The sequence below is a fragment of the Paenibacillus sp. E222 genome, from assembly GCF_013401555.1.
Lineage (GTDB): Bacteria > Bacillota > Bacilli > Paenibacillales > Paenibacillaceae > Paenibacillus.
In genome coordinates, this window is the sequence record NZ_CP058552.1 from 5,247,581 (window position 1) to 5,362,923 (window position 115,343).

Consider the following 115,343-nt stretch of genomic DNA (forward strand, 5'->3'; position numbering starts at 1 on the left):
GATTAATTTCTTCAATATGACCTTGCACCTCCAACATTTCTATACCATCTGTGTATTTACTCAATAATAAAAGTTTACCATTTTGAATTCAGTTTTTTGCTCAAATTATTGTAGCTGTGTAAGCTAAATGATCTCCCCTCCTTTTTTTTATTTTACCATTAATTTTATTTTTGAAGGAACTGTCTATATCTCAAAATGTCATCTTAACACTTTTTTTTAAGAAGTTATATCCTCCCCTTCCCTTTTTTCTATCCCATATCTTTTTAGGAACTTGATTCGTTTACAAAGAGATACTTTACTTATCAATTTCTTTCTACGGAGGACGAATATTATGGAAATTTCAAAGGGAGTCGAAATGCTCCATCTGGACTATCACGGGAATGTGATCCACCCTATTCTTTTAAAGGATCATGAAATGACTATTCTAATAGACACTGGTTTTCCAGGTCAATTTGAGGATTTACGTGTGGCAATGGAGAAGGCTGGTGTCTCTCTAGACAAATTAAATGCGGTGATTTTGACCCATCAGGATGTGGATCATATAGGGAATCTTCCGGAGATTTTGCAGACACGTGGCAACGCTATTAAAGTATATGCACACGAACTGGATAAGCCGTACATCCAAGGGGAACTGCCTCTGATCAAAGATAGTCACCTGAACAATCCCCCCAAGGGCACAGTGAACATTACTTTAATAGATGGTCAGGAACTGCCGTTTTGCGGCGGGATTCGCGTTATTCACACGCCTGGGCACACACCCGGTCATATCAGTCTTTATTTGAAGGAAAGTAAAACGCTCATTGCTGGGGACTCCATATACAGTGCAGACGGTATGCTTGGGGGAATTCACGCTCCGACTACACCGGATATGAATGCAGCAAAGCTCTCGTTGAAAAAGTATGCAGATTTCGACATTACATCTGTCATTTGTTACCACGGGGGATTAAGTAATGTAAATGTGAAAGATCAGATCGCAGCACTCATCCAAGATTAAAATTTCAATATACACTTTTGGAGAGTGAGAGTATAAATCAGTTATTTTAATATCGGACTGCTCATTTTGCTGTCAGTATAAATCTAAAGACGATTCTTCAGGTGCTCGCCCACCCGTGGAACGTCTTTTTTCGTTGAAGAGAATAGGTAACTCTTTGGGCATTTTTGTTGCAAACTTTTAAATGTTCGTATACAATGAAACAAATTAGTAGTTCTATAAATATAGAACAAGAAAGACGAGGGGAAAATTCGAGCTATGAACTACAAAGTGGAAGTTGATTTCGCGCCCATTTATGAATGTGTAAGCAGCCTGACGGTTTTCATGAGCAAACAGAATCACAATGCTCTGGATGCTGGAAAACTATGGGTCAGAGAAGTACAAGATCGGTTCGCACCTACCAAACTGCAACAAATGCGGGAGACGATGAAACTTGTAGGCGATTTTAGCCTTGCACCTTATATTTGGAGTTGTCCTGGAGAACGGTCAGTTAGTGGTTTTTTGGATTGGCTTGAAGACCTAACCACAGGCCAGCTATATGACATCGCTGCTAACGTGAAGTTGTCCGTTCCCTCCAATCTCCCGGAACTGCGCAGTCGGACATCCGAAGCGCTACGTGAATGGGATGCCCACTATTTCAGTCAAATCGATTCGGCGATTATCGAAGGCCTTGCCTTAGAAGCTGAAACCAGACGGTCCAGTCTAAACGGAACCAATGATCTTGAGGTCTATGAGGAGGCAACGGAAGGTATGCGTCTATACCCTACCCCTCTGCTCAAACAAGTGATTCTAATCCCTCAATATCATGCTCGTCCCTTTGTCACCTCAGCCATCTTTGATGAAGTGATTTTCACCAGTTACTCTGCCGATATTCTCCCACCAGCAACGGGCCGGCCTGAACATCGGTTGTTACGTCTAACACGAGCATTGTCCGATGAGACCAGATTATATATCCTCCGCCTGTTGGCTGGAAAGCAGTTAACATTCACTGAGATCGTAAGTGAGGTTAAACTTTCTAAGAGCACAGTACACTACCACCTGATTTCATTGAGGGCAGCGGGGCTTGTCATCGTGCATTATAACCAGAAAACGACCTCTTACAGCTTGCGTCTTGAAGCACTCAACAAGCTTTCGGAACAGATCTCAGCTTATATTGAAGAATGATGATAATGCCCTTTAACCTACACACACGGAGGAACACTCATGCATAAGCGCAGTTATTATGGTTTACTAGCTACTGTCACTCTGAGTTCATTTGGTGACGTTTTTGGTCTTCTGGCTATGGAATGGCTTGTTTATGAAATAACCGCATCTAAGATGGCCATGGGTGCGATGGCACTAAGTTTTAGCATTCCAGAAGTGGTCATTCGATTGCTTGGCTCGCCGTTATCCGATCGGTTACACCGAGGGCGGTTCATGGCAGTGCTTGCTTCTGTTAGGTTGCTTGCTCTCTTATTACCTCTGACTTTGGGACTCGTAGGCCACTTGCAATTATGGCATCTTTTTCTGGCCGCAGGACTAAGCGGAGCATGTTCTGCCCTATTCATGCCCACCGCAATGGCCATTGTTCCCGGAGTATCAGATGAACGCAAACTGGTGCGTGCATTCGCGGTGATCGACGGTTGCCGTAATGCAGCTGCATTGTTGGGCCCAGCCTTAGCCGGAGCACTTACTGCCATAGCTGGGGCATTGCCAACGCTGGGCATTAACGCCGTTTGTTACACCGCCGCCATTGTCACGTTGCTCTATCTGCCCACAATGCAGAAGCCAGTAGCAGCCAAGTCCTCCTTTTCAATTAAGGCTTATCTCAGAGATATCCATGAAGGCTTCTCCTTTTATCGTAGCTTCCCGGCCATGCTTTCGATTATGGGAATGGTTTCGATCAGCAACATGTCTTCTGTAGCGATCTGGACGATGATGATTCCTTTTGTTCGCGAAGTGTTAGATCGGGATGCCGCTGCTATGGGTACACTCACCACGGCTTCAGCATGTGGCACATTAATAGGACTTTTGGTCATCTCGTGGTTGGGCGAAATCAAAAGACGACGGACAGTCATGCTGTGCAGCCTAGCCGCCATTGGGCTTTTTAACGCCTTACTGGGCGTATTCCCAAGTTACCCGTTTGCGCTCGTTGCTTTATGTGCTGCTGGTGCAGCAGGACCTTTCTTTAGTTCTCTCAGTTCCTCATTGCATGGCACGCTTGTCCCTGGACCTCTGCAAGGCCGAGTCAACTCAATACGGTTTCTCATTGGTGGTGGACTACAGCCTGTAGGTGCTTTTGCAGGTGCAGCGGTTGCAGAACTCTATGGTCTGCCTTTCTTATTCTTGTCTTTGGGCCTGCTCCCATTGCTTTGCTCAGCCGCCGCAGCTTTCCTTCCAAACCTGAAGAATTTAGATGGTGATTTATCTGATTTACGGAATAGAACACAATTCAATTCGTATAACAAGGAAATTAAAACATTATAAGAATATCATTTATATAAAATAGATGAATCTCTCGATTAGTCGTGTGAATCCGTTCTAGCTAACTTGTAAATTACAAATCGGATACACACCCCATAAAAAAAGAACGACAATCCCGATCAAGGCATTGTCGTTCCTCATTCATTTGATTTCTCTTCCCTACATCTTGCACGCTACAACAGTTCGAACTGAAGCTGAGGTTCAGTTATCTCAGCTTTCCCTTCGGGCTGTTCAGTGCCATATCCCAATTCCAGAACCGCAGCAATCCGCTCATTGCCCAGCACGCCGAACGTTTCAGCACGACTCCGGTCGTACATCCAGTCATGCAACGTACTGCGCACACCCAGGCCCTGTTCATGGGCAAGCAAACGGAAATTTTGGATCAGACAGCAGACGGCTGCAAAGTCCTCTTCCCGCTTATGATGATCCGCCTCTTCCTTCACCAGGACAAGAAGATAGGCTGGAGCGTACTCCTGCAATCCCTGCATGAGTTTCCCATTACGGTTATCGGCAAAAATAAATCGCCACGGCTCACGGAGTCCATCATTTGGCGCCCAGACGGCGTGATTGAGCAATTCGAGAATTAGCTCCTGGGACACCGGTCGATCCAAAAAGTCTTCTGGACTGTGTATGCTTCCTAGCAGATCGGTCAATTCCATTTTTAATCCTCCCCTTCTATGTAGTCTGACCCTGCAATACAGTCCACTTCTGCTCAGCTGGTGTTCTTTTTCGGCTTCTTGGCGCTTTGTCGTAATATCCCATATGAAGAATGCCAACAAATCTTTCATCCTCACGCAGTCCAATTCCTCTGAAAAAGCCTTCATTCTGAATCATGGACTCTGTATCCCACAGCATTCCTAACCCTTGTTCCCAGCCCAACAGTTGGAAGCTCTGCATCATCCCGCATGCAGCCGCATAATTGCGGTCATTGGTCAGACGATCCGGTCCTACAGTCGACATAACAATGACGTGAGCAGGAATATCTGTAAACCTCTTTTTAAACACATCCAGCAGTTTTCCCGGAATCAACTTGCCGAGCTTGCTCTGCGACATCTCTTCCAGCATGCAGTCCACCAACCGTTTGCGTGCTTCGGGAGTACCGGCATAAACAACACGCCATGACCCAGCTTCAACAGATGGTTGAAGTCGTGTGGCCTTGTGCAGCAATTCAACAACCAACTCCTGCTCCACCGGTGCAGAATTGCATTTACGAATACTTCTTCGTTCCCTGATCAATGCTGCCAGACTCAAGTGTTTCACTCTCCTTCAGTTTATCTGGATTCCATATGCATGCTGCTGTCTTGAAGAAATTGATGTATGATTTTCAGCTCCGGTTCCGAATATTTGTCCAAAGCACGATAGAACCGTTCAGCCTCAAGCACATGTAAACGTTCATGTAGTTCAAAGATCTTTTTTCCTTGCGGCGACAACCGGAAATAGCTCTCCTTCTTGTTGTCATTCATTTTCGTACGTTTGACGAAGCCTTCCTCCAGCAGTTTGTTGCCGATCTTGGTAATGCTTGCTTTGGACAAATTCATCGCGTCGGCAATACCTGTGTTGTTAATAGGCTCATGCTTGCCAATGCAATCTATCATATGAACCGCAGTCAGGTGCTGAGGGATTTTGTCGATGCTTTCCCGCTGGGCGATACTTAGAAAATGTTCAATTTCCGTATCTTTGTGATTCTCATATACATGTAAAAATCGAATAAATTGGTCATACACTAACTGTTTAGTTCGATCGTTTGAATCCATTCAGTTATCGCTCCTTATTTACTAATAAACAATAAAAAAACTTTAAATGATTAAACTAATACAGGAATTCAATATAAAATAGTTTACTGGTTAACAATATATCACAACTGATAATCGTTATCAACTATATGACGAAGATTGTGGCTACCCGGGAAACTAATCCCCCATACAAATCAAAGTGAAATCCATTAACTATTGAACAATTCTTCTTTTTCAAGTACTATCAATCTAAACAATTTAAACGATCATATGTAACTGGCGAACACGGTGAACCGTGAGGGAGCATATGGTTTTGTAATAAGCCGTACGCCTGGGCAGAGGTAAGGAATATTTATTTCCTTGCCTCTTTTTTATGTTGAAAGGGCGATGTGAAAATGAGTACTGACGCACTGATCTTAAATGGACAAACGGTATCGGATTTTATGAAGGAAGACATGGCCTCGAAGGTTGCTATTCTGAAGGAAAAAGGCATTCAGCCTTGTCTCGCTACCATTCTCGTCGGAGATGATCCTTCCTCAGCAACCTATGTGCGTATGAAAGGAAATGCTTGTGCGCGCTTAGGCGTGCATTCCATTAAGGTCGTTCTTTCTGCGGATACCACCACAGATGAATTGATTCAAGAAATTAACAAGCTCAATGAAGACCCTTCTGTACACGGTATTTTGCTTCAGCACCCTGTCCCGAATCACATCGATGAAAGAGCAGCTTTTGATGCCATCAGCATCGAGAAAGACGTTGACGGTGTAACGACCCTTGGTTTCGCACTTAATGCTTTTGGAGAAGCCGAATTCCCTTCCTGTACACCACAGGCTATTATGCGTATTCTGGATTTCTACAATATTCAGATCGAGGGCAAACATGCGGTTGTTATCGGAAGAAGTCCAATTCTGGGCAAACCTGTCTCAGCCATGCTGCTCAACCGGAATGCAACGGTGACGACCTGCCACTCCAAAACCGTGAATCTGGAGGAAATCGTGAAGCTTGGCGATATCATTATCGCAGCCGTGGGCAAACCCCTCTTTGTTAAAGGAGACTGGATTAAACCAGGCGCTGTCGTTATTGATGCAGGTTATAACAAAGGCAATGTCGGAGATGTGGACTACGAAGCTTGCTTCGTTCCTTCTTCAGCAATTACACCTGTACCGGGCGGCGTTGGTCCAGTAACGATTGCGACGCTCATCGAACATACGATTAAATCTGCCTACAAGTTGTCTGAAAATGCATAATTGAATTAGCGCAAAAACCAGGTCCCTCCAGTGACGAGGGGCCTTATTTGTATTTGATTAAGCTCGAATTGAAAATAGGAAAATATATAGATCTTTTTTTCTCTTTTTACAATCGGACCATATCTATATTATTATGAACAAGGCTTGGGAAGGAGATAAGCATAACTTGAAACCTTTAGTACAGCTCCTGCATTTTGGTTATCATCAGGCGATGAGTTGCATTTTTCCTGTGGCGATCTTTGGAACGTTTGCCCTTTCTAGCGTAATTCAGATACCCTTTCTTTATCGCTATGATGCCATTCTGCTTGTTTTATTAGCAGTCCAATACCTTATGTACCGGAGCGGATTGGAAACACGTGATGAAATCAAAGTCATATGTATATTTCACGTGATTGGATTGGTACTGGAGATGTATAAGGTGTGGATGGGTTCCTGGTCATACCCTGAGCCTGGTTATACCAAGCTCTTTGGTGTCCCTCTTTATAGCGGATTTATGTATGCAAGTGTAGCAAGCTTTATGTGTCAAATATGGCGCAGATTGCGTATGGACATGACAGGCTGGCCGGGATTTGCATCTTCGGTTCTGTTAGGAGGAGCCATCTATATCAACTTTTTCACACATCATTTTATTCCCGATTTCCGTTGGTGGTTGACCGCTCTCGTATTTATTGTTTTTCGAAAAACATGGATTATCTATCGGGTACGATTAACTACCTATCGAATGCCGTTAACACTCGCTTTTATCATCGTCGGTTTTTTCATCTGGACCGCTGAAAATTTAGCTACATTTTTTAACGGCTGGAAATACCCCGACCAGCATGATTCCTGGCAGCTGGTCAGTTTTAGCAAGATCAGTTCATGGTTCCTTTTGGTGATTATTAGTGTCATCATTGTGGCCCAACTGAAATATGTCAAAGCCAATCGAAAATAATAAGTAGGAGGATATAATGGAAGACTTTATTTTATGGTTGAAATATGTGTTATTAGGTATCGTACAAGGGGCTACAGAGCCTATTCCGGTTTCTTCAAGCGGTCATTTGATTATCGTTCAACGATTGCTTGGCATGGAGCAGAACGGATTATCCTTTGAAATTTTGACGAACACCGCCTCACTGATTGCCATTATGTTTATCTTTCGGGAAGATATCAAAAAGCTTATTGTAGGAGGCTGGCGATTCCTAGTTTCTCGCAATGCGGAGTACAGAGCAGATTTTATGTTTTGTGTATACATAATTATTGGTACCCTGCCTGCTGCGATCGGGGCTGTGCTGTTCAAGGATAAAATTGAGGAAATCTTCACTTCTGTCTATACGGTTGCGATTAGTTTACTGATTACAGGGGTTGCGCTATGGCTCATTCGAAACCTTCGTGGGCGAAAAAGAGATGGAGATTTGTCTGTGAAAGACGCCATACTGGTGGGTCTGGCTCAAGCAGTGGCTCTTATTCCGGGAATAAGCCGCTCCGGTGCAACAGTCATTGCATCTATTGCTGTAGGGATGAAACAAGAAACGGCGTTGAAATTTTCCTTTATGCTCTACATTCCGATTAGCATCGGCGGGGTAATTTTAGGTGCCTCTGACATCGTAACCGATCCGCACCGAGTGCAGTTGGCTATCCCTTACATTCTAGCGTTCATTACGACCCTTATCGTAACCTACTTTTCAATGAGATGGTTCATGGGAATTATGGCAAGAGGGAACTTGATTTACTTTTCATACTATTGCTTTGTCGTCGGAATTCTTTTGCTTATTTTTTTGTAAATCGGAATTTTCTTGTAACGGGAAAGGGAACAACCTCTATACAGTGGGTTGTTCCCTTTTTATTGTTTTCCAAACTTGACGATCCCCGCCCTACTCGCAGATTCCGTACGAATACTCATTAAAGCTCTCCAACAACCATGGAACCCATGCCATTCGGGTCATCCATTTTTTTATGGGTGACGAGCTCTCCTTTATCGTTGAATCCCTTTATTTCATACGGAATTGTTGCGGACGAGGGTAGTGATACAAACCAGATTATGCTTTCCGGCCCCACCTCAACCAGCTTGGCTTCAGTAACTACTGGTTTCTCATCCCCCTCGAACTCGACAGTTACACGCTGAATCGCCGGGTCTAATATATGTCCAAACAGCATAGGGAAAGGTGTCGATATATGACTCAATTCAGGTATGCTCATATAATCCATTGCAGACGTGAATTGAGATGATTCACCAATAGAATATCCGCCCCCCCAAGCCCACTTCCATCCGAATATTATTTTCCGAGCATACTCCATCTGAAGATTGCTGTTATTCTCTTGGCCGGATTTTTGTTTAAACAAAATTATGCCCCCGTCTACCGGTTCTTGATGAATGATGTGTAATGAATTATCATTATTTCTAAACTTCTGAATCGCTTCTTCAGCAGTTTTCCCTATAGGAATATGCATCGTTTCACTCATTCCCATTGCTTTGGACATGCGCCGATCGGCTAGTCCGCCAGGTCTGTCATTCACATAAACAAATGCGATGCATGATATGAGCAAAAGTAAAATGAGTATCGCAGTAATTCGAATAATTCGTTTGCTTCGCATTTTTGGTCTCCCCCCCTGATATCAAATCATAATTTTCTGTTTGCGGCTGTGTCGTTTCATGGGTTTCCTCATTCTCTGTCATGGGAGTTGAAACCGACTCATTGGTTTGTAGAACGAAGTTCTTTCAATTGTATCACTCTTTGCAGGAACTCATCAGATTATCTCCCTCACTCCAATTAACACTCAAACAACATCACATGTTTAAAACGAAAAAAAGTCGCCATAATGGCGACTTTTTACGTGAATTAGATTGTACAGATTGTAAAATTAATCGAACTTATAGGTCCAAAATGCTTCTCTTCCAAACCGATTTCGGATTTGTTCATCGTCCAATTTCCCCTTGCCGACAAGTTCCGGCGCTTGGAATTGTGAACGGTGAGCTCGAATCGACGCCATTTTCTTGGCAAGGAATCCGCTCACGTCTTCAATCACATCCGCTTTCCCGATGCTCTCTTCGTGATTGTTCGAGAATGCACAGCAGTAGACGATAGGTCTCTCTTCAGCGGGTAATCGGCCAATCGTTCGCGTAACCGCAGCTCCGGTTGCATCATGATCGGGATGTACGCTATACCCGGGATAGAACGTAATGACCAGTGACGGTTTAAGCTCCTTGATGAGCGCCAAAATGTGGCCATCCAGCAGCTCAGGGTCTTCAAACTCGATCATTTTATCATGAAAACCGAGCATCCTTAAGTCTTGAATACCAATCGCATTAGAGGACTCTATGAGTTCATCCTTACGGATTATTGGCAAGGTGACCCGGTTGGCAAATGGAGGAATGCCCATATTACGTCCCATCTCCCCTAGAGTCAGGCAAGCATAAGTGACTTGAGCACCGCCTTCTATGTACTTCGCCAACGTTCCCGAAGCAGTGAATGCTTCATCATCGGGATGGGGAAACACAACTAAAATGCGCTGATGTTCAATCTGTTTGTTATTCATGCTTATTTGATCCTCCGCTTTCATCAGAACAATTCCCGACTAAGTTGTAAAGCTACAACCAGCTTTCCTTGACTATCGTGACCAGCCAGGATGAGTCGTTCTTGTTCCAGCTCGTCAATGTGTGTAAGTCCTTCAGCGTATATCCAGCCGTGAGTGGTTTTTAAACCAACTCGGTATGGGCCTGTGCCCGAGATAGATCCTTGCGTATATCGTATGACCGCATTGGAAATGAATGCCGACCCCGGATGCCTTGTGCTATCGAAGTGACTGGCGTAAGCACCTGACGTGAGTTCGAGGTGTAAATATAGGTCCTGATCGAGAAGTTGATTGATCCGGTGTTGGATGTCTTGAGGCTCTATTGGCTGCATGGCGGCCTCCTTTTTAGTATAAAATAACGTTCTACATCCATTTTAACATATGTCCCGTGAGAATAAACATGGAATGAGTGAGCGAATGTTTAGAATACTCTCTATTTACTGTTTTCTAAAGAATCCTCTTCCTTCTGCACGGGTTCGGAGCACTCTCTTCTTAACAAGGCAATTTCATGTCGATAAGGTGCACTTTTATATTTTATTTTGCCAATCGACGGCGTCTCAAGCAGTTTCGGAAGTGACACGAGCTGGGGATGATGTACGATATAATCCAAAGCCTGGAGTCCGATATGTCCGTGTCCGATGTTCTCATGGCGATCTTTCCTCGATCCCCGCACATTCTTGGAATCATTGATGTGCAGTACTTTCAAGCGATCAAGGCCAATTACCTCGTCAAACTGCTCAAGTACCCCATCAAAATGATGAACAATATCGTATCCGGCATCATGAACATGACAAGTATCCAGACATATGGAAATCCGTTCATTCCGTTGCACGCCATCGATAATCTTTGCCAGTTCTTCAAAGCTTGTTCCGCACTCTGTTCCCTTTCCCGCCATCGTCTCTAACGAAATCTGTACCTCCGGGTGATTATCGTCTTGTAATACTTCGTTTAACCCCCGAATGATTTGTCGAATACCGATGTTCAATCCAGCGTTTACGTGGGCTCCGGGGTGAAGAACAAGCTGATTTGATCCAAGCGATGCCGTTCGTTCGATCTCATCCCGCAAGAATTGTACGCTAAAATCAAACACCTCTCGCTTGTAACTGTTGGCGAGATTAATCAGGAATGGAGCATGCACGACAATATTGGAAATGCCGTGCTGCTTCATGTGCAAATGACCTGCTTCTATATTATATTGCGAAATAGGTTTTCGTTTCGAATTCTGCGGTGCGCCGGTGTACATCAGAAAAGTAGATGCACCATAAGAAGCGGCTTCTTTACTAGCCTGGAGAAGCATCTCTTTTCCTCCAAAGGATACATGCGATCCAATCAGCAGATCACTACTTTTCATTACCAACCACCCTCTCCTGTCGAATCCATCATTCAATTATCAATGAAATGGGTTGGATTGGCTAATGGGAAATGACGGTGGTGAAGGAGATCAGAGGAAGGCACTCCCGGGTTGCAATAACTTGTATAGTAAAAGCAAGAAAGCCGCCAATTGGCGGCTTAATATGCATTCCAGTTCTCGTTACAATCATTTTCATCCTCAACGCTTGGCTTCCGGTTCAGGGAGTAACCGATACGTTATCGAAATGTGTATGCTTGTTTGCCGTTCTAACACCGATTTTGCCATGCGTGAACGGATTCAGGCTGTTGTCTGTATAATCGATCTTCGGGTTGACCATATCATCCACATAAACTTTGATGTTTGTACCATTAACGGCAACTTTCATATGATACCAGGTATTGGTGGAATATGACTGCGCGTTGCTCTTGAGGAGTGCCCAATTATAATTCATCTTGCCCAGACTGACTCCGCTAGTGGTCAGATAAGCATAATATCCTTGTAGAGCATCATAATTGTTCTGGCCTAGCTCTGTGCCATGGGATGGATTGGACACTCTGACAAGTAAACCCCCATCTCCCCCCGAGTCAATCATCTTGATATCCGCCTCGACCGTATAATCCGCCCATCCTGTATCCCCAAATGTCGATTTGGCAGGTCCGGTGCTCCCTGCACTGTATTCACCATTCTCTACAGCCCAGGTTCCTTCAAACCGTGTCCATCCATTGTCGTCGCCGTCGTTAAAATTATCACTTACACTTGTCACATCAGCATTCTTATGAAACGTCATTCTTGAGAAATCAGCTTCGCCTGTTACGAATTCAACCTTTAATTCCCGTTGTCCAGCGTTTAAATAGACCTTTTTCTTGGAAATACTTTTCCAATTATCCCATCCGCCCGTATTAGGTACATTGACGATACCCGTTAAGTCAGTCGAACCATCCCACACTCGAATCTGAGCCCCGTCCAAAGAAGTAGCCATGCGAAAATCAATATTGTAATACCCACTTGACTCCACGTTTACTTTGTATTTGTACCATTCTCCGGTCTGATTCCAGCCCAAGTTGAACAGTCCTTCGTTATTCAGGCGAATATCCCCGGCATCAGTCCGATAAGCCCCGCCCAGGTTCCCAGCCGTTGTATCGTGATAAGCGACACCTTCGCCTCCTTTCATATAATGAACGGCCTCGATTGTACCTGGAATTGGCTTGGAGGCATTCCATGCACTGCTTCCGTTTACATCGTTGTTAAAAGCAGTATAGCCGAAGTCCGCATGCGTATCCTCTGTCAGAACACCAATTTTGCCTGCTCCTATATTGGCGGTACGCATTGCTTTGAACATACCATCTACGTAGTATTTAAACGTTGATCCCGATTTTTCTATCCGTATGTTATGCCATTTCGAATAATTGAAGTCGGCAGGCAGATCGAATGTTTGCCAAGCCTGATCTACACCGTTAATTCGGAAAAATGTCTCAAGTCTTTTGTTTTTCGAACTGATCAGCGCAACACCGTAATTGTTCTCATTCGTATAGGAGAATGTAGCGCCGTATCTCGGATTGGTGGACGTTCCCCGGTTCATTTCCTTCATGTTAAATTCAGCTGTATAATCCGACGCACTGCTCGAAGCGGTCACTTGTTTATACCAAGTTGAGCTGCCCATTGAATTTTGCCACATGAGTTCCTGATTGTAGATGCCCCAATTACCACCGTTCACGTTGGACCACTTGCTTCCGATTGCAGAACGATCGAAGTAGTCATAGAACACAGGCATTTCTGGATTGGGTTGATCCGTTGATGTCGGACCTTGCACAATCATCTTGTCGTTATTCCATACAATTCGGTCCATGTTCAGATGCCGCAGCGGTCCAATAATTCCGTTACCTTCCAAATTGTGATACATCATATAGTGAGTGTCCAGATTAGGTCCTGTTACTACAGTGTTGTGTCCCAACCCCACGGTTGGGCCCTCCGTACGAATTAATACCGGGTTTGTGCTATCAGTAACATATCCGGACCTCGGACCTGTGGTGCTAACAGCCACATCGACCCGATATCCTTTGCTAAATACATGGTTACCTGTATAAGTCATATAGTATTTTCCATTTCGTTTGAAGACGGTTGAACCCTCCGTCCAGCCTCCCATCCCCACTCCTGTTGACGCACTCGCTCCGATCTCAGTCGGACTGCTCATTGGTGCTGCGTCTATACGTCCCTGTGCGGCATGATAGAAGCTGAACGAACCATCATCGTCAACGAACACATTACCGTCAATCGACTTTCCAAGGTTGCCCGTTACTACATTGAAGGGTCCGGTAGGACTTGTGCTGCTCAGCACGTAATGACCTTTTCCGGCAGGTGATGTATACATGTAGAACATGCCATTCCAGTAAACGACTTCAGGAGCATAAGCTCCGTGCGTAATGGGATCTGTTGCAGCTAATCCACGGTACGACCAATTCACCAGGTCTTTGGAGCTCCAGACTTTGACACCGTCGTCCGTATCTCTTGTGCTTACATACAGGTAATAATATCCATTAAATTTCAATACATAGGGGTCCCCGAGTCCATATTGTCCCCATTCATCCGGTAACGTTTGCGGATTTTGATAGGCTGTGGCAGGGAGTGGCACTGACGAAACCATTAATAAAATGACCAACAGCGTGAACATGAATCGACGACTCTTCCTCACATGATTTCCTCCTAGTCTGTTTTTTGTTGCCGCTTACAAATACATCAAGGTTTCTCTACGTACGCTTCTGTCTTACATCCGAAGAACTTGTTTTCTTCGGCACAACGGCTAACCCTCATAACCGTATGTACAGACTTAATCCTGTCTCTTCATCGGGTGTTGAAATCTAGCATAAAGTAAGCCGTTACAAATAGAAATAACATTTCGTTGTCATTTATTTGGCATTTTGTTGGAATAAAGTGCTTATCTTTTATTAGAACTCACTCGTTCATATAAACCAGAAAAAACCTCAGGAAAACTCTCCTGAGGTTTAAACGTCTATCCCGTTTCTTACGTATTAATCCAACAACGGCGTAACGGTGAGACTTAAAAGATTGATCTCGCCATGTCCACCTGAAATTTTAATTGTGTTAACATTGCCTGGCTCCAAAGGAACGGTGATATTGGTGATTCCGCCGAACTCCTGCAAACCGCCAGTGGATAGCGCATTCAGCAAGGAATAGTCCTGGTCATTGACCGTCAGATGCAATTTGGCTAGTCGTTCGCCTGTCGCATAATGAAGCTCAATCGATGCTCTGCCGCCTTCGCCTCCATCTATATTTTTGAACAAGGCGTACGCTTCTGAGGATTGAAGATTCCCGACAACGGTTTGCCCGGATTGCAATGTCCTGATTTCAGCTCCTCCAAAAACCTGACTAGCTGCACCCGCATAAACCCTCCGGGGCTGGACAGGAACCGGGGCTGGACCGACGGAGGACACACCTTCCCTTGTCTGAACCACAGGTCTGATGGAACCATCTTCATCGAACTCCAGATAGTCGATACATACGCTGCGCAGCGTACCTTCTCCAGAGATCGCTTGATTGTGATAAAAAAGATACCATTGCCCTTTGAATTCCACTACAGAGCCATGGGTTGTGGAACAGCCTGTCGGCTCCAGAAAAATCCCTCGGTACGTCCATGGGCCAAGCGGATTCTCGCTTGTTGCGTATCTCATACGGTTGTTGTCTTCCAGATTGTCCGCATAGGTAAGATAATAAAGATTGTTTCTTTTGAACACCCAGGCCGCTTCGTGAAAATCCTCAAGTCTTTGCATTTCTGTCATGCCGTTCTCCAGAGACATCATATCTTCATTGAGCTTGCCTCCCAGACAGACACTTCCCCCACCATAGTAGATATAGGCGCTATTGTCATCGTCTACGAGTACACACGGATCAATCAATGCAATTCCAGTTCGAATCACTTGGATGCGGATAATAGAAATAATAGGTCCCATTCTTATATGCACAGTCAGGCGCCCACATGAAGCCGCCCTCCGGTCTGCCCCAGGAAACGTCGTCTGAACGGAGTATTTCCCCTTCATCCAACCAGTGAACCATATCCTCCGAGGAGAAAACATGATATCTGTCCATGAGATCGCATCCTCTGGCTGGGTCCATGTCATGAGATGCGTAAATATAAATTTTACCATCATTCCATACATGGGCCGAAGGATCTGCTGTATATATCGATGTGATTGCCGGATTCATGGATGTAGTCTTTTGGCGTGTGGTTTCAAAGTCAATATCATTAGTAGTCATTTTATATCCTCCTGAACATATACGAACTTGTTAAAATCATGCCATTTGAGCTCTATTGATGACTTGTTGGATGGTTTGCCGTCACTGGAATCTGGTTTTTGAACATGCGATTGATATCCCCTGCAAGTCGGAGATAAAAGTCTGAAGATACGGCAATACCGTCGGCATCCAGCGTTAGAAAATATGGATTGGTTGGAATCATGGAGCTGTTCTCTGCCGCCTTAGCAACGGCAGTACCTTCATCGTATTCGTCAAACATCGCAATATATCCGGTATTGATACCAATACTCTTGAGGTTGTAGGCCTGCCTCCACATGAAGTCACCATGCAAACGCGGGATTTGGTTTTTTGCACCACCGGTCATGTTGGACCATGCGAAACCCGGCCAGATAACGGGCTGATAATCAATTCCATTCTGCTGGGTGAAGGCCAGGTCAGGTTGAAGTAAATTTGTTTTGAAATTGTCGGCTTCCTGAATATTACCGAAGCGGCCAACGGACCAAGGCGAGATCATATCCAACGATTTGTAGACGTTCATGAAGTCGGATCGGGAGTCATTGTTACCCGTTCTCCAATACGTAGGCACGCCGCCGATGACATAGATCCCCTGGTTTTTGAACCAACCGATCAAATCGGCCGCCTCTGCTGCAGTACCTGGCCGATCCGTGAAGCCAATACCCCAGATACAAACAACCATCTTGCCGTTCTGCTTTGCATAGGCCGAAGATGATGGGAGGTGCATGTTGTTCACAACATTGGTCGTCCAGTCATGCTTAACTGCCTGTACCCAATTGCTCGCATTCATGCCGGTAATGTCATACATGACATAGAACTTGCGATTATAGGATTCCGCGGCATTTTTAACCTTGACGGCTACGCTGTCCCGGTTGCTTTTCCAGTTGTTAGGTGTGTCACTCTCATCTGCGCCGAACCGTTGCAATGCTGCACCGTCGATATTGTAGGTTTGCATCCACTCAAAATGTTTGTTGACCGTCTCCTGATCGTATGAGGAAAACAATTTGGCAGGAGAACCATTACCAAGGTTCGCCAGACTTGTCTGATACAGCTTGGAATATTCGCGAAGGTCTGGATACAACTCGAAATTCACGTTGCCATTTGCTGATGGCGCACTGCTATTTTTGGACCAGTGCACCCAGCCCCCGTTCGGTGAACCGTCTCCGGCTGCGTTGAACCAGCCTTGATACCCGGCATACAGTTTGCCTACGACATCGCCTCCGCTGCCTGAGGCGGAAGCACTGAACTTGAACCAGAGTAGGTTGAACAAATTTCCGGTTCCGCCAGTGAATTTAAGATAGACCGTGTGTACACCAGTGGCACCACTGATCGACCCCGACTTGGTTTGCCAGGATTGCCATCCACCCGTGCCTGGAACTGCAACAGTACCCGCAAGTATCCCGTTTAGGCTATCCAGACGGACCTCAATCGTACCGCCACTGTTATTACTGGCCACTCTCACGTCGATTGAATTGGCACCGCTGCCAAAATCCACATTGTTGAATACAATGTAATCGCCGTTGTCGATAAATGCGACATTTTGCCCTCCTTCGCTGGAACTTTCCAGTTGGACTCCGGATTGACTGTTATAACTGGAAGCCTGTGTTTGATTAAACGCGGAAGCTGCTGATACGATGGAAGGAGAAATAGACAAACACAACGTAAGAATCAATAATGCCGCACTTGCAAAAGCCAAAACCTTCTTGTTTTTTTGCATGAAATTTAGCATATTATCCCCCTATTCATATTAGTTGCGCGTAAGCTGCTCCTGTTCTTCATCCGCCCACGAATGCATCGGACCACCCCAGGATAGAACGTCTTTCACCATTCCATTACTAACAATGGCTTCTCGATTAGAGAAAGGTGTCCGTAGATCTTTGACATCGGGATAGAAGGTGGCGAGCAATTCTGTCGTTTGGCGATCACTTAACGTATCATTAGCAGTAACATTAACGTGAACAGCCCCATCATAATCAGCGTGCAGAGCAGCCAAACAAGCATCCACGGCATCCCTGATATCAATGTAGCTCCACAATATGTGCTTGAACGTTTCCGCCTTCGCAATAGCCAGATGTCTGTACTCTCCTGGTCCAACAATCATTGAAAACCGGAGGGAAATCACCTGCATCCCGCTTCTCCGATGAAACATCTCGGCAGTGACCTCATTAACGATCTTGGACAGGCCGTAACATTCCTGCGGCTGTTGCGGATGCTGTTCATCCACCGGGAAATAATCGGGAGCGAAGGGTTTGTTGGCCCAGGCAAATCCGTAGGATGATTCACTGGAGCCCATAACTACCTTTTTTATACCGAGCAAAGAGGCTGCTTCCAGCACATGGTATCCGGAAAGTGTATTATTAGCGAAAATGTAGGTGTGTGGGTAGTGAAGCGGCGCAGGAATCGCTGCCAGATGGATAATCGCATCCACTCCGGCAAGTGCTCCCACGACTTGACCATAATCGTTCAGATCGACAATAATCTGTCTGCAACGCACCCGGTCAGACAGGTGTTTATCCAGCGATACGACATCATGACCTTGTAATTGCAGCTTCTCAATGACCTGTGAACCCAGCTTTCCGCCTCCGCCTGTAACTGCAATCGTCTTCATTCCTATATCTCTCCTGTCTGTTCTTGTCACTTCGTTAGGGTCGCACCAATGTCCCATCCGCTTTGCGGTCCAGAGGATACGGCCGATGATATTTGTTGGAATCCCACGCGTCACTTCGTAATGATTTAGCCTTCACTTCATCCAGTTCAATGCCCAGTCCCGGTTTGTTGGAAGGATACAGATATCCGCCCTCTCTGACGATATGTCCCGGGAATGCTTGCAACTCATGAGCTTTAAAATGATTGATTTCCTGGATACCAAAGTTCCACAGGGCCATATCCAGATGGACAGCAGCTGCCTGGTTAACAGGATCATTCTCCCCACCCTCCTGCCAGGCTGTTCGTACTCCGTAGGCTTCGCCAAGCGCAGCGATCTTGCGACAAGCGCTGATTCCGCCTGCTTTCGATACCCGAACTCTGATAAAATCGATCAACTTCTCTTGAATCAGACCGGTCCACTCCTGAGGGTTAACAAATAATTCTCCCACGGCCTGCGGTGTAGCGCTCTGTTGACGAAGCTGTCGATACCATCCGATCTGTTCCGGCGCAAGTGCATCTTCCAGAAAGAAAAGATGATAAGGCTCCAGCCGCTTCGACAGCTGAATGGCATGAATGGGAGATAGATGCTCATGCACATCATGAGTAAACTGAATCCCATTACCAAATTCCAGACGCAACTTCTCGAACATGTCAGGGATGGCATGCAGATACGCATGTTCATCGAATACAGGACCGCTGCTCCAGGGCTCGCGCGGCAAATTTGCGTCCTCGCCGCTGACAAATCCCCCGCCACCGTAGCCTCCCATTTGCACTCGAATGACCGTGTATCCTTCTTCCATAAAACGAGAAACGTCTTCTTTCAACTCGCTGATATCAGCACCTCCGGCATGGCCGTAACAGGGAACTGCCGAACGGCAGGCCCCTCCTAACAATTGATATACCGGCAGATTCGCTTCCTTGCCCTTGATATCCCACAGGGCCATGTCAATTCCACCAATGGCCGTATGAAGTATTGCCCCATTTCTCCAATATCCGCTCATATGCATGAGATGCCACAAATCTTCAATCTGGGATGCATCCCTTCCTACGAGTAATGGTGCCAGCAGTTGCTCGATGACCTGTATCACCGCTTCGGGATTATAAAGATCGGAAGCAGAACCCAATCCGTAAAGACCATCCTGATCCGTCGAAATCTTCACAATGGTCCAGCTTCCGTCATGTCTTGTACGTATGCATTCTATCCGTGTAATTTTAGCCAAGTGTTCACTCTCCTCATCTGCTCCATTTCGATCCTACTGGAAGATTTAAGGCAAACGGTTGTATAAACGATACAGCAGCACTGCGGTCTCAGCACGAGTCATTGTATCTTGCGGATGGAAGCTGCCATTGCTTCCTTCCATAATGGTTGATCTGGTTAATGAATCAATGGCATCGCGGGCATATGCCTTAATCAAATGAGCATCTTTATAGTCATTCAGACCGGATTCACCTTCAGGAAGAGGCTGCATACCGATAACTTGCATAGCTCGGTAGATCATAACCGCTGCTTCTTCCCGGGTAATTGGAGACGATGGCGAGAATCGATCCGCGCCTGCCCCTTGAATGATGCCCAGCGTTCTTGCGATATTTACGGACTGTTCGTAATAAACATGCTCAGGTACATCCGCGAAGCGTTCCACCTTGGTTCCCTGATCAGATTGTAATTCTAAGGCATTGGTAAGCAGAGTTACGAAATCTGCTCGGCGGATCATGGTTTGAGGCTGATATTCTGCCTCTGACATTCCACGAATAACCCCTTTGGACACTAGAACTTCGATGGCATGGCGGGCCCATGATAGCTGCTGTATATCCTGAAATGTTCGATTATCCTGAGTAATTGCGTAAACTCCGTTTTGCCGTGTTTTGAAAATCATTTGTTCCGATTTTTTGTTGAACTTCCCATTTGGAATGGGGATCATTTGCCCGTCATCTGCGATACGTCGTACTGCGAGTTTTTCCGGGTCCAGCAGTTCAGTTACATTAGGTTGATAGGGTAAATTTACTGTGATTGGCGTAATGGTATTTTGCCATGCAACGGATTTGCCATCCGATATCACAGATAATGAAATTGCAGGCCGCTCTCCTAAGTCTGATTTCAGCTTGTCACTCCAAGAGCTTCGTTCAGCCTTACTTAATACCAAGGTAATACGCTCTCCAATCGTTCCTTGGGTATTGGCCAGCAAATGGCTCGGAACCAGCAGCACTCCCCATGCTGTTCGCATCTCCAGCCAATGGGTAGATGGTGTTTCCTGAAAAAAGCTGGATGGAAGTGTCAGAGCATACCCTGCAGCACCATCCACGGATTCGATGTCTACAATCAGCTTCTTTTTCCCGTCCTGATCAGGGGTGATGCGGTTGAATGCATCCTCCATCATCTTGTTGGTGAGCTCGGCTGTTGCCAATGCAGCAGCTTTATCCAGCTTGGGCTGAAGCTGCATTGCAGCACCAGAAGCGGCGGGTGTTGGTTCATTTTTCCCTCCAGTCGTAGAGCCCCCTCCAGCACTTGGCTGCGAACCAGAACCCGAGCCTGGCTGTGGATTGGGGCCCCCGGGATTCGGATTGGAACCTGATGTAAGAGCAGCGAGTCTCACGAGTAATGAGGACTTCAACGTGCCGCCAGGTAGCAGAGTGACGAAGTTGGCTGCTGTATCTATAGAGGTAACATCTTTCTTTTGCTCCGCAGCATGGACACTCGCCTCGGCCGATTGCTCCAACAATGTCACGTAATCTCCCGTAAGCAGATACAAGTTTCCGAATAATCGTGCATCTTTACTTGTACCGATCCCTCCATTAAACTCCATAAAGCCTGATCGTCCTTCGCCATCGTTTTCATTGACAAGCAATGCAAAACCGATAGGTTTGTCAGGTTGGAATGAATATCCTTCCTGATGAAGTGCTGCAAAAGGCAGCGTAATTTGATAATGAGTAATATGGGTCGTCTCGTCCCGGGTGATGTTTGCTGAAGCGGATTCCAATAATCCTGTAGCAACGCCTTCCGGAGCTCGCCATCTCCATTTCGTGACGACACCTTCCTGATTCAGTGCAAAACCAAGCTCATTCACCTGTTTGCTGGCCGCACCATCCTTTTTGCCAAGGTCAATACCAAGCTGTAAACTGTCTCCTTGCCATATATCGCCATTGGTATTGGATTGATGGTGAATATCGTCCTTGACGTCCACCTTGAGAACCAAATTTTCCGCATCCCAACTTGCTTTAGCTTGAATGCTGAGGTCATTCGGACCTCCCCAGCTTCCACCGACACTGTTGTAATGATCGGGACTGGAAACCTCAATGAATGGCAGCGTTCCAACAGCATCTTTTTGTGCCGCAAAGGATTGTGACAGTTTGACTGAAGTCTCATAACGGAATCCGTTTTCAAGCGTTACTCTGAATTTGAGCAAGTCACTTGATATATAGGGAAGCGCCACATCCATGCTTTTCCCAATGCCCAGCCCCTCGAATCGTACTGGCTTAAACATCGCCTTATACACACTCGGTTCAATCAGTTCGATCTGCCCTTGAAGTAAAGCCTCACCTGCAACATTAGTCAAAGTCAGCGTGCTTCCGGGATCACCTGGTCTGGATGGATCATACCCAAGCTGGTTCAGTTTGAGTGCCAAAGGAAACAGATTGGTACCCGTCACTTTTCCAGGAGGGGCTTCATTCTCCATCTGAAAACCGCCATTAAACAGGTTGTTGGATATTACCATCTTCTCTATGTTTGGACCAGCAACCACATGATTCGTACGTGGCTGTTGAAAATAGGAATTGTAGAGGGTAATATCACCACCGATTGCGTTAATACCGATTTCACCAACGTTTGTGAAGTTCCCCTGCTGTATGCGGATATCTCCTCCGTGAATATCAAAGGATCTTGTTGTGTCTCCCCACATGGACGTATTGAAGAACACCGCTTTGGAACCAAAGTCTGGCCCAACCTCCACGTATACCTTGTCTGTTGTACTCATGGAAACAAGCTCTGTATTGATAAACGAAAGACCAGCTGTTCCCGCATGTTGTAATACGGCTCCCTTTTTACTGCCATCCGTACCATGACCAATAACGACACCTTCGGGCCCTCTTCCATTCTGTTCTTCAAAATGAATACCGTACTTTGATCCGTATACAAATGTATTAAAAATAACCTGATTGGTAACATCCCCAATACGGAAGGCGTCCAGATTCTCTTTTTGATAATTCCAAATTTGATTAAATTCTTCATCATTCGATGGATGATTCGGATAATTGTTCCGACCATAATAATGCGGATTGAACTGCACATTCCGCATGTATCCTCCGTCTGACCCGCCACCAAGATATATGCCTTCCTTGAGCGGTGATCCCGCTACATAATCGATATAATGACCACTTGTATCATGGTTGCCAAAGTCGACAGCCTGATAAGGATTAACCAAGGTTGTATCGATCAGGTATACGTTTTTCCCTTGACCTTGCACAGTCCAGGCATAAGGCTTCACCGGATTGGCATCAGACCATGTTTGTTGATCGTAATAGACGGATAATCCGCGTAATCCTGCTGCTTCCTCTAGCTGAATGAAGGCATCGGCATCCGGAGCATTTTCTCCATAGTTCGTAAAGATAACGGTTCCGTTCCCGATCGTATGATGAGGTACATCATAATTGCCCCGCAGTTCTACGGCAGTCGGGACCACCAAAGCCTGTTCAACGCGGTATATGCCAGCCGGCATATAGACCGTTCCTCCACCTGCTGCTTCGGCATCATTCAATGCCTGTTGAATAGCTTGGGATGAATCCGTATTCCCTGTGTTATCAGCCAAATAGGGCTGGCTCACTACGTTAAACAATTCGCGAGTACCCGGCTTGGGCTGCACTGCAATATCCACTGAAGGAACATTAGGGATGGTTTCCAACACCAAATTTTCTTCCTGATGGATGTTCAGTTCCGCCGAGGTACTTTCATCGTTCACTGCAAGGTTGCCTTCGTATCCGGAATGTATGGCATTAATTGTTGCCACATCTCCCTGAAGAAGCAGGTGCCGATCCGGCTTGGCGAAGGTAGAACTACCCAGTATAAGCGAACCACTTTTGGCAACTATGGCGTAATCTCCGCTTCCTTCACTCCAATTCTCAAAAGAACTGCTCTCAAAGGACAACGTTCCACGCCCTTCATTCACAACCGCATGTTTGGGCTCCCCGCCCACTGTTACGCTGTTAAACTGGGCAATGGAGTGAAAGCCTTCCGTTGCATAAATGGCAACAGGATTCGGACCAGCACTTGCTTCGAATTGACTGTCTGTTACCAGCAATCCATAATCATTGACGCCTTCAATCTTCAGCGCTACGTTGCAGTCGTCGATCTGAATTTTGTACAGCTGCGCATTGGCTGTTTCAAGGCTTCCTGTTCTTGTCGTGATTCGTATCCCTGTCTTATAACCCGAGATATGAATATTCGACATATACTCCCAATCCGAGCGCCCCATTACAATACCTTCGGATTGCTGTATCATATATTCACGCAATTGAGACCGTTCAGGTGCTCCTGGCAAACCAGAGTTCGCCCATACATCCGGGGACAGGTGAAGCCCTTCCAGTCTCCCAATGTCTGTTGTGAAATCCAGAAAGATACCGGTTTTCAGTGTGGTGCCGTATACATCCTTCACGTAATGAAGTTCGTTCCATTCCGGGCCAATCTTAATCCCTTGGTATGCATTGACGAGTGTTACATTTTTCACCGTGGCACTGTCACCTGGAAGTTGTTCCATCGTCCATGGATAGGCCACCGGGTTATTCATATTCTGTTCGGGATACCAGATCGACACATGTGTTACCCCACTGGAAGGCTCCATCTTTATGAAGCTGTTCCCGTTAGCTTGACCTTTGCCGCCATATACAGCAAGGATTGTACCTTTGACTAACCCGCCATGCTCGTCGGGATTCCCCCAATCTCCGCGAAGCGTAACGCCTGTTGGAATAACCAGCTCTCCGGTTAATTTATAGGTTCCAGATGGTACGAACACAACTCCGCCACCTTGATTTCCGGCTATTGCCAGCGCTTCTTTGAATGCTTGAGTATCGTCCGAGACACCGTCCCCTATTGCTCCATAATCGGTTACGCTCCGATCTGCAATGACGATATCTGATGTAGGGAATTCCGTATCATAGACCTTGGTCTGAGTACCCGACTGCTGCTGAGGCTGCTTATGGACGGTTACTTTCGCCAGATGAAGTTCCGGATTGTTGGCTGGTGCCCCTGCGCCGCTAACCCCGATCCGGAAATCCGCCTCATGAGTGCGGTTACCGAAATTGACATCGCTGAGCTTGAAGGTATGTGTCTTCCAGGTTCCCGTATTTTCATACCGGAACAAAGGTGCATCCTTGAAATTGGATTGCTTCGAATCGTATTGCAGAGACATCGCTCCACTTTGGATATCGTAATATTCAACAGTGACGAACACGTCCTGATCGGTATTTTCAAACAAATATTCATCCGCAACATTAAAGTAAAAATACAGGATGTTATCGGCTGGATTTGTTGGATTCACCGTCTGATTGGTTTTCCAATACGCCTTGCCGTCAGATATCCCCACTTGAAGCCCTGCTGAAGGTCCATCGCCGGGACGAGCCGTTATGCCCTGCTGCACAGGAGTTTCCCCCAACGTAATACTTACTGAGTCAGGTGACACATCATTTAGATGGACGTCTCCCTGTTCAGTAATATCTTCTCTCTCTGCTGCCGCGTGTGTGGTTGCTGGTGTGATGTATAGCCCTGAACATAACATGACAATCGTCAACAGCACTGAAATGGTACACCTGGCACCTAACCTTAATCGTTTGTTCACAATCGTACCTCCCATTCACTTGATCATGTAATCAAGCTGCACGAAAACAGGGTTGTCGTATGTGGAACATGATGCATCCGTTTTCAATCCGCAGCAGTGGAGAGAACTCCAAGACTGAATTGTTTATATTAAACGTGTTGTGGGTTGAATACCGATCGTCTGAATTTTTGCCGGTCCCACATTCAAAGCATACCTTCCCTCATCCGCTACCTTCATGGCTTCACCTTGATCTTCAACAATTGTACTTTCGTACACTTCCTTAGCCTCAAACGAAGGCGTTACCTTTAGTGAAGTCGTCTCCGATGATACATTGAACACCCTGAACAGCATGTCATCATTTGCCTCGCCCCTTTTAAGCGCACTAAAAGCGAGATGATCACCCTCCCATTGCAAAAACTCGTGGGTAGCGGGTAACGTTCCACCATGTACCCCTGTCTGTTGAACAGTCCAGGGAACCGGGAACTGGTACGCCTGCACATAGGCATCGGACTCAATAACATCCAAATCATGTGAGATGAGCTCCATTTCCAGAATGTGCTGTCCGAGACATTGGGCCTCTGGCGTTGCAAATACTCCCCAATCCCCAAGCTCACGTACCCCACGCAGCAGTGTCACAGCAATAGTATTCTGACTAGCTAATACCTCGTACTCATTAAGACCTTTATTCGCAATCGTCAGCCCTTCACGACCATTGCTGATACTGACAAATGCATTTTGATGCTGCGCATTGCTGGGATTTCTCCATTCCGCTTCCGGCTGTATCGGGCGCTTTGCCAGTTCGTAAATAGAGTCAACGGTAACATGACTTGCTTCGAGTCCCGTTTGGAACAACATGCGAATTCGATGATCCTGAACCGTGTTATCGATATAGCTTTTAATGCCAACCGAACGTCCCGTTTTTTCAAGGCTTAGCTCTGTACGAATGCTCACCTCTCTAGTTTCATCAAGCCGCAGGGATTTCCGGTAACGAAATGGAACCATGGAGCGGATCTCTTCATCCAGCAGTTCATCTGCGCCTACCGGAAGCTTCCAGTTATGCACGATCTCATAAACGGCTTTCAGTGGTGTATGATGTACCAGCTTAATCTGGGCAGGCAGTCCCTGCGTAGTCAACGGAGCTTCCTGATCCGGTTGTCTGTACATATACTCATTTCCGATATCCCCCGTATCCTCATAAATGCCAAGCCCTGTATAATTACGACCGTTCACTTTATCCAACATGCTAAACGATCCATCCCCCGCAATCTCGATCCGCACATAATCGTTCTCCATCACTTGCTCTTCTGTAACAAGTTCAGTGGCAGTCAGTTCGCTAAGCGCATTCTCTCCAGAAACACGCTTAGGCACAAGAGCAAAACTATGATATCCAATACCAGGGATGTTCTGGACATGAAGCTCTACATCCACTTGATATGCCCAGTAAGGTTGACGGAATCGATCATCTGGCAAATCATATCCAAATGTCGGTCCAACGGGTGTGATTACGGCTTCCACTTGCTTGCCTTCCGCGTTCAATACAACCCAATCGTTCGAGTCAAAGGCTTCATATTCGCGCTTAAACTCCTGATACTTTTCATGCGGAGGCTGGTGGTCAAAGTACCGTCGCTCAACATCCATCCTAGTTACAATCACATTGGATCGACAATGTCCCGAAGTGTTAAACACTACAAAAGGCAACGCACAATCTGCGTCAAAGCCAGATGTATCCACAGATTCGGCTATTGTACGAGCACTCTGAACCGATATGGCTTCCGCCACTTCTTGCGATTTGGCAAATCGGGTCATCATTTCCCTATGGACCTCGTCAACACTGCACCCGCAGATGCTGTCATGAGGATGATTCTTCAACAATGTCTTCCAGGCATATAACAGCTCATGCCGTGGATAAATGCCTGTGGACAGAGAGGCCATGACTGCCAATGGCTCAGCCACTTTCTCCAGTAACGTCTGACTTTTTACATTTTGCTGTTTGATATATACCCTTGCTGAAGCAGTATTTACAAGTGTGATCCAGCCGTCGGTCCATTGGCTTCGAAGTTCACCGCGAATGACGTCCAATGATTGTGGTTTCACTTTTTGCAAAGCCTGAATGTACTCAGGAAAGCTGGAATGACGAAACGTCACGTCTGGCATAATCTCGGTGGCCGTCTTTAACGCTTGTGTCAGATCCTTCTGAAGCGGCTGATGATCACATCCGTTCATGAACAGGAGTTCCGAGCTTGAAGCAAACTCTTCTGCTGCAGCCAGCTTTTCGGCCCAGTAAACTTTCGCCTTCTCTGGTTCCACCGGAATTTCCATGCCGTTGTTGTACCAGTTGGCGAACAGGATCGCCAGTACACGAGTACCATCGGGTGATTCCCAATACATCTCCGAGTATTTGGAGGTATGTTCATTGCCTGACTGAATTTCGTTATTGAACCCAACAGGCCTCACTCCACGTCCATATACAGCTACCTCAATGCCTGCCTGGCTAATGAGCTGTGGTGCCTGCCCCATATTGCCGAAGGAATCCGGGAAATATCCGATTTTTGCATATCCTCCCATTTGTTCTGAGGCTTGAATCCCAATTAACAGATTGCGTGCATTGGCTTCACTGCTGACGAGGAATTCATCTTGAAGGATGTACCATGGACCAACGATCAGCTTGCCCTCTTCAATTAACTTGCGGACCTGATTCGACCTATGCGGCATGATTTCCAGGTAGTCCTCAAGTACAATAAACTGCCCATCCAGATGGAAATTCGTAAATTCCGGGTCATTTTCAAACGTCTCGATTAAATTCTCCATGAGCTGAACGAGCAGCATTCGGTGCTTCTCGAAGGATAGATACCACTCCCTGTCCCAGTGAGAATGTGCGACAATATGCGCGGTTTTTGTAGTCATTCATTTCATTCCAATCTTGTATGATTTAGTTGTTGTGTATTTACATTTTCACTGAACCTACCGTCATGCCCTTGACATACATCTTCTGCATGAACGGGAAGGCAAGCAGGATTGGAATGACCGTAATCAAAGCCCCTGCCATGAGTTCATTCCATTTCTTGAAAGAAGATGAATCCAGATACATGAGTCCCATCGGTAACGTAAACATATCCCGGCTATCCACGATGATCATCGGCCACAAAATATTGTTCCAGCTTCCGATAAAGTTCAGAATCGCAATGGTTCCGATAGCTGGCAGCGCTAATGGCAGATAGATTCTGTAGTAGATTTTGAAATTGTTGCATCCATCCAGTACGGCGCTCTCGTATAACTCATGTGAGATTGTGCGGAAGTAACTGGTGAATAGGAAAATGGCGAAGGGTGCAGCACCATTAATCATGGGCAGGATCATGCCAATATACGTGTTTTGCAGCCCCAGATTGGTCATGTTGATATATAGCGGTATCAATGTGGTTACACCTGGAACGAGCAGCAAGGCAATAAACGTGTAGTAGATGAATTTTTTGCCCCGATAGACAAATTTGGCAAACGAATAGGCCATCATGGTATAGATGAGAATAACGCCTATAATCACGACTGCACTTACGATCACGCTGTTGATGAAAAACTGATAGAAATTCAATTTGTTCCATACGTCACCAAATGTGGACCACATCGGTGCAGCTTTTGGAAACGGACTCTGTGGATTGGCTAGTGCATCCTGTGATGTCTTCAGCGAAGTGCCGATCATCCAGACAAAAGGATACAGGCAGGTCAATCCGTACAAGATTAGAATGATATGCTTAATATATTTGACCATGTGCTCCTCCTTTTAGATGTCTGCCTTGAATGAGCGAATACTGAATATGGCAATGGCACCTGTAATCAGAAAGGATACCCATCCGATTGCGCTGGCCAGACCATAATCATTGTTAAGAAAAGCTGTACGGTACACGAGTGTACCAATAACCTCCGAACTGCCAGCCGGTCCGCCGCCCGTCATGATGAACACATTCTCAAAGGCCTGAAAGGCTCCGTTCACCATCTGAATGACGGCAATAAGCGTGATGGGCTTCAGTAACGGCCAGGTAATTTTCAATATCATGGTTGTTTTCTTGGCACCATCCACACTTGCTGCTTCATACAGTGTCGGATCAATGGAAGTCAGACCCGCGTAGTATAGAATCAGCGTCCCAGGCAGACCGCCCCAGATTGATGTCAAAATAATACCGAGTAAAGAAGTAGACGAACTCCCCAGCATTCCCCCAGGTACAGCAAGGAAATCCAAGCCCATCCATAAGAAGAGTGAGTTGAATGCTCCACTAGGTTCAAACAAGCCTTTCCATACATAAAAGATAGCTACGCCAGATGCAATCATCGGCAGAAAATAAATTGTCCGGTACCACGTTGCTGCCTTCGTATTTTGCAGCACAAATGCCAGCACAAGTGCGATTGGAACGACGACCACAACCTGTGAAACGGCAATAATCAGATTGTGCAGAACGGCATTATAGAAATTCCGGGTTACAATCGGATCATCACCGAGCAGGAACTGACGAAAATTCGCCAGACCTTCAAACCTTGCGGTGGAAAAATCGATCCCCGACCAGTTATAAAAGCTGAGCATGATCGAGAATCCGACCGAATACACGCCGATGGCAAGAAACAAAAGCACGCCAGGCAGTAAAAAGAGATACGGCATCCACTTATTTCGACTTTTTATCATGATCAATCACCTTTTGCTCTCAATTTGGCAACCGACAGCCCCTTACGGGGCTTGCCGATTGCTTTGGTGTTCTAGTTCCCGCTCGCTTTCAGACTTTCCATGGTGTCGTCGAACTTCTTGGCGACTTGTTCAGCAGTCATCTTTTTCTCGATCATGGATTGCATGGACTGGGCATACACTTCCCACTCTTTGTGCTTGCCACGATACGTATTGATTGCAGGTGACGCTTGACTGTAAGGGCCAGGCTCGGCAGCGAATGCTTCTGAGATTGATTTCAGGTTCGGGTCCAGATCATTTGCACGATCACCCAGATTCAGCGCAGGTACTGTATACGCCGCATTAGCAAAAGCAACAGCAGCATCCGGATCACCTGTCAGGAATTTAATGAAATCGAGCGCTTCAGCCTTGTTCTGCGAATCTTTATTCACTGACAACATCGTTAACGTGAATGGATCAGTCGTCCAGCTGTTAATTTTAGATCCTTCAAGCGGGGGTACAGGGAAGGTGAAAATATCGTCAGGACTCATTCCCATAGCCAGCAGCGTAGACATTGTGAACGAACCACCGAGATCGAAAGCGGCTTTGCCAGCAGCAAACGCCTGGTCTGCTCCATCAATATCCGTTGACAAAATTCCCGGCATCAGCAGATCTTTGTTTGCCAGTGTCTCCATCGCTTTCACTACCGGCAGATTTGAAGGGTCGCTTAGTTTGGACTTTCTTTCGAGCAGATCGATGTAGCCTTGAGGTTCGTTCAGCATGATGGACAGTGCCGAACCGGCCCAGTTTTCCCACAGATCAGGCAGCTTTGCACCAAACACAAGCCCAGGAGTACCTGTTTTCTCTTTGACAGTCTCCATCATGGTGACGAACTCTTCCCATGTTTTGGGCGCTTCAGCTGTCAGCCCTGCTTCTTCGATCAGCTTCTTGTTGCCATAGAACGTAAAGAATCCTCCGATATCAAGCGGCAGTCCGTAGAACTGTCCAGTCTTCAGTGACTTTTGAATGGTGGTGGCATTCTTGTCTTCTTTCCAAGAGTCAACCTGACTCTGTGTAACGATGATCGGGTCCATTGCAGCACTGTAATAGCTGTTCAATAGATCATCGTCGATTTCACCTGACAGTTCGAGCACTGAGTTCTCGATGGAATCGCCCGCCGTTGCCCACCAGTTCACGATATCCGGCAAATTTTTGGAATTGGCTGCTGCCTGGAATTTTTGGCGATACGTATCATCCGGTGTAAAGGTCTCAAGTTTGACTTTGATCCCTGTTTTCTCTTCATACAATTTCGCGGCTGCTTCAATTCCTGGCGTGTAAGCAACCTTCCACGTCCACATCGTCAGCTCTTTACTCGCTTTGGGTTCCGTCCCCCCGGACTGCGCGTCACCGCAAGCGCTTACAATGAGTGAGAAAACAGTTAACAAAGTAACGATCATGCCTGCTCTTTTTTTCATCCCGCAACCACCCTTATTTTTAATTTTGGTTCGTTTCTGGCTTAATGAATATCCCACGACAACAAATTGGCGTTAAAAACTGCTGCACCCCCTTTTTGAATGAAGGAAGACTTGCGAAAAAATTTGTGGTATTACAAAGATTGTGAAGGCTCATTGGAAACGCTTTATCCAACAAACTTTAAAAACAATATAAACAACATACTTTTACTTGTAAATGTTTATTTTTAGATACAACTTAATGAGGTTCAGTCCTAACAAATTGTTTATTTATAAGGTTTTTTCATCATATTTGTTCGTAATTTTAATCTTTTTGTCTTACATACTTGTTATTGATTTTTAACACTTGTATATGTTGTATTAATATAATATATTTAGAACGAACTAATAGTGAATGGAGATAAAATGCGATGGTGAGAACCTTCAAGCCAATGTACAAGAAAATCGAAACATATATCATTGACCAGATTCGAAGCGGAAATTGGAAACCGGGCAGCCGAATTCCTTCCGAAAATGAACTGGCTGAACAATTCAGTGTGAGCCGTATCACGGTGAAAAATGCCCTCACTGCTCTGGTCGATAAAGAAGTGGTCTACCGACTTCAAGGCAAAGGCACCTTTGTTAACGATCACAGCCCCGAGGAGATTCATAACATCACTTCAGCAGTGAAAGAGCAGCTCACAGCACCAACAATCGGGTTCCTTCTCCCCCGTCTCGACAATCGGTTTACCGCCAATCTGCTGAGTGGAATTGAAGACATCCTTTCAGAGAATGGCTATCAATTGTTATTTGCCAAAACCAATGATTCACAAGAGACGGAGATTCTCAAAATCCAGGAAATGAAACAGGCAGGCGTCCGAGGACTAATTATCTATCCCGTTGAGGGTGAGCACTATAACAATGAGATTCTTGCGCTTACGCTAAATCGCTTTCCGCTTGTCCTTCTGGACCGTAATCTAAAAGGGGTTGAGACCAACTCCATCAGCTCGGACAACCATGAGGCAGCTATTCAGGCGGTTAAGCATCTTCATGAGCTTGGGCACAGGCGAATTGGCTTTATTTCCACTCTTGCTGAGGGGACATCAAGTATTGAGGACAGATTGCATGGGTATGAGAAAGCCTTGGAGGACCGTCATATTCTGATTGATCGCAGTATACAGATGACACGTCTGGCCATGAGTGACAGCGATGAAGAGGTTATCATGATGATTCAGAAGTTCTTACAGGCAAATTCGCAAATGACGGCCCTTCTATCCTCCAATTTCAGCCCTCATGTTATTCAAGCGGCGATGCAGATGGGAATCTCTGTACCTGAAGATTTATCTGTCGTGTTCTTCGATGATGTCGAATTTCCTGAGTTTTGTATCATTCCTCCCACGGCTGTTGTCCAGCAGGAACTTGAACTCGGACGAGAAGCGGGCAGAGTCATTCTGAAACAAGTGGAGAATCCAAGCAGTGAGTATCTTCAGGTTAAGTTACCAACGATGCTTATTCCCAGACAGTCAACAGCAAAGGCGAAATCATAGTTACCGTTATTTGGATTCAAAAAGGATTCCTTTACTGAAAACGTTTATAGTAATCCAATGAATGAGAGTATTACGAATTACGAAGAAGGACCCTTCCATTTCAGAGGGGTCCTTCGAGCTGTGTGAACCATGACTATTGTAAATTTGCGGAAGTAACATCCTTCCAATGTTTATTCGTTCCTATTTCAGCATGCTTTCCAACAAAGGCCGTTTTTGCTTCCGAATCATTCATTAATTGATATCTCATCCAAGCTGTCAAATAACCTCTATGTTGTCCTCCATCCTGCTCTATCGCTGTATGTGCTGCGCCTTTAGCCATGGCCATTAAGACCGGAAGAGCCGGATTGGTATTCTCCAATGCCAGTTTGTTGGAGTCTGACGGGGAAATGATAAAATCTCGGGTTCCCCCTATAACAAAAAATGGTACCTTCAGCGCTGATGTATCATACACATCCTCTGGATCACAATATTTCAGATCAGGCAGAGCAATCGATACAACCGTTTTGATGAGATCCCCGTTCTCAAAATTCGTATGAGCGTTAATTACACCCGTTGATCCCTGCGAATGCCCTGCCGCACCGACCCGATCTTTTTGAATCCTGTGATAGAACGGGCTGACTCTCGCTTCATTTTCATTAAGCATATATTCTATCGCAGCCATAATTTCTTTTCCTGTACCTGTGGTTTGGCTGTATGTATCGATGACAATAAATCCCCAACTGGCCAGGTGTCTTAACAACTGATCATAATTGTCAGGTAATGCCCCCGTTCCGTTGCCCCAAGCGATGAGCGGGTGCAAGACATCGGTTGATTGAGGAGAATAAACCCTGTAAAGCTTCTCGCCTTGTTTGTCCTTGATCTCCAGCGTATCTACCTCGTACGTGCCGGGCAGAGCATATTTTTCTTCAACACTTCCGGCTTCAAAAGTAGCCGATACCGAATTTACGAGGAAGAAGGATAGTACGCAAAATGCAGCGATCAAAATACCGACAACACCCGTTATCCATAGAAACCACTTGCTCCGAATTACTCTTTTCACTTGCGGCATACAATCTCCTCTCACATTAAAGCGATATTTGTACGTAAAACATACCACAGGTATAGCGCTTTTTGTTTAGAGATATTTTTGTTACATCAACCTTTTCGCATTTCATAATAGAACACCCACGAAAAAATGAACATGCCTTAACGAAGGCTTCGCTATGATGTTTCTTAGTTAATGGTCAATAATCCAAATGTATGACTTGCAATATTAGGAAATCGTGCTAATATAAATTTAAACACTGTTTAAAACATTGTTTAAATGACTTTATTGGAGGTTTTACATATGGAACCAGACAAGAAAAGTGAAACAAAAGAAAAGATTATGCAAGCCACACTGGAGTTCACCAAACAAAGCGGATTTGAAGGCATCACCATTCGGAAAATTGCCGAAGCCTCTGGCACAAATGTATCCCTAGTTAATTATTACTTCGGCTCCAAAGAAAATCTGATCAGTGAATCTATTAAAATGATTCTGAGCAGCTTTCAGCATACCTTTGCTATACTCGATGAATTATCCATCCCCGCCCGAGATCGATTAAAGCAATTCTTAATGGATTATTTACAAGTCATCCGTGAATATCCCGAATTATTATCCAGAATTATTCTTATGGGTTCAGCAGATTTCTCATCTCAACAGGAATACGGTTCATTTTTAAATCTATTGGGGTTCCCCAAAGTTCAAAATACATTAAAAGAGATCACTGGAGAACAACAACCGGAAAGACTGACCACAATGATGACACAAATTTTTGGGGCGCTTTTTCTCCCCGCACTTATGAGCCCTATTCTGGAAAAAGGTGCTTCTGTGAAGATTGCTCCTATAGATGCACAAATAGACTTGCTCTTTGAAAAATACTTTCATTAAAAAATAATGATGGAGGTGATTCAGTTGAACATGTTAAGAAAACATTGGCAGGACTTGGGATTGATCATTGCATTCCTTGTATGTATTTATCTCATCTTGGATTGGGGAACACTTCCGCGTATTAACAGCATTTTGTGGTTAAGCTTTATTGCCATACTCCTGCACCAATTTGAAGAATATCGATGGCCGGGTTACTTTGCAGGCTTGTTTAATAAAGTTTTGTTCCAAAGTAAGACACCTGAAAGATATCCGTTAAATCAGCAGTCAGCCATGATTATTAATCTGATTATCGCCTATGTGTTTTATTTACCGCCCGTATTCTTCTCTTCCGTTGTATGGTTGGGTTTGGCCCCTATATTAATGGGATTTTTTCAGATTATCTGGCATGGCATCTTCGCCAATATAAAGGCAAAAAGTATATATAATCCCGGATTATTTTCAGCGATATTTCTGCATTTGCCAATTGGAATCTGGTACATTAAAAGTGCCTATGAACAGAATATGTTAACACCAGTAAATTGGATGTGGAGCACCATTTATTTTGTTGTAGCTGTCTATGTTTTAATTGTTAAAGGCAATATGTGGCTGAGAAACAAAAACTCTGTTCATCCTTTTTCACAGAAACAATTAGGATCTTATACTGAAAAATAAATCTATGACTTCAAATATAAATAAACGCATTGAGTCCATGGACTCGATGCGTTTTACATTTCTCTTTTGAAATGATTAAGTTTCTAAATCTTGAACTTTATTATAAAACATTTTTTACACAGGATGCTGTTCACGAAGGGCATTTCCAACACAAAAAAAGCCGCCATTTCAGGCGACTTTCCTCGTGAACAGAAAAAAAGATCTTAAGAGATTGGTAAATCTGTTTGAGTCAACTGGGCGGAAACCTCCCATAGACGACGGGCTTGCTCAGGATCGATAGCATAGTCCTTGACTCCAAAGAAGGCTCCATCCGCAGGAGCTGGCTCACTGATGTCACAATCCTCGCAATACACGCCACCTTTTCCCTCGAGTTGCGGAGATGTTGCTGCCCATACTTGCGTTGCTGCCCCTTGCTCAGGCGTTTTAAAGTTTGGATTAGCGACTTGACCAGACTCATCAATCCAGCCCAATGCGATCATTTCCTCTTTCGGCATATGTCGTTGCAGCGGCGTCAGAATTCCACCCGGATGTACAGAGAACGCACGCACTCCCTGATCTGCACCACGTCTATCCAGTTCAACGCTAAACAGAATGGTTGCTGTTTTGGACTGTCCGTAAGCAGGAAACTTTTCATAGCCGTTCTCAAATTGCATATCGTCCCAGCGAATTGGTGAGAAATGATGTCCTGTTGATGCAACAGATACAACCCGTGCTCCTTCCTGACTTACGAGTGCCGGCCATAATAAGTTAGTTAGTGTGAAATGTCCAAGATGGTTCGTAGCAAATTGTGCTTCCCAGCCCGGCCCTACGCGAGTCTCTGGACAAGCCATAATCCCCGCATTAAGGATCAACATGTCGATACTCTGGTTGCTTGCCAGAAAACGATCGGCAAAAGCACGGACACTGGTGAGATCTGCGAGGTCCATTTCATCGATCTCTACACCAGCTAGTCCTGCAAGAGCCTCTTTGGCGATGGCTGGCCGACGTGCGGTTACAACAACCTTGGCTCCAGCACGAACGAGTGCACGTGTAGTCTCCAGACCCAATCCGGAATATCCACCCGTGACGATGGCAAGTTTTCCGGATAGATCCGTGTTACTCAATACTTCCTCAGCTGTTGTGCGATGGTTGAATCCGGAACCGATTTTATGTTGTAAGGTTTTTGACTTGTTATCCTGGTTCATCAAAATAATCTCCTTCCAGATCTGTCTTCTTCAAGTTTACAACTTAAAGTGTACTCTAAGTCAAATATGAACGAATTCCTCTACCTCAATGCTCCAAGACTTTACGAATACAAAAAAAGCCCGATTTATCACCGAGCCTATAAACAAAAGTATAAGGTTGTATTTCTATTATATTTCTATTATATTTCTATATACTTCACCCATTGCTCATACAGTTCAGTCTCACTACATTGAAAGATCCCTTCAAAATCTTGAGGATTACGAATCAGTTTGTTTAATGCCTCTATCCCGTATCGCTCAACCACAAATTCCACCATCATATAAGAGAACTGAAAACCTTTCATCGTTTCAAAATCCCACGTATCGTTATTTAATTCATCAAAAGATGGAATCGACTGGTTACGAATATTATCTTCCGTTGATCCTTTAATGAAATCTTGGGACATCTGTTTAGCTTCATATCCCCCAATGCCCTGTCTGATCCATTTCGGAGCTGCAGGATTAATATCGCTGATTAGCCACATGGAGAACAAGTGGACTGTGCCTTTCAGAATGGATTGATACGTATGCTCCGGTCCCGGCTCCAATGGAGAGACAATTTTCAGAGTACGCCCTTCATATGTGCCCATAAACCAATTCGGAGCATCTGTTTCGCCGACAGCTTGATGGAACGTTGGCAGATCAGGATAAATTTCAATAACTACCTTTTGTGATGGATGATGTTTATATTTGGTCGACACTCGTTCAACACTATTGTTGAGCTCATCGAACAAATCTTGATGCACTTTCTTCGTACGATCATTCGTATCTTGGTTTTCACCTTTATTTACAATGGAAATCAGGTCTTGAATAGACATGATGGCAATATCCCCCCACTCTTTTAGTTCTTTTCTTAATTTCTCCAAAGCCCGGTACAATCTGTTCTTTACTGCACTTTCCCGTCGTCCAACAATCTTGGATATTTCGGGCAAGGTGCAGTCAACGAAAAAGCGTAATGCAATAATTTCCTGATCAATCTCATCCAGCTTTTGTAACGCAGAGCCAATATCAATGCGAATATCAACATGTTTCGTAAATTCAAGAGAGATCGATTGCGATTCATAATCTGTAAAATCATAAGGAGATTCTTTTTGTCGCGATAACCTGCGATATTCGTTCTTCACCGTGTTCTGAGCAATCTTAAAGATCCAGGTGAATAGATTAGAGCTTCCTTTAAAACTGTGAATATTTTCGACCGCTTTCAAAAACACCTGTTGGGTCAAATCATCTGCAACCAATGGATTCAATTTCAGTGAGAAGTATTTGCTGATTCTCTGACGATATTGCTCATACGTGTTCTCAAAGATGGCGATGCTTTCCTGTTCATCCGGATAAACAGGTTTCGTGTCATGAGCTCCTGACATGGTGGGGAACCTCCTCTTGATTTACATTTAATTAGACACCGGAGGAAGCAAAAAAGCCACGCATGAGAAAAAATTATTTTTGGCTATTTCACCTCTTTAGTATGAATTCTGTTTTTTTGAGATAAAAAATAAACAAAGGCAGCCGATCGCAGACCCGCTACCTTTGTTCTTTTCTTTTATGAAAACACAACTCAGCCTTTGCTTATCTCAGCGATGCGGGCAGCTTTACACCGAGGAGTTTACCCTCCGCCTGTATTATGATCATACCATCTGTCTTCAGCGTCGCTTCGTGCAAATCTGCCCCGGTGGTTACCCGAAAGACGGGTGTAGCAGTCAACATATTAATCCCGAACATTGTTCCGTTACGCTGCGTCCGGTACATTCCTTTGCCGTACACGCTAATTTGAGCAACAGGGGCGTCGCCATACCACTTGATTTCCTGTCCATTCACCAGCTTGATACCCGCTAGTTCTCCCGTTGTTTCATTTTTGTATATCAGCCTTTCCTGCACGATACCAAGCGACAGCCCGTTTTCTTTATAAAAAGGGCGCGGATAAGTCCGAAGAGGATCCGCATTAGCTGTATATTTGTCAAAGTTGTATTCCGCCACCCGATCTCCTTGTTCAATGTATACCTTTCCATTGCTTGCAAATACACTCCCATACCCATAGTCATACGGTGGATCACCATTCATTTTCCAGTTATATTCAAGGCTCCCCTTTTGTACGCCAGTCTTGAGGTTATAGGCATTCACACTCACTTTACGTTCCGGTTTTGATTGATATTCTGTCAGTTTGGAAGAATGATAATCAACCGAATACACGAGACCGTCTTTAATTTGAAGTGCTTCTCCTTGACCGAAATCGTCCCATAACTTTTTGCCTGTCTTCTTGTCATATGCATTTAGTTGAATGGACGTAAGTGCCCCCTGTACATAAAAGGTTCGAAGCACAACGCCATTAGATTCCTCCAGGTAGTCGGTACCGTTTCCTTCACCAAGCGGCTCGTCAGCCCTCCACTTCAGCTTGCCCGTCTTCATATCAAATGCAAATGTTGTACTGCCTTGGATAATATAAAGCGTATCGCCCGTTGGAACTAACATTTCTGTACGATATCGTGTATCGATCCAGGTGGATGAGCCTGATTGCCAAATTGCTTTTCCTGTCTTCGCGTTCAAAGCATAAGGCTTATGCTCCCCAGTAAGACCGTAAATGACGTTATTATGATAAACAACATAGGGTTTTAATCCTTTTCCGTATGACCATAGCCGTTTGCCTGTCTTTGCATCCAATGAGATCAGTTTGCTATCAGCGAAAGTGAATACCTTACCCTCTTCTGCTACTGCCTGATGACCAATATAAGGTTCGTTCATATTCAAATAATTGTCCACCTTTGCAGTCCAGGAAGGCTTAAGTTCTGGTACCGAAATCCCCATGTAGGAATACCAGTTGCGTACCGAAACATCAGGTGCGTCTGCATGTGCTTGAGACAGAATAACGGCGTTCCCCCCCAGAGCAAGAAGCCCCACAGCTGTAAAGCTTGCGACGATACATCGGAATAGTTGACCTTTCAAATTCGTAAACGGTCGATTCTTTTTCGTTTTGAGCATAATACCCTCCATTGTAATAGTTTCTACATTAGTTACCTTAATAGATGTGTATTTCTTGAGAGAGCTATCGTATCTATAATCTTTATGAATATAACGCATTGAATTGCTTAAGAGTTACACTCGTGTTAAACGATTCAAATTGATTTCAAAACAAAAAAGCCGCCAAATTGGCGACTCCTTGTTCAGCAGGATGAAGCTTTTAATTGAATCTGCATAAAGATCAATTCCTCAGCCAATTTTTCCAGCCGACTCAGGGCTTCAATATCTTTAATGTTATTCTCAGCATCAAAATGATCACTATTCAGATATACATAGCTTGGGGCGACATAGGAGCGAAAAAAGCCGGCAATCGGTTTTAATTGATTTTCCACAACCAAATAATGCTGATAGGTGCCCCCGGTTGCTATGAAACCCATCACTTTATTGTAAATGCTCTGCACAGGCAGAAGGTCGAATACATTTTTCAGTACACCTGTCAGAGAGGATTGATAAATGGGTGTGCCGATCACGTAAAAGTCGGCATCAATCATTTTTTGGACCACCGACTGGGTGTGTTCATTATAATCCTCCAACTTGCGACCATCGCAAAATTCAATCTCTCTATAATCTCTTAAATCTATGAGTTCCACTTCAACTTCGGGATGATTATTTTTAACGAATTGGAGTACAGCATCCACACCCACTGGTGTCTTTGATCCAATCAGTGACCCGGACAATCCGATTAATTTCACGACATTAACCTCCAATGATTTCTTCTTCATCATCAAACGACTCCACGGTTTCCAACGCACATTCCTTCATCACATGAAGCATGCTGCCTAGGGTGATTTTTTCTAACTGCTGCATTAACTGTTGTTCACTTTCTATGAAAATGCTTGCGAGCTGTATATCTACCTCGGTTGTTAAATTCCCTTTTGTCATCATGGATGGTTTGGGAATCTGAAGCGGTTTGGAAGATACCAGGGTGTACACATCTTTCAAGGTTATCTCATACGGATCTTTGGACAACACATAACCACCTTCAATACCTTCCTTTGCCTTAACATATCCCACTTTTTTGATCGAGCTAAGGACTCGGCGTATCCTCGCCGGGTTCACCCGAATCTTTTCAGAGATCTGAGTACTGGTTAGCTTCTCATTTTCATGTGAACTAAGGAGAACCAGAATATAGATGACAACACTTAGCTCACTGTTCATAGCAGCCTACTCTCCCAAAATAATGACTTCCGTCTCCAATTCAATATTAAATTGGTCACGTACTGTTTTTTTAATTAATTTGATTAATTCCAAATAATCTTCAGCAGTGGCGTCATCTGCATTAATGATAAAACCAGCATGCTTCTTGGAAATTTCCGCCCCCCCAATGCGAGTGCCTTGTAAATTGCATTCTTGAATGAGTTTTCCAACATAATGTCCCTCAGGGCGTTTGAATACACTTCCGCAAGAGGGGAATTCAAGGGGTTGTTTGGATTCCCGTTTAAACGTTAAATCCTGCATGGTACTGGAGATGATATCCTTGTTCCCTGGTTTAAGCTTAAATTCGACTTCAAGTATGATGTATTGATCCGCTCGGAAGATACTGTTTCGATAACCAAGCTGCATGTCATCTCGGACCATGTTAAGCAACTCTCCATTTTTAGTAACCACCAGCGCTCGCTCAACGACCTCATCCATCTGACCACCGTAAGCTCCCGCATTCATATATAAAGCGCCACCTGTACTTCCGGGTATTCCACATGCAAACTCCATACCCGTTAAGCTGTTATCCAAAGCAGTACGTGACACATCAATAATGTTGGAACCACTCTGTGCGACAATCTTGTCTCCACAGACTTTAATCTGATCGAATTGGCTCAAAGAAAGCGTTATTCCGCGCACGCCCTGATCTTTGATGATGACATTTGATCCTTTTCCAATAACCGTCAGCGGTATTTGATGTTTTTTTGCAATGTTAACCGTGTTAACAATTTCTTCTTTCGTTGTAGGTTGGATAAGTATGTCTGCTTTACCACCCAGTTTTATATACGTGTGGTCTTTTAATGGCTCGTTCCATTTCAATTTTTCCAAAGGTATGTGGTTTTCAAAAATATTCATGACATTCTCTCCCTGAGTTGAAAAGACATGATTGCACGATCGGCGAATAAAAAGCTCCTTCATTGTATGTTTAATATGAGATATTGGTTGAAAATATGCCGTCATCCTGACAATTAATCACATTTATTGACCTCACCACGGTAATTTGCCATTCGGAAACTGGCCCCGCATCCACATGAAACTTTTGCATTAGGGTTATTCATGGTGAATCCCCCTAACATTCCACTCTCTTCGTAATCAATCTCAAGCCCTTCAATATATGGAACCGTATTGGTGTGAACCAATATACGAAATAGACCTTTATCTAATATGATATCCCCTTCTGCTTGCTGTTCATCCACGATAAGGGTATAGGATAGACCACTGCATCCACCCTCATCCACACCGACTCGGAGGAAAGAATCTTGGGTATCCGCACTTGCCAGGATTTCAACGATTTTTTCTTCTGCTGCTTCACTGACTTGAATCATTGTTATACCTCCCTGGAGCGTTTTTTGGCTAACCTATTGTTTTTCAAACGCAGCCCATTAAAATCTTAATGATTTCTTCAGGACTCGTATATGCATTAAAATAACGACAACCTATTGATTGCAGATGGATAGGAATATCCATAAGTTCCAGAGACCCGCTATACAATATCACTCGATATTTCTCGGGAAATTGTTCTATAAGCAGCTTGATATTCTCCAGATTCATATCTACGATGATCACAGAATTATCCGGAAGATGATCCATGTTACCGATCACATCACGAGTAGCGTCCAGTACATGTAACGACGGCTCGGTTTGAATCAACAAACTTAAACTTTTAACAATGTGATGCGTATCGGATAGGATTAACACATGGTTCATTCAGAAAACCTCCGGATAAAATGATGATCGCAAATGCAGGATATTCCTTTGCGCTAATTCATATTTGTAGTAAACCAGTCCATCAAACAGGGTATGAAAGCAGCTAGAGCGGCCCCTTTGGGTGTAAGTTCATACATGATCTGTATGGGATGTGTCAGGGCTGTTCTCTTTACCAACTGATCATCCTGAAGACCTTTCAATCGTTTGGATAGGATCGCTTCTGAGATGGAAGGCACATTTTCGTAAATCTCGCTGAATTTCTTAGGACCTTGCGAAAGAGTACATAGGATATGGATCGTCCATTTCGTCCCGATAATACGATAGGCTGTGAAAAGTTTCTCGGTATCCGAAGTCAACATCGCATGAACACACCTTCCTTGGCTTACCCCCGTTTATTTGTTTTTCCAGCCTAACAATTGCAGCCCGGTTCTTACTTGTTCTGTTACTTGTGTAATCCGAGTACTGGCAATCAAGCTCAAGACAATCAACACCAGATGAAAACCCATCGTTACGATTAATCCAGATTGCAATGACATCCCCCCAGCTTGACACACCACCAGGATGGAACCGCCGATCCCGATGACTACGCCCGGTGTAAACGAATCTGCAAATTGCAGATTTGCCGAAGTTTTGCCAACGCCGCCCTCTCCTGTTTGGGAAAACGCCACAACACCGCTAATCGGATGTGCTAATCCAATGCCTATTCCAGCTATGATCTGGCCCATAATCGCTACGGTAACGGTCACCACAGGAACCCAAAATACGATGGTAATTCCAAAGGCAAGCAGCAGTACACCCAGAATAATTCGTGTATGACGTCCTCGGCCCTGATCTGCTGAGTCCCAACGCCCTTGCAAATAAGCAATGACACACCAGCTCAGTGCAGCACTTGCTACAATTAAACCGGCCTGAGAAGGTGTAATGCCTTTCACCTCAATTAAAGCCAATACCAAGAAATTTTGTGTACTGGTATAAGCAGCGAAGAACAGTCCACGCGTAGCGAGTATAGCGGGCATACCTCTTCGCAAAGCAAGCGTTCCTTCCGGCAGCAGTTTGCGCAGTGGGTATACCATCAGTACTCCCCCGATAAGGACGATAACAAATCCAATAATTGACGGAAGCTTGCCAAGTCCCACTAATAAAGTCCCCGTACCTATCGTTAATAGCAGCGCCATCCATGTAGCGGCAGATCCTTGCTCCCCTTTTGCTGGCTGTGATTTTAATTTCGTAAACGCAGGTAAGCTAAGGAGTGCTGAAATCAACAGGATCGGCAGGATCCCCCAGAACACAAAACGCCATGACCACAAATCTGCAATAAGCCCTGCAACATATGGACCAAGCATGGACGGAAGAACGTAGGCCGTACCGAATGCTCCCAGTATCTTGGCACGTAATTCATCAGGATAACTTAAGGAAATGGCCGTGTACACGCAAGTCATCATAGCTCCGGCACCCAAACCCTGCATGGCACGTGACGCGATCATGGTATACATATCTCCTGCCATTGCGGCTGCGACCAGCCCGACAATAAACAAAAGAAGTGCGAGCGTAAATGGTACTGCGGGTCCCCTCCTATCAATAATCCTTCCAACAACCAAGGTGCCGATAATCTGTGCAAGCAGATATGTACTGAATATCCAGCCAAACAGGTTAAGACCGTTCAGGTCTCCAGCAATGGAAGGAGCAATCGTCGTTACTGACAAACCTTCAAATCCAACAGCCATCACTGACAATATAATTCCTATCGATAATGCAAAATAACGCGGACTGAAAATACTTTGAGAATGGGACGACATGATATGTGACCTCCAAGAGATTTTTATGTATACACCGTATCCGGATACTTAGTAAACATTTTACTTTACAAAGTTTAAACTACAGTTCGTTTTTGACTTTGTCAATGTTTTTGTTTAAAATGTATGGAATAATGAAGATTCAGTTGTTTAAAAAGGAGGTTCACCATGAGCCGGGATCAAACGAAAAAAGATGCCTCAACCAGTACCCGAAAAGCAATCATTAACCTGCTTAAGCATCAGGGTGGAATGGATGTGGTGGCACTCTCCTCCCAATTTGCGTTATCTGGAATGGCTATTAGGCAGCACTTAAATGCACTGAAAGAAGAAGGATTGGTTACTTTCGAAGAAGAGGCTCGTCCCATGGGTCGACCAACCAAGCTATGGAGATTAACCCCAGCTGCTGATCGTTTTTTCCCTAGTGGATATTCGGAGTTATCCGTCAGTCTGATCAATTCCATGAAAGAAGCTTTCGGAAATGAAGGACTGGACAAGCTGCTGAGTGTGCGGAACAAGAACATGCAAGAGCAATATCTACAGTACATTGGTGATGCATCCGGCGTGAAGGAAAGGCTGGAGAAACTGGCTGAAATTCGAACAAATGAAGGTTATATGGCCGAGGTTAAGGATCAAGGCGATGGTAGCCTCTTATTTATAGAAAAGCATTGTCCAATCTGTGAAGCTGCAGCAGTATGCACCGGGTTGTGTAAGAATGAATTGCATTTATTCAAAACAGTCCTTGGAGATCAAGTTCATATAGAACGGGGAGAGTATATTTTGGCTGGAGGAAGAAACTGCATATATACGGTTAGAGAACATCATTCGTAACCAAACAAACTTGCACAACTATAAAAAAAACAGCCAGCAGGCGTCTTTCTGAATGGTTATGTTTTGTTCCCGTTAAAGTCGATTAAGCTTATGGATATATATAAACGAAAAAAGAACCTTGGGCTTGGCTCAAGGTTCTTTACGTTCAGTTGTATAGTGAAAAGCAAGTTTAGAAGATAGTTGGCACCATTCCCCCATCCATACGAATTGGAGAACCTTTGAATGCCGATGCATACGGACTGCATACAAATGTGGCCAATCTGCCTATCTCATTAGGCTTGATAAATCGTTGAATTTCGGATTGAGGCAGGTTTTTGCGCATAAAATCCTTCTCTTTTTCTAAAAAAGTCATCGATTCATCAGGGTAGATGCTCTCAATGATTTGTTGCACATTTTCAGAGAGGGTTGGTCCTGGCATGATTGTATTGACGGTAACTTCTGTTCCTGCCGTTAATTTCGATAAACTTTTGGACAACGATAATAACATCGATTTGGTCATGCAATACTGAGGCATTTGTCCTGAAGGCATGATGGCTTCTTCACTCGCAATAAAGATCATGCGGCCATAATCATTTTGCAACATTTTTGGCATATAAAATTTGGACAATGCATTTGCAGCGAGCACATTCGTACGGAAGTATTTCTCCCATACCTCATCGCTGATATCTTCATATTGCATCATTTCATAAATTCCCATATTGTTCACTAGGATATCAATTTGGGGGTATTTCTCAAATAAGGCTTCTCTTTGACCTATATCCACCAGATCAGCTGTAGCTTTTTGAGGCGAGGTAGCGGGAAAATCGGATCTCAGTTCATGAACCGTACGCTCAACCTCTGCATTATCCCTTCCATTGATGAGTACATTAACCCCTTCTTTGGCAAGTTCAATGGCAATGGCTTTCCCGATCCCCTTCGTCGATCCTGTAACCAAAGCTGTTTTACCGTATAAACCCATATCCATATCACACTACTCCTTTTATGATCTTGTAGCGGCAAGCTGATTCGTTATCATGTTATAAACAGTCTTGTGCTCCGGATAGGATTTATATTACCTTGTCTACATAGCCGAGTAACTAGCGTGTTACGCCAAAGTTCTTGCATAACACGCCAAATGATATAAAGCAATCAGTTAATGAAGCGTTGATGATTTTGGCGGTCCTTCGGATAGCGAATTCGTTCCTAAATATTCCGTACGCCAATTCGTTGGCGTATCCCCTTCCCATGAACGAAAGGCACGGTAGAACGAGTTCTGGTCTTCATATCCAATTAAGAAAGCTACTTCTTTAATGTCCAGTGTAGGGTCGGCCAAGTAAGCTCTTGCCTGCTCATGTCTGGCTTGCGACAACAGATGCTTGAAACTTGTATTCTCTTCTGTAAGGCGGCGCTGCAAGGTGCGATCGCTCATACCCAATTCCTTGGCAACGACCTGAATGTCGGGGCGACCTCCTGTAAGACTGCGTTTCAAAATCCATTTGACCATGTCTGTAATAGAACGACTGCCCTGCTGTTCGTCCAGCGATCGGTCCAGGGCGGGAGTAAGGATTTCCAGCAACTCTTCGTTGTATGAAAGAAACGGACGGTCCAAATCTGTACGATGTAAGGTGAGCCGGTTACAGGTTGCACCAATCCGAATCGGGCAGCCAAAATAAGTCTCAAGGGTGTGAACATCGCCCATGGTGTGCGAAAATTCAACAAGCCGCGCAGTCAAAGGTTGACCTGTTCCCCGGCGCCCCAGTTCGAGGAGAAATGCCAGTGTGACTCCAACCAGCAATGACGGACCAGAGTGTTCGTTAGTTAACCATTCCAGTTCAATTGAACAATCATCGCCCTCCTCAGTAATACGCAAGCTTTCAGGAGGGCAGAGCTGTTTGTAGCGAGCCATTCGTTGTAGTGCATCACGATAGTCACGTGCGTGGTAGGTCGCTAAGACGCTCGGTGGGTATTTCCCTGTTTCAAAGATGGTTGCTAGCTTGATGATTCCTTCGGCAGTGTCACCAACGAGATCGGAATATGCCTGCCAGATCGCAAAATATTGAGCGGTCGTGACAGCTGGTTCAGTTATAATCGTGAGCGGTAGTTGTGCCTTGCGAGCTACATCATGGGCGGCAATCCCTAATTGATGCAAGCCTGTCCAAAACCCTGCCGGGAATTTAATCCGCTCAGAGGTGTGAGACTTCATAGATACTCCCCTTCTTGAAATCTTTGTTGCTTAATGATTCATCCACTGTACAGGGACTCTGATTCTTTTGCAATGTCACTAATATTTCCTGATCTCCAGAATAAAACAAGAAACCAGTGCGGAAACTTCCGCACTGGTTTCGAGGGAATTCGATATAGCGTTATTTCGATTGTTCAAGAAGTCCAACAATAAGTGTAACTGCCTCAGCCCGGGTAGCTGTCTGCAAAGGAGCAAATCGATTGCCACCTACACCGCCCACCAGACCTGCTTCCACGGCAGAAGCTACATAGGATACTGCCCATGCCGGGACATCCTTGGCATCTTTGAAATCCAGTTTCGCATTGGAATTCGTTTGAATTCCGCCAGCGCGTGCAATCATAGTTACCATCTCCGCCCGGCTCAGCGTCTTGCTAGGGCCGAACGAACCATTTTCGTAACCATTGACGATGCCAGCGGATGCAGCTGCTGTAATATAAGGCTTCGCCCATGAAGGAATCTTGTTATCATCCGTATAGTGAATACTCTCGCTTACGGTATTCAGATTCAAGGCACGGCCCAGCATCGTTATGAACTCGGCACGTGTGACTTTCTGATTTGGACGAAAGGTCTGATCGCCATAACCATTCACGAATCCAGCCGCCAGGGCTTTATCAATTGCAGATTTTGCCCAGTGTCCGTCTGTATCTTTCAACGCTGGCGCAGTGCCTGTGCTTCCGTTATTACCTGATCCAGTACCCGGCTGGTTGCCGGAATCAGTTCCGCTGCCGGTACCGCCGTTCGAACCGTTACCGGTTGTTGTATCGCTACCGGTTCCTGAGGAGGAGCCATTACCACTGCCGGAACCATTACCTGAACCTGAACCGGAGCCGGGATTCGATGTTCCCGGATTGGACGTTCCTGGTCCCGGATTCGATGGTTCCGTCTTCTTCACAATACCGAACTGATCAACAATGAACGGGTCTGTTCCCTTCAGATTTTGGTCAATTTCATATGTTACAGCTGTCAGTTTGCTGCCGTCAATCGTAATGCCCACAAAATTCTGGACCTGACTGCGCATTGGACGACGGCTGTCATTCGGATCAGGACCATATTTGGCTGCATGATTCTCATCTGCAAGTTCAAAAAGACCGTAATAAGCATCACCGAGACTTGTGCTCGGATTTTTGTAATACACTTTTGGACCAGCTGTTGCCGGAATTAGATAGATCGAGCCATTCGGATTTACAGAGTATTCGATTTTCTCTCCATTCATCACCTCGGTGATGATTTCCGGCTCCCGTGCTGCACCCTTTTGATCAATCGGTTTTGTGCGGGCGTAGATATGGTCATGCCCCTGGAGAACAAAATCAATGCCAAGCTCCGCCATGATCGGTGCAATTTTGGTGCGTACTCCATTGGGTCCCATAATGTCGGAATCGGTCGCATGGTTTGACGTCGTGTATGGCCCCTTGTGAATGTTCACAATAATCCATTGGGCTCCGTTTTTCTTGGCAGCCTGGACATCTTTTTTCAGCCACTCGACTTGTTCTAATGAGAAGTTGTCATACTCCTCCGAATCCTCATTGGAGTTCAACACAACAAAATGCGCATTACTGTAATCATAAGAATAGTAAGCTCCCGTCTCCGTTGCGGAATTCACTGGTGTCTGGATGTTGAAATGATCGATAAACGCATAATTTTTGTCCTCATGGTTCCCTGCGGACGGCACGATGGTTGTGTTTAAGAGGCTTTCCTGCGAGTGCCCTAGCAGCCAGTTCCACTGTTCCTCTTTCACACCAGTATCCACGATATCCCCGTTATGAACGACAAATTGTGCGTCTGGTACTGTAGCCAATGCTTTGGCCAATGTCTCCGAGGACAGAATTGCCTCATCCTCTTCCTTCGCTTGTGTATCCGCCAGATCAATGAAAGTGAATTTGCCTTTTTCCGGTGCTGTACGGAAGGTACCTGTCTCGCTCCATACTTGCTGGGAAGCATCCCCTACACGGAAATAATAGGTGGTATTAGCTTTCAGATCTGTCACTTCTGCTTTGTGCATCAGTTCTGTAGGCGCATTCGCAGGTTGTGCAGAGCGCCCTTGAACCGATTTGGCTTGCGTGAAATCAGGTGCTGCCGCTGTTTTCTCCACAACCTGAAGGTCGCTATTCGTTACTTGATCGGAAGTGTACCATGTGAAGCCTTTGCTCGTGGTAGGATCTCCATGGAACGTTACCGTTACCTTGTTTACCTGTTCTGGAACAGGAACGGTATCCGATTCCTTGATGATCCCGAAAGTATCCACGATAAATGGTTCGGCATTATTTTTATTTTTGTCAATCTCATACGTTATGGCGGACAGCTTGTCTCCATTAATGGTCAAGGAGACAAAGTTCTGTACATGACCTCTAGCCAAACTTGTAGTGTCACCATATTGCCGTGCGTGGTTTTCTTCCGCACGCTCGAACAAGCTGAAATACGCATCTCCTAGTTCAGTTTTCTGGTTTTTGAAGTATACTTTGGCTCCTGCTGTAGCCGGAATCATATAAATGGTTCCATCTGGCTTAACTGCGTAATCGATACTCTGTCCATTAAAGGTCTCCGTTATTTTGGACACATCTTCAGCGGTACCATCGCTCTTGATTGGCTTCGTCCGTGCATAGATATGGTCATGTCCCTGAAGGACCAGATCAATCCCCAGTTCGTTCATGAGCGGGGCAATTTTTTTCCGTTCACCGTTCGCACCAATAATGTCGCTATCCGTGGCGTGATTCGATGTCGTGTACGGACCTTTATGGATATTCACGATAATCCACTTGGCTCCTGCGGCTTTTGCTTCCGCTACATCCTGCTTCATCCATGCGACTTGCTCATTCGAGAAGTTGGCGTACTCCGTTGAATTCTCATTGGAGTTCAATACGATAAAATGGGCTTTGCTGTAATTATACGAGTAATATGAGCCTGTTTCCGTTGCAGCACCATCTGGCTGCTTCACATTAAAATGATCGTAGAACGCATAATTTTGATTCTCATGATTGCCAGCAGATGGTGCAATGGTCGTGTTCATGAGACTGGCTTGCGAATGACCAAGCAGCCAATTCCATTCTTGTTCTGAAGTACCATTCTCTACAACGTCTCCGTTATGGACAACGAATTCAGCATTAGGAACCGTTGCGAGTGCTTTGGACAGAGTTGATCCAGACAGGATCGCCTCATCCTCTTCCTTCGCTTGTGTATCCGTCAGGTCGATAAAGGTAAACGCTCCGTCAACCGGAGCCGTTTTGAACGTTCCAACTTCACTCCATAGGCCCAGTTCCTGATCACCAACACGGAAAGAATAGGATGTATCTGGAAAAAGCCCCGTTGCTTCCGCCTTATGCACCATTTCTCCAGGGGAGTTGGAAGCTACGGTTGCACGTCCACTGAAGCTTTGGGCCTGACTGAAGTCGGCAACGCCTACTTGGTTCGGCACCACTTGAACAGTGCTCTGTGCAGATGCAAGAGGCGTATACCAAGTGAAGCCTTTGCTACTTGTTGCATCCCCATAGAAAGTAACCGTTACTTTGCTGATATCCAGCGATGGTGCATTAGCCAAAGCTTTAAGTTCCATGTCAAAATACAGGTCCGAGCTGCTGTCGCTCTGTTGATGTACTTCGACTGCAATTTCGTTTGAGCCATCACGCAAATTGGCTTTCATCGGCGCAGTGAGGTCAACATCCTCATACATTACCGGCAAATCCTTACCAGAAGTTGCTTTGGTAGAGTAATCAATCTCGCCGTCAGGCATGCCAAAGCGACGAACTTCCACCCCATTCACATAAATCACTGCACCATCGTCAATACCAAATGTGCCGAGAATTTGTCCGTAACCGTCAATTTGTTCCTTGTTAACGTTTAGGTTGGTCCGGAAATAGGTAGTGCGGGGTTTTAATTTTTTGTCCAGACCATAGCTGACTACCGTTTGGAGAGATCCAAAATAGGAAGTGCTTATGCCACTCCCGTTGTCTTTGTAACCAAATGGAGCCGGTCCCGAATTCCAAGATGAATCATCGTATGAAGCACGCCATTCCGCTTGTAGATCCTGACCCTGATCGAAATAATGCCAATTGGCATTCCGCTGTAACAGTATCTCAGGCTCAGACATTGATGCGGCCTGGGCTGAATGGACTCCCCCAAATCCCGCAAGCCATCCGAATACCAAAGCAATGGATAACAGGATGGATAACACTTTTTTGTAAAGGTGACTGATCATAATTCTCTCCTTTGTATGTATGATTGGTTGGCTTATGTAACTCCAAACAGGCCAAGCATAACAAGTAGAGATCAGCATCCGGTAAGCGTGACGTAAAACTTATGTAAACTCTTACATTTATTTAACTTATAATATATGTAATATGTTTTTAGTTAACATAATAATTAATATGGTTTCTCACTCCTGTTTGCACCAAAAATATAGAGACTATTTTTAAAGGTTTGAAGAATAACTGGGTTCAACTATACTTATTTCCAGCGTAGTTAAGCTCCGCCTTTCGAATTCAATGCAAAAAAAGCCGCCAATATGGCGACTTTATTGTGTTCATATTCTTCCCCGACGAATCCAAACCCTAAACCTGAAACGTACATTATTTTAATAATTTAGTTACAAGTTTTACCGGACCATTTATGCCCGAAGGTAGTGATGACTTTCCGTATAGATTCTCCAGTGTATTAGCCACATGAATGTCGATTACATTATTACCTGGCACCATGTAAGGCGTGACGTTCCAATGATAGGGTGGCCATAACCGGATGCCAATCTGTTCCCCATTCACGTATAGGCAAGCCGTCTCTTTAATGTCTTCTGCTTCCAGCCAAATTTCATTTCCCGGATTCAAGCTGACATCAGACAAATCCAGTTGCTGCGAGTACACTCCTGCTCCCGAATAGAAAGGATAACCTTCAACGTTCCAAACCCCAGTCATTTGTTCTGGCTCAATGGTTAATGTAGTCTGATTTTGTATAGAAAATGAACCAACCAGATAAGCAGGAAAGGAAATGGCTGGCATCGGTTCCAGCAATGTGACCGTGAGAACTTCAAGCACATTCTCGCCTTTCACCAGATGTTTGGTAATATCCACACCAGCGTAATGAGTATCTTGCCACAGTGAGGGCCGGAGTGCTTCCATCCGTACTCCATTAACATAGATTTCAACATTACGTCTGCGTTGCAGGAAACCAATATGGGATGGGATTTTTTGCTCAATATCGTCAAGGATTAGCTCAATCGTGAAGATCCGATCAGTTCCAGGTTCTTTTAAAAGGACTTCATCCCACTGTGATTTCATAAGCTCAATCCATTCTTCTGTTACGACAAATGTTGTCCGGTACGTGTTGACTTGGCCTGGCATCGTTGCATTCATTCTGGACAGACGGTCATTCAATGTGACCTGCCACTGGTCCAACACAAGCACATTGGGATCGACGGTCTGAAACTGCCAAGGATCACCTAACACCAACACATCGGTGGTATGTTGCACTTTATGATTTATAGGCTCTTGCGGTTTGGGATGCGTCGAATCTTCAGTGTGAAGCGGATCAGGTACATAATTAGGTCTAACGGATAGAACACGAAGCTCTCCCGGTACAAATGTTAGAACAGCATCATGACTCACCGGGTTTATACTCCCGTTTTCCAAGTTCCATTCTTCCATCTGTTCTTCAATGTGTTCTTTCACAGGGTTTTGATGGAGTTGAATGGTCACGGGCTGCTCCGACCAGTTCATCAGCCATGTGTGCACATGATCTTCAAATTTGCGTTCAACGCTAATCAGATCCTCAGCTTGCCCCTCGATCTGTTTCCAGGCAATAGTTGGTGATGATGTCGTTAACTCTCTTAACTGAACACAAAAGGTCATAAGTGTGTCGTTATGAGCGGTGTTTTTCATGGAATAGAATAGGCTGTACCCTTTGCCCACCGCTTGTAATTTCCCTGGCTGAGGATCGGAGCCATATAGTTCGTTCATATACTTCCGTAATTCGGGATCTTGGCGCTGTCGCTCACTATCACAAGGAATTGCCCCAACCGCAATAAGCGTTCCACCGCGGTTTACAAAGGTCACAAGCTGTTTTGCAATAACTATAGACATGACCGTAATTTCCGGCAAAATTAAAATTGAATATTCGTTTAGTACTCCGTTAAACTGATATCCTCCAGCATGAGTAATCTTTGCCTCTCTGAGCTGACACTCATCCACATAATCGTAATCAATGGAGCTGCGCAGCATGCGATCTGACAATAACGAGAACACTTGATCCGCAGCTGGATGCTGGTTCGATTCACCGGATAAGAACATCTGCTCATATACCGTTTGGATCGGTGATAACAGAAGGACTTCAGGTGTACGCTTCGTGAAAGAACCCAGTACACTCAACCGACCAAGATAATCGGCAAAAGTCCGATAATGCGGCCAATGCGGTGCATGCTTGAATTCGGTAGGTGGAAAGTCTGTTTTCCGATACCCTGCAAACGAATAGTAAAATGCATGCGGGATAAACAAATTAACACCCAGAAATGCCATGAAATTGGCATCAAGCCGCCTTTGTCGCATGGCATAGGCATGACCGCTCGCACCAAATGACTCGCAAATAACTCTTTTTTTTCCATCCAACTGTGCGACAGACGCGGCCGTCTTTACGGATACGATACGATGTGGATTCTCCTTTGTACCGATTCCATGTGTCAGGTAGTCCACACCCGCATAATGGAACTGCTGCAATACACGGGTTTGATTACCCTGCGACCGAGCCTGCCCCCAGACGGGTTCTTCCAGCGTATGGCCGATGTACAGCAAGCTGTGTGATTCACACCACGAACGAATAGCTTCATGATAACCTTCCACATACCAACGGGTAATCGTATCATAATAGTCCTTCCTCACAGACCTGCTGCCATCGACCATCCCATATAACAACGCGCCTAATCTTGGAATCAGATCATATCCGTTCTCCTGTTGATAGCGCTCTACCATCCCATGTGTCCAAGCGAATACGATTCCGGGCAGAGTTGCATTCACATCCTGAACCGACGTCCGGATGGCTTCGACTCCAAAAAAACCGTCGTGGATCATGAGTCCAGGTTCATCCGTGAATACACCTTGAATGGTCACTCCGAAATGAGGCTGAAATTGCTGAAACGGCTCGTATGCCGACTGAATGAAAGCCTGCACGGCTTCCGGGTTCAACGTGTCCAGATAATACCCTTTTGCAAACGTGATCCCTTCAGCAATTTCACAGGACCAGCAGGCAAGTATAATATAATCCTCGTCGGTTTCAGGCCTCCATTTCTGTCCGCATAACTCTGTAATATCCTCAGGTTGATCATATATCAGCCATTCCCCTTCTTGCTGGATGGCACGATAAGCGAGAATTGCGATGAGTTCATTGTTAGCGTAGGTGGCAAAATCGAGAGATAACATTTCCTGCTGTGCATCGTGTACATATCTTCGTTCCTCAACCCTCAAGTATCTCATCCGATATTCGGGATACTGTCTCGTCAGCTTACCTCCCAGTGTTCCACTCGGCCAATTGTCCTCATCATACAGCCAGACCACCATATCACGCTTCTGGCACTCTTTTGTGCAGAAATCCAGCGTATCCATGAACTCCTCTGACAGGTACGAGGCCTGCATCCCGTGACGCGCATGCAATACAACACCGCCAACACCGGCTTCAACCATGGATTGAATTTGGTTTTCCAGCTCTGGTTTGGTAAAACTGTGGTTCAGAAACCAAAAGGGCTGTGGCCGATACGTCGCCTCAGGATTCTTGAACTGCTGTTGTAATGCATGAATATCCGTGATTTTCAACTCCAATTCATCATCTGGTCTCATCATGATTTTGATACAGATGTCTTTCTCAGCAAAGGAATGAAAAACCCACCGACAACCGACCTATTTTGAAAATTTAACTGCTTTCCGGTGATGGTGTCATACCAGTCTGTTACAGGTACACGGCTCGAAGTTTCATTCATAAAGTCCCACAGAGGTGAGATCATCTGTTCGAATTGAGACTGCGTTTCGCTCATGGAGGCACACCATACGAGCCAATCAGACTTGGTGTATGTCTCACGGCTATCCAGCGGTATACCATATCGATTCTGTTTTAGCTGATAATGCGCCAACTCTATAGCAGCCACTTCTTTGGGGAAAAGGTTGAAGTCCAACAGACGATCCCACACCAGATTGTATTTCATGCTCCATGATTCATCCGAGCTGTCAAAAGTCAGCTTGTAGTGATCACCTGCTGTCGCCATGGATGACCACTCCTCTGCCATTTTTGCAGCCGCTTCACGATAAACGGCACCATCCGGCACACCAAGTTCATCACACATATACGCATAGGCGGCAATGCCTAATATCGCTTTTATCGATAAGTTCGCATTGTGCGCCAGATGTCCGGCGAAGTCGTCCGTGCACAGTTGATTGTCAGGGTCCAGTCCATGTTGCAGCAAATATGAAGCCCAAGTTGTTAGAAGTCCCCAGTGTTCACGTGCAAATTCCGCGTTCTTCTCATACTTGCATACCGTTGCTGCCATCAGGAGCATATTGCCACATTCCTCGATAGGCATCTGGTATTCAAGTTTGTTCTCTCCGTAAACCTGGCCGTTAGCTTGAGGGTATGTCCCCACGTCATGTGGAGCAAAATCAAACGTCCAATCCGCGCTCTCGGCATACCTATAGATTGGACGCATCATACCTTTGACCAATTCGGTGTTATACCTCAGGAACAACGGAATCGACGGGTAGCTCACATCCACCGTTGCGATACAGCCATTACTAAAATTCTCTTTGGAGAAAAATAATACTTCTCCTGCTTCATCAGCAACCAATTTATGTGCAGCAATCGCTTGCCGATAGGTTAATGCCAGAATGTCTCTATATTGGTTCCCGCCTGCAGCCTGACTTTCCGTTAAGAGTTCCCGATTAAAGCGGGCGCACCGTTGTACTACCTCTTCATATTGATCCACTGCGTTTACCAGCATCTGCTCAAATGTCACACCATCTTTCTTCCAATACGCATTCAGCGGTTGGTGAAAATATTCAATTGCATGAATATCATCATAGGCGAGCATCAGGTAGCGGGATGCTGACTCTTCATGGATAAGCCCCAGATCCATTTCGGTTGCCATAACAGGCATTTCACCAGAGATGGATTTTGGCTGTGTAGAATCATCTCCTGTCTTAAACAGACCCGACCGGGCATACTCTTCACGCCTGGATACCGAATGAATGACCGATTGAGATTGATGGGATCGCTGAACCACCAGGTACATATAACCCCAGTCTATTCTCGTATCATCGCCGGCACGTTTTAATATAGGTTGTTCCACCGTTCCTATAGACATGGCATGTAACTGTTCATGGATTACATGAGACGCCCAGGTGACTTGCTGATCAGGAGTATGTACACACCATTCACCTGTCACATCAAAATAGATTTTCACTTGATGGCCTTGACCATCTATCGCTCGAACATGGAACGTAACATACGTCACAGGTCTGGATAACAGTTCAAGATCATCGAGCAATAGGGGTGTGGTAAAATGAACCTCAAGTTCGATACCTTCTCCTTCAAAGGTGTAACGGGTAGTCACCGGCTCAACGGTTAGATTCGTCTGATTGAGCACGTCAGGCTCCTCAACGGTTGAATTTTCGTGAACGCCTACTTTCCCCATAAACCTTCTGATTTTGCCGTCAATGACAATCATGCCAACCATACCTTGAGTTTTGTTCGTCCAGTGCCTGGTGTGATCATCATAGAGATGGTCCGCAGCAGACCATACGCTAAAATAAGGGTCTACCGTGATCAAAGGTACGGATGGTGGTCTAAACGTTGTCATTTGTTTCATCTCCTTCAATTCATTTTTTCAATGTAAACTGTGCTTCTTGATCCAACAGGGAAAGGCTTCGCTCGCCTTGTTGACCAAGGCGCTGCAAAGCCTATTTGATTTCCGTAATAATCGGTAATTTAACCCTTCAGCATCAGTTCGGCATTTGAACAGTTACGATATCTTTTCCTTTCAGATTCTCATTGGTGAACTGCATCGCTTGGTCGTATCCGGTCTTCCGAAGCTGTTCCCTGAGGTCGTTGATAATGCTAAGAGCCGCTTCATCCGATTTTGCAAAAATGGCTTCCTTCCAGGCATCTCCCATCCGGTCCATGGAAGGCTTCAACATTTCCCATTCCGGTGATTTGGTAATCACATCGCCCGGGTTATAGGCTGTAATTACATGAATGCCGTTTGGACGCAGGATTTTCCGGGCATTTTCCATGGCATCGAGTCTTTCCTGGTCTGCCCAGATGTCGCCACCTGCTGCCGAATTAATCCGGTCAAGCCCCGTAATCGATTCCAGTCCGATGGTGATACCTTCGTTCTTGCGAACTTTGCCGGTCTGATCTGCTGTAAACTTATCAAACCATTCTTTATTCGGTACAGGTTTGCCATCCTTCATATCCCAATGAACCCCTTGAACTCCGTACCGGGCCAGCATGAAGCCTTCGTCAGAAGCCATGTAATCGAGAAACTTGAGAGCTGCATCTACACACGCACCCTTGCAGCTGCTAGTGATAGCCGTTACGTTGTTTCCTTGAATGCCAAGATCAACAGGCCGGCTCGGGTCAACATCTGCCCGCTCCAATGGTCCAAGTGGGATGTAATCGCTTCCAGGATGTGAAGTAACATACTCTTTGGAAGCATCCAAAATGGCCGGATAATGTGCAGCAAGGATAGCAATGCGTCCTTGATTAATTTTTTCCTTGGCGATAGGATCTGTTTGAGTAAAGGCTTCGGGGTCCATCAGCCCTTGCTCAACCAGTTTACGATAGAACAACGTGTAGTCTTCATATCCTTTGGTGAAAAAGTTATGCTCTACCGTTCCGTCACCTTTGTCTACATAACCTGCTCCCGAATAGAACATCGTGTTTCCGATGCCTACAGACCATCCGTTACTAAATCCGCCCAGTGGAAACACGGGCTGGCCGCTCTCCTTCAGGTTGGCATCTTTGATTTTTTGGAGGAAGTTATAGAAGTCTTCCTTCGTCACGACTGATTGAGGGTCCACGCCGACTTTCTTGGCGATATCTTTACGAACATAGAAGCCATACAGCCAATCCATGCCATCTTCGTTCGTCGCGGGCTGATTTTGTAAAAGTAAATATTTCTTGCCGTCATACGCATCTATCGCTTTTTCGTATAATGCTGGCGGCACATTTTCTTTCGCAATGGATTTCGCCAGGTTCGGGTAATCCCCCAATTTATCGGATATATCTACCAGCTGTCCCTCTTTGGCAGCCTTGATGATCCCGTCCAGCTCACCGCCCCATGCAGGTCCGGTGTAAATGTCCGGCAAATCCTGTGTGGCGAAAATCTGGTTTACTTTCTCCGTCTCGCTGCCTTTCGTATATTCCCACTCCAAAGTGACGCCAGTTTTCTCTTTGATGACTTCCTCCACAGGGGTGATCCCGTTATCCGATCCGCCTGAGCCATTCCAATTGTGCAAGATTTTGAGTTTACTTCCGTTCTCCCCTTCTGCGCCTTCCCCGTTCCCTGATGAATTCGTGCAACCGCTCAGCAAACCTCCAACCATGATGGACACGAGCAAGATGGATACGCCTTTCGACCAAATCCTGTTCAAACCAATCGCCTCCTTGAATAAATGATCTCGGTAAAGCTCTAGCAAATTCAGGTCAGGATGATCTACCCTTTAACCGAACCAATCATAACCCCCTTCACGAAATATCGTTGTAGAAACGGATATATACATAAGATCGGGAAAACCGTAATGACAAGCAAGGCCATTCGAAGTGATTCAGGTGTTGCTCCTGCTCCACCGACTCCACCAACCGTCTGACCACCCTGCTGTGCTGCACGCTGCATCGAATTGGATAACGCCTCTGCTTCTGTCAGCATTTCTTGCAGTAGGGTCTGTACCGGGATTAAATCTTTGTTAGATACGTAGTAGGCGCCCGAGAACCAGTCATTCCAGTGGGCTACCCCAATGAACAGCGAGATCGTTGCAAGTACCGGCCCGGAAAGAGGCAGAATGATGCGTACGAAGATTTGAAAATCTCCATACCCGTCAATACGCGCAGATTCCTCTAGTTCCTCCGGTATGCCTTGCAGGAATGTCCGAATAATGATGATGTGCATGAAGTTGAACAATAAGGGCAAAACGTACACCCAGAAACTATTAATCAGATGCAGTTTTTGCAGCGTAATGAAGAACGGGATGAACCCTGCACTGAAAATCGTGGGCAAAAAGATGTAAAAGGTAAAAAAGGAGCGACCTGGCAATGTTTTTTTGGAAAGTGCATAGGCCATGAGTGTACACAATACAACGTGGAGAAAAGTACCCAGCACGGTGCGCATAATCGTAATTTGATATGCTTTCCAGATCCGTGCGTTATCGAATACCTGGGCATAATTATCCAACGTGAATTGGCGGGGAAGAAAATAAATCGCGCCTTGCATCGAATCCTTACCGTCGTTCAGTGAATAAGCCAAGATATATATAAACGGGTAAATCATCGAGAATCCAACCAAAGCAAGAAAGATATAGTTAAGCACCGAGAATAAGGACCATTTTCGTTCCATAAGGTCACCTCCTTAGAACAGGGATACATCACTGACTTTGCGGGCGATGCGATTAACGGTTACAACCAGAATAAGTGCGATAACACTTTGGAATAGTCCGACAGCTGCAGCGTAACTGAGACGCCCTTCTCGAATCCCGGAGTTAATGGCATGCACGTCCAGTACACTGCCCAGACTTGCGGTTGCCGGTCCATTCAGGAGAAGCAGTTGTTCATAACCTGCGCTCATCAGACTACCCACAGCGAGTATGAATAATATGATTGCTACATTGCGGATACCTGGAAGCGACACATGCCACATCTGTCTGAAGCGTCCCGCACCATCCATTTTGGCAGCTTCATAAAGCTGCTGATCAATACCCGCAATCGCGGCCATAAAGATGATGGAATTCCAACCGATATTCTTCCAAATGTCTGAACCGACGATCATCTGATAGAACCATGTTGGATTGTTCAGGAACTGGATCGACTCGGCTCCAAATGAACCCAATAAGTCATTGACTGGTCCCCCATATGGCGTTAGGAGTCGTTGCATCAGCGTAACCACAACGATCCAGGATACGAAATAAGGCAAGTAAGAAAGGGTCTGAACCGTCTTTTTGAATTTAATCATTCTGACTTCATTTAAGAGGAGTGCAAGTATGATTGGCATCGGAAAGCCAATTAGCAGTTTCATGAGACTGATGATGATCGTGTTACGGATGATGTCACCGGATTGATAGTAATTGAAGAACTGTTGAAAGTACTTAAGGCCTGCCCATGGACTTCCGGTGAATCCGCCCACGAAATTGTAATCCCTAAAAGCAACCTGAATTCCATATAGCGGTACATAGGAGAACAGGAAAAACCAGACGATTCCGGGCAGCATAAACAAATAAAAGAGTTTATGCTGCCAGATTCGCTTCATCAATCGATTGTTGCTCACTCGTGTCTTGATCACATTCCAACCTCTCCTTTCTCATGATGGACGGTCAACCATCCCAGCTATAGCTGTCCTAGCTTCAATCGTAACGTGATAATCTCAAATGGCATGAAGGATAAAGCCATCTCGGATGCTCCTGCAAATGAAACGGGTGAAATGATATTTTCCATAAGATCAGTCGTCCAGGCTTCTGCTATATGGAATCCAAGATGTAATGCCGTAGTGGCATGTGTTCCCGAAGTTTCATATAGACGGACGATGATGTCGTCTCCATCCTCGGCTTGTTTGACGGATTCCACCATGATGTGCGGATGATCCGGCTTAAGAAATGCTTTGGAAGAAGGAAGCTTACCGTTCTGTTTCGCAGATACAGATGATAAGGAAACGGTACGAAGCGGAATGTTCAGTTCATTACCTCTTCGATAGATCTCGGCCTGAACATGGTTGCCTTGATGCGGATATAACGAATAGGTGAACGTATGCTCCGCACGATCCGCTTCCGGATCAGGATACGAGCTGCTGCGCAGCAGATTCAGACCAAGCACATTATCGATGGCTCTATGACCATATTTACAATCATTGAGGAGGGCGACTCCATAATCCGGCTCAGATAAATCAATCCACTGATGAGCACATATCTCATCCTTGGCGAAGTCCCACATGGTATTCCGATGAGTGGGTCTGGTCAAACTGCCAAATTGGATCTCACAGTGAACCTGATCCGTACGGATATTCACCGGGAATGAAGTGCGTAGCATTTTCCCGTTCTCTCTCCAATCCACGGTCGTCTCGAAATCAATCCGTCTGCTGCCTTCTGTCAGAACCACGGTCTGGATCAGAGTCGACTCTCCATAGTTATATTCGAAGACCAGCCCGACTTTTGGACCCTCACGAAGCTCGTGAATGTCATGGAGCGTTAATGGCATTCCTGTATGTGCGGAATAGTCATGACTGAAATCCCAAGCATCTCCTTCGTCGTGATACACACGAAGTGAATTTCCCGGATGATCTTGCGGAATGACTTCCCGCACTTCTGCCTTGTCCTTAATGGAGAGAATAGCTCCGTTATGATCAAACTTCACGATGAATGTGTCGTTCTCCACGCAGCGTTCTTCAGCGGAAACGTGAACTTCCGACTCTTGTATTCCCGGAACTAACTGGGCACATGATGCGATCTCATCTATAGCGCCCTGGTCCACATAATCTGATACCACTGTGTATCCCATGGATGGAACCTGAACCTTGCGCCAGCTTCCATTCGTGTGAATCCATTCCTGACGCTCCCAAGGCAATGAATTGAATATCACTACGGAGGAGCTGGATGAGGATTCGATATTTGAAGAGATCTGGTCTGCCATATGGCTGTAGGTTTCGTTGATCATATTTTCTGTCTGATCTAAAAGTTCTTCATAACGTATGAGTGACTCATCGTACACACGCTTGATGGAAGACCCGGGAAGGATATCATGGAACTGATACAGGAGGACTTCCTTCCATATCGTTTCCAGTGACTGCGACGGATAAGACTTGCCTAGCTGTGAAGCCACAAGTACTGAGGCGAACTCCAATTCGCGCAGTGCTTTCTCCATCTTCCGGTTATACCGCTTACTTCGCGCCTGACTGGTCAGGGTTCCTTGATGTTTCTCCAGGTAAAGCTCACCGCGCCATGTCTGGAACCGTTCACGTTCTTTATTAAGCCGTTCGAAAAATTTCCACGAAGGTTCCTGTATAACAGGAGACAATCCAAGCAGGTTTTTCTCTCGTGTCAGCCGCTCCAAATGCTCTTCGCCAGGCCCTCCGCCTCCGTCTCCTATACCAAACAGCATTAGCGCATGATTAGATACATTCTTATCCAGATACCCCTGTTCAGCTTTGATGATCGAACGCGGAGCTGCCGGACTGTTGTACGTATCCTCTGGCGGCATATGTGTTAATACAGCTGAACCATCAATTCCCTCCCACAGAAAGGAATGATGGGGATGCCGGTTATACTCACTCCAGGAGAGCTTCTGGGTCATCATGTAATCCACACCGGATTTCTTTAATAACTGGGGCAAACTTGCCGAGTAGCCGAATACATCAGGCATCCAGAGCGATTTCATTTCCAGGCCAAATTCCTGCTGAAAATAACGCTTGCCATACAAAATCTGGCGTACGAGTGATTCACCACCAGGCACATTGGTATCCGATTCTACCCACATGGCGCCTTGCGGTTCCCATCTGCCTTCACGTACACGTTCCTTGATCTGCTCATACAGCTTGGGATAATGCTGCTTGATCCAATCGTACAGCTGCGGCTGGCTTGCTCCGAACACATAATCGGGATAACGCTCCATCATGCGAAGCACAGTTGAGAACGTTCTAGCTCCTTTACGGATCGTTTCACGGATCGGCCATAACCAGGCCAAATCTATATGAGCATGACCCACAGCGCTAACGGTTAAGACGGGATCGCCTCCCTCTAGGGATAGCTGTTCATTCAGTCGTTTCTTCGCTTGCTCGACATGCTCTTTGGAGAAATCGGTCAACTGTACAGAAATGTCATAGAGCGTCTGATAAATTCTCTCCTTCCGAGCGGAACCGTCATGGAGCTGCTCTGCCGTTTCCAAGAGCACCTCGGTATCGTAATAAAGCTCCCGAATATCTTCCCTGCAGAAGGCTATGAGTGCTTCTTTTAACGTGCCTCCCCGATACTTGCCGAACAGATCGTTATTGCCTGCATCTGCCCACACTTCAAATTCCTGTCCATTTACAGATGTCTCATGGAGCTGCACGACTCGTTTGCCAGGCAGACCTAATGAAAAATCAAATTCGGAGTTAATCGTCGTCAATCCTTGGATAGGTGAACCTTCATGGTCAACCAGACACAGCTCACCGTTGACATCCAGCAAGAGGACCGTGGTTTGGTTACCTGTGACTGCTGGAAGATTACCTGCAAAACGGAACCAGGCACAGTCCCATAACTCTCCCCATTGTTCTCCTTGCTTGAGTGTCACTTTCGTGCCGGTCATCCGTTCCTCGTAAGGTACGGGCTCTGGTGTAACCCAAGCCGTCACTTCCAATTCGGCAATCGGCTCATATATGGCTTCCCGAAGTTTATTTAACATCTGTTTTAACCGTTCCGGCCTTATCGGTTCGTAGGGCATGCTAGTATACTCCTCTCTGTTCTATCAATCAGGCTGTATTGTGAATTCAGGAAGTCCAGCGGACATGAACCTCTGCATTGTTCTCGTTGCCATGTTCGTACTGTAGAAGCACTGTCTTTGAATCCGGGTCCCATTCCCACACCACCGGGGCCATCTGCTCTTGAATGACATACTGGGCAGATAAGGGTCTGGCCTCGCAGTACAGCCTTGCTGTTGCCTTCATGTTGGCAGGCCCTCTTGCAATGAATCGAAAACCTGAGGCCGACTGGGACAGACCTTCTATTCGGGAAGAAGCAGCAATGACGGATACTTCTCCAGCCGTTGGACGACCCGCTTCAATATCATAGAGCAAGGCTTGCTCACCCGGATTCAGGGTCACCTGGCTGAGCACAGAGAGCTTGGAATCAAACAAATCCACAACCGGACCTGGAATGACTACTGCATCTTCGCTGACCGATTCATCAAGAACGGATACGATTAGATAAGGACCTCGTCTAATTTTGAAATAAGGCTTCGATTCCCACTGTAGTTCTGATCCATGGACAACTTCCATCGTTTCTTTGACAGATTGGCGCATCCGATCAGCCCCTGCCTTGGATAAAGCGAAGTTGGCAGGATGTTCATCCAGCCAGCAAACTCCCCCTTTTCCTACCTTATTGACACCTTGCCTCTTATCTTGCAGACCTAGCTGTTCAAATAAATGTGCTCGAGGGGAGTTATACGTCGGATCTGACTGCCCTTGCTTGCGGCCATGATTCCACCATGCACGAATATCGTGATACGGGTCGCTGTCATCGCCTACATAGATTAACGCTCCGCCATCCTGTACCCACTGTGCAAGGGCATAATGAATGTCCGGATATTCCGGTTTGATAAATTCATAGCTCAGTATGAGTACACGATAAGTTGCCAAGTAACCCGGATACCGCCTTACATTATCCAGTTGAAGTGGACGGACAGGAATCCCATGTTTTAATAACGGCAGTGTCAGACCGTAAAAAGGAGAGAAATCTAGCAGTTCTGTATCGCCATCCTCCTGGAATCCTTCAGGATCTGTTCCATCATATTTACCGGCATGAGGTGCATTAGGGTCTGGCTTCATTCGTTGAAACATCGCTGAGTCTGCAATAAAAACGCCAACTTGTAATGGCTCCTCTGCTGTTTCAATCACATCCTGATTCATGTTACCAAGGGTGTGCATGACCTGAAGCAAAGTTGTGGCATAGTCTGACGGAATTTGCTCCTTGCCAGTGCCATCCTCGGATGGATAAGTGCCTTGAAAGATGCGTCGAGGCCAAGGTGCGACTTCATAATGAGCGACCCCGGGATGCAGCAGTGAGGCAACCACCGTTTTTAAATAGTTCTGGCGGTAATCAGCCCAGGTGTAATTCGGGTTATCTTCGATCGGATCATGCAGGAACCACATTCGTCTGTCGGTCCCACGAACCAGTTCCTGCATGACGCCGTATTCAAGGTAAGCGGTTTCAAACGTACGTTCCTTACGCAACCCTTCATACACATTGGGGGTTCGGGATGTCCCGGTCCAGATCTGTGCAATATACCCATCGATGGAGGGCAGCTCTAAGAGTTGAGATTGTGGACTGACAATACGCCACTGTGTGTAATTAATCAGACTATGGGTCGGAACATAAAAGCGAAGGACACGATCATAACGTTTTAACGCGTAGTCCTTCATCTCGGCACATAATCGGTCCAGGACACGTGTATATAAATATGCTTTTAATTTGGAAGCACGAAATTGTGCATCAGGTGAAGCGTGTGGCGGAATCCAAGGCTCTTTGTAATACAACTGCCATTCCCGTTTAAAAGCTTCCGAATAGCCTCCATTTACCCAGAATTCAGGTTCCTCCAGATGGATGGCTTCCACACCGGCGTCAACGGCAATACGTATTCGATCCGCTATGTAACGGCCATAGGAAATGGTAGGCACCATGTATGGAATAACTGGTTCGCTCCCATGAAGAATCATGTTGCCTTCCCGGTCCATTTGAGCTTCATCCCAATGTGTTGCCCCATCGACCTCGCCATCCAGATAGCTGTTATAGGTCCCCCAAGCAACTCCAGTCATCAAATGAACCACATATCCTTTTTCTTTCCACTTCAGAATGCGTTCCTGCATCGACTCATCAATCCCGTAAACCATCACAAAGTCAGTCTGCAGATCATAATCGGGATGGTAAGCAGCAGATTCTTGAAATCCGGTACGCTCTTCCTTTCGATCTCGTGCCATCTTCTTATCCTCCCCAGCTCGTATTTGATTTGGGTTGCAATGTATGACTATCCATCTTTTTCTAGACTATAATATATGATATGAATATATTCAATATGTTTTTTATACAAACCTAAAAAAACCTTCTCCGCTTCTCTACGGAAAAGGTTTTCTTGTCTTGTGAAAATTAAGCTTGAGAAACCGTTCCGGTGGTTTGACGTACAACCAACTCGGGTTCAATCAGCATTTTGCTATAACTTTTCGCTTCCCCACGACCACGTAATACTTCAAGTAATTTAACAGCGGCCCGATACCCCATATCCCGCTCAAACTGCTTCACATGGGTAAATATACTGAATTCCTCCACGATGGAGGTGGGATCATCGAAGCTTACAATCGATACATCTTCAGGCACTCGAAGTCCTGCTTGCTTGGCCATTTGATAGATTTGCACACCTAACCTGCCGTTAAGCGAAACATAGGCCGTGACCATTCGGTTTTGGATATATCGATATAAAGGGTGTGCCTCCGCCTCCTTAAGTACACTTAACGGCTGGAAATCCGTGATCATATGAGCAGGATTGATTAACGCGCCTTTGCCTTTTAAAGCCTCAATATAACCTTCGATCCGCTCTTGAACCGTAACTGTCTGAAGGGGTGAATCGGAGCAAATAGCGATATCCCGGTGTCCAAGCTCCCATAGATGCTCCACAGCCAGCCTCGTGCCCCGTCTGCCATCTGCCGCAATATAATGTGTCTCGACCCCTGGCAAATAACGGTCCATCAGTACAAAAGGAAAACCCGAGAGCTTCATGCCGAGGATTTCCTCGTTGTAGTTCTCTTCATCAACAGGAAAAATTAACAAACCTTCTGCTCCGAGCGCCTTCATTTCCTTGATGACGTCCTTCTCTTTATCCACCTTGCCATGCGTAAACATGATCATGCTGCGATATCCTTCCTCACGCAAGGCTTGCTCAATGCCCTCAACGAGCCGGATGGCAAAATAATCATGGATGGAGGGCACAATGATGCCAATCATTCCTGTAGACAGTGTCCCCTCTCTACCTTTCATTGTGGTCGCTTGCGTTGAAATCACAGAAGCACTCTCCGCTTCTTCAGCAACAAAACTGCCTTTCCCCGGCACACGCGCAATTAACTTTTCATTGGCTAATCCGGTTAAGGCATTGGCAACCGTAATTTTACTGACCTGAAACTGATCCATCAGTTCCTTCTCTGTCGGTATGCGATCGCCGGGTTTCATATTTTCTCGAGTTATGACATGTCTGATATAGTCCTGGATTTGTTGATACAGTGGAATTCGATCATTTGTACTCATTTTGATCACATCACCAATTCATTCATAATATTTGAGATATATAATATATCCTTTCATCTGCAAGTGCAATAAACAAGCTGAGCTTATCTGCAGTTGCAAACAACATCTCCTTGATATCATCGCATTAAATATGCCTGATTTCCAGGAATTATGGGAAGTTTTGTCGAACCTATTGTAAAATTATATATGAATATATTTAATATGTGTTGGATAGAGATGTGTGGATTGGCTTTTGACCAAAAAAGGAGGGTGGGTATTACGAAGGCACAGCTCTAATTCTTGACTAAAACAAGGAGTGAATTCGCCATGGCTCGTAGATTCACGATGCTCTGTTTAGCTCTCATATGCGCTTTTTCATTAACCGCCGGCGCTGCTTCAGCTTCGGAAACGGATGTACAGACAGCCAAACCTGATGGGTCCAAACACCGTGAACTGCCAAGTTTCAAAAACCCGAAACATTTGGACGCAGCCGACATCTATGATGCGCCAGGTGACATCAAATTGTTGCTGGGAACATTACAGGGAATCGTTAACAGAGAACAACCGCGAATCTATCTGATTGAGTCCCAGGAAGAAGGAAAACTGACCTGGCTTAAGGACATCAAGGTGCCTTACACGCTTCATCAGGATTATTGGGAAGTGTTCTCTGCTTATCGCAGCGAAGTCAAAGGCATGGTTGTATATGATCCCGAAGTACCTGATTCGATCAACGTAGCAACCACACTCGCAGGACTAAAGAATGCTGTGGTTGCAAGTCCCGAGTTAGCAGCCAAATTGTCCAAAGCGCCTTACAAATTAAAGATTATGGATGACCTGCGGGGTAAATTCAATAATCGAATGGATGCCTATACCTGGCAATATGAGAATCTGTGGAAGAAAACGAACCACCAGATGTTAATTGGACTTGATCCGGATACAGCGATTCGCATCCCGTCCGGCATGCCTGAATCCTTTGTTACGATCGCGGAGGAAAAACAACAGATTCGGGATGCAAGCAACCGTGATACGTATTCCCTGGATCTTTCTTCACTCTTGGGAAAATCTTCGGTATATCTCCGATTTGATGACGCCTTTACTCAGGATGGCTGGGGACCGGCTGTACATGAGGTTACGGTCAAGGCGGATGGAAAAGAGATCGCAAACTTCATCGCAGGAACACCGGAAGAAGAACAATTCCTGTATGATAGACAAAATTCCAAGGTCGCTGAAGGTCAAGGCGGCCACCGTTTCGCCGATAATGGCAATTATTTTGTGTATGAATTCACTCCTCCGGCAGGTACTCAGAATCTGACGGCTGAAGTGGACATGTGGAATCAGTATAAAGTATCCGCAGGTAATATCCGCCCTCTCTCCGCTGAGCAGCGGGAGCCCTACGCATATTTAAGGGATTATGCAGTCGCTAATAAAGCGATGGTATTCTGGTTGGATTCCAATGTGCCTGAGCAAAAAGCCCTCTTCGAGAAGATCATGTCTGATGTAAAACCCGGAACTCCCTACCTTGGCTGGTTTAGCAATGATGTCGAAGGTGAGTTCAGCTCCGTTGAGATTGCATCTCGATATGGCGTCTATGTTCTTGCAGCCGATTGGTTCAGCAACCTGACTGTTTTCTCGGGAACCAAACCGAAGCTCACCCCGGTGAAAAAATCTCCGCGACCTGCACTGGAGAATAAAATCTATGTAACGTATACCTTTACGGAAGGCGATAATTTTCAGTATAACCAGCATCGGATGCGTGTGATGTGGGATGATCCGGCCAGAGGTAAGGTTCCGATTAACTGGACTTCAAGCCCGCTTCTCTACGAAGGTGCACCAGCAATATTGAATTATTATGTGAACACAGCAACCCCGAATGATCTGCTGATCGCAGGACCGTCCGGTGCAGGATACTTCTATCCAGGGGCTTGGCCCGACACAAGCTTCCGGCAATTTTTGCAGCAAACCGAAAAATATATGAAAAAGACCGGCATGACCATTCCTTATGTGTTGAACCGTGTAGACAGCGAGAATGTACCTCTCACGCCATTTAAAGCCAAGGCTTACGCGCAGGATTACAATGCACCCGGCTTATTCATCAGCTACGAAGACAACTATGGAGTGGAAATCGTTGACGATAGCCTGCCCGTATCCACAATTCGTGGGATAAGCACCGTACAGGACGGATTACAGGTGCTAAATGATGCGAAGGCGAATTGGGATGGCAAGTCTCCGTTGTTCGTTTCTCTTGGATTGCTTGCATGGAGTACGACTCCATCCGATGCACTGGCGATCACTGAAGAGCTCGGATCGGAATTCAAGGTGATCCGTGCTGACGACTATTTCTCCTTAATCCGAGAAAGTTACCACTTACCCGCGAGCAAGTAATAACCATACTTACAATGAAATTGCAGACGCCTAAAAGCATCGTACCTAGAGATATCGGGTACGATGCTTTTTTCGGATGAAAATTTCACCGCTGAATTACCATTAGTTCAACAATAACACCGGAATATAACAGCACCGCATGATCTTTCTCTTGGAAAGACTCATGCAGGCGCTGGCCTCTAATATTATGATCCTATTAACCTATCATCCACTCAAATGCCTACTTCTTCACTGGTTTACCCGGATTACCTGGCTTAGCCACTTTGCCTGCTTCCAGCTTGGCAGCCCCTTCCAGCAGAAATACGCCGCTGAGCTGAGCGGTAAGGTCAAGTGGGTTCTGGGCTGCTTTGCCCCAAGCCTGACCGAATAATCCAATGTCCCGGCTACCTTTCAGCAAGGCATCGGCGTTTCGATAAATCGCCTTTTTCAGGCTTTTGTTATGCCCGACTTCATACAACTCAACCATGTAGCGGATCAGTATGCCCTTGAACAACGCACCGTCCCCGTCGCCGTCCTCTTTAAATATACCCGTCTTCTCATCCGTTAAGGTCTTCAGAGAACCTTCTGCCGTTTTCTCGGCATCTTTCAAATACGTCTTCTTCCCTGTTATCCGGTAGAGTTCAACACCTGCTCCGATAAAAGTACCCTGATTGTACGTGAAGATCCATGCTTCATTCACATCCAGTGTGCCATCCTCCTTCAGCACCAAACCATCCGCTACCAGCCCCGTTTGAGGATTTACCAGATATTGTTTCTCCCAATCAAATATTTTTTGGGCCCATGCCAGATCCCGCACATCGCCAAAACGTTCATACAGCCTTGCAGCCAAAATGGCGGCAGGCCCGCTGGAGCACGCATTTCGGTTATATCGCTGATCCTTTTTCCAAGCCATACCGCCAAGCTCATCATCCCACCAGGCGGTCTTGATGTCATCCCACAACTCCAGTACGTATCCCTTCATCTCTTCACTGCCTGTTGCATCATACAGACGAAGCCCGGCGAGCGCGAGCCATTCCATATCATCGTAGAATTCATTGTGAAGTGAACCGTTGCGTGCAATGATACTGCGAACGAGTTCTTCCGCACGTTCAGTGTACGCTTTGTCTACTGTACGTTCATATCCGTCCACCAATGCATCAACCGCATGAGCCTTCCACCAGTAATTCAATGCCTGTTCACCTTCTGGTGTTGATGGATAAGCATTATTCATCATTTTTGATGCATCATTCCAGTAATATTCATACAGCTTCTCTTGCGCCCACTGCGCCTGATCGGCATAGCGATTCTTGCCGCCGCTTGTTGCTCCCATGGTGGTGACCAGAATAAGGCTGAGTACCAGCGTGAGGCTCACCATTTTCCTTTTGCTCATCAGATCCCTTCCCTTCTCGAATTGACGTATAACTAACAGTTCACTCATAAAGCAGGGTTAATCCTTCGCTGCATCTAAGTTCGAGCCTGTCCCTGACGTGTTCCTTGTTCCTTCACCCCCTTCCACATTTCTCAGGCAGAACGGCTAATGATGATAACCAGAATTACTCTTTTACGGCTCCGAGTACGATACCGTGGATTAGATAACGTTGCAGAAAAGGATAAATCAGCAAAATGGGAATCATGGATACCAGAATCTTGGCAGAATTCAACGTTGTGTTGGAGATTTTATTGAACTGCTGCAGCTGTTCGACCGAAAGATTCTGCATCTGATCGCGTGTGAGACTCAGCTGTTGGAGGTAGGTCTGGAGCGGGATTTTGGAGCTGTCGTTAATCAGAATGATCCCGTCAAAGAAATTGTTCCAGTGCCCCACAATGACAAACAGCATGATTGTTGCCAGACTCGGCATGGAAATGGGAATGAAGATTTGGAGCAAAATTTTAAGTGGACTGGCACCGTCAATGAATGCGGCCTCTTCCAGTTCCTTTGGAATTCCCTTGAAGAAGTTCATGAGGAGAATTACATTAAAGACAGGAACTGCCCCCGGCAAAACTAGCGCCCAAATGCTGTTGATCAACCCCAACTTGCTGATGACCATATACCAGGGTACGATTCCGCCGCTGAACAGCATTGTAAACACAATAATCCACATATATGTGTTTCTCGATCTGAATTGTGTGACGCTTCGTGACAACGGATAGGCCATGAGAATGGTCAAAAACATGTTGATTGCTCCTCCAAGCACCACCCGCTCGACCGAGATCAGAAAAGCCTTCCAAAACTTCGTATCATTCAGAATCTGGCCATACGATGAGAAATTCAGCTCCACTGGAAAAAAATAGACCCGACCTGCATTAACAGCCGTACTGCTGCTGACAGACACCATAATGGTATTGACAATCGGCGCCAAGGACATGAACGTAATCAGAATTAACGCAAACATAATCAACAGGCGGGATAGCCTGGAGCCGAGCGATTTGGATTGAATCATGCTAACCCTCCTAGAAAATTCTGTACCCCGCATACCTCGAAGCCAGTCTGTAGGAAATCACGATCAGCACAAAGCTGATTACCGATTTCATCAGTCCAATTGCTGTTGCAAATGAATATTGCATGTTGATCAGACCCATACGGTACACAAAAGTATCGATAATATCTCCCGTTTCATATACCAGCGGATTATACAGGTTAAACACCTGATCAAAACCCGCATTCAGTACATTGCCAAGACTCAGCGTACCCAGCAGGATAATCGTCGGGAACATACCTGGCAGCGTGATATTCAGCGTCTGTTTCCAGCGACTTGCGCCGTCCATTGCGGCAGATTCGTACAAGGCCGGATTAATTGCCGTTAATGCAGCCAGATAGACAATCGTCCCGTAGCCAAATTCCTTCCACGTATCCGTCACAATGAGCAGCGGTCTGAACCAGTCATTACTCGCCAGAAACATAATTCGCTCGAGGCCGAGAAACTCAAGGAAGTTATTTACCATGCCATCGAAAGAAAAGATCATGGTCAGCATCGTGCCCAGAACCACCCAGGACATAAAATGCGGCAAATAGACGATGGTTTGAATCGTGCTCTTAAATATTTTCAGACGAACCTCATTTAATAGCAGAGCGAATACGATGGGTACAATCAACCCTAGAGCAATCTTTCCAACTGCAATGACCAATGTATTGATGAAAATCTGCTTTGCGTCTGGCAGTTGAAACATATACGTGAAATTGGATAACCCTGCCCACTTGGACCCGAATATTCCTTTGGCAGGAATGAACTTTTGGAATGCCATCACAACCCCGAACATCGGTACAATTGAGAAAATGAAGAGCATGATCATGCCAGGCAGCAGCATAAAATGATAGGTCATTTCGTCAAAGGTTTTACGTTTCTTTTTTCTCCGGTAACGCACTTCCCGCTCTCGACTAACGGTTGTTTCCATTTGAGCCATTGTCCTTTCCACCTCCACCATGTGCCTAATTGGACAGGCTTTATCGGCGAAAGCCCGTGCGGAAGTCCTGAAGTCCACCATCAAGCTTCCGCACCTAAGCTCACGCAATCGTTATCTTTTGCTCATCTCGTTAACTTCTTCTGTAATCTCATCGCCACCCGTACGTTTCCAAGTGTCGACAAACGTATCGAATTCATCTACTGGCGCTTCCCCCATAATGATCTTGAGCATGGTTTCCTCTTCTAGCTTCTGCAGATTCGCCCACTTCAGCTTCATCGTCTCGGTTGTTCCATAAAAGCCTGCGGGAATCACTTCCAGGTTCGGATTGTTTGCCTCACGCTGCCCTTCAATCCGGGAGAGGTATTCACCATAGGTGTTTGCATCAATCGCATTTCCTTTCTCTTTGAATTCCTGATAGGCCTTGAAAGAAACCACTCGATCTTCCTGAACAGCAGAAGCATCACCTGTCTCATCTGCTTTGATCAGATCATCGTAATAACGCTTGAGCACATCATCATAATCCACTTGCATCGGAATCTGGGTAGGATCATTATTCCAGCGGCTTGCATCGGTCAGCAGCTCGTCAGGATGCTCTTTCTTGTAATTGATCGCGTCCTCCGTTAAGGAGTACAGGAAATCCGTTGTTAAATTGACTGATTTCATAATCGCTTCAGGATGTGCAAAGTCCTTCTTCACAACGACGATACCACCGCCCACCGGGTCTTGCCGGATCGTCTTGAACTTGCCATTCTCATCCACTGGTGCGGATACAGCAACCCAGACTGCTTCTGGATCTTGCTTAATGGAGTCCTTGTAGTTGGTGTAGCCGATCCACCATGGATTAAATACCATTCCGGCCTGTCCGTTGATGACGAGAGCTTCCTTCTCTTCATTCGATCGGACAGCAAACTGTTTATCTATTAAACCTTCTTTATACATGGCGCTCAGTTCTGCCAGCGCTTGCTTTACTTCAGGCTGAACAGATCCATACTCAACCTGACCGTCTTTCTGTATCCAGTTCATGGGGAAGGCACCGTGCGCAGCAAAGATTGGCGTAAAGTTCATCGCATTGGAATCCATGACCATGCCTACCGTTTTGCCCGTTCCCGAGACATCCTTCTCTACAAATGTTCTCGCGAGATTCCATACATCCTCGACAGTTTCCGGCAGCTTCGCACCGACCTTATCTACCCAGTCCTTCCGGACCCAGAGCAATTGGTGCTGGTTTCCAATATTGGTCATGGGCAGACCCATGATCTTACCGTCCACCTTCACCTGATTTAACAGCAAATCTCCGTAGGAACCATAAATATTTTTAACACCCTCCGATGCTGTCTTCTCGTAAACCTCTGTCATGTCGGCAATGAGATCGTTATCCACCAGTTGATTAAATATTTCACGGCTGACAAGCATTACATCCGGCAGATCGCCAGTGGTCATTGAGAGTGACAGCTTCTGATCCATATCATCTGTTTCCCAAGCTACCTTGGCTTTGACGTTCACCCGGTCTTCTACATAGCGTGTAGCCAGATTGTTTTCAATGGTATCACCGGCAGGCAGGTTGTTCACATGATTGGTATTTCGGCCAATTGTAAATTCCACGGGTGTCTCATATTTACCATAAGGTTCATAGTCCTGTTGTGAAATTTGCGGTTGTGTGCTTTCGTTATCGCCTCCGGTACAGCCACTGATTACAGCCATCATCATGCTGCCGATCAGCAGTGCAGCCATCTTGTTGCGCTTCTTCATCCTGTCATCCCCTTTATCTGATTTGCATTTGATAACCAAATTGTATGCGTTTTCAAAATTGGCGTATATGCCACATTTTTCGGATATGTAACACTTTTTTTATGACCTCCAATTCACTTTATTTATCTGTATTAAAAGATTCTTACAGGAAGAAATAAGCGGTTGCCACAGCAACCGCTTCAGTACTAATGCTATGTTTTTAATATAACTGCACGCTTTACACGCAATCATCTGGCAGGAAGGACGATTGACACTTCCGTTCCGATGCCTGGCTCACTGTGAATAACAAGCCCGTAATCCCGACCATAATACAGCTTAATTCGGTCATTAACGTTCCGAACACCACATCCGCCGTTCTCTCCTGTTAACAAACCTGCGGTCTGCATAGGCGTCATGCCAACACCGTTATCACGAACGGTTAATTTAATCCCCTCTTCCACCCGGCTAACCGCAATGTGAATGTGACAATCGGAGACATCTGCTTCCACAAAACCATGCTTGATGGCATTCTCCACAATCGGCTGCAAAATAAAATGAATCACCTCGGTATGTAGTACATCATCATCGATATGATAATCCACATCAAATCGACCATCGTTCATGATGAGCTGCAAATCCAGATATGCCTTAATATGCTGCACCTCAGCCTCAATGGTGGCCATATTCCTCCCTTGATTAAGTGTTGTTCTATAGAAACGAGCTAAGGCAGATACCATATAACTCGTTTCGATATCCGCCCTTTTCTCGGCTCTCCAGCGTATAAATGAAAGTGTATTGTACAAGAAGTGTGGGTTGATCTGACTAATCAACTTGTTATATTCACTTTCTTTCTTGGCGATTTCGGCGTGATACACCTGGGAGATCAGGCTGTTGATCCTGGTCAGCATTTTACCGATACCGTTAGTCAGCTCACCGAATTCATCTCTGGATGAACTTCGGATAATCACATCCAGATTGTTCCGCTCTACCTTGTCCACCTTGTTCTTGATATGGATAATTCTTTGCGTAAAATTATTAGAAATGACATAAATGAGCAGGAAGGTAATCATCAGGCTGAGGATAATAACAAACAGCGTAATTTGAAAAATACTCATTGCGTTGGCGTACGCATTGGTATTCAGCAGATTATAGTGAATGGTCCAGCCGTTGTTGGCAAGTGAGCGGCTAAGACTCAGATCGCCAGACTCCTTAACTTTCGAACCTGCGGCCACAGCAGCACGCTCGTGGTTTTCCTGAAAAATCACATGCTGCTTCGCATCCTCAATATAGACGGCTACATGTTCCGACAGATTGTCCAGGTCGGCAAAGATGCGATCATGCTGAATGGAGATCACCATGAAATTGCTGTCTTTCGGATTGCTGATCAGTTCCTGAACGAGATAAAGCTTCTCCCCCTCGACAATCCAGCGCCTGCCTCGAAATCCGTCATACCAGGACTTGCTCTTTAGCTCCCCGATTGGCAAAATATTATTGCGGATTCCCAATAAATCTCCGGACGTATAAAAGGTAATGTCTTCAATATCATCATCCATCAGCCGGATGTTCGAGATCAACGGCTCGAGAATGTCCCGGAAATCCAGGTACATATGATAATAATTTCCCTCGTAGTCTTTCGTAAATATTTGCGATAAATCCCGATTAAGCACCATGAACTCACTTAACGTGTTATACCGATTAATCTTATAATCCATAATGTTAGACACCTGGTCCAGACTCGCTTCTGCTTCGCTCCGCAGCTCCTTCATTTGAATTCGGTAGGACTGAATGAAGGAGAGCAGTCCAAGCAGAAGAATCGGAATGAGTGCAATCACCAAATGCGACAACAGCAGCTTGTTGCGGAACCTAATATCATTGAATTTGCTCTTGATCCATCCGATCATGAAGCACCCCGCACTCTCTGAACTGTAACGGACTGACACCGAACCTGTTTCGGAACAGCTTGGCAAAATAAGAATGATTGTCGATGCCAACGGCCCCTGCAACATCATTGATTTTCATATTCGAATGAGCGAGCAGATGGCTTGCACGCCGCAAACGATAATCGGTCAAATATTTCGAGAAGTTTTCCCCGGTCTCTTTTTTAAACAAAATGCTCAAATACCCTGGCGATAAATAAACATCATGGGCTGCCTCGGACAATGAAATATCTCTCTGATGGTTATCCTTCACATAATCCTTCACCTGTCGAATGACCTTCGATTCCACAGATTCCTGTTCGGGACCTCCGGCATAAGCACGTATTTGCGTAATATCTTCCATCACCTGTAAAAACTCTTCCTTAACCAGTGGCTTGAGCAAATAATTCACTACGCCCAGCCGAATCGCGCTGCGGGCATATTCAAATTCATCATAACCGCTGCAGATGACAATCTTTATATTCTGCTGTGTTTTCCTGGCTTGTTTGCTAAGCTCCAGTCCATCCATAAGCGGCATTTTGACGTCGGTGATGAGGATATCGATCGCGTTCTGAACCAGAATTCGCTCTGCGCTCATCCCGTTCTCAGCTTCCAGTACTTGAAAGGGAAAGCCGTAGTGAGAGATCAAATCCTTAATGCCTTCTCTTTGAACGCTCTCATCGTCAACAACAAGAACATTAAACATCGTGACATCTCCTTTGCAAGTGAAAGTGAAGAAAACGATAAGTTGGAATATCTTTTTTTCCATGGTATGCCAGTCATATCGTAGTATATCATAGATTTTTGGAAAGGCTTTCAAAATGGTATTTCGCCACCTATCAGGCAACAATGTCCATGATATAAGTCCCCAGCGATATAAAAATCTTACCTGAAATAGCAAAAAAGCCGCCATGAAGGCGACTATTTTCCGTACACATGCTATCCTTTAACCGCACCCAAGGCAACGCTGCCTATAATTTGTCTGGAGAATATCGCAAAGACAATGATAATAGGCAGAATCGAGATCGCCACACCCAAATACAACAGTCCGTAATCCATTCCATAATATCCTTGCACCAGTGCAACGAGTACCGGAAGCGGATATTTATCCAAGGAAAAGAACAAGACCAACGGCGTTAGGAAATTATTCCAAGAACCGATAAAGGTGAATATGCCAAGGGCCGAGATAGCCGGGCCCAGAATGGGCAAAACAATCTGATTGAACGTGCGGAACTCCCCTGCACTATCCACACGTGCCGATTCAATAATCTCGTCCGGAATGCTGCTCTCCATAAATTGTTTAATAAAAAATACATTAAATGCATTCGCCGCTGCCGGCAAAATGATCGCTGCATAGCTGTCCAGCAAGCCTAGCGTACTGAACAGGCGATACATCCCGATCAGTGCGAGCTGCCCAGGCACCATCATGGTCGCAAGCAAAAACAGGAATAGCCCGTTGCGACCTTTGAATTTGAACTTCGCGAAGCCATATGCCGTCAGGGAACCGATATACAAGGATAGCACCGTAGACGTTCCCGCAATGAAAAAGCTGTTGGCAAACCCGCGCCAGATGTTGATTTTGGAAGCCATGTTCGTATAATTATCCAACAGGAACGGTCCGGGCAGAAACGTAAATGTCGATGCAATCGTTGCATTATTATGAGTGGAATAGATGAGCATGAGATAAAATGGAATGATACAGATCACGGCAAGGCTAATCAAACATAGATAAATAATGACTTTGCCCAGTGTCAGACGCCTTACAGTATCGTATTGCTGTATAGTGACTTTTGGTTGTTCGACTGGTTTGACGGTTTGCATTTCATTTCCCCCTCCCTATGCACGGCTCTTGCGCTTCGTCATCATGAAGGATACGACCGATAGCAGGATAATGATGATGAACAGACAGAATGCAATGGCCGCCCCATAACCAAAACGTGTACTTTGGAATGCCACATTATACAGATACATAATACTCGTCATGGCTGCACGATCCGGGCCACCCGTTCCATTCGTCAATGTAAACGGCTGATCGAAAATCTGAATGCCCCCAATAATAGACGTGATCATCTGAAACAGAATGATTGGGCGCAGCATTGGAACGATGATATGAATGAAAATATGTTTCTTTTTCGCCCCATCCATTTGAGCGGCTTCCTGCAGAGCGGGATCAATACCCTGAAGACCTGCCAGATAGATGACCATGGAGTAACCAAAGTATTGAAAGAACAGGATGGATGAAACGATCAGTCGCATAAACCAGGGATCATTTTTCCAGTTAATCGGGTCATCGATCAGTCCTATTTGAACCAGAAAATGATTCAAACCGCCGGATTGCCAATCAAAGATCAGACTTACAAGCAGACCCAATGATGCTGCGGTAACGATATTGGGGAAGAAATAAACTGCTCTGAAAATGTCTCTTCCCTTAAGCAACTTGTCATTGAGAATAAAGGCGAGTACAAGCGAAACGGTAAGCTGTGGGACTACAGAGACACCCCAGATAAACAGGGTATTAAATAACGTCTTGTAGAACAACGGATCTTGCAGAACAGCAATATAATTACCTATTCCGACGAAGTCCGGCGTAGTAATCCCGTCAAAGTTGGTGAAGCTGATATAGAGAGAATACAGAATGGGGTATAGTCCAAAAATGGCGAAAAGAATAAAAAACGGAGCAATGAAATAGTATCCGTAATGGTCTTTGCGGATTGACTTGGCAAACATGATTTGTACCCCCAGTCATCGGATGATTAAAAGGTATTTGCTTACTTCTAAGCTAATCCACTTCCAGCTCCGGAAATCTCAGTTTGACATCACGCTTGATTCGTTTTACGGCTTCTTCTTTGGTTAGAATGTCGTTATTGAGATACAACTGGAGTACATTTTTGAAGATGTCATTGTTAATGATTGAGTCATATTTGGTTCGCTCATATACCGGGACCTGCTTGGCTGCTTCCGAGAAAAATTCAAAATGCTTCTGCCCTCCCAAATACGCTGAAGATACAGAACCTGCAAGCTGATCATTCACGACCATATTGCTTGTGAAATAGTCCTGTTCCTTCGCAAGTTCAGACAGAAAATCATGATTAAAGTTATAAAACTCAATAAACTTCCAGGCCAAATCCTTTTTGTCACTTTTGCTGTACATCGCAATATAAGTTCCACCGGCACTAAAAGCGGATGGACCAGGCGCAAGACCCCACAATCCTTCGGTATCGGGAGCGTTCGCCTTAAAGGTGTATTGCAATGCCCAGGTTGCTCCAGGATAGAACATCACTTGGCCTTTTTGCATCGAAGCCGCATATCCGGCACTACCATCATCCAACTCTGCAAGCACATGCCGCTGACGGGCTTCACGAACAAGGTCAAGCACCTTCATGTAAGTGGGATCGATGACTAACTTGCCATCCTTAACCCAAGGAATACCATCATATGAATTGGATATCGCATTCCAGTTGGCAAGGGCGTGAACTTTATTTCCACTTTGCTGCTCTACCCTTTCTCCAATCTCGAATATCTTCTCCCATGTATCAATTTGCGGCCCTACCTTCTCCGGATCGTCCGTACCCAAGTATTCTTTAGCCAAATCTCTCCGATAGTAAATGCCCCCAGGCGTTCCCTGATAACCGATTGCTCTAACATTTCCTTCACTATCCTTCTCATTGGCCTGCACAAAAGCGTACTGCTCTGAAATCAGTTCATTGGCGTTGTACGGTGCTGCCGATAAATTCTCCAGATAAGGCACATCAATCAGCTCTCTTATATTTGCATTCTCGATCATAAACACATCCGGAGCCTTGGACGTTGTCTGTAAGGCGGACTTAAGCTTGGTGATATAGAAATTGCCCGGAATATTAACAAAGTTCACCTTAATGTCCGGATATTTCTCTTCGAATTTCTCAATGGCATAGCCTGCTTCATCCGTAAAACTCCAAACGGTAATCTCTTCCTGCTTGGGCTGGTTGGCTCCATTGGGTTGGCAGCCGGACACCATTATCACTGCGCTTACGAGTGCAATCATGGAGATATATTTAAGCTTAAACTTCTTCATGGGCCCCCTCCTTCAAAAAGGAAACGCTTACAATTTATTAGAGTATATGGATTTTGGAGAAGGCTTTCTCTCCAAATATTGTGAATCATCCTTCATATGTTGTGATATTTGTACGATGCTTCTTGCGAAATTCAGACGGAGTGCAGTCATTATATTTTTTGAACAGACGGTTGTATGAGTTCACATTGTTGAATCCATGACCAATGGCAATATCCAGAATGGATTCTTCGCGAAACAATAACGCCCACTCCGATTTGATGATTCGAAAATGATTCAGGTATTCCATCAATGTGATTCCTTTAATCTCTTTGAACAATTTACATACGTGAAATTTGCTGAATTTGATGTGCTCTGCGACCTGATCGAGTTTAATGGGTTCAGCGTAGTGCTCCTCCAGGTATTCACAGACCGATTCGAGAAATTCGAATTTTTTGGAAGGCGTACAGGGCCAAGCTGAAGTTATTTCATCTGTAATCGGTGCCTTTGTACGCAGCATATGAACAATGAGATCATATAATCTGGCCACCATTAACCAGCGATATCCCGCCTGCCGATCCTTCTCTTCATTTGCTAAGGCATCTATATATTTCCCAAGGTTTTTCTCATGACAAAGGCTGCACGGGATGACCGTTGTTTTATTGAAAAGCTCACCCAGGTCCTGGGTTTCTCTTTCGGTTGTGAAGCTTCCCGTTAATAATTCCAGTCGAAACAGGATAATGGTTAAATGATCTGTACCTGGCAAGAAACAGTGAATGTCTCCGGGTTTAATAAGCAGCACATCTCCGTGTTCAAGGCTAAATATATGGTTATTGATGCCAATTCTCGCGCTTTTCCCATTGACTACAACCATTTCAACCTCTTCATGCCAGTGTGCGGCAAAATTAAACTGTTCCTCGGTATGAATCACCCGGATTGGAAAACCCTCTGTCATATGACCTGTTTCAAGAAAAGTAGGTACACCCATCGAATCACCCTTTCCACATTTTCCAGCGTAACAAGGATCTATATAAATTGAATTAAAGAATATTTACACTTGCCACGCCGATGACAGAACAACCTTCCGATCGCTGTTATCCCCAGATTGTATTGAATCCCTTTTTCAAAGGAAAAATCCAGCGATAAAGGTGAGGTGTATGCTTCCGATGCAGCTTTCTTCCAGAAAGCTTTTAGCTCCGCTTCTTCAGGTTATTTCTGCCCTCTCCGTTCTCGTGTAAATGTTAAATTCAATTTCTAGTTATCATTATTATGCATCAAGTATAGCTGTCCCTTCTAATCGAGCTTAAAAAAACAGTTGGAGAAACAAAAAAACTCCCCAACATTTGTTAAGGAGCTACTGTACTGATCTATCTATTTACAATCGGTTGCGAACACGCACGCCATCATAAGTCAAATGAAGCAATTCGGTTTCTTGGGACAGGTTCAATCTTTACCCGTTTTCTTGATCCATTCGTAGATGCTTTGCAAATTGGACTTGAAATACGTAGTAAAAAACCAGTCCTGATAGGCTAATGGTACAGTAATTTCGTCCAAACTTTGGTTTCTTTGAGCAGCATCAGTCACGATTTCCAATAAATCCGTTATGTAAGCTCTGACTTCATGCAGTGCGTTCAATGAGCATACTTCTCCATGCCCCGGTACGATGATTTCTATATCCAGCTGTTCCACTTTATCCAAAATATCCAGCCATTGCTGAGGATTCGCATACATGAGAACCGGATGATGTTTAGATAACACCAGGTCGCCCATTATGGCAATTCTGTCTTTCGGAATATAGACCAGGGCATCACTCTGGGTATGACCTCCGCCAAAAGTAATAAGTTCAACACTGCGCTTACTGCCATGAATAGTCATGTGCTGATCAAACGTTAAGTTCGGCAATGAATATACCAGGTCGGGGAGCATCTTCATATATTCACGATCACTGGCATTATCCCATTGCATTTCCTGTCTTAACTTTTTGTTCGTCTCTCGTTGTATTTGTTCATCAAGTTCGTCTATAGCTTTATAAATCGCTTCAGGTTTTGCCAACTGCTGCATTATTCTGTTCCTTACAAAAGTATCCATGATTTCGCGAGTAATCGATGTGGAAATAATCTGTGCTTCAGGGACAAATACTTGATTTCCACATGTATGGTCACTATGCCAATGCGTATTAATTACATAAGAAGCCTTTCTTCCGGTGAGGTACTCAGTCGCTGCCTGCAAATCCTCTGCCGCCTGTATCGTCGTGAATGTGTCCACAACTAGCGTTGTATCACCTAAATCAACGATTGTGGCATTACCCAATGAACCTGAACCGGGAACTGCAACCGCAGCAAATACACCCTCAGTAACCTCATTTAGTTGAAAATGCCTTGATCCTGCGAAAGCCATTATTCGGCTCATTATGCAATACCTCTCCTTTCTGATTTCAACTCTGTTTTATTGCAATTCTAATTAAAAAAGTTCCCGGGCTTCAAATATGAAAAAAAGAGTTGATGCACAGCATTCTCATTTTGCTTCGAAAGACATCTTCATGAGTCTTTCTTCTACTTGATTTCGAATATCCTGATCCAGGATTCCAACTCCGAAAATCTCGGAAAACCATAACCCGTCTGTTGCTAACTTGATAATAACAGCATTCACGGGATCAATGCCATCGTTTAAAATTTCTTCTTGAAGAACGTTATTTTTTTCATTATACGCTGCAAGTAATTCGGGCTTTGAGAATAATACCGCCAAAAGCGCAGTACTCAAAGCTGCAGTCGTTTGGGGGTCATGGAAGGTCGTTTCGATATAAGCCCTGCTCCATTTCCCGACTTCGTTTATGCTTTCGCTTGATTTTTGCTGTAGTTCAGAGAAGAACGTATCCCCGAATTCCTCGATCATGGCAGTAACGATTGCTTCCTTATTGGGAAAATGATGAAGCAATCCGCCTTTGCTTACTCCCGCATGTTTAGCAACAGCTTCCAGCGTCAATTTCTCCATGCCCAAATGTTCGACAATATGTGATGCTGATGCCAGTAGCTCATGACGTCTTGAATTACTTCTCATACAGATCTCCTCCTTCATGTACGTTTATTTAAGACTGACTTGTGTTTGATGATTTGGCTGGACTTTTGGATAAGTTTAAAAGTACTACACCTCCGATAACCATAATGAGTCCGATTCCAGAAAGCATGTTGAACGGATCATTCCATAAAATGACGCCAAGCAAGGCGGTTATTGCTGTCCCTACACCTGCCCATATGGCGTAAGCTGTGCTCAAAGGAATTGTTTTCAAAGTCATTGTCAAAAAATAAAACGATAACGCCATGCCAACAACAAGTCCAATTGAAGGTAGCAGATTGGTGAATCCAGCCGATAATTTTAACATGGTAGTACCGAAAACCTCAGCAATAATGGCAATGGCAAGTGCAAAATAACCCTTCATTATTCATCCCTCCATTCTTGCTCAGCTATGAGCCAATTTCATAATCACAACCCCAGCAATGATAAGAATTAATGCTGAGATTTTTCTGAGGTTCACGCTCTCTTTATAAAACACTATGCCAACGAGTGCTGTAAGAGCAGTTCCCACACCCGACCACGTTGCATATGCGGTACCAAGCGGAATGGTTTTCAAAGCCAGTGAAAGACAAAAGAACGCTGTACCCATTCCCAAAATCAATCCTACTATCGGAAGTTTCTTTTGGAATCCGTTTGATAATTTCATCATGGAACTACCAAACACTTCAGATACAATCGCTAAACCCAATAAAAAATATGCAACCATCTCTCATTCCTCCTCCCACATACGTAACGTTATTCAACTTCCATTTAACTATACCGTCTGGACGGTTTTCTGTAAAGTTTTATAATAACTTAATGTTTGTCATTATTACTTGCTTTCATGCTACACCGGTATAGCCATAGGCTATAGCTAGATATAACTTAATGGAATTACATTATAACTCCGGATATGTGATAACTTTTTGGTAACATATTGTAGAGGAGTTTTACGTCATGGCAAAAAGCAGTGTATTGGGATATCCACGAATTGGTGCAGATCGGGAATGGAAGAAAGCCTTGGAGGCATTCTGGTCAGGCAAGCTCGAAGAAACAGATTTTCAAGCAAGATTGCAGGAGATTCGGTTAGATCACCTGCGCAAGCAGCAAGAAAAAGGTATCGATCTTATTCCTGTTAATGACTTCAGTTACTATGATCACATTCTGGATACTGCCGTTATGTTCGGAATTGTTCCAAAACGGTTTGCATATGACGGTGGCGCTGTACCTTTGTCCGTCTATTACGGAATTGCCCGGGGAACGAAAGATGCAGCCGCAAGCGAAATGACAAAATGGTTTAACACAAACTATCACTATATCGTGCCTGAACTGGACGGTGCTTCCCCTGCCCTAACGGAAAATAAACCCCTTCTTGCTTATCGCGAAGCCAAAGAGAAGCTCGGTATTGAAGGCAAACCGGTTCTTGTCGGACCGTTGACCTTCCTGAAGCTGTCCAAAGGATACGATAAGTCCGAAACAAACGCTTGGCTGGACCGCCTGCTTCCACTCTATGTTCAAGTGCTTCAGGAGCTTGCAAATGAAGGTGTTCAGTGGGTACAGATTGACGAGCCAATCCTCGTTACCAAAACAAGTGATGCTGACCTACAGCTGCTAAGTAAAATTTATGAGACGTTTGCAGCTGCTGTACCAGGTCTAAACATTATGCTGCAGACCTACTTTGAATCCGTAGAGAACTATAGCAACATTGTTGCCCTACCGGTTCAAGGTATCGGACTTGATTTTGTACACGGGGCTACGGGTAACATTCAGTCCATTCAAGCGTCCGGTTTCCCTACGGATAAAGTTTTGGGTGCTGGGGTTATTGACGGCCGCGGGATCTGGAAAGCCTCTTTGCCAGGAAAACTGAAGCTGTTGGATGAACTGGTTGAACTCGTAACACCTGAACGTTTAATCGTGCAATCCTCATGCAGCTTGCTTCATGTTCCGGTAACGACAGAGCGTGAAACTAAACTCACATCCGAACTGAAAAATGCTCTGGCATTTGCAGATGAAAAGTTGGACGAGATCGTTCTGTTGACAAAAGCATTGTCTTCAAGAAACGCTGAAATCATCGCTGAAATTGAAAATTCTGATCGTACGATCCAGGCTCTCCAGCAATCCGAAGAGCGTAATCGTGTTGCTGTTCAAGAAGCCGTGGCAACACTCAGCGTTCAACAGCCGGAACGTTCCCGTCCGTTTGCCGAGCGTCATATCGCTCAGCAGGACAAATGGAAATTGCCACTTTTCCCGACAACGACTATCGGCAGCTTCCCACAATCCGCAGAAGTGCGTAAAGCACGTCAATTGTGGCGTAAGGGTGAGTTGAACAATGAGCAGTATGCTGCTTTCATCCGGGATCAAATTGATATCTGGATCAAAATTCAGGAAGAGATCGAGATCGATGTTCTCGTACATGGTGAGTTTGAGCGTACCGACATGGTAGAGTTCTTTGGCGAAAAACTTGCAGGGTTTGCCTTCACACAATTTGGATGGGTACAATCATACGGTTCTCGTTGCGTAAAACCACCAATTATTTTCGGAGACGTTGCATTTACCGGAGAAATGACCGTTGAAGAAACCAAATACGCACAGTCCCAAACACAACGTCCTGTAAAAGGTATGCTTACTGGACCGATCACTATCATGAACTGGTCATTTGTGCGTGAAGACATCCCGCGCGAGCATATCGCATATCAATTGGCGTATGCACTGAGACAAGAAGTCGAAGCACTGGAGCAAGCAGGTATTGGCATGATCCAGGTCGATGAGCCAGCGGTTCGCGAAGGACTGCCGTTGAAGGAAAACGAGCAAGCCGATTATCTGGCTTGGGCGGTCAAAGCTTTCCGTATTTCCACTTGCACGGTTCAAGACACAACTCAAATTCACACACATATGTGCTATTGCGAATTCCATGACATGATTGATTCCATCGAAGCGATGGATGCCGATGTTATTTCGATCGAGACATCCCGCAGTCACGGTGAACTGATTCACAGCTTTGAGTTGAACACGTATAAACTGGGCATTGGCCTTGGCGTATATGACATCCATAGTCCACGTGTTCCAAGTGTGGATGAAATGACGAACATGATCGAACGCGCCTTGCGTGTATTGGACCCTAAACTGTTCTGGATTAATCCGGATTGCGGTCTCAAAACTCGTGGACTCGAAGAAACTGTCGCTTCCTTGCGCAACATGGTTGATGCAACCAAAATTGCCCGTGAAAAGCACGTTGCAGCAACGGTTTAAGTTAAAATAGATAAAGAACTCAAGAATTCGTTGATAAAAGGCGGACATTCCTATGCTATGGAATGTCCGCCTTTTAATATCATTTTTACGCTGCCATAATGAATCCATCCAATCCCCGTTCAACCGCAAGTTCAACCGATCTCAGTTCTCATCAATGGCGATCTCGATGAGCTGGTTAAGAATATTTGCATAAGTCATGCCGCCAGCTTGGAGCATGTTGGGATAACGGGAATTCGATGTGAAACCAGGTATCGTGTTGACTTCATTGAACACAATTCTTCCGTCAGCGGTCAGGAACATATCTACTCGGGCAAACCCTCTGCATCCAAGCGTTTTATAAATAGTCAGAGCGCTCTCCTTAACCTTCGTTTCAATGTCTTCATCAATGCGGGCTGGCAAGTGAATCTTCGAACTGATCAAGGAGTACTTTTCCGAGAAGTCAAAAAAGTGCCCCTGTAGTTCAATCTCATCAATTACACCAATCATGGGATCAGAATTGCCCAATACAGCACAACCCACTTCAAAACCGTTAATATTTTGCTCAATGACAACTTTGCTGTCGTGTATGAAGGCATGTTCAATTCCGGTAATCAACTCTTGCCTATTGTTCACCTTCGAAATGCCTAATGATGATCCTGATCTAGCCGGCTTAACAAAGAGTGGGAAGCCCAGTGCTTCTATTGCTGGTAGCGCTTCTTCCATCCGTTCACTCCGTTGTATTGTAAGGGAACGCGGCGTATCTATACCTGCTCCCTGCACCAGTTTATGAGCCAGTTCCTTGTCCATACATAACGCAGAGGATAACATGCCACATCCAACAAACGGTATACCCGACAGTTCCAATAATCCTTGCAGGGTTCCATCCTCACCGTATTTGCCGTGCAGCACTGGAAACACAACATCGATCGTTGTTACATGATATTCTGTATGCACAAGCTCAATTAGTCCTCTGACTTCTCTACTCGGCGAGAAAAAGGATGGGATACAACTCGGATGCAAATGCCATCGATCATTGCGAATATCCTCAACCGTTCCACTATATCGGAGCCAAGAACCTTGCTGTGTAATTCCAATTAACACAAGATTGTATTTTTCGGTATCCAAATTTTCAATCACTGAAGCGGCCGAGCTCAAAGATACGTTATACTCACCTGAACATCCGCCAAACAATACCGCAATCGACTTCTTCTGCATCATAAGAGCCTCCTAAAATGTGATATGTCTGAATCATCCTTATTGCTATAACTTAATTTTTAGAGAATGTCGTAACAATGAATCCTTCTCGATTCGTTCCTGATATGCGATAAGAATCACAACTCATGATCGGGATATGACTAGATATCCCTTTATCTGCGGGAACATAATAGATATGGATTGCCATGTCCTTTTCTTTAATCGTAAGCTGCTCTCCAGAGTACCGATATTGCTGTACAAAATCGATGTACTCCTCTAAACATAGATTGTTCTCTTCCATGATTTTGGAATGGGGATATCCTACATATCTAAAATGCCATGGCTCATAAGCAATACGAGTGATTGATTCTTTTTCTTGTTTATATCGAAGGATAAAACCGAATTGAATGGCATGTTGTCTGAAGGACTTGTAAATGCCCGTATCCGGAAAGGAAGGAGCAATAAAATCGATATTCGATTTCAATTTCCCCACATCGACAGCCAACCCCGTTTGGTGTTCACTATGGTCAGGCAAGGCTACGTATTTGGAAGTATATTCGGAACCCTGTTCTATCAAACAATCATGATAGATTTGGACTTGATCTTCTTTTGTGCGATATGCGCTGACGGCGACAATTTCATCCATCCCCCCACAAGCTTTAAGCAGAGCATGAAATTGATTGAAGCACTGCTTCTCCAGAAGCATCTGCTTATTTAACTTCTTTATTGAAGGCAAGGAATCCAATGACTCTAATTCATGTACTTTTACTTGCCTTCTGATTGGGTTTTGATCATTTATTAACACTAAGTGCCCTTGAAATAATTGTTCGTTACTTACGCTGATTTCAATATGTTTTTGTACGACTTCCCGTGATTTCATGATGAAGTACCCCACCTTCTTTATACATTCGTAACACTCTGTCCGTGATCGAACTCGTTATTTCTTGAGAGACACCACCGATATGATGGGCCAGTTCCTGAATCGGAATTTCCTGCTCACCTGAATAGCCAATGAAGGTCACCTTTGATCCTTCGGGAAAATACATCGGAAGCTTGACCATCAATTGATCCATGGAGATTTTCCCTATAATTTCTGCACGATACCCTTCCACTAACACCTCCGAATTTTGCATTCTCTGCGACCATCCATCGGCATAGCCGATAGGCACTGTTCCGATCCATTGATCTGAGTTTGTTTGGTAAGCATTGTTGTAACCCACATATTCGCCTTTTTTTAATTTTTTCGTTTGTAATAATCTACTGTGCATACTGAATGCCGGATTGAGTTGGATGTTAGGCACTAGTTTTTCCGGATAAAAGCCATAGATTGCAGCTCCTATTCGAGCAATATCCATGCACAATTCCGGGAATCGAAGTGCTGCAACACTTCCCGCACAGTGATAATGACTGATGGGTATCCGTGACATACTGCTCCACTCTTTCATTTCCAGGAAGTGTTGAATCTGAAGCTGTAGATAACGGTTGTCTTCCTCACCTGCTGTCGCGAAGTGGGTATAGAACCCGTCGACTACTACATCTGGTGCTCTAAGCCAAGGAACCATTTCAAGCCACTCTTCTTGCGTGCGTATACCGATTCGCCCAAGTCCAGTATCCATTTTCACATGCACAGATACCTTATGCGGGGTATGAACAGGCTTGTATTTTCTCATCTCATGAAACCATGACGCCTGTGTAACGGTAAGCATCAAATCATGTTCCAAAGCCAGAGGTACAAGTTCGGGACGAATCGGAGTCAAAATAAGAATCGGTTGTTTTAAGCCGGCAGTCCTAAGGCGAACGGCTTCTTCAATGAAGGCACACGCTAAATAGTCCGCACCTGCCTCTACTGCTTCTTTGGCAGTTTCAATATCTCCATGCCCGTATGCATTTGCTTTAACAACGGCCATTAGTTTGGTCGAACGAGGTAGAAATTTGCGGATCTGTATGACATTCTCGCGAATTTGCGTTAAATCTATTTCAGCCCAAGTATCTCGATACATCCGAAGGATCTCCTCAACCCAATAGATGGTATATTTTTAATTACTATTTTCAATAGATCCGCATTTGCACTTTTCATTGTTTGGCCTCCTAAAGGTGTGAATACAGTGCGTTGAATTGATTTAAGTGTATATTAAGGCTGCTACAGCTCCTATCGATCAAACTTACACAAAACTGACAACGTTGTAAGATTACTGATTTGCACCTCTCATAGTTGCAACAAAAAAAAGCCGCCAATAGGGCGACTCGTAAATGACAACGGAAATGGACTTCGATAATAAAGTATACAAAAAGAAGCCTGCGGTAAGGCAGGCTTCTTTCATTATTGCGGATTTTCATTACTCATCCAGCTGTCGACATGCAGTGGTTCACTGTAGTCTTCCCGGTCAGTAAATTCTTTGAGGTGTTTCTCTGCATCTGCACGATTCTCGAAGGCACCCATAACGACGGTGAATTTTCCATTTTGGGTCTGCACAACACTGCTGCCATCGGCAGAATACTGTTCAGCCAACATGGCCAGTGCTTCGCCCTGCTCCATGTCTTCGCTACGTACAAAGAAAAGTTCATGTGATTGCGTTGTCTTCCCGTCGGAAAAAAGCTTCAACTGAATATATCCGGGCTGCTGATACTCTGACACGGAATAATCCACATCATCCTTAAGTTCAACCACAAAGCCAATGGCGGAATCATCCAAAATGATATTTTGATAGACATCTTTTACATTCTTAAGTGCTTTAATGTCCTTCTCCAACTTGTCATAATCCAGATGACGCACCCCGTTGAAGGTGAAGATCAAGCGATTTGGTCCTTCTTTGTGATCCACAGTATACGATGGAGCAGAGGTGATCTGTTCACCATCGATCTGAAAATTAATGTTTAGTGTATCCGATTCTTTGGTCGTTGTAACCGAAACCCCATCTGTGCGCTCTCCGCCACCACCAACTTGCAGAATTTTGACGACAGAACCTATAACAGGTACATCGGATAATGCCTTGGCTACACCTGGAACGTTAGCTGTTATCATCACCGCAGCACAGGCAGCAACCAGGGATGAACTACGCCAGATCATCATTTTTCTTCGCTTTTGGTTTCGTGCGCGCTGACGGGCTTGCTGAATAACTCCGGAAAGGCCGGATGGAATATTGATCTGTTCATATCTTTCTTTTCCTGTCATGTAAAATCAACCTCTTCCTTGGTTAGATGTTTTTTGAGTTTGTTTAAGATCTTATAGAACCTGGTCTTCACCGTGCTTTCCGGCAAGGACAGTACCTCCGCCATATCCTTGAATCGCTGATCCTGGAAAAATTTCAAAACGATAAATGCCCTATCTTCGGGATGCAGGTGATCCAGTGCTTCGTATAAATCCCATTGCTCTTCAAGCCCCATGGAACTCTCTTCGGCTGCAAATGGTATGGTGCTGTCTTCCATATACGTGTATTTCTTCTTTCGTCTGATGTGATCCAGAGAACAATTGATGACGATTCGGGTCATCCAGGTTTCAAAATAATCAGGACTCTTCACTTTTTCATAAGATAGAAAACCTTTATACGAGGCTTCAGATATAATTTCCAATGCTTCCTGTTCATTTTTCACATAAGAGAACGCGAAGCGATAAAGCTTTTCTTTACATGCCTCCAGACGATCACTGAACTGCTGTTCAGTTAGTGCTGTACTCACCTTGCTCAGTTTGTCCACCCCCGTTGCGACTGTATATTTTGATTATTGCCGCATTTTTAATAAAGCTTACTTTGTATGTTGTTTCGCATGTTAGACAGCTGAGAGTCGAAAATAGTTTTAAAGAAGATGAATTTTTTTATCTGGGAACAAGAACTTATATCGTCCCAAACGAAAAAAGCCGCCAATAGGCGACTTCTTTTCTCTTTCTTCATTAGGAAGAACAGTAATTGCATATGCCCTCTTGCCCCAATCAGTCTCCAACCCAGCTCAAGAATGGACAACTTATCTTTTAGAGCCATGTCCATAATCAGCTGTACCCTGCTTTTCATGTCATTGGATGCTTCCACAGGATCTGGAATGTCTGGCAGCTGGCCTTCAACGGGATATTCCGAAAGGTCTAATCCATGTCTGCTATTTGTGCAATAGTCCTTCCATACATCGTTTGTCCTCGACGCAGAACCTCACTGAAAATTACGTTCTTTGAGGTAAATTAGGTATAGATATTGCCTACGCTAAGTTTTGCTGCCTTGGCGATATCGTTAATATTGGTTGAATCAATTCCACATTTAGCCATGTCTTATAGTGCTAAGCCCAGTTACCGTTACGAAACACAGGTTCCAGGCCTCCGTTTTCAAGTTCTCCATCAATGTCCATATGAGCCGATCCAATCATAAAATCGACATGAATGAGGCTTGTGTTCACACCGTTTGCCGCCTTTTCCGCTTCAGTCATCTCGTTCCCTCCCTCAAGACAGAAGGGATAAGCATTACCGATCGCAAGATGGTTGGATGCATTTTCATCAAAAAGAGAGTTGTAAAAAACAAGCCCTGATTCCGAAATGGGAGAATGATGCGGCACCAACGCAATCTCGCCCAGATAGGATGCGCCTTCGTCGATGCTAATTAATCTTTTTAGCACCTAAAGCCCTTGCGTTGCTTGAATATTAATAATTTTCCCGTTTTCAAACGTCAAGGTGAAGTCATCGATTAGATATCCTTCATAACTTAGCGGCTTGGTACTGCGAACCGTGCCGTTCACCCCCTGCTTTAACGGGGCAGTCCATACTTCTTCTGACGGAATGTTTGCCAAAAATGAAACACCCTTTTCATTGATGTTATCCGCATCACTAACCCAGATATGTTTAGGCGACAATTCTATCCGTAGATCCGTACCGGGTACATCGTATCGATCAAGCACTCTTCGGCAACATCAGGAAACACCTTGGCAGCCCATGCTGTTGATGGAACCGTAACTATAGACCAACTGACCTTGTTGGACATGCCGTAGCTGCGAAATTTGGCTAATGCCTTACCCTTGGATGCATTCAAATTCATGATCCGCTGTGGATCTATTCCGTGCAGAAGATCGGGATTGGGTGCAGTGATCGTCAGGAAAGCGGCATTATTTTCGGCAAAAGTCTCCCAACCGGCTGCCCGGAACGCCGGGTATTCGTGGAACACCGAATCCGGTGCAAGTTCATACTTTAAACGCATAATCTCATCATCGCTCCACTCGATATAGACATCATGAGCGCCGGCTTCATAAGCATGTTTCACAACTAGTCGAACAAACGGAGCAGCCGATATTGGCGCGGTTATGACAAGCGTTTGTTCCCTCTGAACATGAACACCAACGTTGACCACAAGTGCTGCATAACGCTCCAATTTTTCACGAAAGTCCAATTGCATTCTTCTCCTCCTCCTGAATCCTGACTAAAATTAATATCACTGGTTTAATTATTACTCTTCAAAAGGCTATCATATCTTGTAATTGGAACTCTATGAAAATTTTGCTATACTATTTTATGCTAGATTACCGTCCAGATGAGCTGCAAATCTACTATATTTGATGAGTTGGAGGAATATAAAAAACATGTTACATACACGAATAGGAAAAACTGCTGCTGCCGCTATTCTTGCCATATCCTTGCTCGGAACTACTGCAAACCTTAATGATGCCTATGCTGCACCCGCCATTTCGGTCTTGCTGGATGATGTTCCTCTGAAATTCGATGCAGCCCCTCTGATTGATAAAGGTGTAACCTATGTCCCTTTCCGGACAGTTGGCGAAGCCCTGGGAATTAGCATTACATGGAACAGCAAAACGCAAACCGTGAAAGCGATTGGAAAAGTAAAAGGTCAGGCGACGGAAGTCCTGCTTCAAGTGGGAAGCACTACAGCAACCGTCAATGGAGAAAAAGTTAAGCTCGCAGCGCCACCGGTTCAGCGTGAAGGTCGTGTGCTTATTCCACTCAGTTCGTTCAGTAGTCAGTTCGGTGTTAATGTAGGCTGGAACCAATCAACTCGTACCGTTTCTCTTGTTTCACCTCAACGTGAAATGCATTTGAGAGCCTTCTACGCGCTGCAATCCTATAAGGAAATCGATTTGGTGTCATCCATGAACTCCGTTGCTTTTGGCTGGAGTCGCATCGATCGTGAAGGTCAATTTACGCTTCAGGGTGATGAGTATCAAATTCCTGCTGCTGCCGGTGACGTTACCCCTCAATCCATCGTTGCTGATGCAGCGAATCAGAGTATTAAACCGTATCTTATGGTTTATTCTTTGGATGGAAACGGAGAACTTACCAAGGTGCTAAGTGACAGCAGCATGCGCCAGAAGTCCATTGAGGGCATAACTGCTGCCATCGCTGAGAATGGTTTTGGAGGGGTTGTTCTTGATTTTGAAGGACTAGGTTTTAAGCTGGACGCTGTAGAGCAGCAGAAGCTGCTGAACAATTACGTCAAGCAATTGAAGGATTCCTTGCCTAAAGACATCGCCCTATCTTTGGCCGTACCTCCATTAAATAGTGCATATAAAGGTTATGACTACAAAACGCTCGCTTCATTGGCAGACGACATCATTATTATGGCTTATCAATATAATCCGGTCGGCACCAAAGCGCAGGTTCCCGAGCCGAACAGCCTTGTGGATCAAGCCATCCAGCTTGCGTTAGATGCAGGCGTTTCGAAACAAAAGCTTTTGCTCGGTATCAGCTTAAATAGTGAAACCTCATCTTCCATTGATGATAAACTGGGTCTTGCCAAGCGGTATGATCTCAAAGGTGCAGCCTTCTGGCGCCTTGGTTTATTCCGAACCTACAATAATCAGATGGAAGGCGCTGTCAATGCTTCTGTTATAAAAGAATAAAGGAATTCCGTTATTCTTGAATCCATTAGCTTTTCACACACCAAAAAAAACGAACCGAAATCTCTGGATGCGAACAAGAGGTTTCGGTTCGTTTGTTATAGATGATATCTATGCGTTCAATGAGGAATGCTCGTTTCTGTGGCTTGCGCTAAGTACCAGATCTTTCTGATAGGCGAGTACCTGGTCCCAGTCCCCGTGGAAAATCGGTATCCGATAGTACCCAACTCTTTCATAAAGGGCCGCTGCCTCAGGCTGCTTGGGGCCAGTCTGCAGCTTCAGATTGGTATAGCCAAACTCCAGCGCAAGACGCTCTGCTTCGGCAAGAATGGCCTGTGCCACACCCTTGCGACGGAAATCCGAACGTGTATACATGCGCTTGACCTCCACGGATGTAGCATCAAGGGGTCTGATGGCTCCGCAGCCTACCGGATATCCATCCAAACGCGCGACAATAAAGGCTGCTCGCGGTGTCTCCACATCGGATGGCTGAAATCCCGCCGTCCCATCGCCGCCATATAACAATCCCAATTCTTCGCTTAGCTCCTTGATTAATAGTTCTGAATCCTGGCTTCGTATATCTTCGGCGGCAGCAAGCACGATTGACGACATTGCGTAAAACCCCTTTCCCTCATTGGATTTATTGGATTTTGTGATTTATATAAATTATCATGAACAGGTCCTGAGCGTCAATTCCCCATCGATTGAATATTTCAATAAGCAAACTGAAGAGTAGGTACAGAGTAAAAAAAGCCGCCAGATTGGCGACTTTCTCCATACGTATATGATTACAATTGAACGGACGCATTGGATTCCAAGTCCCTGCTTACCCTTCAACCACATCAGCTCGTAAATCCGTTGCAACCTCGATCATTTGCGGAACGACAGCTTCATTGACTATGGCAACATACAGATCTCCCATATACAGACGAAATGGAATCTGCAGGTTCTCATACGTCCACATGAAGAAATCCCCATCGATGGACATGACGCTCTCCGGTCCCTGGACGGTAAGAACCGATGAGTACGTAAAGTCCGGTTTGGATGCAAAATACTGTTTGCATTCTTCCAAGGAGATGGATTGCTCCGGGTTATTTTCTTGCATGGATCGAGTGATCCGAAAACGTTGATTCATGAAATATGCCTCCAATTAGAATTTGTGCAGAACCTGGCCCAGAATTTCGATGCCCTTCACAATTTGCTCATCGGAAGGTGTTGAGAAATTAAGTCTGATGGCATTGCAGGGTTCGTTCTCATCGACGAGAAAAGCAGTGCCCGGAACAACCGCTACACCTTCCGCAGCAGCTGTTTTGGCATAATCCAGCATCGGGATATGAGCTGGCAGATCACACCAGAGGAACAGCCCTCCATCCGGTTGGGTAAAGGTAATGGATTCACCCATATGCTCCTTCAGCTTGTCAATCATCAAGGCAGACTTCCTGCGATAAATCGCACGGATACTGCTGATATGCTCTGCATAGTTATACTCCGTCATGAACTTGTGTGCCAGAATCTGCGGCAGCATGGCTGTATGTACGTCCTCTCCCTGTTTGGCAACCACCATCTTCTGAACAACCTCGGAAGGAGCCAGAACATAACCAACACGCAGGCCAGCGGACAGAATCTTGGAGAAGGAACCTACGTAAATGACCAGACCTTCATCATCCATCGACTTAATTGTCGCTACATCTTCTCCGCGAAAACGAAGTTCTCCGTATGGGTTATCTTCCAGAATCATGACTCCATACTTCTTGGCAAGATCATAGATTGCCTTGCGTTTCTCCAGGCTGGTGGTAAAACCTGTAGGATTTTGGAAGCTCGGAATGACATAGATCATCTTTACATTCTGCTCGGTTTGCAGGGCATGCTCCAGCTTCCCGATATCCATACCGTCCGTCTCCATCGGAACGCCGACCAAGTTTGCGCCTGAAGCCCGGAAAGAGTTCAGTGAACCGATAAAGCTTGGGCTCTCACAGATAATCGTATCCCCTTCATTACAGAATACTTTACAAGCAAGTTCAATCCCTTGCTGTGCGCCAGATACGATGAACAGTTCATCCGATGTTTTACCCGTGTCAAAGCCTGCCTTCAGGTGTGTAGTCAATGTATCCCGCAGCGGGGCATAGCCTTCGGTAATTCCGTATTGCAGTGCTGTTACCGGGTCCTGTTCCAGAATCGATTGGGTGAATGTGCGAATCGCCTCAATAGGGAATGTCTCCGGAGCGGGGTTCCCAGCCGAGAACGGAATTACATTTTGACCCGAAGAAGCCTTCAGGATTTCACGAATGATGGATGGCTGTAATGCAGCAATCCGGTTGGAAAATGAATAGTTCATCTTAAAATAATGCCTCCCGAATTCAAATCAGACTCTTGTCTGTATAACTACAATTAGATTCTATTATACGAGTATTTGGCAGATTTCTAAACGGTCTCGTCAAAATTGGCAGAGAAACAACAAAAAGAGGCTGACATAAGCCGTCCCATGCTCTTAAGCTTTTACTTTATGGATGTCACTATACTGCCATCTATGACCGATGCACAAGATTGATTTCCGATAATCGTGTTGCCTTCACGAGATAAGTCGCCAGCCCAGGAACCATCCGGGCCAAACCAGGATAAAATTTGTTCGTTTTGGCAAAAGCCAGCTTCTGAATCCGTCGTGCACGCCGGAGCAGTCGGGAGAATTCGTGATGAGCTTCCTTCGAATACCCGTGCTGCCACTGCTTAAAGCTGATCTTCCTGTGAAGATACCTGTCCGTCCATTCAGCACACAGCAGTGAGGAACGAAGCGCAACGGACATCCCGTCACCACACAAGGGAGGGATCATCAGCATGGCATCTCCAATATGAGGATATTGGGACCACGGTTCAGGAACATTGGATAGATGGAGTGGTGCAATCGAGACCTGTGTTCCTTGGACTGGACTTCCCTCCGCAAGCCTCGCTGCCAATCTTTCGTTGGTCAGGGATGCAGCCAGCAGAATATCCTTCACAGACTTGCCGCTTCCACGCACCGCATCAAGGGTCAGCAATGCAGCTACATTAGCGATACCCTCCTCAATCGGCGAAATGCCGACATACCCTCCCTTGCAAAAATACAACTCTACCCGCGGCGGGATCGTGATTCCCCGATAGTGCGATTTGACACCCACATATGCTGTTTTATCCCGCAGCTCGGCTGGCGAGGTCATCCCGCGCGGCTTCTTCGAGCCATGGGCTCCAATAACGGTTTTTGCTCTATACTGAATCTCGTCATTTCCTTGTTTGGCTTCGACTTCATAGCTATAATCCTCTAACTGCCGAATGTTGGTTATCGTTGCCTTCGTAACGATCTCAACGCCTGCGGCTGTGGCCTGCTTGTGCAAATTCCGATCCAGCTCATATCGGCTAATGCCGTAGGCCAATCCCGGCAGAGGCGCCTCGATCTCCCCGCCCTGAGGCATAATGATCTTGGCATGATCCATGGTACTTGGCTTTATCTCTTGTTCACTAAGGTTGATCCCCAAATAATCCAGCATTTCCGTTGTCTCAGGCGACATAAACTCACCGCATGTTTTGTGACGTGGAAACTCCTGCCGATCCAACAGCAGTGTGCGGTGCCCTTGCCTGGCAAGCTGCAACGCACAGGTACTGCCGGCAATTCCAGCTCCGATGACTATGGCATCCATTGGTTCAGACACGCAAGAACACCCGCCTTTCATTGTCCATTTATGATAACTGCCTATCCATATAATGTAGCTATGATAGCTTCCCATGGTGGGGTATCACGACCGAATAGCGGAACAAAGGCTTCCATTCATAGGTCATCGTGTCATGGTTCAACTGCTGCTTCAAGTCCCGCCAATCGCTTCCCGTGAAGCCTTTTGCAACAGACAGCGGTCCATCATGACGAATATACCGATTGCGAGAGATCATTCGAGTGGTTATCCAGACAGCCGCATAGGATACAGGATGGCGATGAATATCATTAATGACAACGCCATACTTAGAGGCACGCAGCATATGCGAGACCATCTCCACGAGTTGCTTTCCTTCAAAATGATGGACAAATTGCGAGCCGGTCACGATGTCTGCTGAGGCATCCGGCAATTCCCTGACATCGGCACGTCGAACCTTGATTCTCGGTTCATTCATGAATAGGTTTCTCGCTTCCTCACATGCTTCCTCAGTCAGATCGACCAGAGTAATCTCAAGCTTAACTCCCTTCTGGTCCGCCCAGTGCAATAGTTTCTGGTTTACATCACCTGAACCCGCTCCCACATCAAGAAGAGTCAGCGTACTTGGACTGCCTATCGCTTTCCATAACTTTTCCACCCCTGCACGGGTTGGCGCGGGAGCAGCAAATATTTTGTTCAGCCGCCTCAGATGTTTGAGCGCTTCGCTCAATTCTTCTCCCCCCATGGAGAAATCGTCCATCAACTCGTCTTCCCTTGCCCGTACGGATAGTGTTCTAAAGAAGGACATGATTCCGCTCCTTTACAGCTGTATAGTATGAATGATTTTCTCCAATTAACAGTTATCCCCTTAACTCGCCCTTATAATCCTAAGAGGTGCGATATGTTATTTTACGAAGAGTTATCCAATCTCAGAATGCTTAATTTCATTACTCCTTAGCCTACATATTGTTTTTACGGGGCCAAATAAACGAATTCTCAGCAAAATGGATAGCAGACTTAGTATGAGAATCTTTCATAAGAGGAACGTCACGCTTAACCTTTGTTATATTATAAAAAAAGTCGCCACCAGGGCGACTTTATACGGTATAACGTTTTTCCTGCATATAGCGAAGTAAACAATACTAAGCTATTTTTTTAACATTTTCCCCTGACTCTTATTATCGTTGGCATTTTCTTTAAAATAAATCTCGTTCAGAACGTTGACACGAACGTTGATATCTTGCTCAAGCTTCGGAAACCACTCGGTTTTCCATTCCTTTAACTGTTTCTCTGACATCTTGGGACGGAATATCATGCCAATCCCTAGAACATCCGATTTTAAGGAATGAATCTTTCTCACGGTTTGATTGAATTGTCTGCTCAGTTGTTCCTTCATTTCTTTCTCAATAACCGCATTGCCTTTTCCTTCAGGACTTTCAGTAATGACGACATCAAGCGTAATATTCGTCTGGATTGAAGGGCCTTTTTCCGACCACTGGGTCCTATGTTTGATTTTGGCATCCTGAATAAGAACACTCGTGTTCTGAGCCACTTCAATGGTTCCCCCTGAATACTTCCCTTTAAATAAATTAAACAAAAGCGTCTCTTCCTGATTCAGTGTTCCTACCATGCGGTCATTCCGCATGACGGCCGTGCCTCTAAAGGTGAACAAGGTTCGAACACCGTTTTTGAGCATTGGAATGGCCATGTCTTCCGTATATGAATTCTCGTTTTGGTAAGCTTCCCATATGCGAACGATGGATTGATTGGGCGTCCACCCGGCATCCTGGCTAAAGAAGTCGTAGGAAGAAATTTCAGGTGTTGGCGATATTTGGTGGTACATCGTCTTCTCAAAATCACCGTCAATCACCGCCACCAAGCCCTTAATCGAAATATCGTTCGCTCTGACGGCAAAATCGATAATGTTTTCAATCCCCTGTTCTGCTACTTTTCTGTCGATTAGCATCAGCCTCAAATGTACCAATTCGATGCTTTTTTCGGAATCCGTACGTATCAAATCAATCGCTTTGCTAATGGATTTGGCCTCTTTGTCAAGAATTTGGGTTTTACCTGATGCATCAGGGATTTGGAGTACAATCCTGTACTTCTCCGTCTTCCCCTTCCCCACGCCCATGACAACAGGCAGATATTGCTTGTTAATATCCTTGGTATCCCAACATCCCGAAAGTAACATGATCATAGATAGAGCTACAATCAGAGTCTTTATGGTGCGCATGTTCATGTACTCACCTTCTTTCGCTGCCATTGCGCGGCGAGGAATACAATGATTGGAAAACCGATAACGCTATAAACGCAAAAGAAAGAATTCAGGTACAGGTATGAATTCAATGCGTTGACATCCGGTATCAACAGACTAATCACGTACAAGGATAAGCACATCACGGAAAGAACCCATAATCGGTTGATTTTCGGCATAAATAGCTGATGCAGCAGCGCCACCAGAATCCAGAGTAAAACAGAAACCTTCAAAACGCCGAGAGCACTGGAGGCCACCACGTAGAAGCTTGGAAGCCAGTCAAATACAACCCACTCCAGATCAATGGTATCCGACGCCATGAGCATGGGATATTGCAGATTGATTACCGTTTCCTGTCCGAATACAAGAAGTGGAACATATACAGATCCCAAAGCAAACACAAATATGATACCCACCGCAGCAGCTGCTTTGCCAAAACTAAGCCGTTGTTTGGAGGGAATCATGCCAAGGAATAAAAACCCCGCTAAAATTACCGTACATACATAGAAATCTGAATGAGAGAAAAACGACATTCCGCTATCCCAAATCGGAAAAATGTAGCTGATTCTGAAATTCTGGATGCTGATCATCATGGAAAAGAATATGAATGGCATCAAGAGAATACATAATCCGATGCTGGCCCGGATCATTACGTTAAGTCCCTTCCAAATAGCATAAAAACAGAGAATGATAAAAAGTGCCGTTGTTGCTGCTGGCGGTGTTCTCTGTAGTAATACGGCTTTAATCTCGACTGACTGAAAGTACATAAGTAACATCAGCTCGATATATAGGAAGATCAGCATCGGCAGAACGATCAGTCTCGTTGCCCACTTGCCCAGTGATTCATTACAGATGTCCACCACTGTTTTCCCCGGAAACTGCGACAACGCCTTTAAGTACATCCATAGAACCAGCAGCTCTGCCAAAAAGAGAATCGTTATGGGTTCCCAATGTCCTTTGGAAGTCGCAGAGATGATGCGTTCAGGGAAGATGGCAAAGATCGAAGCGAGGTGAAGCAGAACAAACATGGTTAGAATCTGGGCTTTATTCATCCGAAGCCTTTCCTTTCACGCTTAAACTTAAGTAGGGAACGGAGAACGTATTCAACGAGGCAAAATACAGTATAATCCAAATCATCGCAGCCTCAAGGCCCCATATCCCGAAAAAGGAACTGATAAGCATGACAACGTATTTGTACATTCGAATTCCGGTCGTGTTCATATAGCCTGCCAATACAAAGTTGGCAATTGCCGAGGCAACCAGAATAATAATTAATAGATTACTGACGAGTTTGGCCTGAACGATGGCTTGTCCCAACAGAATACCGCCAATCATGGTTATGGTGGGTCCAATGTTTTTGGGAAGTCGAATGGTGGCCTCAATAATCATCTCCAAAAGCAGCATAACCAGCAGCATTTCGATCAACGAAGGATACGGAACCCCTTCCCTGCTCTTGGCTACTGTAATGGCTAACTGGATTCGCAGCAATTCCGGATTTACCGAATTCAGCACGATATACAAACCTGGAAGCGTAACAGCCAAAAGTGCGCCAATGGCCCGTACGGTTCGTAAAAACACTTGAAACAAATACGGGTAGTTAACGTCCAGCGTTGTTGACCATAGATCCGTGATGATGGCTGGAAAAGCAAAGGCAAACGAAAACTGATCAATTAAAATAATCACTTTTCCGTTCATCAGATTCTGTACCATCTCCCCAGGTAGCTCCGAAGAGATATACGTTGGAGTTAAGGAGAATTTGGGATGCCCCAGCATACGCATCAGATCCCTTACCGTAGTCAATTCCTTGTCCTTGTTTTGTTCCAGCTTATCCCGAATAGACGCGATGACCTTGGCTTGGGCAACTCCCTCCAAATACACCATGGCAATTTTCTTGGTAGACCGGGTCCCCGTTTCTCGTCGTTCAATAATCAAATCCTCGGAAATCATCTTTTTCCGCAGCAAACCGATGTTTTTATTAATATCTTCTGTAAAAGCATCGTATGCAGATTGAAGGGGATTCTCACTCTCCGGTGCGCTGACAGAACGCGAAATGTCAGTATGCTCCGGTTCCATGACAGCTGCCATCCCTTCTGTGCTGAACAGAACAAGCTTTCCGTGCAAGAGATGACCGCATATCTCATCCATTGACATGGAGGCCTCTTCTTCAAATGGCCTGAACATATTTTGAAATGATCCATTCTCACTACCACTAGCCGCCTGATTAAGCGTTGACAATGTTGATGGAAGATCGACAAGCGTCTCCATGTAATATGCTCTGAATTCCTGATCCGCGATAACCACGTTTTTGCTTAGGAAATCCGAACTCTTTTTGAAATGGTCATGAAGTTGCTTTTCTATATCGTGAAGATCTTGTTCATGGATTCGCTGCAAATTTTACCACCTCTTCTGAAGTAGTATGTCGTGAAGAAAAAAAGTTTATTCAGAAAAGCACCTTCACTTTATATGCCCCAATTGAAGTTAATGCTGGGTTTATTTAATCCATCCTGAGGTAAATTATGTTGTTATTTTTGAACTGGAAACCAAAATTTAATATAATGTTGTAATGCACCAATGGTGGGAGGATAGGCCATGAACAAAGAGGAACAGGTCCTATTGGGTTTCAGGGACTTATATAACAAGCTGGTTTGGCTTAATAAAGATAAGATGGAAGAAAGTCTTAAGGGTTATAAGCCTTCTGAAGTACATTGCATCGAATACATTGAAAAAAATGCAGATTCCAATGTAACAAAGCTTGCGGAGTCCTTCTATATGACTCGAGGTGCGATAAGTAAATTAACGAAGAAGCTCATCGAAAAAGGCCTGATCGAAAGCTATCAGAAGTCGGATAACAAGAAAGAAATTTATTTTAGGCTTACGGAGCAAGGGAAAGTCATTTATCAAATCCATGAGGACCTGCACAACGAGTTTCACGAGCGAGATAAAGCCGTATTTGAACAGGTAACCGACGAACAATTTGACAGTATGCTTAACTTCGTGGACAAGTATAATCGGCATCTGGATGCAGAAATAAAGAAGCTGGGTACAGATCTGAAGTCGGAGTAAATCTGAATAATGAAGTTAAACTTAAGGCAGCCGGACTCTATTTTTGAGAACAGGCTGTTTTTTTATTGTTATTATTTTGTTGACAAGGAAACAAAGCAACTGTACGATATTAATGTTTCCAAGGAAATAAAATCACGCCTTCTGAGAGGAGAATTGAATGTTTAAATTTCGATTAAGATCACAACATACACAGAACAAAGAACAAACCATAAACAAACACGCTTTATTATTCGGTCTGATCTCTGAGTTCCTTTGCGGGATAGGCTTCAGTATTATCGCGCCTGTTGTCCCATTCTTAGTACAGCCTTATATAAGCAGTCCAGGACAACAAGCTATCGTTGTTACACTGCTGACCTCTGTTTATGCCTTTTGCGTATTTTTTGCGGCCCCTGTACTTGGAGCTCTGAGCGACAAATATGGCCGTCGTCCATTGCTCCTGATATGTCTTTTGGGTTCCGCAATCGGATACTTGGTTTTTGGCATAGGTGGAGCTCTCTGGGTACTCTTTGTGGGGCGTATCATCGAAGGGATAACCGGCGGAAGCATAGGCACAATCTTTGCATATTTTGCAGACATCATCCCACCGGAACAGAGAACCAAATACTTTGGATGGGTAAGTGCAGTTGTAGGTGTGGGCACCGTCATTGGCCCGACTGTAGGCGGATTACTCGCCAAAATTGATTATTCTGCACCCATGTATTTTGGAGCAATCATAACTTTGGTGAATGTGATATATGGATTCTTTTTTATGCCGGAGAGTCTTGCCAAGAAAAATAGACTGAAAGAAATTACAATGGCAAGACTTAATCCATTCATACAGCTTGCAAATCTGCTTTCCATGAAAAACTTGAACAGATTACTGATCTCAGCGTTCTTACTTTGGATCCCCAACGGATCTTTACAAGCCGTTTTCTCACAATTCTCAATGGATACTTTCAATTGGAAGCCTGCAATCATTGGACTTATGTTCTCCATTATGGGTGTCCAGGACATCCTCTCACAAGGTCTCATCATGCCCCAGCTTCTGAAAAGACTTAGTGATAAACAGATCGCCATTCTTGGAATGGTTTCAGAGATTATAGGCTACAGCCTCATTGCGTTATCTACTTTGTTCTCATTCTATCCACTGTTTATCGTGGGCATGTTTATCTTTGGTTTTGGTGATTCGATCTTCGGGCCTTCCTTCAATGGCATGCTTTCCAAGTCTGTCGACTCTAGTGAACAAGGAAGGATTCAAGGCGGGAGTCAATCTCTTCAGGCATTAGCTAGAATGATTGGTCCTATCATTGGAGGTCAAATCTATGTATCCCTTGGTCATGCAGCTCCCGCTATTATGGGTGTGATTCTTATCGCAGCGGCCATACCTGTTTTGTATAAGCGAACGCAAATGATTATTTAAAATGCCTGCTTTCATCAGGCAAGTATCGGATTGCTGGGAGTCGAGACACCATAGAACAGAGAATAGGGTTTCAGAACATAGGTACAGGTACTGAAACCCTATTTGTCTATAGTCCGGGATGTCAAGATAATGGATCCGCCTTTCCAAACTCCAGCACATCGATGGATGAAGGATGTAATACGTAACCACACTGCCAATTCTCGGTCAAAACACTTCGTTCTGTGTACTTCATATGATCGGGTTGAAAGGCGGGGAGCAATTTTTCAGCATCCAAAAAAAGTAAGCGTTCCCCATACCGGACATCGGCATGTTCAGGATCAGCTAGAGGTTCTCCGCATCATGATTGGAGGTACTTTATAATAGATTTTGAATGCTCTGGTAAATGAATATATATTCGGATAACCGAGCGACAAAGCAATCTCCGTAACGGTAACATCCGTATCCTTTAGAAGCTGTTTGGCCTTATCCATTCGTATTCTCTGCATGAATTTTAACGGGGGCAGACCAACCTGAGTGGTGAACATGTTGGAGAAGTAAGAACGATGTACCCCTGCGAAGTCGGCGACCTGCTGCACGGAAATGCCCTCTGTTGCATGCAATTCCATGTAATTCATGCATTCATGAATCCAGCCAGCCAATTCTGTAGGCTGTCCATAGTTGGTGTCTGGAACAAGACTGGCTAACAATCCATATACCAACCCGTGCAGCTCCAGCGATACTGCTGGCTTCCATCGTTCCACACATGCCAATGCATGAATTAAACGTTCCGACGTTTCCTGGACCTGAGTGGATATCATCTGTTTGCCGAACGGATTTTCAGGAGTCAAACCAGCCAGCTCCAATAAAGGTTTGACTTTAGGACCATCCAATGCCAGCCAGTTCATTTGCAGTGGAGATTCCGAGGGAAGCATGTGATAGTAATAGGTTCTCCCGGGAAACAGACAGAACAGATCATTCTTCTGCAAGTCTACCCGCTTGCCATCAAACTCAAGCCTGAGCCTACCTTCATACACAAAATGAAGACTATAACACTCGATACGTTTGGGACCAACCCGATAATTGGATTTCGCTATACTTCGCCCCGCCCGGACGGGCCAGATGTGTTCCTCTTTATCCAAATAACCTGGCTTATAGTCGATGAATTCTGCATGCTCATACTCATATTCCTGCATCGTAGGGAGCCCCCTCCTTCTCCTATTTTGTTTGATCGTAACAAAATGACAATAAAAATAAACTCCGGGCTATTTTGATTAAGTAAGACGAATCGGAGCGATTAAGATGTATTGGGACCTGTACATGATGTTTATACGTGTGGGTCTCGTTTCATTTGGTGGCGGTTATGCCGTTATTCCGATCATTCAACACGAGGTAACGGAAAAAGGATGGCTGACAAGCGCTGAATCCCAACAAACTGTAGCGCTGACCGTTACGGCTCCTGGCTCGATTGCAACCAAAGCCGCAACGTTGATTGGTTATTGGACGGCAGATTATATCGGAGCCGCTGTCTCTCTACAGGTATGATTTTGCCTTCACTCTTCGTAATTGTGCTACTCTCCGCCTTATTCTATCGGATGCACGACAATTCATGGGTAAAGTCCTCTTTATATGGCTTGCGCCCAGAGAGGACGACTGGCTAAATTCACTGTATTCAATGGTTTTTAAAAGGAGCAGCGATCACAGCATTAGCTGTCCTGGCTGCTCCCCTTCATATCTATTTTTACGATTGACGCAAATATAATCTGCTCGTTTCCTCCCAGATCTCTCCCGGCTGCAAACTAAATAATCCAGCTTCCTCGGCCTGCATATCCAGATTAGGTGCATTCACGAGATTGATCTGGGGTTCGGGACAGAAAAAACCTTCTTTCGCATGATTGTTCCAGATCATCCATTGTTTATAGGAAGTTCCCACATCGTAGATCAGTGTCACCCCATTCTTCATATCCTGAAGCTCCATCCGGTTTCTTCCATTTTGCGGTACAGCAGTGTAATGGTTATCCATTTCTGCAAAGAACGGATATACCCCTGAGTCACACATCTGCTCTTCCTCCTGAGTAAGGGACTGAAAACGTGTCGTTGGCAGCATACGTTGATCCAACTCCCACCTGTCTCCAATGGTCAGTTTAAGCTTGCAATCACGGGCCGATCCTCCCGGATTAAAGGGAGCGTTAATTGAGGTATGAAAAGCGATCAGGCACGGCATGCGGGAGCTTCCATGATTGCGAATCCGGACATGCTGCATGAGTCCATCGCTGCTCAGCGAGTAGCGTAATGTAATACTGAATTGAAAAGGAAAGCACACGTATACCGGATGAGATTCATCAACCGTAATGGACACGGAGACATGGCTTTCTTTCTCGGTATGTCCATACTCATCCACAACCCAGGGCGTATTATACAAAAATCCATGCAAATGATTGCCTGTTGCTTCCTCATTGACCGGAAACTGAAGTGTCTGCCCGTTCCAGGCAAACCGCCCGTCCTCATAACGATTCGGTGGAAACAGAACGGGGATTCCATGAATCATGGGTCTTGCCTTGAATGATTCCATCTCTTCCGGTGACGGTTCATGAAGGAAGCGAAGCCCTCGCTCAAGATCACGATAGGCGACCAGATTACCACCGATCTCCGGCAGCATAATGGCCTCACTGGAACCAAAGCGAAGGTAAATGGCCTTTTCCCCTTGAAAATCGCCTTCCCAGGAGCTACTTATCTCCTTTGTGTTCAACATACGTTTCCCCTCCTTATTTGCCAGCGGACAATGGATAATGTCCTTCAATGGCCCAAATCTGTTCCATCGGCATCTTGGGCTATCTGTCATACGTCAGCAGACTATTGATCTCCTGCTCCACATCCGTCAGCTGGTGTAACAAAATCCTTCTACTACGGGAGAATCCAATAGCGGCTGTACTACGGCATGCAATTGCTGTGCATGATGTTCAGCTCCCTGTCACCCCAGATTAATCTTGCGGATCACTTCCAGTGGCACTTTCGGTTTACGGTCTTCCGTTAACAGACCATTAATCTCCTGCTGCACATCGGTGACTTGTGTATAACAATAGCCCGAGATATAAGGAATGGCTTTAATCGCTTCGGTGATGGAACGGAAACGTTCAATAAAGGCTTCAACCGAGTCCACCTGATTGCCATAACCCCAGCCTTTATCCGATTGGAAAGCAATACCACCGAATTCACTGATGATAATGGGTTGTCCTTTGTAGTGGTAACCTTCCGCAAAAGCAAACTTCCATCGATTGGAAGCCATCATGTTATTTACGATCAAGTCCTTATCCTGATACCGTTCCAGAAAAGCTTCTCCCGTCTCCACATAATCATGGATTGTCAAAATATCCGATACCGTATGCTCCCAACCGTCGTTGGTAATGACCGGACGATACGGATCAATGGCTTTGGTCAGATGGTATATGGATTGCGTGAATTGCTGCTGCCTTACCTCGTGACCAATCGTCGGTATTCCCCACGATTCATTAAATGGCACCCAGGTAATGATGCTTGGATGGTTGTATTGCTGGGGTACAATTTCAAGCCATTCTTTGGTGAATCTACTCACGGCCTCATCATTAAACTCGAAGGTAGCTGCCATCTCTGACCAGACCAACATCCCTTTCACATCACACCAATACAAAAAGCGTGGATCTTCCAGTTTCATATGTTTACGAATTCCGTTATATCCCATCTCGGCAATTTTATCGATATCCTCAATCAGTGCTTCCACTGAAGGTGGGGTCAAATGGCTCTCCGTCCAATATCCCTGATCCAGAATCATTCTTTGATACAACGGAGCATTGTTCAGCAGAATTTGCCCATTTTCAATCGATATTTTCCGCATACCAAAATAGGAATGAACCCGATCGATTTCTTTCTCATCTTCGTACATCACAAACTCGATATCGTACAGGTTCGGTGAGCCCGGTGACCATAACGACTGTTTCCACGGCCCGCCTGCTTCATGTTTCACACTGGCTTCCACGGTCATCCAAGGTCTGTCTGGAGACAGGCTGATGGTTTGCACATGCTGACCCTTCAGCTCAATCCGTGTCTCCAAACGCAAATTGTTCTTGCCTTCGATCCCATTCAATTGAAAGTCCAAACGAATCATATGACGATCGATATCCGGTGTCATCTTGACTGCTTCAACCCTTGCTTCACTCACATGCTCCAGCCAAACACTTTTCCATATTCCCGTACTTTGCACATAAAAACATTCAAAATTGTCATCCACCCAGCGTTGTTTCCCCCGAGGCTGCATCGCACTCTGACTGTCTTCTACTTCAAGCACAATGTTATTCTCCGAGCCGTAAGTGATATAAGGGGTAATGTCGAATGAAAACGCAGCGTACCCCCCTTCATGTTCACCAACAACCGTTCCGTTCACCCAACATTTTGCGCGATAATCCACTCCCTGAAAATGCAGAATGCTCCGCTTTCCTTTTGCTTCCTGGGGAATCTGAACACTTCTCCGGTACCAGACCAGAGGATGAAATGTCTCAATCCCGATACCGCTCGCTTGGGTCTCATACGTGAAGGGAACCTTGATTTTCGTCCCTGCCGGAAACTGTTTCTGGACGTACCACTGCTCGCTTTCACCCGCCTGATTGTCATCAAAACTAAAATCCCATTCTCCATTCAAATCCACCCACTCATTGCGTACAAATTGCGGCCTTGGATAATCCTTGTTGTAAAATTTAGTAGTCATCTTGTTCTCTCCGATCTCCTCTGTATTTGGCTCATAGGCCTGAAAAAGTGTTAACCCTTAATACCGGACATGCTGATACCTTTAACAATCTGTTTCTCAAAAATGATAAACAATATAATGATAGGAACAGAAGCCACTGCATTGATAACCATTGGTTTAACGTAATCTTCTGAATACTGACCCATTAGCGTTGGGATACCCATTGGCAGCGTAAACAGATTATCATCAGTTATGGAAAGGAATGGCCATAAGAAATTGTTCCACGAGCCGATAAATGTCAGAATCGCCATGGATGCCATGGCCGGACGTGTCAAAGGCAGCATGATGCTGGTAAAGATTCGCCAAAAGCCTCCACCGTCAATTTGCACACTCTCCAGCAGATCATTCGGAACCCCATCGAAGAAGCTTTTGAGCACGATGACAGCCACTGGTGAAGCCAAAGCAGGAATGATCAATCCACTGTATGAGTTCAGCAAATGCAAATCCTTGGCTACTTGATAGAGTGGAATAATGGTTGCCTCTCCGGGGATAAGTAATCCACCAAGAATGAAAAAGAAAACAAATGTACGGAAACGAAACGGTACTTTGGACAGAGCAAATCCAGCCATCGCCGCGAAAATAACAGTTAATACGGTCACAACCACTGCGACAAACAAACTGTTAACCACCCACTGCGACAGCTTTGTTGTTGTCAGAATTTCGTTATAGACAGCAAGTGAGTAAGGCGGTTTAAACCAGTCCAGGACCGTAATAATCTTCATGCCTTCTTCTTTAATGGAGACCATCAGCATCCACACTAGTGGGGCCGCAAACATAACCGCCATCAACGCAGAACCTGTGCGATATAACCATTTCATCAGTATTCCGCCCCTTTCCGGTTAGTCATCCAGTATTGCAGCGCCGACAGCACCAGCAGGATTACGAATAAAATATAGGACATCGTTGCGGCATAACCCAGGTTATTGTTCTTGAATCCGGTTTGATAGATCAGCTGAATAATTGGACGTGTCTGATCCAGCGGTCCCCCGCCAGTAATAACATAAATTTGCATAAAGACCTTGTATGAAGCGATAATTTGCAACATGGTAATGGTTTTGGTCAGTGGCGTCAGATAAGGAAGCGTAATCCTCCAAAATATTTGTGTATCACTTGCACCATCCAACCTTGCTGCTTCATAAATTTCATCCGGTATTTCCTGCATGGCGGAAAGATACAAAATAAAGTTAAATCCAACTGTCCACCACAAGGTAATTACGGTAATAACGACCCAGGCGAGTCCGGTCTCCGTCAGCCAGAAAATTTCGGCATTTTGAGGCAATAATCTGACAAGGTGCAGGACGGAATTGACAAACCCGGTATAAGGCTGAAATACGAATAAACCCAGATAAGCTGCGACGGCGACGGAGAGTACGCTTGGTATAAAGAAGATGATCCGGTAGAACTTTTGCAATGACGATTTTCGGTTGGCGATCAAGGCCAGCAAAATCGCGAGTATAATCATGGTCGGTGTACTCAAGAAAACAAAGAAGGTTGAATGCCAGATCGCTTCCCAAACCTCTCTGTCCTGAAACACTTTTCGGAAGTTATCCAGGCCAATAAAATCCATTTTCTTGATCAGCGTCCATTTGTAGAAGGTCATCTCCACACCTTTAATCATGGGCCAGATCGTAAATAAACCATAAATAATTAAGAATGGAAGCAGAAATACCAGTGCCTGCATATCCGCCCTCATTTTTTTGATCTTCATATGCGTCTCCCCTTTGATTGGCACGCAAGCCAGCGATTTCTTATCTAGAGATGGTGAATGCGCAGGCTTGCGTGACCCGTCTTCCTTCTATTCACTCACTATTTTCTGAATGGCTGTCTCCATGTTGTTCATGGCATCTGCCGGGGTCATCTTGTTCGCCCATACTTCATTCAAAAATTTAAAGGCAGCTTCATCGCGGATTTGTGCATTTTTGGTGGAATGTTTGCTGAATTTAACTACACTTGCTACTTCGGAATAATCACTGCGGTATGGCAGATCCTTGAATTCCTGTTTTTCCAGCACGGATGGCTTGGATGGAATATGTCCGGCTTTCGCCCAGACCTGACCATTGTCAGCAACCCAGTCAGCAAAAGTCATCGCGGCTTTTCGCTTAGCCGGGTCCTCATCCTTCGTCAGTGGCAAAACAATGGTGTGGGAATCTCCCCATGTTGCTTCCTGATCGTAGAATTTCGGAATTGGCATAGCTCCAAACTCAAGTCCTTTGGTGGATTCCCATGTTCCTGTCGTCCAAACCCCTGTCATGATAATAGCGGCTGTTCCACTTTGAAAGTTTTTATAGAAGTCCGGATCATTTTTCTTGATATAACCTTCGGTGTAGAGCTTCTGAATATAGTCAGCGGCTTTGATGCCTTTCTCCTTATCAATAGCTGCGGACTTCAGATCATCCGACACCACGTCGTTACCACCCAACTGGGAGTACAGCGACCACCACAAGCGGTAAGGGTCATCATTATTATTGGATAATGCAAACGGGGTCGTTTGGGCAGGCAGCTTCTCTTTTAAAGTTTGAAGGAAACTCACAAACCCGTCAGCAGATTGCTCCAGGATCGGTTTTCCGTCTTCACCAAGCAAGCCTGCATCTTTTAGCAGTTTTTTGTTGTAGAACATGATAAAGGGATGTGTGTCAATGGGGACAGCATAATGTTGACCTTCTACAGTAACCGCATCCAAAAGATTCTGGTTATAGGTGCTCCAGTCCACACCTGCATCTGTAGCCGGAGTATCAAGCTCTGTGACAACCCCTTGATTGATCAGATCGGGCAGTCTGGAGGAATGGGAAATCCCGATGTCCGGTCCATTACCGTTACCAACAGCAGTAATGAGCTTCGTATAGTACTCGCCCCAGGCCAATTTGGTATTCTTCACTTCAATGTCTGGATGGGTTTTGTTAAACTCATCGACCAATGTCTGCATGTTTGCGCCATCACCACCATCGAACAATGTCCAGAAGGACAATGTCACTTTTCCATCACCAGATCCACTCTCACCCGCTTCATTACTGCCTCCGCTACATGCACTCAAAACGGTTGAGAATGAGAGCAATAATGTCAGTGCTAACCTGCCGATCTTCTTTTTCATGCGAGTATCCCCTTTACTCTAATTTGTAGATACAAACGATATAATTGTTTTATTACATTATTACTGTATCTATAGGGGATTATATAAGGCTAACCACCTCTTGTCAACGCTTTCAAACATATTTAATGTAATTATTAAATAAAAAAAGACCTTAGTTACATAATATCTGCAACCAAGGTCTTTCTTCCTCATCTCATTCTAATGAATGGCATAATGTACAGTCATCTTGATATTTTGGTCATAATCTCCAAATTGTCGTCCAAAGAGATTTATGCCTCCTTGATGAACCGCATCCGGCTTGATACCGATTCGCACCCTTAACTTATGGCTGTTTTGAAGGTTAAGCTGAGCCAGATCAACTGCTGAAATTTTCTCCATATCCAGCGTCGTCTTGTTTTTGTCCACTCGCCATGTCTTTAATAAACCATACTGTGTTGACCATTCAAACCACCACGCCGGGTTGAGCTTTCCACGCCGATCTCCAAAGTCACCAGGACATGTCCACATGCCAATTTCCACACCGTTAATCCATACAGAGATATCGGAAGGCCAATTATGATCATAGTTTGGCGCTTCAGAACATATTTCCATAGACAGTTCCAGCGATTCGATTACCGCTTCTGCCGGAATCTCCAGCGGCATCAAATATTCGACATATCCCTTTCGAAACCACATAATCTGCGCTCCGACATGCTTCGGATGATAAAAGCTTGCAGGTTCATCCTCTCGAATGATCATGCCCTCGCCATTCGCCATACCGCAAGTGGGTGACACTTCACAATCACTATAATGACCGATAGGCATATCCACTTCGTACACCTGGATGTCGCCTTTGGGAATTGCTTTCTCCAGATTAAGAGCAATATGAATATCATCGTAATTGCGGCTGCATACTTTCATCGCCCCGCGAGAGGCAGGCAGCAGTTCCGTATTAATCAGCCTTGCAGCTTCCAAAACCTTGATGTTGCTGGCTACCGTGGATACAGGAAGTTTGAGAGCTTCCGCGATTTCAACGATATTCAGGTTTTGGGAGATCAGTAGTCGGAGAATATCCACTCTGGATCGAGTCGATAACGCATGCGTGACCGTGACCAGCTCATCTGGATTATCAAAACTCAACTCAAGCATTCGTTCACCACCTCTTATGTATTATGGAACAGGAAATATAAACGTAAAGTTCAATTCAGTCGATAATATTGTAACAAAACATTTATTTTGTATCAAATTACTTTTCACTTCATCATTCTTCTTCGTTTTTCATACAATTCCCCGTTAATGTGCGATGATCGATCTGACATAAGATCAAAATCAAACCGCTTTATTTCTGGAGTGTTGCCTATCGTTATGTAACTTATAGCTAACACAAGAAATCCGCCAAACATGGCGGATTTTTTGGGTATATATTTTTCTTCTTACAAATAGAAGCTTATCTCTAACTCTTGCTGCTAAAATGCGACAGGCAAGGCAGCCAAGCTCTGTGAACTTAGCGCCAAATGCCACTCAATGTTTTCCCGAGGAATATTAAGTCGCAGATTAGGCATGCGTTTTAACAAGGTTGTAAAGGCGATATCTCCCTCCACACGAGCAAGTGGAGCTCCCAAGCAAGAATGAATGCCATGACCAAAAGCCAGATGACGATGAATATGACGGGCAACATCCAGATCCTCTGACTGTTCAAATTGAAGTTCATCCCGATTGGCTGATTTCAGCACGGGGATGACCATATCTCCCTTTTTGATCTGTTGCCCTGCCAGCTCTATATCCTCAGTCGCAAAACGAGGTCCGGCAATGGTTGCAGGCCCGTTAAACCGCAGCAATTCCTCTACAGCAGAAGGTGCCAGACTAAGATCAGCCTTGAGCTTCTCCAATTGTTCAGGATGATCCAATAACATTATTGCACCCGTAGCAATCAGATTGGATGTCGTCTCGTGCCCAGCAAAGATCAATAATGTAATCATGGATAACAG

Annotated in this window: 90 protein-coding genes, 2 pseudogenes and 1 riboswitch (2 of these 93 running past the window's edge); of the genes and pseudogenes, 16 read left to right on the plus strand and 76 right to left on the minus strand. The window is 45.1% G+C overall.

The genetic code is table 11. The features are described 5' to 3' along the window. Positions 1-15: the beginning of a hypothetical protein gene (locus HW560_RS23360; RefSeq protein WP_090897825.1), read on the minus strand. The gene continues 903 nt to the left of window position 1, outside the view; only the first 15 of its 918 coding nucleotides appear in the window; its start codon is at positions 13-15; the stop codon falls past the left edge of the window. 316 nt (positions 16-331) lie between these two features. On the opposite strand from HW560_RS23360, the gene HW560_RS23365 reads away from it, so the two are divergent. The 3 genes from HW560_RS23365 (at position 332) to HW560_RS23375 (ending at position 3,457) form a co-directional block, all read left to right on the plus strand. Beyond that, on the plus strand, positions 332-994 hold the full coding sequence (locus tag HW560_RS23365) for an MBL fold metallo-hydrolase (protein WP_179264882.1): 663 nt from the start codon (positions 332-334) through the stop codon (positions 992-994). Positions 995-1,249: 255 nt separating this feature from the next. Then, a complete protein-coding gene (locus tag HW560_RS23370; protein ID WP_090897820.1) occupies positions 1,250-2,155 on the plus strand; it encodes an ArsR/SmtB family transcription factor in 906 nt (301 codons plus the stop codon). A 39-nt stretch (positions 2,156-2,194) separates the two neighbouring features. Then, positions 2,195-3,457, plus strand: coding sequence for an MFS transporter (locus HW560_RS23375; protein ID WP_179264883.1), 1,263 nt, complete (start codon positions 2,195-2,197; stop codon positions 3,455-3,457). A gap of 170 nt (positions 3,458-3,627) precedes the next feature. On the opposite strand, the gene HW560_RS23380 is transcribed toward HW560_RS23375, so the two are convergent. The 3 genes from HW560_RS23380 to HW560_RS23390 are packed head-to-tail and all read right to left on the minus strand — an operon-like array spanning position 3,628 to position 5,208. After that, positions 3,628-4,113, minus strand: coding sequence for a nitroreductase family protein (locus HW560_RS23380; RefSeq protein ID WP_179264884.1), 486 nt, complete (start codon positions 4,111-4,113; stop codon positions 3,628-3,630). 16 nt (positions 4,114-4,129) lie between these two features. Then, positions 4,130-4,705, minus strand: a complete 576-nt coding sequence (locus tag HW560_RS23385; protein WP_090897812.1) for a nitroreductase family protein — start codon at positions 4,703-4,705, stop codon at positions 4,130-4,132. A gap of 20 nt (positions 4,706-4,725) precedes the next feature. Continuing rightward, entirely contained in the window at positions 4,726-5,208 is a 483-nt protein-coding gene (locus HW560_RS23390) for a MarR family transcriptional regulator (RefSeq protein WP_090897809.1), read from the minus strand. 241 nt (positions 5,209-5,449) lie between these two features. After that, positions 5,450-5,531: riboswitch (ZMP/ZTP riboswitch) on the plus strand. A 51-nt stretch (positions 5,532-5,582) separates the two neighbouring features. Between HW560_RS23390 and HW560_RS23395 the strand changes: the two genes are divergently transcribed. The 3 genes from HW560_RS23395 (at position 5,583) to HW560_RS23405 (ending at position 8,194) form a co-directional block, all read left to right on the plus strand. Next, complete coding sequence (locus HW560_RS23395) at positions 5,583-6,434, plus strand: bifunctional 5,10-methylenetetrahydrofolate dehydrogenase/5,10-methenyltetrahydrofolate cyclohydrolase (RefSeq protein WP_179264885.1); 852 nt, start codon at positions 5,583-5,585, stop codon at positions 6,432-6,434. A gap of 133 nt (positions 6,435-6,567) precedes the next feature. Next, positions 6,568-7,365, plus strand: a complete 798-nt coding sequence (locus tag HW560_RS23400) for a DUF817 domain-containing protein (RefSeq protein WP_373564956.1) — start codon at positions 6,568-6,570, stop codon at positions 7,363-7,365. 16 nt (positions 7,366-7,381) lie between these two features. Beyond that, positions 7,382-8,194: an undecaprenyl-diphosphate phosphatase gene (locus HW560_RS23405; protein ID WP_179264887.1), complete on the plus strand. Its 813-nt coding sequence runs from the start codon at positions 7,382-7,384 to the stop codon at positions 8,192-8,194. A 118-nt stretch (positions 8,195-8,312) separates the two neighbouring features. On the opposite strand, the gene HW560_RS23410 is transcribed toward HW560_RS23405, so the two are convergent. The 14 genes and pseudogenes from HW560_RS23410 to HW560_RS23475 form a co-directional block, all read right to left on the minus strand. Next, complete coding sequence (locus HW560_RS23410) at positions 8,313-9,005, minus strand: hypothetical protein (RefSeq protein WP_179264888.1); 693 nt, start codon at positions 9,003-9,005, stop codon at positions 8,313-8,315. 267 nt (positions 9,006-9,272) lie between these two features. Beyond that, positions 9,273-9,947: a bacillithiol biosynthesis deacetylase BshB2 gene (gene bshB2, locus HW560_RS23415; protein ID WP_090902303.1), complete on the minus strand. Its 675-nt coding sequence runs from the start codon at positions 9,945-9,947 to the stop codon at positions 9,273-9,275. Positions 9,948-9,970: 23 nt separating this feature from the next. Further along, on the minus strand, positions 9,971-10,315 hold the full coding sequence (locus HW560_RS23420; RefSeq protein ID WP_024631702.1) for a YojF family protein: 345 nt from the start codon (positions 10,313-10,315) through the stop codon (positions 9,971-9,973). Between the two features lie 101 nt (positions 10,316-10,416). Continuing rightward, positions 10,417-11,334, minus strand: coding sequence for a deoxyribonuclease IV (locus tag HW560_RS23425; RefSeq protein WP_177185702.1), 918 nt, complete (start codon positions 11,332-11,334; stop codon positions 10,417-10,419). A gap of 217 nt (positions 11,335-11,551) precedes the next feature. After that, positions 11,552-14,023: a family 43 glycosylhydrolase gene (locus HW560_RS23430; protein WP_257031416.1), complete on the minus strand. Its 2,472-nt coding sequence runs from the start codon at positions 14,021-14,023 to the stop codon at positions 11,552-11,554. A gap of 337 nt (positions 14,024-14,360) precedes the next feature. After that, positions 14,361-15,603 (minus strand): annotated as a pseudogene (locus tag HW560_RS23435) (family 43 glycosylhydrolase). Positions 15,604-15,655: 52 nt separating this feature from the next. Beyond that, entirely contained in the window at positions 15,656-17,347 is a 1,692-nt protein-coding gene (locus tag HW560_RS23440; protein ID WP_179264889.1) for a carbohydrate-binding protein, read from the minus strand. 18 nt (positions 17,348-17,365) lie between these two features. Beyond that, positions 17,366-18,226 (minus strand): NAD-dependent epimerase/dehydratase family protein, encoded by an 861-nt coding sequence (locus HW560_RS23445; RefSeq protein ID WP_179264890.1) that lies wholly within the window; start codon positions 18,224-18,226, stop codon positions 17,366-17,368. A 34-nt stretch (positions 18,227-18,260) separates the two neighbouring features. After that, the gene (locus HW560_RS23450; RefSeq protein WP_179264891.1) at positions 18,261-19,484 is read right to left on the minus strand and encodes an enolase C-terminal domain-like protein; all 1,224 of its coding nucleotides are present in this window, start codon (positions 19,482-19,484) and stop codon (positions 18,261-18,263) included. A 45-nt stretch (positions 19,485-19,529) separates the two neighbouring features. Beyond that, a complete protein-coding gene (locus tag HW560_RS23455) occupies positions 19,530-25,085 on the minus strand; it encodes an S-layer homology domain-containing protein (protein ID WP_257031417.1) in 5,556 nt (1,851 codons plus the stop codon). Between the two features lie 123 nt (positions 25,086-25,208). After that, positions 25,209-27,968 (minus strand): alpha-mannosidase, encoded by a 2,760-nt coding sequence (locus HW560_RS23460; RefSeq protein WP_179264893.1) that lies wholly within the window; start codon positions 27,966-27,968, stop codon positions 25,209-25,211. A 40-nt stretch (positions 27,969-28,008) separates the two neighbouring features. Further along, positions 28,009-28,827, minus strand: coding sequence for a carbohydrate ABC transporter permease (locus HW560_RS23465; RefSeq protein ID WP_179264894.1), 819 nt, complete (start codon positions 28,825-28,827; stop codon positions 28,009-28,011). Positions 28,828-28,839: 12 nt separating this feature from the next. Then, positions 28,840-29,733, minus strand: coding sequence for a carbohydrate ABC transporter permease (locus tag HW560_RS23470; RefSeq protein WP_024631712.1), 894 nt, complete (start codon positions 29,731-29,733; stop codon positions 28,840-28,842). Positions 29,734-29,804: 71 nt separating this feature from the next. Further along, entirely contained in the window at positions 29,805-31,184 is a 1,380-nt protein-coding gene (locus HW560_RS23475; RefSeq protein WP_090897773.1) for an ABC transporter substrate-binding protein, read from the minus strand. 407 nt (positions 31,185-31,591) lie between these two features. Here HW560_RS23475 and HW560_RS23480 point away from each other — a divergent pair, with 407 nt between their 5' ends. Beyond that, positions 31,592-32,707 (plus strand): GntR family transcriptional regulator, encoded by a 1,116-nt coding sequence (locus HW560_RS23480; protein WP_090897770.1) that lies wholly within the window; start codon positions 31,592-31,594, stop codon positions 32,705-32,707. A 133-nt stretch (positions 32,708-32,840) separates the two neighbouring features. Here HW560_RS23480 and HW560_RS23485 read toward each other — a convergent pair whose 3' ends face one another. Further along, positions 32,841-33,755, minus strand: coding sequence for a poly(ethylene terephthalate) hydrolase family protein (locus tag HW560_RS23485; protein WP_179264895.1), 915 nt, complete (start codon positions 33,753-33,755; stop codon positions 32,841-32,843). Positions 33,756-34,034: 279 nt separating this feature from the next. Between HW560_RS23485 and HW560_RS23490 the strand changes: the two genes are divergently transcribed. Then, positions 34,035-34,616, plus strand: a complete 582-nt coding sequence (locus HW560_RS23490) for a TetR/AcrR family transcriptional regulator (RefSeq protein WP_179264896.1) — start codon at positions 34,035-34,037, stop codon at positions 34,614-34,616. Between the two features lie 24 nt (positions 34,617-34,640). After that, entirely contained in the window at positions 34,641-35,267 is a 627-nt protein-coding gene (locus tag HW560_RS23495; protein WP_090897765.1) for an HXXEE domain-containing protein, read from the plus strand. Positions 35,268-35,470: 203 nt separating this feature from the next. Here HW560_RS23495 and HW560_RS23500 read toward each other — a convergent pair whose 3' ends face one another. The 10 genes from HW560_RS23500 to HW560_RS23545 all read right to left on the minus strand — a co-directional run bounded on the left by HW560_RS23500 (position 35,471) and on the right by HW560_RS23545 (position 44,205). Beyond that, positions 35,471-36,451, minus strand: coding sequence for an SDR family NAD(P)-dependent oxidoreductase (locus tag HW560_RS23500; RefSeq protein WP_179264897.1), 981 nt, complete (start codon positions 36,449-36,451; stop codon positions 35,471-35,473). Positions 36,452-36,630: 179 nt separating this feature from the next. Next, positions 36,631-37,854 (minus strand): RNA polymerase sigma factor, encoded by a 1,224-nt coding sequence (locus HW560_RS23505; RefSeq protein WP_090897759.1) that lies wholly within the window; start codon positions 37,852-37,854, stop codon positions 36,631-36,633. 202 nt (positions 37,855-38,056) lie between these two features. Then, entirely contained in the window at positions 38,057-39,463 is a 1,407-nt protein-coding gene (locus HW560_RS23510; RefSeq protein ID WP_090897756.1) for an outer membrane protein assembly factor BamB family protein, read from the minus strand. Positions 39,464-39,645: 182 nt separating this feature from the next. Beyond that, positions 39,646-40,194: an NADPH-dependent FMN reductase gene (locus HW560_RS23515; RefSeq protein ID WP_090902294.1), complete on the minus strand. Its 549-nt coding sequence runs from the start codon at positions 40,192-40,194 to the stop codon at positions 39,646-39,648. A gap of 4 nt (positions 40,195-40,198) precedes the next feature. Beyond that, positions 40,199-40,660, minus strand: a complete 462-nt coding sequence (locus HW560_RS23520) for an Rrf2 family transcriptional regulator (RefSeq protein ID WP_179264898.1) — start codon at positions 40,658-40,660, stop codon at positions 40,199-40,201. 6 nt (positions 40,661-40,666) lie between these two features. Further along, entirely contained in the window at positions 40,667-41,557 is an 891-nt protein-coding gene (murB, locus tag HW560_RS23525; RefSeq protein ID WP_179264899.1) for a UDP-N-acetylmuramate dehydrogenase, read from the minus strand. 113 nt (positions 41,558-41,670) lie between these two features. After that, a complete protein-coding gene (locus HW560_RS23530; RefSeq protein WP_179264900.1) occupies positions 41,671-42,027 on the minus strand; it encodes a HesB/IscA family protein in 357 nt (118 codons plus the stop codon). Between the two features lie 43 nt (positions 42,028-42,070). Then, the gene (locus tag HW560_RS23535) at positions 42,071-42,409 is read right to left on the minus strand and encodes a hypothetical protein (RefSeq protein WP_090897745.1); all 339 of its coding nucleotides are present in this window, start codon (positions 42,407-42,409) and stop codon (positions 42,071-42,073) included. 53 nt (positions 42,410-42,462) lie between these two features. Continuing rightward, the gene (locus HW560_RS23540) at positions 42,463-42,768 is read right to left on the minus strand and encodes a winged helix-turn-helix transcriptional regulator (RefSeq protein ID WP_090897742.1); all 306 of its coding nucleotides are present in this window, start codon (positions 42,766-42,768) and stop codon (positions 42,463-42,465) included. A 33-nt stretch (positions 42,769-42,801) separates the two neighbouring features. After that, positions 42,802-44,205 (minus strand): MFS transporter, encoded by a 1,404-nt coding sequence (locus tag HW560_RS23545; protein ID WP_179264901.1) that lies wholly within the window; start codon positions 44,203-44,205, stop codon positions 42,802-42,804. A 165-nt stretch (positions 44,206-44,370) separates the two neighbouring features. Between HW560_RS23545 and HW560_RS23550 the strand changes: the two genes are divergently transcribed. After that, positions 44,371-45,030 carry a helix-turn-helix transcriptional regulator gene (locus HW560_RS23550; protein ID WP_179264902.1) on the plus strand — a complete coding sequence of 220 codons (660 nt, stop codon included), beginning with the start codon at positions 44,371-44,373 and terminating at the stop codon, positions 45,028-45,030. Positions 45,031-45,199: 169 nt separating this feature from the next. On the opposite strand, the gene HW560_RS23555 is transcribed toward HW560_RS23550, so the two are convergent. The 11 genes from HW560_RS23555 to HW560_RS23605 all read right to left on the minus strand — a co-directional run bounded on the left by HW560_RS23555 (position 45,200) and on the right by HW560_RS23605 (position 67,452). After that, positions 45,200-45,994 carry an SDR family NAD(P)-dependent oxidoreductase gene (locus tag HW560_RS23555; RefSeq protein WP_179264903.1) on the minus strand — a complete coding sequence of 265 codons (795 nt, stop codon included), beginning with the start codon at positions 45,992-45,994 and terminating at the stop codon, positions 45,200-45,202. Positions 45,995-46,162: 168 nt separating this feature from the next. Further along, positions 46,163-47,212 (minus strand): AraC family transcriptional regulator, encoded by a 1,050-nt coding sequence (locus HW560_RS23560; RefSeq protein WP_090897731.1) that lies wholly within the window; start codon positions 47,210-47,212, stop codon positions 46,163-46,165. Between the two features lie 160 nt (positions 47,213-47,372). Beyond that, positions 47,373-51,440 (minus strand): S-layer homology domain-containing protein, encoded by a 4,068-nt coding sequence (locus tag HW560_RS23565; RefSeq protein WP_179264904.1) that lies wholly within the window; start codon positions 51,438-51,440, stop codon positions 47,373-47,375. 370 nt (positions 51,441-51,810) lie between these two features. Beyond that, positions 51,811-55,059 carry a glycosyl hydrolase gene (locus tag HW560_RS23570; protein ID WP_179264905.1) on the minus strand — a complete coding sequence of 1,083 codons (3,249 nt, stop codon included), beginning with the start codon at positions 55,057-55,059 and terminating at the stop codon, positions 51,811-51,813. Further along, a complete protein-coding gene (locus HW560_RS23575) occupies positions 55,056-57,074 on the minus strand; it encodes a glutaminase family protein (RefSeq protein ID WP_306459213.1) in 2,019 nt (672 codons plus the stop codon). Before HW560_RS23575 ends, HW560_RS23570 begins: the two co-directional genes overlap by 4 nt. A gap of 133 nt (positions 57,075-57,207) precedes the next feature. Then, positions 57,208-58,860, minus strand: a complete 1,653-nt coding sequence (locus tag HW560_RS23580; protein WP_179264907.1) for an extracellular solute-binding protein — start codon at positions 58,858-58,860, stop codon at positions 57,208-57,210. Between the two features lie 62 nt (positions 58,861-58,922). Further along, positions 58,923-59,819: a carbohydrate ABC transporter permease gene (locus HW560_RS23585; RefSeq protein WP_063565068.1), complete on the minus strand. Its 897-nt coding sequence runs from the start codon at positions 59,817-59,819 to the stop codon at positions 58,923-58,925. A 12-nt stretch (positions 59,820-59,831) separates the two neighbouring features. Beyond that, positions 59,832-60,758, minus strand: a complete 927-nt coding sequence (locus HW560_RS23590) for an ABC transporter permease (RefSeq protein WP_082935088.1) — start codon at positions 60,756-60,758, stop codon at positions 59,832-59,834. 44 nt (positions 60,759-60,802) lie between these two features. Beyond that, positions 60,803-63,886, minus strand: coding sequence for an alpha-mannosidase (locus tag HW560_RS23595; RefSeq protein WP_179264908.1), 3,084 nt, complete (start codon positions 63,884-63,886; stop codon positions 60,803-60,805). A 46-nt stretch (positions 63,887-63,932) separates the two neighbouring features. After that, positions 63,933-66,137 (minus strand): hypothetical protein, encoded by a 2,205-nt coding sequence (locus HW560_RS23600; RefSeq protein WP_179264909.1) that lies wholly within the window; start codon positions 66,135-66,137, stop codon positions 63,933-63,935. Positions 66,138-66,303: 166 nt separating this feature from the next. Then, complete coding sequence (locus HW560_RS23605) at positions 66,304-67,452, minus strand: GntR family transcriptional regulator (protein ID WP_179264910.1); 1,149 nt, start codon at positions 67,450-67,452, stop codon at positions 66,304-66,306. A gap of 306 nt (positions 67,453-67,758) precedes the next feature. Here HW560_RS23605 and HW560_RS23610 point away from each other — a divergent pair, with 306 nt between their 5' ends. After that, a complete protein-coding gene (locus HW560_RS23610) occupies positions 67,759-69,813 on the plus strand; it encodes a GxGYxYP domain-containing protein (RefSeq protein ID WP_090897709.1) in 2,055 nt (684 codons plus the stop codon). Between the two features lie 220 nt (positions 69,814-70,033). On the opposite strand, the gene HW560_RS23615 is transcribed toward HW560_RS23610, so the two are convergent. The 14 genes from HW560_RS23615 to HW560_RS23680 form a co-directional block, all read right to left on the minus strand. Beyond that, positions 70,034-71,182 carry a glycoside hydrolase family 76 protein gene (locus HW560_RS23615; protein ID WP_179264911.1) on the minus strand — a complete coding sequence of 383 codons (1,149 nt, stop codon included), beginning with the start codon at positions 71,180-71,182 and terminating at the stop codon, positions 70,034-70,036. Between the two features lie 163 nt (positions 71,183-71,345). After that, entirely contained in the window at positions 71,346-72,233 is an 888-nt protein-coding gene (locus HW560_RS23620; protein ID WP_090897704.1) for a carbohydrate ABC transporter permease, read from the minus strand. A 10-nt stretch (positions 72,234-72,243) separates the two neighbouring features. Beyond that, positions 72,244-73,185, minus strand: coding sequence for an ABC transporter permease (locus HW560_RS23625; RefSeq protein WP_179265896.1), 942 nt, complete (start codon positions 73,183-73,185; stop codon positions 72,244-72,246). A gap of 120 nt (positions 73,186-73,305) precedes the next feature. Beyond that, positions 73,306-74,943, minus strand: coding sequence for an extracellular solute-binding protein (locus tag HW560_RS23630; RefSeq protein ID WP_179264912.1), 1,638 nt, complete (start codon positions 74,941-74,943; stop codon positions 73,306-73,308). 227 nt (positions 74,944-75,170) lie between these two features. Next, complete coding sequence (locus HW560_RS23635) at positions 75,171-76,823, minus strand: sensor histidine kinase (protein ID WP_179264913.1); 1,653 nt, start codon at positions 76,821-76,823, stop codon at positions 75,171-75,173. Then, a complete protein-coding gene (locus HW560_RS23640; RefSeq protein WP_179264914.1) occupies positions 76,792-77,544 on the minus strand; it encodes a response regulator transcription factor in 753 nt (250 codons plus the stop codon). Before HW560_RS23640 ends, HW560_RS23635 begins: the two co-directional genes overlap by 32 nt. 233 nt (positions 77,545-77,777) lie before the next feature. After that, positions 77,778-78,659 carry a carbohydrate ABC transporter permease gene (locus HW560_RS23645; protein WP_090897692.1) on the minus strand — a complete coding sequence of 294 codons (882 nt, stop codon included), beginning with the start codon at positions 78,657-78,659 and terminating at the stop codon, positions 77,778-77,780. A gap of 15 nt (positions 78,660-78,674) precedes the next feature. Next, entirely contained in the window at positions 78,675-79,565 is an 891-nt protein-coding gene (locus HW560_RS23650; RefSeq protein ID WP_110000047.1) for a carbohydrate ABC transporter permease, read from the minus strand. Positions 79,566-79,617: 52 nt separating this feature from the next. Further along, positions 79,618-80,892, minus strand: a complete 1,275-nt coding sequence (locus HW560_RS23655) for an ABC transporter substrate-binding protein (RefSeq protein ID WP_256222041.1) — start codon at positions 80,890-80,892, stop codon at positions 79,618-79,620. 85 nt (positions 80,893-80,977) lie between these two features. After that, the gene (locus HW560_RS23660; protein ID WP_090897686.1) at positions 80,978-81,856 is read right to left on the minus strand and encodes a helix-turn-helix transcriptional regulator; all 879 of its coding nucleotides are present in this window, start codon (positions 81,854-81,856) and stop codon (positions 80,978-80,980) included. Positions 81,857-82,311: 455 nt separating this feature from the next. Further along, the gene (locus tag HW560_RS23665; protein WP_090897683.1) at positions 82,312-83,277 is read right to left on the minus strand and encodes an MBL fold metallo-hydrolase; all 966 of its coding nucleotides are present in this window, start codon (positions 83,275-83,277) and stop codon (positions 82,312-82,314) included. A gap of 105 nt (positions 83,278-83,382) precedes the next feature. Further along, positions 83,383-83,925, minus strand: a complete 543-nt coding sequence (locus HW560_RS23670) for a TetR/AcrR family transcriptional regulator (RefSeq protein ID WP_090897680.1) — start codon at positions 83,923-83,925, stop codon at positions 83,383-83,385. Positions 83,926-83,953: 28 nt separating this feature from the next. Beyond that, positions 83,954-84,304, minus strand: coding sequence for a DMT family transporter (locus HW560_RS23675; RefSeq protein ID WP_090897677.1), 351 nt, complete (start codon positions 84,302-84,304; stop codon positions 83,954-83,956). Positions 84,305-84,325: 21 nt separating this feature from the next. Further along, entirely contained in the window at positions 84,326-84,646 is a 321-nt protein-coding gene (locus tag HW560_RS23680) for a DMT family transporter (protein ID WP_090897674.1), read from the minus strand. A gap of 230 nt (positions 84,647-84,876) precedes the next feature. On the opposite strand from HW560_RS23680, the gene metE reads away from it, so the two are divergent. Then, positions 84,877-87,168, plus strand: coding sequence for a 5-methyltetrahydropteroyltriglutamate--homocysteine S-methyltransferase (metE, locus tag HW560_RS23685; RefSeq protein WP_179264915.1), 2,292 nt, complete (start codon positions 84,877-84,879; stop codon positions 87,166-87,168). 141 nt (positions 87,169-87,309) lie between these two features. On the opposite strand, the gene vanG is transcribed toward metE, so the two are convergent. The 6 genes and pseudogenes from vanG to HW560_RS23720 all read right to left on the minus strand — a co-directional run bounded on the left by vanG (position 87,310) and on the right by HW560_RS23720 (position 93,704). Next, a complete protein-coding gene (gene vanG / locus HW560_RS23690) occupies positions 87,310-88,362 on the minus strand; it encodes a D-alanine--D-serine ligase VanG (RefSeq protein ID WP_090897668.1) in 1,053 nt (350 codons plus the stop codon). 52 nt (positions 88,363-88,414) lie between these two features. Next, on the minus strand, positions 88,415-89,221 hold the full coding sequence (locus HW560_RS23695) for a D-alanyl-D-alanine carboxypeptidase family protein (protein ID WP_179264916.1): 807 nt from the start codon (positions 89,219-89,221) through the stop codon (positions 88,415-88,417). Then, positions 89,187-90,341, minus strand: a complete 1,155-nt coding sequence (alr, locus tag HW560_RS23700) for an alanine racemase (protein WP_179264917.1) — start codon at positions 90,339-90,341, stop codon at positions 89,187-89,189. Before alr ends, HW560_RS23695 begins: the two co-directional genes overlap by 35 nt. Before the next feature lie 320 nt (positions 90,342-90,661). Beyond that, positions 90,662-91,513 (minus strand): hypothetical protein, encoded by an 852-nt coding sequence (locus HW560_RS23705; RefSeq protein ID WP_179264918.1) that lies wholly within the window; start codon positions 91,511-91,513, stop codon positions 90,662-90,664. Next, positions 91,510-92,016: a sigma-70 family RNA polymerase sigma factor gene (locus HW560_RS23710; RefSeq protein WP_306459214.1), complete on the minus strand. Its 507-nt coding sequence runs from the start codon at positions 92,014-92,016 to the stop codon at positions 91,510-91,512. The genes HW560_RS23705 and HW560_RS23710 overlap by 4 nt, the downstream gene beginning before the upstream one ends. A gap of 585 nt (positions 92,017-92,601) precedes the next feature. Further along, positions 92,602-93,704 (minus strand): annotated as a pseudogene (locus HW560_RS23720) (aminopeptidase). Between the two features lie 184 nt (positions 93,705-93,888). Here HW560_RS23720 and HW560_RS23725 point away from each other — a divergent pair. Next, entirely contained in the window at positions 93,889-95,163 is a 1,275-nt protein-coding gene (locus HW560_RS23725) for a stalk domain-containing protein (RefSeq protein ID WP_090897651.1), read from the plus strand. Between the two features lie 108 nt (positions 95,164-95,271). Here the strand turns inward: HW560_RS23725 and HW560_RS23730 are convergent, their stop codons facing one another. The 8 genes from HW560_RS23730 to HW560_RS23765 all read right to left on the minus strand — a co-directional run bounded on the left by HW560_RS23730 (position 95,272) and on the right by HW560_RS23765 (position 103,464). Continuing rightward, complete coding sequence (locus tag HW560_RS23730; protein ID WP_090897649.1) at positions 95,272-95,772, minus strand: GNAT family N-acetyltransferase; 501 nt, start codon at positions 95,770-95,772, stop codon at positions 95,272-95,274. A gap of 214 nt (positions 95,773-95,986) precedes the next feature. Beyond that, positions 95,987-96,295: a hypothetical protein gene (locus tag HW560_RS23735; RefSeq protein ID WP_179264919.1), complete on the minus strand. Its 309-nt coding sequence runs from the start codon at positions 96,293-96,295 to the stop codon at positions 95,987-95,989. A 15-nt stretch (positions 96,296-96,310) separates the two neighbouring features. Further along, the gene (locus tag HW560_RS23740; protein ID WP_090897643.1) at positions 96,311-97,495 is read right to left on the minus strand and encodes an aminotransferase-like domain-containing protein; all 1,185 of its coding nucleotides are present in this window, start codon (positions 97,493-97,495) and stop codon (positions 96,311-96,313) included. 190 nt (positions 97,496-97,685) lie between these two features. Then, complete coding sequence (locus HW560_RS23745) at positions 97,686-98,840, minus strand: NAD(P)/FAD-dependent oxidoreductase (protein WP_090897640.1); 1,155 nt, start codon at positions 98,838-98,840, stop codon at positions 97,686-97,688. A 58-nt stretch (positions 98,841-98,898) separates the two neighbouring features. Then, positions 98,899-99,624, minus strand: coding sequence for a methyltransferase domain-containing protein (locus tag HW560_RS23750; protein ID WP_179264920.1), 726 nt, complete (start codon positions 99,622-99,624; stop codon positions 98,899-98,901). 339 nt (positions 99,625-99,963) lie between these two features. Next, positions 99,964-101,058 carry a Ger(x)C family spore germination protein gene (locus HW560_RS23755; protein WP_179264921.1) on the minus strand — a complete coding sequence of 365 codons (1,095 nt, stop codon included), beginning with the start codon at positions 101,056-101,058 and terminating at the stop codon, positions 99,964-99,966. Further along, complete coding sequence (locus HW560_RS23760; RefSeq protein WP_090897632.1) at positions 101,055-102,125, minus strand: GerAB/ArcD/ProY family transporter; 1,071 nt, start codon at positions 102,123-102,125, stop codon at positions 101,055-101,057. Before HW560_RS23760 ends, HW560_RS23755 begins: the two co-directional genes overlap by 4 nt. Further along, a complete protein-coding gene (locus HW560_RS23765; protein ID WP_090897630.1) occupies positions 102,118-103,464 on the minus strand; it encodes a spore germination protein in 1,347 nt (448 codons plus the stop codon). Before HW560_RS23765 ends, HW560_RS23760 begins: the two co-directional genes overlap by 8 nt. Positions 103,465-103,662: 198 nt before the next feature. Between HW560_RS23765 and HW560_RS23770 the strand changes: the two genes are divergently transcribed. Both HW560_RS23770 and HW560_RS23775 read left to right on the plus strand, forming a co-directional pair. Next, complete coding sequence (locus HW560_RS23770) at positions 103,663-104,136, plus strand: MarR family transcriptional regulator (RefSeq protein ID WP_090897627.1); 474 nt, start codon at positions 103,663-103,665, stop codon at positions 104,134-104,136. Positions 104,137-104,293: 157 nt separating this feature from the next. Beyond that, a complete protein-coding gene (locus HW560_RS23775; RefSeq protein WP_179264922.1) occupies positions 104,294-105,535 on the plus strand; it encodes an MFS transporter in 1,242 nt (413 codons plus the stop codon). Between the two features lie 317 nt (positions 105,536-105,852). On the opposite strand, the gene HW560_RS23780 is transcribed toward HW560_RS23775, so the two are convergent. Further along, a complete protein-coding gene (locus HW560_RS23780) occupies positions 105,853-106,707 on the minus strand; it encodes an AraC family transcriptional regulator (protein WP_179264923.1) in 855 nt (284 codons plus the stop codon). 106 nt (positions 106,708-106,813) lie between these two features. Between HW560_RS23780 and HW560_RS23785 the strand changes: the two genes are divergently transcribed. After that, positions 106,814-107,056 carry a chromate transporter gene (locus tag HW560_RS23785; protein WP_256222040.1) on the plus strand — a complete coding sequence of 81 codons (243 nt, stop codon included), beginning with the start codon at positions 106,814-106,816 and terminating at the stop codon, positions 107,054-107,056. A 196-nt stretch (positions 107,057-107,252) separates the two neighbouring features. Here HW560_RS23785 and HW560_RS23790 read toward each other — a convergent pair whose 3' ends face one another. The 7 genes from HW560_RS23790 to HW560_RS23820 all read right to left on the minus strand — a co-directional run. Continuing rightward, a complete protein-coding gene (locus HW560_RS23790) occupies positions 107,253-108,263 on the minus strand; it encodes an aldose 1-epimerase (RefSeq protein ID WP_179264924.1) in 1,011 nt (336 codons plus the stop codon). A 219-nt stretch (positions 108,264-108,482) separates the two neighbouring features. Further along, positions 108,483-110,249, minus strand: a complete 1,767-nt coding sequence (locus HW560_RS23795; RefSeq protein WP_179264925.1) for a glycoside hydrolase family 2 protein — start codon at positions 110,247-110,249, stop codon at positions 108,483-108,485. Between the two features lie 50 nt (positions 110,250-110,299). Then, positions 110,300-111,106: a carbohydrate ABC transporter permease gene (locus tag HW560_RS23800; RefSeq protein WP_062318999.1), complete on the minus strand. Its 807-nt coding sequence runs from the start codon at positions 111,104-111,106 to the stop codon at positions 110,300-110,302. After that, positions 111,106-111,996 carry a carbohydrate ABC transporter permease gene (locus HW560_RS23805; protein ID WP_111621185.1) on the minus strand — a complete coding sequence of 297 codons (891 nt, stop codon included), beginning with the start codon at positions 111,994-111,996 and terminating at the stop codon, positions 111,106-111,108. The genes HW560_RS23800 and HW560_RS23805 overlap by 1 nt, the downstream gene beginning before the upstream one ends. An 87-nt stretch (positions 111,997-112,083) precedes the next feature. Continuing rightward, complete coding sequence (locus tag HW560_RS23810) at positions 112,084-113,376, minus strand: ABC transporter substrate-binding protein (RefSeq protein ID WP_179264926.1); 1,293 nt, start codon at positions 113,374-113,376, stop codon at positions 112,084-112,086. A 198-nt stretch (positions 113,377-113,574) separates the two neighbouring features. Next, a complete protein-coding gene (locus HW560_RS23815; RefSeq protein WP_090897611.1) occupies positions 113,575-114,504 on the minus strand; it encodes an ArsR/SmtB family transcription factor in 930 nt (309 codons plus the stop codon). A 317-nt stretch (positions 114,505-114,821) separates the two neighbouring features. Beyond that, positions 114,822-115,343, minus strand: partial view of a cytochrome P450 family protein gene (locus HW560_RS23820; RefSeq protein WP_179264927.1) — the 3' portion only. Its footprint extends 741 nt past the window's final position; 522 of the gene's 1,263 nt are visible here — the last part of the coding sequence; the start codon falls outside the window, past its right edge; its stop codon occupies positions 114,822-114,824.

Excerpts from the sequence above, each read along its gene's own strand:
- HW560_RS23520 (WP_179264898.1), bottom strand. The coding sequence starts at position 40,660 with ATGAACAGTGAGCTAAGTGTTGTCATCTATATTCTGGTTCTCCTTAGT.
- HW560_RS23365 (WP_179264882.1), top strand. The coding sequence starts at position 332 with ATGGAAATTTCAAAGGGAGTCGAAATGCTCCATCTGGACTATCACGGG.
- HW560_RS23695 (WP_179264916.1), bottom strand. The coding sequence starts at position 89,221 with ATGAAATCACGGGAAGTCGTACAAAAACATATTGAAATCAGCGTAAGT.
- HW560_RS23675 (WP_090897677.1), bottom strand. The coding sequence starts at position 84,304 with ATGAAGGGTTATTTTGCACTTGCCATTGCCATTATTGCTGAGGTTTTC.
- HW560_RS23800 (WP_062318999.1), bottom strand. The coding sequence starts at position 111,106 with ATGAAATGGTTATATCGCACAGGTTCTGCGTTGATGGCGGTTATGTTT.
- HW560_RS23775 (WP_179264922.1), top strand. The coding sequence starts at position 104,294 with ATGTTTAAATTTCGATTAAGATCACAACATACACAGAACAAAGAACAA.
- HW560_RS23510 (WP_090897756.1), bottom strand. The coding sequence starts at position 39,463 with ATGCTCAAAACGAAAAAGAATCGACCGTTTACGAATTTGAAAGGTCAA.
- HW560_RS23725 (WP_090897651.1), top strand. The coding sequence starts at position 93,889 with ATGTTACATACACGAATAGGAAAAACTGCTGCTGCCGCTATTCTTGCC.
- HW560_RS23575 (WP_306459213.1), bottom strand. The coding sequence starts at position 57,074 with ATGAAACAAATGACAACGTTTAGACCACCATCCGTACCTTTGATCACG.
- HW560_RS23395 (WP_179264885.1), top strand. The coding sequence starts at position 5,583 with ATGAGTACTGACGCACTGATCTTAAATGGACAAACGGTATCGGATTTT.
- HW560_RS23390 (WP_090897809.1), bottom strand. The coding sequence starts at position 5,208 with ATGGATTCAAACGATCGAACTAAACAGTTAGTGTATGACCAATTTATT.
- HW560_RS23465 (WP_179264894.1), bottom strand. The coding sequence starts at position 28,827 with ATGGTCAAATATATTAAGCATATCATTCTAATCTTGTACGGATTGACC.
- HW560_RS23605 (WP_179264910.1), bottom strand. The coding sequence starts at position 67,452 with ATGAGTACAAATGATCGAATTCCACTGTATCAACAAATCCAGGACTAT.
- murB (WP_179264899.1), bottom strand. The coding sequence starts at position 41,557 with ATGAATATTTTTGAAAACCACATACCTTTGGAAAAATTGAAATGGAAC.
- HW560_RS23375 (WP_179264883.1), top strand. The coding sequence starts at position 2,195 with ATGCATAAGCGCAGTTATTATGGTTTACTAGCTACTGTCACTCTGAGT.
- HW560_RS23460 (WP_179264893.1), bottom strand. The coding sequence starts at position 27,968 with ATGACTACAAAAACCGCGCATATTGTCGCACATTCTCACTGGGACAGG.
- HW560_RS23565 (WP_179264904.1), bottom strand. The coding sequence starts at position 51,440 with ATGATCAGTCACCTTTACAAAAAAGTGTTATCCATCCTGTTATCCATT.
- HW560_RS23505 (WP_090897759.1), bottom strand. The coding sequence starts at position 37,854 with ATGTCAGGAGCTCATGACACGAAACCTGTTTATCCGGATGAACAGGAA.
- HW560_RS23610 (WP_090897709.1), top strand. The coding sequence starts at position 67,759 with ATGGCTCGTAGATTCACGATGCTCTGTTTAGCTCTCATATGCGCTTTT.
- HW560_RS23420 (WP_024631702.1), bottom strand. The coding sequence starts at position 10,315 with ATGCAGCCAATAGAGCCTCAAGACATCCAACACCGGATCAATCAACTT.
- HW560_RS23480 (WP_090897770.1), top strand. The coding sequence starts at position 31,592 with ATGGTGAGAACCTTCAAGCCAATGTACAAGAAAATCGAAACATATATC.
- HW560_RS23440 (WP_179264889.1), bottom strand. The coding sequence starts at position 17,347 with ATGCTAAATTTCATGCAAAAAAACAAGAAGGTTTTGGCTTTTGCAAGT.
- HW560_RS23400 (WP_373564956.1), top strand. The coding sequence starts at position 6,568 with ATGAACAAGGCTTGGGAAGGAGATAAGCATAACTTGAAACCTTTAGTA.
- HW560_RS23780 (WP_179264923.1), bottom strand. The coding sequence starts at position 106,707 with ATGCAGGAATATGAGTATGAGCATGCAGAATTCATCGACTATAAGCCA.
- metE (WP_179264915.1), top strand. The coding sequence starts at position 84,877 with ATGGCAAAAAGCAGTGTATTGGGATATCCACGAATTGGTGCAGATCGG.
- HW560_RS23750 (WP_179264920.1), bottom strand. The coding sequence starts at position 99,624 with ATGTCCTTCTTTAGAACACTATCCGTACGGGCAAGGGAAGACGAGTTG.
- HW560_RS23795 (WP_179264925.1), bottom strand. The coding sequence starts at position 110,249 with ATGACTACTAAATTTTACAACAAGGATTATCCAAGGCCGCAATTTGTA.
- bshB2 (WP_090902303.1), bottom strand. The coding sequence starts at position 9,947 with ATGAATAACAAACAGATTGAACATCAGCGCATTTTAGTTGTGTTTCCC.
- HW560_RS23635 (WP_179264913.1), bottom strand. The coding sequence starts at position 76,823 with ATGATCGGATGGATCAAGAGCAAATTCAATGATATTAGGTTCCGCAAC.
- HW560_RS23410 (WP_179264888.1), bottom strand. The coding sequence starts at position 9,005 with ATGCGAAGCAAACGAATTATTCGAATTACTGCGATACTCATTTTACTT.
- HW560_RS23585 (WP_063565068.1), bottom strand. The coding sequence starts at position 59,819 with ATGGAACGAAAATGGTCCTTATTCTCGGTGCTTAACTATATCTTTCTT.
- HW560_RS23730 (WP_090897649.1), bottom strand. The coding sequence starts at position 95,772 with ATGTCGTCAATCGTGCTTGCTGCCGCCGAAGATATACGAAGCCAGGAT.
- HW560_RS23755 (WP_179264921.1), bottom strand. The coding sequence starts at position 101,058 with ATGAACATGCGCACCATAAAGACTCTGATTGTAGCTCTATCTATGATC.
- HW560_RS23595 (WP_179264908.1), bottom strand. The coding sequence starts at position 63,886 with ATGCCCTACGAACCGATAAGGCCGGAACGGTTAAAACAGATGTTAAAT.
- HW560_RS23790 (WP_179264924.1), bottom strand. The coding sequence starts at position 108,263 with ATGTTGAACACAAAGGAGATAAGTAGCTCCTGGGAAGGCGATTTTCAA.
- HW560_RS23760 (WP_090897632.1), bottom strand. The coding sequence starts at position 102,125 with ATGAATAAAGCCCAGATTCTAACCATGTTTGTTCTGCTTCACCTCGCT.
- HW560_RS23485 (WP_179264895.1), bottom strand. The coding sequence starts at position 33,755 with ATGCCGCAAGTGAAAAGAGTAATTCGGAGCAAGTGGTTTCTATGGATA.
- HW560_RS23570 (WP_179264905.1), bottom strand. The coding sequence starts at position 55,059 with ATGATGAGACCAGATGATGAATTGGAGTTGAAAATCACGGATATTCAT.
- HW560_RS23810 (WP_179264926.1), bottom strand. The coding sequence starts at position 113,376 with ATGAAAAAGAAGATCGGCAGGTTAGCACTGACATTATTGCTCTCATTC.
- HW560_RS23645 (WP_090897692.1), bottom strand. The coding sequence starts at position 78,659 with ATGCAAACCGTCAAACCAGTCGAACAACCAAAAGTCACTATACAGCAA.
- HW560_RS23445 (WP_179264890.1), bottom strand. The coding sequence starts at position 18,226 with ATGAAGACGATTGCAGTTACAGGCGGAGGCGGAAAGCTGGGTTCACAG.
- HW560_RS23545 (WP_179264901.1), bottom strand. The coding sequence starts at position 44,205 with ATGTCGTCCCATTCTCAAAGTATTTTCAGTCCGCGTTATTTTGCATTA.
- HW560_RS23670 (WP_090897680.1), bottom strand. The coding sequence starts at position 83,925 with ATGAGAAGTAATTCAAGACGTCATGAGCTACTGGCATCAGCATCACAT.
- HW560_RS23380 (WP_179264884.1), bottom strand. The coding sequence starts at position 4,113 with ATGGAATTGACCGATCTGCTAGGAAGCATACACAGTCCAGAAGACTTT.
- vanG (WP_090897668.1), bottom strand. The coding sequence starts at position 88,362 with ATGCAGAAGAAGTCGATTGCGGTATTGTTTGGCGGATGTTCAGGTGAG.
- HW560_RS23805 (WP_111621185.1), bottom strand. The coding sequence starts at position 111,996 with ATGAAGATCAAAAAAATGAGGGCGGATATGCAGGCACTGGTATTTCTG.
- HW560_RS23785 (WP_256222040.1), top strand. The coding sequence starts at position 106,814 with ATGTATTGGGACCTGTACATGATGTTTATACGTGTGGGTCTCGTTTCA.
- HW560_RS23475 (WP_090897773.1), bottom strand. The coding sequence starts at position 31,184 with ATGAAAAAAAGAGCAGGCATGATCGTTACTTTGTTAACTGTTTTCTCA.
- HW560_RS23665 (WP_090897683.1), bottom strand. The coding sequence starts at position 83,277 with ATGAGCCGAATAATGGCTTTCGCAGGATCAAGGCATTTTCAACTAAAT.
- HW560_RS23660 (WP_090897686.1), bottom strand. The coding sequence starts at position 81,856 with ATGGGTGTACCTACTTTTCTTGAAACAGGTCATATGACAGAGGGTTTT.
- HW560_RS23640 (WP_179264914.1), bottom strand. The coding sequence starts at position 77,544 with ATGTTTAATGTTCTTGTTGTTGACGATGAGAGCGTTCAAAGAGAAGGC.
- HW560_RS23655 (WP_256222041.1), bottom strand. The coding sequence starts at position 80,892 with ATGAAGAAGTTTAAGCTTAAATATATCTCCATGATTGCACTCGTAAGC.
- HW560_RS23550 (WP_179264902.1), top strand. The coding sequence starts at position 44,371 with ATGAGCCGGGATCAAACGAAAAAAGATGCCTCAACCAGTACCCGAAAA.
- HW560_RS23620 (WP_090897704.1), bottom strand. The coding sequence starts at position 72,233 with ATGATTCAATCCAAATCGCTCGGCTCCAGGCTATCCCGCCTGTTGATT.
- HW560_RS23370 (WP_090897820.1), top strand. The coding sequence starts at position 1,250 with ATGAACTACAAAGTGGAAGTTGATTTCGCGCCCATTTATGAATGTGTA.
- HW560_RS23770 (WP_090897627.1), top strand. The coding sequence starts at position 103,663 with ATGAACAAAGAGGAACAGGTCCTATTGGGTTTCAGGGACTTATATAAC.
- HW560_RS23560 (WP_090897731.1), bottom strand. The coding sequence starts at position 47,212 with ATGAAGTCTCACACCTCTGAGCGGATTAAATTCCCGGCAGGGTTTTGG.
- HW560_RS23705 (WP_179264918.1), bottom strand. The coding sequence starts at position 91,513 with ATGACAGGAAAAGAAAGATATGAACAGATCAATATTCCATCCGGCCTT.
- HW560_RS23735 (WP_179264919.1), bottom strand. The coding sequence starts at position 96,295 with ATGAATCAACGTTTTCGGATCACTCGATCCATGCAAGAAAATAACCCG.
- HW560_RS23630 (WP_179264912.1), bottom strand. The coding sequence starts at position 74,943 with ATGAAGAAGCGCAACAAGATGGCTGCACTGCTGATCGGCAGCATGATG.
- HW560_RS23650 (WP_110000047.1), bottom strand. The coding sequence starts at position 79,565 with ATGTTTGCCAAGTCAATCCGCAAAGACCATTACGGATACTATTTCATT.
- HW560_RS23535 (WP_090897745.1), bottom strand. The coding sequence starts at position 42,409 with ATGAACCATGTGTTAATCCTATCCGATACGCATCACATTGTTAAAAGT.
- HW560_RS23555 (WP_179264903.1), bottom strand. The coding sequence starts at position 45,994 with ATGGATATGGGTTTATACGGTAAAACAGCTTTGGTTACAGGATCGACG.
- HW560_RS23490 (WP_179264896.1), top strand. The coding sequence starts at position 34,035 with ATGGAACCAGACAAGAAAAGTGAAACAAAAGAAAAGATTATGCAAGCC.
- HW560_RS23470 (WP_024631712.1), bottom strand. The coding sequence starts at position 29,733 with ATGATAAAAAGTCGAAATAAGTGGATGCCGTATCTCTTTTTACTGCCT.
- HW560_RS23500 (WP_179264897.1), bottom strand. The coding sequence starts at position 36,451 with ATGAACCAGGATAACAAGTCAAAAACCTTACAACATAAAATCGGTTCC.
- HW560_RS23615 (WP_179264911.1), bottom strand. The coding sequence starts at position 71,182 with ATGAGCAAAAGGAAAATGGTGAGCCTCACGCTGGTACTCAGCCTTATT.
- HW560_RS23530 (WP_179264900.1), bottom strand. The coding sequence starts at position 42,027 with ATGATTCAAGTCAGTGAAGCAGCAGAAGAAAAAATCGTTGAAATCCTG.
- HW560_RS23540 (WP_090897742.1), bottom strand. The coding sequence starts at position 42,768 with ATGTTGACTTCGGATACCGAGAAACTTTTCACAGCCTATCGTATTATC.
- HW560_RS23425 (WP_177185702.1), bottom strand. The coding sequence starts at position 11,334 with ATGAAAAGTAGTGATCTGCTGATTGGATCGCATGTATCCTTTGGAGGA.
- HW560_RS23600 (WP_179264909.1), bottom strand. The coding sequence starts at position 66,137 with ATGGCACGAGATCGAAAGGAAGAGCGTACCGGATTTCAAGAATCTGCT.
- HW560_RS23740 (WP_090897643.1), bottom strand. The coding sequence starts at position 97,495 with ATGAACTATTCATTTTCCAACCGGATTGCTGCATTACAGCCATCCATC.
- alr (WP_179264917.1), bottom strand. The coding sequence starts at position 90,341 with ATGTATCGAGATACTTGGGCTGAAATAGATTTAACGCAAATTCGCGAG.
- HW560_RS23625 (WP_179265896.1), bottom strand. The coding sequence starts at position 73,185 with ATGGAAACAACCGTTAGTCGAGAGCGGGAAGTGCGTTACCGGAGAAAA.
- HW560_RS23680 (WP_090897674.1), bottom strand. The coding sequence starts at position 84,646 with ATGGTTGCATATTTTTTATTGGGTTTAGCGATTGTATCTGAAGTGTTT.
- HW560_RS23405 (WP_179264887.1), top strand. The coding sequence starts at position 7,382 with ATGGAAGACTTTATTTTATGGTTGAAATATGTGTTATTAGGTATCGTA.
- HW560_RS23815 (WP_090897611.1), bottom strand. The coding sequence starts at position 114,504 with ATGCTTGAGTTGAGTTTTGATAATCCAGATGAGCTGGTCACGGTCACG.